This is a genomic window from Bradyrhizobium ottawaense (assembly GCF_900099825.1).
GTDB classification, from domain to species: Bacteria; Pseudomonadota; Alphaproteobacteria; order Rhizobiales; family Xanthobacteraceae; genus Bradyrhizobium; species Bradyrhizobium ottawaense_A.
The window spans coordinates 507007-618427 of sequence record NZ_LT629693.1; the positions used below are offsets into that span (position 1 = coordinate 507007).

117 protein-coding genes and 14 pseudogenes (1 of these 131 cut by a window edge) are annotated in these 111421 nt (G+C 60.3%); 57 read left to right on the forward strand and 74 right to left on the reverse strand.

Features of this window, described 5'->3' with window-relative positions; translation table 11 throughout:
* Positions 1–30, reverse strand: the start of a protein-coding gene (locus BLR13_RS02485; RefSeq protein ID WP_074827926.1) for a DUF2158 domain-containing protein. Its footprint begins 162 nt before the window's first position; only the first 30 of its 192 coding nucleotides appear in the window; the start codon lies at positions 28–30; its stop codon lies off the left edge, out of view.
* 674 nt (positions 31–704) lie between these two features.
* Here BLR13_RS02485 and BLR13_RS02490 point away from each other — a divergent pair.
* The 8 genes and pseudogenes from BLR13_RS02490 (at position 705) to BLR13_RS02520 (ending at position 8934) form a co-directional block, all read left to right on the forward strand.
* A complete protein-coding gene (locus BLR13_RS02490) occupies positions 705–1325 on the forward strand; it encodes a (2Fe-2S)-binding protein (RefSeq protein ID WP_074827921.1) in 621 nt (206 codons plus the stop codon).
* A gap of 1 nt (position 1326) precedes the next feature.
* Entirely contained in the window at positions 1327–2349 is a 1023-nt protein-coding gene (locus BLR13_RS02495) for an FAD binding domain-containing protein (RefSeq protein ID WP_074827919.1), read from the forward strand.
* Between the two features lie 2 nt (positions 2350–2351).
* A complete protein-coding gene (locus BLR13_RS02500) occupies positions 2352–4601 on the forward strand; it encodes a xanthine dehydrogenase family protein molybdopterin-binding subunit (RefSeq protein WP_074827917.1) in 2250 nt (749 codons plus the stop codon).
* 29 nt (positions 4602–4630) lie between these two features.
* Positions 4631–5194 (forward strand): hypothetical protein, encoded by a 564-nt coding sequence (locus BLR13_RS02505; protein WP_244525062.1) that lies wholly within the window; start codon positions 4631–4633, stop codon positions 5192–5194.
* A gap of 365 nt (positions 5195–5559) precedes the next feature.
* Positions 5560–5706, forward strand: coding sequence for a hypothetical protein (locus tag BLR13_RS39840; RefSeq protein WP_154070883.1), 147 nt, complete (start codon positions 5560–5562; stop codon positions 5704–5706).
* Between the two features lie 312 nt (positions 5707–6018).
* Positions 6019–6354 (forward strand): annotated as a pseudogene (locus BLR13_RS42510) (biotin/lipoyl-binding protein); the annotation flags it as partial.
* A 255-nt stretch (positions 6355–6609) separates the two neighbouring features.
* Positions 6610–7974, forward strand: a complete 1365-nt coding sequence (locus BLR13_RS42515; RefSeq protein WP_074832045.1) for an NAD-dependent succinate-semialdehyde dehydrogenase — start codon at positions 6610–6612, stop codon at positions 7972–7974.
* A gap of 84 nt (positions 7975–8058) precedes the next feature.
* Positions 8059–8934, forward strand: a complete 876-nt coding sequence (locus BLR13_RS02520) for an NAD(P)-dependent oxidoreductase (RefSeq protein ID WP_074827914.1) — start codon at positions 8059–8061, stop codon at positions 8932–8934.
* 637 nt (positions 8935–9571) lie between these two features.
* On the opposite strand, the gene BLR13_RS02525 is transcribed toward BLR13_RS02520, so the two are convergent.
* The 8 genes from BLR13_RS02525 to BLR13_RS02560 all read right to left on the reverse strand — a co-directional run bounded on the left by BLR13_RS02525 (position 9572) and on the right by BLR13_RS02560 (position 14007).
* Complete coding sequence (locus tag BLR13_RS02525; RefSeq protein ID WP_244525063.1) at positions 9572–9865, reverse strand: hypothetical protein; 294 nt, start codon at positions 9863–9865, stop codon at positions 9572–9574.
* Positions 9862–10173, reverse strand: a complete 312-nt coding sequence (locus tag BLR13_RS02530) for a thioredoxin family protein (protein ID WP_074827912.1) — start codon at positions 10171–10173, stop codon at positions 9862–9864. The genes BLR13_RS02525 and BLR13_RS02530 overlap by 4 nt, the downstream gene beginning before the upstream one ends.
* A 6-nt stretch (positions 10174–10179) precedes the next feature.
* Entirely contained in the window at positions 10180–10488 is a 309-nt protein-coding gene (locus BLR13_RS02535) for a UBP-type zinc finger domain-containing protein (RefSeq protein ID WP_171945002.1), read from the reverse strand.
* A gap of 64 nt (positions 10489–10552) precedes the next feature.
* Positions 10553–10975, reverse strand: a complete 423-nt coding sequence (locus BLR13_RS02540) for a hypothetical protein (protein ID WP_074827908.1) — start codon at positions 10973–10975, stop codon at positions 10553–10555.
* A 134-nt stretch (positions 10976–11109) separates the two neighbouring features.
* The gene (locus BLR13_RS02545; RefSeq protein WP_074827906.1) at positions 11110–11544 is read right to left on the reverse strand and encodes a PPC domain-containing DNA-binding protein; all 435 of its coding nucleotides are present in this window, start codon (positions 11542–11544) and stop codon (positions 11110–11112) included.
* A 68-nt stretch (positions 11545–11612) separates the two neighbouring features.
* A complete protein-coding gene (locus BLR13_RS02550; RefSeq protein ID WP_433994253.1) occupies positions 11613–12638 on the reverse strand; it encodes an MMPL family transporter in 1026 nt (341 codons plus the stop codon).
* Complete coding sequence (locus BLR13_RS02555) at positions 12635–13450, reverse strand: universal stress protein (protein ID WP_074827899.1); 816 nt, start codon at positions 13448–13450, stop codon at positions 12635–12637. Before BLR13_RS02555 ends, BLR13_RS02550 begins: the two co-directional genes overlap by 4 nt.
* 53 nt (positions 13451–13503) lie before the next feature.
* Positions 13504–14007: a DUF1931 family protein gene (locus BLR13_RS02560; protein WP_197679512.1), complete on the reverse strand. Its 504-nt coding sequence runs from the start codon at positions 14005–14007 to the stop codon at positions 13504–13506.
* A 104-nt stretch (positions 14008–14111) separates the two neighbouring features.
* Here BLR13_RS02560 and BLR13_RS02565 point away from each other — a divergent pair, with 104 nt between their 5' ends.
* The gene (locus tag BLR13_RS02565) at positions 14112–14342 is read left to right on the forward strand and encodes a DUF2188 domain-containing protein (RefSeq protein WP_074827896.1); all 231 of its coding nucleotides are present in this window, start codon (positions 14112–14114) and stop codon (positions 14340–14342) included.
* Positions 14343–14366: 24 nt separating this feature from the next.
* Here BLR13_RS02565 and trxC (BLR13_RS02570) read toward each other — a convergent pair whose 3' ends face one another.
* Entirely contained in the window at positions 14367–14819 is a 453-nt protein-coding gene (trxC, locus tag BLR13_RS02570; RefSeq protein WP_074827894.1) for a thioredoxin TrxC, read from the reverse strand.
* An 89-nt stretch (positions 14820–14908) separates the two neighbouring features.
* Between trxC (BLR13_RS02570) and BLR13_RS02575 the strand changes: the two genes are divergently transcribed.
* The 6 genes from BLR13_RS02575 (at position 14909) to BLR13_RS02600 (ending at position 21195) form a co-directional block, all read left to right on the forward strand.
* A complete protein-coding gene (locus BLR13_RS02575; protein WP_091976322.1) occupies positions 14909–15259 on the forward strand; it encodes a hypothetical protein in 351 nt (116 codons plus the stop codon).
* Between the two features lie 322 nt (positions 15260–15581).
* Entirely contained in the window at positions 15582–15893 is a 312-nt protein-coding gene (locus BLR13_RS02580; protein WP_091976323.1) for a c-type cytochrome, read from the forward strand.
* Positions 15894–16057: 164 nt separating this feature from the next.
* On the forward strand, positions 16058–17086 hold the full coding sequence (locus BLR13_RS02585; protein WP_074827887.1) for an aldo/keto reductase: 1029 nt from the start codon (positions 16058–16060) through the stop codon (positions 17084–17086).
* Between the two features lie 12 nt (positions 17087–17098).
* Entirely contained in the window at positions 17099–17704 is a 606-nt protein-coding gene (locus BLR13_RS02590) for a DNA polymerase ligase N-terminal domain-containing protein (protein ID WP_074827884.1), read from the forward strand.
* 230 nt (positions 17705–17934) lie between these two features.
* Positions 17935–18222, forward strand: a complete 288-nt coding sequence (locus BLR13_RS02595; RefSeq protein ID WP_079586867.1) for a rhomboid family intramembrane serine protease — start codon at positions 17935–17937, stop codon at positions 18220–18222.
* A 348-nt stretch (positions 18223–18570) separates the two neighbouring features.
* Positions 18571–21195, forward strand: a complete 2625-nt coding sequence (locus BLR13_RS02600; RefSeq protein WP_074827879.1) for an MMPL family transporter — start codon at positions 18571–18573, stop codon at positions 21193–21195.
* Between the two features lie 254 nt (positions 21196–21449).
* Here BLR13_RS02600 and BLR13_RS42520 read toward each other — a convergent pair.
* Positions 21450–21569 (reverse strand): annotated as a pseudogene (locus tag BLR13_RS42520) (IS110 family transposase); the annotation flags it as partial.
* 510 nt (positions 21570–22079) lie between these two features.
* Complete coding sequence (locus BLR13_RS02605; RefSeq protein WP_074827876.1) at positions 22080–22688, reverse strand: c-type cytochrome; 609 nt, start codon at positions 22686–22688, stop codon at positions 22080–22082.
* A 58-nt stretch (positions 22689–22746) separates the two neighbouring features.
* On the opposite strand from BLR13_RS02605, the gene BLR13_RS39845 reads away from it, so the two are divergent.
* On the forward strand, positions 22747–22989 hold the full coding sequence (locus BLR13_RS39845; RefSeq protein WP_074827874.1) for a hypothetical protein: 243 nt from the start codon (positions 22747–22749) through the stop codon (positions 22987–22989).
* 860 nt (positions 22990–23849) lie between these two features.
* Here BLR13_RS39845 and BLR13_RS41500 read toward each other — a convergent pair.
* Together BLR13_RS41500 and BLR13_RS02615 are read right to left on the reverse strand one after the other, a co-directional pair.
* A complete protein-coding gene (locus BLR13_RS41500) occupies positions 23850–24593 on the reverse strand; it encodes an MFS transporter (RefSeq protein ID WP_244525064.1) in 744 nt (247 codons plus the stop codon).
* A 699-nt stretch (positions 24594–25292) separates the two neighbouring features.
* Positions 25293–25649, reverse strand: a complete 357-nt coding sequence (locus BLR13_RS02615) for a DUF5335 domain-containing protein (protein ID WP_074827870.1) — start codon at positions 25647–25649, stop codon at positions 25293–25295.
* A 337-nt stretch (positions 25650–25986) separates the two neighbouring features.
* Between BLR13_RS02615 and rpmI the strand changes: the two are divergent.
* Positions 25987–26186: pseudogene (gene rpmI / locus BLR13_RS02620) on the forward strand (50S ribosomal protein L35).
* 218 nt (positions 26187–26404) lie between these two features.
* Here rpmI and BLR13_RS41505 read toward each other — a convergent pair.
* The 4 genes and pseudogenes from BLR13_RS41505 to BLR13_RS42525 all read right to left on the reverse strand — a co-directional run bounded on the left by BLR13_RS41505 (position 26405) and on the right by BLR13_RS42525 (position 28899).
* A complete protein-coding gene (locus BLR13_RS41505; protein ID WP_074832037.1) occupies positions 26405–26773 on the reverse strand; it encodes a PRC-barrel domain-containing protein in 369 nt (122 codons plus the stop codon).
* 15 nt (positions 26774–26788) lie between these two features.
* Positions 26789–27157: pseudogene (locus BLR13_RS41510) on the reverse strand (PRC-barrel domain-containing protein); the annotation flags it as partial.
* A gap of 484 nt (positions 27158–27641) precedes the next feature.
* Positions 27642–28387 (reverse strand): annotated as a pseudogene (gene istB, locus BLR13_RS02635) (IS21-like element helper ATPase IstB).
* Positions 28388–28398: 11 nt separating this feature from the next.
* Positions 28399–28899 (reverse strand): hypothetical protein, encoded by a 501-nt coding sequence (locus BLR13_RS42525; RefSeq protein WP_433994254.1) that lies wholly within the window; start codon positions 28897–28899, stop codon positions 28399–28401.
* 327 nt (positions 28900–29226) lie between these two features.
* Here BLR13_RS42525 and clpB point away from each other — a divergent pair, with 327 nt between their 5' ends.
* Positions 29227–31866, forward strand: coding sequence for an ATP-dependent chaperone ClpB (gene clpB, locus BLR13_RS02645; RefSeq protein ID WP_074827864.1), 2640 nt, complete (start codon positions 29227–29229; stop codon positions 31864–31866).
* Positions 31867–32242: 376 nt separating this feature from the next.
* Positions 32243–33303, forward strand: a pseudogene (locus BLR13_RS02650) (IS630 family transposase).
* A 32-nt stretch (positions 33304–33335) separates the two neighbouring features.
* On the opposite strand, the gene BLR13_RS02655 reads toward BLR13_RS02650, so the two are convergent.
* On the reverse strand, positions 33336–33557 hold the full coding sequence (locus tag BLR13_RS02655; protein WP_074827860.1) for a helix-turn-helix domain-containing protein: 222 nt from the start codon (positions 33555–33557) through the stop codon (positions 33336–33338).
* Positions 33558–34060: 503 nt separating this feature from the next.
* On the opposite strand from BLR13_RS02655, the gene BLR13_RS02660 reads away from it, so the two are divergent.
* Both BLR13_RS02660 and BLR13_RS02665 read left to right on the forward strand, forming a co-directional pair.
* Positions 34061–34459, forward strand: coding sequence for a lipase chaperone (locus BLR13_RS02660; RefSeq protein ID WP_074827857.1), 399 nt, complete (start codon positions 34061–34063; stop codon positions 34457–34459).
* A 59-nt stretch (positions 34460–34518) separates the two neighbouring features.
* Positions 34519–34911 carry a PRC-barrel domain-containing protein gene (locus BLR13_RS02665; protein WP_079586861.1) on the forward strand — a complete coding sequence of 131 codons (393 nt, stop codon included), beginning with the start codon at positions 34519–34521 and terminating at the stop codon, positions 34909–34911.
* Between the two features lie 6 nt (positions 34912–34917).
* On the opposite strand, the gene BLR13_RS02670 is transcribed toward BLR13_RS02665, so the two are convergent.
* The 3 genes from BLR13_RS02670 to BLR13_RS02680 are packed head-to-tail and all read right to left on the reverse strand — an operon-like array spanning position 34918 to position 37943.
* Complete coding sequence (locus BLR13_RS02670; RefSeq protein WP_079586860.1) at positions 34918–35370, reverse strand: phosphate-starvation-inducible PsiE family protein; 453 nt, start codon at positions 35368–35370, stop codon at positions 34918–34920.
* 52 nt (positions 35371–35422) lie between these two features.
* A complete protein-coding gene (locus BLR13_RS02675) occupies positions 35423–36955 on the reverse strand; it encodes a DHA2 family efflux MFS transporter permease subunit (protein WP_074827850.1) in 1533 nt (510 codons plus the stop codon).
* 1 nt (position 36956) lies between these two features.
* Positions 36957–37943, reverse strand: a complete 987-nt coding sequence (locus tag BLR13_RS02680; RefSeq protein WP_157793671.1) for an HlyD family secretion protein — start codon at positions 37941–37943, stop codon at positions 36957–36959.
* A gap of 898 nt (positions 37944–38841) precedes the next feature.
* Here BLR13_RS02680 and BLR13_RS39850 point away from each other — a divergent pair.
* Positions 38842–39171, forward strand: coding sequence for a hypothetical protein (locus BLR13_RS39850; RefSeq protein ID WP_143039806.1), 330 nt, complete (start codon positions 38842–38844; stop codon positions 39169–39171).
* A 109-nt stretch (positions 39172–39280) separates the two neighbouring features.
* Here BLR13_RS39850 and BLR13_RS02685 read toward each other — a convergent pair.
* A pseudogene (locus BLR13_RS02685) lies at positions 39281–39940 on the reverse strand (IS630 family transposase); the annotation flags it as partial.
* A gap of 161 nt (positions 39941–40101) precedes the next feature.
* On the opposite strand from BLR13_RS02685, the gene BLR13_RS02690 reads away from it, so the two are divergent.
* The 6 genes from BLR13_RS02690 (at position 40102) to BLR13_RS02715 (ending at position 48055) form a co-directional block, all read left to right on the forward strand.
* A complete protein-coding gene (locus BLR13_RS02690) occupies positions 40102–40476 on the forward strand; it encodes an Hsp20/alpha crystallin family protein (RefSeq protein WP_244525065.1) in 375 nt (124 codons plus the stop codon).
* Positions 40477–40498: 22 nt separating this feature from the next.
* The gene (gene lon, locus BLR13_RS02695; protein ID WP_074827842.1) at positions 40499–42937 is read left to right on the forward strand and encodes an endopeptidase La; all 2439 of its coding nucleotides are present in this window, start codon (positions 40499–40501) and stop codon (positions 42935–42937) included.
* Between the two features lie 117 nt (positions 42938–43054).
* Positions 43055–44074, forward strand: coding sequence for a quinone oxidoreductase family protein (locus BLR13_RS02700; RefSeq protein WP_197679513.1), 1020 nt, complete (start codon positions 43055–43057; stop codon positions 44072–44074).
* Positions 44075–44707: 633 nt separating this feature from the next.
* Complete coding sequence (locus BLR13_RS02705) at positions 44708–45337, forward strand: HdeD family acid-resistance protein (RefSeq protein WP_074827840.1); 630 nt, start codon at positions 44708–44710, stop codon at positions 45335–45337.
* Between the two features lie 488 nt (positions 45338–45825).
* Complete coding sequence (locus BLR13_RS02710) at positions 45826–47433, forward strand: PAS domain-containing sensor histidine kinase (protein WP_171945001.1); 1608 nt, start codon at positions 45826–45828, stop codon at positions 47431–47433.
* Positions 47423–48055, forward strand: a complete 633-nt coding sequence (locus tag BLR13_RS02715) for a response regulator transcription factor (protein WP_074827833.1) — start codon at positions 47423–47425, stop codon at positions 48053–48055. Before BLR13_RS02710 ends, BLR13_RS02715 begins: the two co-directional genes overlap by 11 nt.
* Positions 48056–48090: 35 nt before the next feature.
* On the opposite strand, the gene BLR13_RS02720 is transcribed toward BLR13_RS02715, so the two are convergent.
* On the reverse strand, positions 48091–48777 hold the full coding sequence (locus BLR13_RS02720) for a helix-turn-helix domain-containing protein (protein WP_079586857.1): 687 nt from the start codon (positions 48775–48777) through the stop codon (positions 48091–48093).
* A 415-nt stretch (positions 48778–49192) separates the two neighbouring features.
* Here BLR13_RS02720 and BLR13_RS02725 point away from each other — a divergent pair, with 415 nt between their 5' ends.
* The 8 genes from BLR13_RS02725 to BLR13_RS02760 all read left to right on the forward strand — a co-directional run bounded on the left by BLR13_RS02725 (position 49193) and on the right by BLR13_RS02760 (position 55684).
* Complete coding sequence (locus BLR13_RS02725) at positions 49193–49684, forward strand: PRC-barrel domain-containing protein (RefSeq protein WP_074827829.1); 492 nt, start codon at positions 49193–49195, stop codon at positions 49682–49684.
* Between the two features lie 23 nt (positions 49685–49707).
* Positions 49708–50361, forward strand: coding sequence for a hypothetical protein (locus BLR13_RS02730; RefSeq protein ID WP_074827826.1), 654 nt, complete (start codon positions 49708–49710; stop codon positions 50359–50361).
* Between the two features lie 212 nt (positions 50362–50573).
* Complete coding sequence (locus tag BLR13_RS02735) at positions 50574–51227, forward strand: BON domain-containing protein (RefSeq protein ID WP_074827823.1); 654 nt, start codon at positions 50574–50576, stop codon at positions 51225–51227.
* Between the two features lie 65 nt (positions 51228–51292).
* Positions 51293–51781, forward strand: a complete 489-nt coding sequence (locus BLR13_RS02740) for an Hsp20/alpha crystallin family protein (protein WP_074832031.1) — start codon at positions 51293–51295, stop codon at positions 51779–51781.
* A 151-nt stretch (positions 51782–51932) separates the two neighbouring features.
* Positions 51933–53852: a molecular chaperone DnaK gene (dnaK, locus tag BLR13_RS02745; RefSeq protein ID WP_074827821.1), complete on the forward strand. Its 1920-nt coding sequence runs from the start codon at positions 51933–51935 to the stop codon at positions 53850–53852.
* Positions 53853–53900: 48 nt separating this feature from the next.
* Entirely contained in the window at positions 53901–54434 is a 534-nt protein-coding gene (locus tag BLR13_RS02750; RefSeq protein ID WP_074827820.1) for a nucleotide exchange factor GrpE, read from the forward strand.
* A gap of 45 nt (positions 54435–54479) precedes the next feature.
* Complete coding sequence (locus BLR13_RS02755; protein ID WP_074832029.1) at positions 54480–55394, forward strand: DnaJ C-terminal domain-containing protein; 915 nt, start codon at positions 54480–54482, stop codon at positions 55392–55394.
* A 2-nt stretch (positions 55395–55396) separates the two neighbouring features.
* Positions 55397–55684: a chaperone modulator CbpM gene (locus tag BLR13_RS02760; protein ID WP_074827818.1), complete on the forward strand. Its 288-nt coding sequence runs from the start codon at positions 55397–55399 to the stop codon at positions 55682–55684.
* Here BLR13_RS02760 and BLR13_RS02765 read toward each other — a convergent pair.
* The 5 genes and pseudogenes from BLR13_RS02765 to BLR13_RS02785 all read right to left on the reverse strand — a co-directional run bounded on the left by BLR13_RS02765 (position 55642) and on the right by BLR13_RS02785 (position 59357).
* Positions 55642–56673 (reverse strand): annotated as a pseudogene (locus tag BLR13_RS02765) (LLM class flavin-dependent oxidoreductase). The gene BLR13_RS02760 and the pseudogene BLR13_RS02765 sit on opposite strands and share 43 nt — an antisense overlap.
* Positions 56674–56785: 112 nt before the next feature.
* Positions 56786–57649: a hypothetical protein gene (locus BLR13_RS02770; protein WP_244525214.1), complete on the reverse strand. Its 864-nt coding sequence runs from the start codon at positions 57647–57649 to the stop codon at positions 56786–56788.
* Positions 57628–57981, reverse strand: coding sequence for a hypothetical protein (locus BLR13_RS02775; protein WP_079586854.1), 354 nt, complete (start codon positions 57979–57981; stop codon positions 57628–57630). Before BLR13_RS02775 ends, BLR13_RS02770 begins: the two co-directional genes overlap by 22 nt.
* Before the next feature lie 68 nt (positions 57982–58049).
* Positions 58050–58487 carry a DUF1772 domain-containing protein gene (locus tag BLR13_RS02780; protein ID WP_074832027.1) on the reverse strand — a complete coding sequence of 146 codons (438 nt, stop codon included), beginning with the start codon at positions 58485–58487 and terminating at the stop codon, positions 58050–58052.
* A gap of 36 nt (positions 58488–58523) precedes the next feature.
* Entirely contained in the window at positions 58524–59357 is an 834-nt protein-coding gene (locus tag BLR13_RS02785) for a universal stress protein (protein ID WP_074827814.1), read from the reverse strand.
* A 321-nt stretch (positions 59358–59678) separates the two neighbouring features.
* On the opposite strand from BLR13_RS02785, the gene BLR13_RS42530 reads away from it, so the two are divergent.
* A complete protein-coding gene (locus BLR13_RS42530) occupies positions 59679–59891 on the forward strand; it encodes a DUF6894 family protein (protein WP_079586852.1) in 213 nt (70 codons plus the stop codon).
* A 57-nt stretch (positions 59892–59948) separates the two neighbouring features.
* On the opposite strand, the gene BLR13_RS02795 is transcribed toward BLR13_RS42530, so the two are convergent.
* Positions 59949–60236, reverse strand: coding sequence for a hypothetical protein (locus BLR13_RS02795; RefSeq protein WP_074827812.1), 288 nt, complete (start codon positions 60234–60236; stop codon positions 59949–59951).
* Positions 60237–60519: 283 nt separating this feature from the next.
* Between BLR13_RS02795 and BLR13_RS02800 the strand changes: the two genes are divergently transcribed.
* Positions 60520–60945, forward strand: coding sequence for a hypothetical protein (locus BLR13_RS02800; protein WP_074827809.1), 426 nt, complete (start codon positions 60520–60522; stop codon positions 60943–60945).
* Positions 60946–60956: 11 nt separating this feature from the next.
* On the opposite strand, the gene BLR13_RS02805 is transcribed toward BLR13_RS02800, so the two are convergent.
* The 4 genes from BLR13_RS02805 to BLR13_RS02820 form a co-directional block, all read right to left on the reverse strand.
* Positions 60957–61157, reverse strand: a complete 201-nt coding sequence (locus BLR13_RS02805; RefSeq protein ID WP_074827805.1) for a DUF2905 domain-containing protein — start codon at positions 61155–61157, stop codon at positions 60957–60959.
* A gap of 25 nt (positions 61158–61182) precedes the next feature.
* On the reverse strand, positions 61183–61917 hold the full coding sequence (locus BLR13_RS02810) for a Bax inhibitor-1/YccA family protein (RefSeq protein WP_079586851.1): 735 nt from the start codon (positions 61915–61917) through the stop codon (positions 61183–61185).
* A 111-nt stretch (positions 61918–62028) separates the two neighbouring features.
* A complete protein-coding gene (locus tag BLR13_RS02815) occupies positions 62029–62277 on the reverse strand; it encodes a hypothetical protein (RefSeq protein WP_074827798.1) in 249 nt (82 codons plus the stop codon).
* 86 nt (positions 62278–62363) lie between these two features.
* On the reverse strand, positions 62364–62987 hold the full coding sequence (locus tag BLR13_RS02820; protein WP_074827795.1) for a hypothetical protein: 624 nt from the start codon (positions 62985–62987) through the stop codon (positions 62364–62366).
* Positions 62988–63379: 392 nt separating this feature from the next.
* Between BLR13_RS02820 and BLR13_RS39860 the strand changes: the two genes are divergently transcribed.
* Positions 63380–63979 (forward strand): DUF6894 family protein, encoded by a 600-nt coding sequence (locus BLR13_RS39860; RefSeq protein WP_143039805.1) that lies wholly within the window; start codon positions 63380–63382, stop codon positions 63977–63979.
* A gap of 31 nt (positions 63980–64010) precedes the next feature.
* On the opposite strand, the gene BLR13_RS02830 is transcribed toward BLR13_RS39860, so the two are convergent.
* From BLR13_RS02830 to BLR13_RS02840, 3 genes are all read right to left on the reverse strand, one after another.
* A complete protein-coding gene (locus BLR13_RS02830) occupies positions 64011–64712 on the reverse strand; it encodes a response regulator transcription factor (RefSeq protein WP_074827792.1) in 702 nt (233 codons plus the stop codon).
* A 105-nt stretch (positions 64713–64817) separates the two neighbouring features.
* Complete coding sequence (locus BLR13_RS02835) at positions 64818–65222, reverse strand: response regulator transcription factor (protein WP_074827789.1); 405 nt, start codon at positions 65220–65222, stop codon at positions 64818–64820.
* Complete coding sequence (locus BLR13_RS02840) at positions 65219–66922, reverse strand: PAS domain-containing sensor histidine kinase (RefSeq protein WP_079586847.1); 1704 nt, start codon at positions 66920–66922, stop codon at positions 65219–65221. The genes BLR13_RS02835 and BLR13_RS02840 overlap by 4 nt, the downstream gene beginning before the upstream one ends.
* 312 nt (positions 66923–67234) lie before the next feature.
* On the opposite strand from BLR13_RS02840, the gene BLR13_RS02845 reads away from it, so the two are divergent.
* The gene (locus BLR13_RS02845; RefSeq protein ID WP_079586846.1) at positions 67235–67990 is read left to right on the forward strand and encodes a TMEM175 family protein; all 756 of its coding nucleotides are present in this window, start codon (positions 67235–67237) and stop codon (positions 67988–67990) included.
* 21 nt (positions 67991–68011) lie between these two features.
* Here BLR13_RS02845 and BLR13_RS02850 read toward each other — a convergent pair whose 3' ends face one another.
* The gene (locus tag BLR13_RS02850; protein WP_074827784.1) at positions 68012–68224 is read right to left on the reverse strand and encodes a hypothetical protein; all 213 of its coding nucleotides are present in this window, start codon (positions 68222–68224) and stop codon (positions 68012–68014) included.
* Positions 68225–68404: 180 nt separating this feature from the next.
* Between BLR13_RS02850 and BLR13_RS02855 the strand changes: the two genes are divergently transcribed.
* Positions 68405–69616, forward strand: a complete 1212-nt coding sequence (locus BLR13_RS02855) for an alkene reductase (protein WP_074827782.1) — start codon at positions 68405–68407, stop codon at positions 69614–69616.
* A 37-nt stretch (positions 69617–69653) separates the two neighbouring features.
* On the opposite strand, the gene BLR13_RS02860 is transcribed toward BLR13_RS02855, so the two are convergent.
* The 6 genes from BLR13_RS02860 to BLR13_RS02885 all read right to left on the reverse strand — a co-directional run bounded on the left by BLR13_RS02860 (position 69654) and on the right by BLR13_RS02885 (position 74989).
* Positions 69654–70583 (reverse strand): lactate/malate family dehydrogenase, encoded by a 930-nt coding sequence (locus BLR13_RS02860; protein ID WP_074827780.1) that lies wholly within the window; start codon positions 70581–70583, stop codon positions 69654–69656.
* A 142-nt stretch (positions 70584–70725) separates the two neighbouring features.
* Positions 70726–71130, reverse strand: a complete 405-nt coding sequence (locus BLR13_RS02865; RefSeq protein ID WP_143039804.1) for a hypothetical protein — start codon at positions 71128–71130, stop codon at positions 70726–70728.
* Positions 71131–71139: 9 nt separating this feature from the next.
* Positions 71140–71448, reverse strand: a complete 309-nt coding sequence (locus BLR13_RS02870; RefSeq protein ID WP_171945000.1) for a UBP-type zinc finger domain-containing protein — start codon at positions 71446–71448, stop codon at positions 71140–71142.
* A gap of 87 nt (positions 71449–71535) precedes the next feature.
* Positions 71536–71964 carry a hypothetical protein gene (locus BLR13_RS02875; RefSeq protein WP_074827774.1) on the reverse strand — a complete coding sequence of 143 codons (429 nt, stop codon included), beginning with the start codon at positions 71962–71964 and terminating at the stop codon, positions 71536–71538.
* Between the two features lie 131 nt (positions 71965–72095).
* The gene (locus BLR13_RS02880) at positions 72096–72449 is read right to left on the reverse strand and encodes a hypothetical protein (protein ID WP_074832018.1); all 354 of its coding nucleotides are present in this window, start codon (positions 72447–72449) and stop codon (positions 72096–72098) included.
* A 164-nt stretch (positions 72450–72613) separates the two neighbouring features.
* Positions 72614–74989, reverse strand: a complete 2376-nt coding sequence (locus BLR13_RS02885; protein WP_074827773.1) for an efflux RND transporter permease subunit — start codon at positions 74987–74989, stop codon at positions 72614–72616.
* A gap of 422 nt (positions 74990–75411) precedes the next feature.
* Between BLR13_RS02885 and BLR13_RS42170 the strand changes: the two genes are divergently transcribed.
* Positions 75412–75765 carry an aldo/keto reductase gene (locus BLR13_RS42170; RefSeq protein WP_283806863.1) on the forward strand — a complete coding sequence of 118 codons (354 nt, stop codon included), beginning with the start codon at positions 75412–75414 and terminating at the stop codon, positions 75763–75765.
* Positions 75766–75817: 52 nt separating this feature from the next.
* Positions 75818–76296: pseudogene (locus BLR13_RS42385) on the forward strand (aldo/keto reductase).
* Positions 76297–76307: 11 nt separating this feature from the next.
* On the opposite strand, the gene BLR13_RS02895 reads toward BLR13_RS42385, so the two are convergent.
* The 7 genes from BLR13_RS02895 to trxC (BLR13_RS02920) all read right to left on the reverse strand — a co-directional run bounded on the left by BLR13_RS02895 (position 76308) and on the right by trxC (BLR13_RS02920) (position 83436).
* Positions 76308–76916, reverse strand: coding sequence for a hypothetical protein (locus BLR13_RS02895; protein WP_074827772.1), 609 nt, complete (start codon positions 76914–76916; stop codon positions 76308–76310).
* On the reverse strand, positions 76900–77577 hold the full coding sequence (locus tag BLR13_RS02900) for a dienelactone hydrolase family protein (protein ID WP_074827771.1): 678 nt from the start codon (positions 77575–77577) through the stop codon (positions 76900–76902). The genes BLR13_RS02895 and BLR13_RS02900 overlap by 17 nt, the downstream gene beginning before the upstream one ends.
* A 64-nt stretch (positions 77578–77641) precedes the next feature.
* Positions 77642–79669: an erythromycin esterase family protein gene (locus BLR13_RS02905; RefSeq protein WP_083387652.1), complete on the reverse strand. Its 2028-nt coding sequence runs from the start codon at positions 79667–79669 to the stop codon at positions 77642–77644.
* 133 nt (positions 79670–79802) lie between these two features.
* Positions 79803–81641, reverse strand: coding sequence for an FAD-dependent oxidoreductase (locus tag BLR13_RS02910; RefSeq protein WP_079586844.1), 1839 nt, complete (start codon positions 81639–81641; stop codon positions 79803–79805).
* A gap of 24 nt (positions 81642–81665) precedes the next feature.
* On the reverse strand, positions 81666–82481 hold the full coding sequence (locus BLR13_RS02915; RefSeq protein WP_074827770.1) for a universal stress protein: 816 nt from the start codon (positions 82479–82481) through the stop codon (positions 81666–81668).
* A gap of 98 nt (positions 82482–82579) precedes the next feature.
* Positions 82580–82876, reverse strand: a complete 297-nt coding sequence (locus tag BLR13_RS39865; RefSeq protein ID WP_143039803.1) for a hypothetical protein — start codon at positions 82874–82876, stop codon at positions 82580–82582.
* A 107-nt stretch (positions 82877–82983) separates the two neighbouring features.
* Positions 82984–83436: a thioredoxin TrxC gene (gene trxC / locus BLR13_RS02920; RefSeq protein ID WP_074827767.1), complete on the reverse strand. Its 453-nt coding sequence runs from the start codon at positions 83434–83436 to the stop codon at positions 82984–82986.
* A 220-nt stretch (positions 83437–83656) separates the two neighbouring features.
* On the opposite strand from trxC (BLR13_RS02920), the gene BLR13_RS02925 reads away from it, so the two are divergent.
* The 3 genes and pseudogenes from BLR13_RS02925 to BLR13_RS02935 all read left to right on the forward strand — a co-directional run bounded on the left by BLR13_RS02925 (position 83657) and on the right by BLR13_RS02935 (position 85587).
* Positions 83657–84328 carry a rhomboid family intramembrane serine protease gene (locus BLR13_RS02925; protein WP_074827764.1) on the forward strand — a complete coding sequence of 224 codons (672 nt, stop codon included), beginning with the start codon at positions 83657–83659 and terminating at the stop codon, positions 84326–84328.
* A gap of 124 nt (positions 84329–84452) precedes the next feature.
* The gene (locus tag BLR13_RS02930; protein WP_244525067.1) at positions 84453–84857 is read left to right on the forward strand and encodes an SDH family Clp fold serine proteinase; all 405 of its coding nucleotides are present in this window, start codon (positions 84453–84455) and stop codon (positions 84855–84857) included.
* Positions 84858–84912: 55 nt separating this feature from the next.
* Positions 84913–85587 (forward strand): annotated as a pseudogene (locus BLR13_RS02935) (HAD family hydrolase).
* Positions 85588–85665: 78 nt separating this feature from the next.
* Here BLR13_RS02935 and BLR13_RS02940 read toward each other — a convergent pair.
* The 3 genes from BLR13_RS02940 to BLR13_RS02960 all read right to left on the reverse strand — a co-directional run bounded on the left by BLR13_RS02940 (position 85666) and on the right by BLR13_RS02960 (position 88383).
* Positions 85666–86292, reverse strand: a complete 627-nt coding sequence (locus BLR13_RS02940; protein WP_074832013.1) for a MarC family protein — start codon at positions 86290–86292, stop codon at positions 85666–85668.
* A 318-nt stretch (positions 86293–86610) separates the two neighbouring features.
* Positions 86611–86835, reverse strand: a complete 225-nt coding sequence (locus BLR13_RS02950; RefSeq protein WP_074827759.1) for a hypothetical protein — start codon at positions 86833–86835, stop codon at positions 86611–86613.
* 1113 nt (positions 86836–87948) lie between these two features.
* Positions 87949–88383, reverse strand: a complete 435-nt coding sequence (locus tag BLR13_RS02960; RefSeq protein ID WP_074827757.1) for a hypothetical protein — start codon at positions 88381–88383, stop codon at positions 87949–87951.
* Positions 88384–88701: 318 nt separating this feature from the next.
* Here BLR13_RS02960 and BLR13_RS02965 point away from each other — a divergent pair, with 318 nt between their 5' ends.
* Positions 88702–88977, forward strand: coding sequence for an aldehyde dehydrogenase family protein (locus tag BLR13_RS02965; RefSeq protein ID WP_157793675.1), 276 nt, complete (start codon positions 88702–88704; stop codon positions 88975–88977).
* A 253-nt stretch (positions 88978–89230) separates the two neighbouring features.
* Here BLR13_RS02965 and BLR13_RS02970 read toward each other — a convergent pair whose 3' ends face one another.
* The 4 genes from BLR13_RS02970 to BLR13_RS02985 form a co-directional block, all read right to left on the reverse strand.
* Positions 89231–89566: a hypothetical protein gene (locus BLR13_RS02970; RefSeq protein ID WP_244525068.1), complete on the reverse strand. Its 336-nt coding sequence runs from the start codon at positions 89564–89566 to the stop codon at positions 89231–89233.
* A 1127-nt stretch (positions 89567–90693) separates the two neighbouring features.
* Positions 90694–91632, reverse strand: a complete 939-nt coding sequence (locus BLR13_RS02975; protein ID WP_074827753.1) for a diacylglycerol/lipid kinase family protein — start codon at positions 91630–91632, stop codon at positions 90694–90696.
* A 21-nt stretch (positions 91633–91653) separates the two neighbouring features.
* Positions 91654–92367: a phosphatase PAP2 family protein gene (locus BLR13_RS42185; protein ID WP_074832007.1), complete on the reverse strand. Its 714-nt coding sequence runs from the start codon at positions 92365–92367 to the stop codon at positions 91654–91656.
* Between the two features lie 136 nt (positions 92368–92503).
* Complete coding sequence (locus tag BLR13_RS02985) at positions 92504–93139, reverse strand: sigma factor-like helix-turn-helix DNA-binding protein (RefSeq protein WP_074827751.1); 636 nt, start codon at positions 93137–93139, stop codon at positions 92504–92506.
* A 186-nt stretch (positions 93140–93325) separates the two neighbouring features.
* On the opposite strand from BLR13_RS02985, the gene BLR13_RS02990 reads away from it, so the two are divergent.
* Together BLR13_RS02990 and BLR13_RS02995 are read left to right on the forward strand one after the other, a co-directional pair.
* Positions 93326–93751, forward strand: a complete 426-nt coding sequence (locus BLR13_RS02990) for a DUF3775 domain-containing protein (RefSeq protein ID WP_244525069.1) — start codon at positions 93326–93328, stop codon at positions 93749–93751.
* 542 nt (positions 93752–94293) lie between these two features.
* Positions 94294–94650, forward strand: coding sequence for a hypothetical protein (locus BLR13_RS02995; protein ID WP_074827749.1), 357 nt, complete (start codon positions 94294–94296; stop codon positions 94648–94650).
* A 297-nt stretch (positions 94651–94947) separates the two neighbouring features.
* Here BLR13_RS02995 and BLR13_RS03000 read toward each other — a convergent pair whose 3' ends face one another.
* The 4 genes from BLR13_RS03000 to BLR13_RS39870 form a co-directional block, all read right to left on the reverse strand.
* Positions 94948–95214 (reverse strand): hypothetical protein, encoded by a 267-nt coding sequence (locus tag BLR13_RS03000; RefSeq protein WP_074827747.1) that lies wholly within the window; start codon positions 95212–95214, stop codon positions 94948–94950.
* A gap of 45 nt (positions 95215–95259) precedes the next feature.
* Positions 95260–95568, reverse strand: coding sequence for a hypothetical protein (locus BLR13_RS41520; protein WP_244525070.1), 309 nt, complete (start codon positions 95566–95568; stop codon positions 95260–95262).
* Positions 95569–95616: 48 nt separating this feature from the next.
* Positions 95617–96036, reverse strand: coding sequence for a DUF6894 family protein (locus BLR13_RS41525; RefSeq protein ID WP_244525071.1), 420 nt, complete (start codon positions 96034–96036; stop codon positions 95617–95619).
* Between the two features lie 211 nt (positions 96037–96247).
* Positions 96248–96469: a hypothetical protein gene (locus BLR13_RS39870; RefSeq protein ID WP_143039801.1), complete on the reverse strand. Its 222-nt coding sequence runs from the start codon at positions 96467–96469 to the stop codon at positions 96248–96250.
* A 240-nt stretch (positions 96470–96709) separates the two neighbouring features.
* Here BLR13_RS39870 and BLR13_RS03010 point away from each other — a divergent pair, with 240 nt between their 5' ends.
* On the forward strand, positions 96710–96943 hold the full coding sequence (locus BLR13_RS03010) for a hypothetical protein (protein WP_074827746.1): 234 nt from the start codon (positions 96710–96712) through the stop codon (positions 96941–96943).
* A gap of 34 nt (positions 96944–96977) precedes the next feature.
* Positions 96978–97130: pseudogene (locus tag BLR13_RS41530) on the forward strand (ATP-binding protein); the annotation flags it as partial.
* Positions 97131–97342: 212 nt separating this feature from the next.
* Here BLR13_RS41530 and BLR13_RS03020 read toward each other — a convergent pair.
* From BLR13_RS03020 to BLR13_RS39880, 4 genes are all read right to left on the reverse strand, one after another.
* Positions 97343–98221 carry an aldo/keto reductase gene (locus tag BLR13_RS03020; RefSeq protein WP_074827745.1) on the reverse strand — a complete coding sequence of 293 codons (879 nt, stop codon included), beginning with the start codon at positions 98219–98221 and terminating at the stop codon, positions 97343–97345.
* Positions 98211–98777, reverse strand: coding sequence for a type 1 glutamine amidotransferase domain-containing protein (locus tag BLR13_RS03025; protein WP_074832002.1), 567 nt, complete (start codon positions 98775–98777; stop codon positions 98211–98213). Before BLR13_RS03025 ends, BLR13_RS03020 begins: the two co-directional genes overlap by 11 nt.
* 77 nt (positions 98778–98854) lie before the next feature.
* Entirely contained in the window at positions 98855–99016 is a 162-nt protein-coding gene (locus BLR13_RS39875; protein ID WP_154070878.1) for a hypothetical protein, read from the reverse strand.
* Entirely contained in the window at positions 99013–99171 is a 159-nt protein-coding gene (locus BLR13_RS39880; protein ID WP_154070877.1) for a hypothetical protein, read from the reverse strand. The genes BLR13_RS39875 and BLR13_RS39880 overlap by 4 nt, the downstream gene beginning before the upstream one ends.
* A gap of 372 nt (positions 99172–99543) precedes the next feature.
* Here BLR13_RS39880 and BLR13_RS41315 point away from each other — a divergent pair, with 372 nt between their 5' ends.
* Complete coding sequence (locus tag BLR13_RS41315; RefSeq protein ID WP_197679514.1) at positions 99544–99909, forward strand: hypothetical protein; 366 nt, start codon at positions 99544–99546, stop codon at positions 99907–99909.
* Between the two features lie 138 nt (positions 99910–100047).
* On the forward strand, positions 100048–100533 hold the full coding sequence (locus tag BLR13_RS03035) for a DUF1931 family protein (protein WP_074827742.1): 486 nt from the start codon (positions 100048–100050) through the stop codon (positions 100531–100533).
* A gap of 319 nt (positions 100534–100852) precedes the next feature.
* Here BLR13_RS03035 and BLR13_RS42190 read toward each other — a convergent pair whose 3' ends face one another.
* From BLR13_RS42190 to BLR13_RS03050, 4 genes and pseudogenes are all read right to left on the reverse strand, one after another.
* Complete coding sequence (locus tag BLR13_RS42190; protein ID WP_283806859.1) at positions 100853–100981, reverse strand: hypothetical protein; 129 nt, start codon at positions 100979–100981, stop codon at positions 100853–100855.
* A complete protein-coding gene (locus BLR13_RS03040) occupies positions 100978–101370 on the reverse strand; it encodes a hypothetical protein (protein ID WP_074827740.1) in 393 nt (130 codons plus the stop codon). Before BLR13_RS03040 ends, BLR13_RS42190 begins: the two co-directional genes overlap by 4 nt.
* Before the next feature lie 23 nt (positions 101371–101393).
* A pseudogene (locus tag BLR13_RS03045) lies at positions 101394–101990 on the reverse strand (transposase); the annotation flags it as partial.
* 362 nt (positions 101991–102352) lie between these two features.
* Positions 102353–103298, reverse strand: a protein-coding gene (locus tag BLR13_RS03050; RefSeq protein ID WP_143039769.1) for an IS630 family transposase whose coding sequence is annotated in 2 segments (ribosomal slippage) — positions 102353–102962 and positions 102961–103298 — 948 coding nt in all. Because the reading frame shifts where the segments join, the coding sequence is not laid out codon by codon here.
* A gap of 479 nt (positions 103299–103777) precedes the next feature.
* On the opposite strand from BLR13_RS03050, the gene BLR13_RS03055 reads away from it, so the two are divergent.
* Both BLR13_RS03055 and BLR13_RS03060 read left to right on the forward strand, forming a co-directional pair.
* Positions 103778–105238: an NAD-dependent succinate-semialdehyde dehydrogenase gene (locus tag BLR13_RS03055; protein WP_083387651.1), complete on the forward strand. Its 1461-nt coding sequence runs from the start codon at positions 103778–103780 to the stop codon at positions 105236–105238.
* Between the two features lie 580 nt (positions 105239–105818).
* Positions 105819–108416, forward strand: a complete 2598-nt coding sequence (locus BLR13_RS03060; protein ID WP_074827737.1) for an excinuclease ABC subunit UvrA — start codon at positions 105819–105821, stop codon at positions 108414–108416.
* On the opposite strand, the gene BLR13_RS03065 is transcribed toward BLR13_RS03060, so the two are convergent.
* The 3 genes and pseudogenes from BLR13_RS03065 to BLR13_RS03075 all read right to left on the reverse strand — a co-directional run.
* The gene (locus tag BLR13_RS03065) at positions 108410–108718 is read right to left on the reverse strand and encodes a UBP-type zinc finger domain-containing protein (RefSeq protein WP_171944999.1); all 309 of its coding nucleotides are present in this window, start codon (positions 108716–108718) and stop codon (positions 108410–108412) included. The genes BLR13_RS03060 and BLR13_RS03065 overlap by 7 nt on opposite strands.
* An 87-nt stretch (positions 108719–108805) precedes the next feature.
* A pseudogene (locus tag BLR13_RS03070) lies at positions 108806–109230 on the reverse strand (hypothetical protein).
* A gap of 90 nt (positions 109231–109320) precedes the next feature.
* Positions 109321–109938: pseudogene (locus BLR13_RS03075) on the reverse strand (IS110 family transposase); the annotation flags it as partial.
* A 35-nt stretch (positions 109939–109973) separates the two neighbouring features.
* Here BLR13_RS03075 and BLR13_RS42195 point away from each other — a divergent pair.
* Positions 109974–110102 (forward strand): hypothetical protein, encoded by a 129-nt coding sequence (locus tag BLR13_RS42195; RefSeq protein WP_283806858.1) that lies wholly within the window; start codon positions 109974–109976, stop codon positions 110100–110102.
* A 392-nt stretch (positions 110103–110494) separates the two neighbouring features.
* On the forward strand, positions 110495–110716 hold the full coding sequence (locus BLR13_RS03080) for a hypothetical protein (protein ID WP_074827730.1): 222 nt from the start codon (positions 110495–110497) through the stop codon (positions 110714–110716).
* Positions 110717–110812: 96 nt separating this feature from the next.
* On the opposite strand, the gene BLR13_RS39885 is transcribed toward BLR13_RS03080, so the two are convergent.
* Entirely contained in the window at positions 110813–110989 is a 177-nt protein-coding gene (locus tag BLR13_RS39885) for a hypothetical protein (protein WP_154070876.1), read from the reverse strand.
* Between the last annotated feature and the right edge of the window lie 432 nt (positions 110990–111421).

The window sequence follows — 111421 nt, forward strand, 5'->3', positions numbered from 1 at the left end:
CACATTGTCTCCTCGGCGGAAGTCGCCCATGGAACTTACTCCTTGAGATCACCCGTCTCCGCAGAGCGCATCTATCGCCGAGCCGGCCTCACTTCTCAGCCGATCAAGTCAGCCGATCAAGCGCTTCTTTGGGGAAACCTTAACGGTCGAACTGAACAATGGCCTTGATGGTCGTCAATTGGGGCGTTTTCAAGCGGCCCGCGGATCTGACCGCCCCGACACTGCCCTGGAGTCCGATAACAATTCAAGGAAGCGGCGCTCGCAATTTGTCGGCGGCGCGCCCAAGATTGGTCGGCAGACAATGCGTCCTGCTGTGCCGGACGTGATAACGCATCCAGCAGCCCTTTTTGGCTTTGACCTCGCAACGCAGACTTTCCGATGGCCGCGAACAATAGGCAACCTCGTTCGGAGAGATCGCTGCTTCCTAAGTAGGTGATGAGCTAGATCGATGGACTCTTGATACCTGTCAACGACAGCTCCATCAGAGATTCGCACGATAAGATTATGATGTGCAGTCCGGCGCCCTAAGGCCGGGCAAAGCATGATTTGATTCCTTGAGGCAAGCATTGATGAGCAAGGCGAGCCCAAATCACACGATCCCGTGTTGCAGGAACTTCGCCTCGCTCAGGACGTTCAGAAACAATTCAGTAGAACACCGTTGCGGCCCTCAAGTTGCGGGCTAAGCAAAAAATGGAGGCCGCGGAATGGCAACATCCAACGAGGACACCGGCATAGGCCTGTGGAATCGCCGAAACTTCCTAGCGACCTCAGTGGTGTCCACCATGTCCATCACCTTTCTTGATCAATCTCCCGCAAATGCGGCGCCCGCGGCAACGCCGGACCTTCGCGCTCCCTACGCGACAACCATCGATGTCAATGGACAACGGTATCATCTTGCAATCGATGTCCGTACGACGCTGCTCGACGCCCTGCGCGACCATATCGGTCTTACCGGCAGCAAGAAGGGATGCGACCACGGCCAATGCGGCGCTTGTACCGTGATGGTCAATGGCCGTCGCGTGCTGTCATGTCTGACGTTGGTTGCCACGCTTGAGGGTCGTAACGTCACCACCATTGAGGGTCTGTCGCAGGCCGACGGCACGCTGCACCCGATGCAGCAGGCCTTTATCGATCACGATGCATTCCAGTGCGGCTATTGTACTCCGGGGCAGATCGTCTCGGCGGTGGCCTGCGTGAAGGAGGGACATGCCGAGACCGACGCCGACATCCGCGAGTATATGAGCGGCAATCTCTGCCGTTGCGCGGCCTATCCGAACATCGTGGACGCTATCAAGCAGGCCAAAACAAAAATGAAAGAGGCTTGACATGCAACCATTCCAGTTTTCCCGCACTGGTGATCTGCTGTCGGCATATTCGGCATATCGTGCCGCGGATGAAGGGGCTGACGCGGCGCATTCACGCAGTCAGTATCTGGCCGGCGGCACCACACTTATCGATCTCATGAAACTCGGCGTCATGCGGCCCGACCGCGTCGTCGATATCAACGATCTCGACCAGACCGATGCCGGTCGAATCGAGTTTGCCGGTAATCTGCTGCGGCTTGGTGCCCTGACCCGCATGTCAACCGTCGCCGATCATCCAGATGTGCGCCGCGACTTCCCCGTTATCGCGGAGTCGCTACAACTGGCCGCCAGCGCGCAAATACGAAATATGGCCTCGCTTGGCGGCAACGTGCTGCAGCGTACCCGCTGCAGTTATTTTCGCGATACCTCCTATTCCAATTGCAACAAGCGCGAACCCGGTTCCGGGTGCGCGGCGCTTGATGGGATCAACCGCGGTCACGCGGTTTTGGGTATCAGCGAACGCTGCATCGCGACCTATCCAGGCGATTTCGCACAGGCCTTGATAGCTCTGGACGCTCAGGTGGAAGTTATGGGGCGGAACGGTCCCCGAGAGCTTCCGTTCGCGAATTTGCACCGGCAACCGGGACAGACCCCCCATCTTGAAACAACCCTCGGGCCAGGTGAATTGATCGCGGCCTTCCGCATAACCCGGGCACCTTTCACCCGGCGGTCGCTATTTTTAAAAGTGAGGGACCGGCAATCGTACGAGTTTGCGCTGGCGTCGGCCGCGGTTGCGATCGATCTTGACCGGGACACCGTAAAGCAAGCGCGTATTGCGCTTGGCGGCGTGGCGACCGTGCCGTGGCGAGCCCATGAGGCGGAGGCTTCGCTCAAAAATAGGCGCCTTGATGAGGCGGCCATGAGTCGTGCCGCTGACCTTGCATTCGCTGATGCACGGCCGCGCGAACACAATGCATTCAAAATCGAACTCGGCAAGCGGACGCTGATGCGCGCCTTCCGCCAAGCCGCGGCCATGGAGATTTGACCATGAGCACTGCCGCCCCCGAGCCCAAGGAGAACATGGGCAAGCCGGAGCCACGAATTGACGGGCGCCTGAAGGTCACCGGCGAAGCGCGCTATGGATCGGATTTTCCGGTCGCCAATCCGGCCTACGCGTTCTTGATTACCAGCGCGATCGCCAAGGGACGCATTGAGGGGATGGACCTCGGCGAGGCCAAGGCTGTGCCCGGTGTGCTTGAAATCTTTTACCACGAGAACAGCCGTGATTTAAAAGAGATAAAGTATCGACCTGGTGGCGGCGGTCCGACGTCGTCGATCCAGGATTTCGGACCCGAAATCAAGTATGGCGGACAAATCATAGCGCTGGTCGTTGCCGAAACCTTCGAGGCCGCGCGCGAAGCGGCTCACAAGGTTCAAGTGACTTATCATGCGGAGCAGCCGAGCGCGACCTTCGACTCCTCGGGCGTCAGCGAAGAGGACATCAGTAAGCAGAAAGATGTCCCGCAGGCAGGCGATGCGGAAGGCGAATACAGCCGGGCGGAGGTTAAACTCGAAGCCGAGTACGAAACGCCGCCTCAGCATCATAATCCCATCGAACTCTTTACGACGACCTGCGTCTGGCAAGACGAAGAATTGACGATCTATGAGCCGAGCCAGTTCATGTACGGCCTGAAAGCCAATGCCGCGAAGAAGATGGGCATTGATATCGCCAATGTTCATGCGGTTTCTCCCTTTGTCGGCGGAGCGTTCGGATCGAAAGCGCAGTTTTCACCGCGTACGGGACTCGTCGCTCTCGCCGCAAAGCGCCTCAACCGGCCCGTAAAGCTGGTTGCAACGCGCGACCAGGGCTTCACGATTCAGACTTATCGGGCAGAAACCCGCCACCGCATTCGCATGGGCGCGCAACGTGGTGGAAAAATCACCAGCTTCATCCACGAAGGATGGGAAGTAACCTCGCGTCCGGATTCATATTCTGTAGCAGGCGTCGAAGACAGTGCACGCTTGTACGGCTTTGCTGCGGTAAAGACCCGCGTCTCCCTGGTACACGCGGATCGTAATACGCCCGGATTCATGCGTTCGCCGCCCGTGGTGCCATACATCTATGCGCTTGAAAGCGCGATGGATGAGCTTGCGATCAAGCTCAAGCTGGATCCGGTTGAATTGCGCCGAATCAACGATTCCTCGACCGATGCTACCGGCAAGCAATGGTCCAGCCGGTCGCTGATGAAATGCTACGATGAGGCCTCCGAGCGTTTCGGCTGGTCGAAGCGCAGCCCCCAACCCGGCTCGATGAGAGACGGCGATTGGCTGATCGGATGGGGCTGTGCGAGCGCCGTATACCCAACCCACGTCGGGGCAGCAGCGGCGCGGGTCCGTCTGACTGCAGACGGAAAAGCACGCGTGCAGATCGCCGCACACGATCTGGGCACCGGGGCCTACACCGTGATTGGACAGATCGCCGCAGAAGAGCTCGGCATTCCTCTGTCCTCCGTTTCCGTAGAGCTGGGTGACAGCAATCTGCCTCCAGCGCCGGTTGCCGGCGGGTCGAACACGACGGCCAGCGCATGCTCTGCGGTAATGAAGGCCTGCGAGGCTATCCGTTCAAAACTCTCGTCATCGCGGCCAGCGTCGGACGGAAGATCTGCGGAAGACAAATCAACCATCGGCAGCAGCGCCGGTGCGCGACAGCCAAATCTGGAAGAGAGCTTCAGTCGTCTTGGTGTGGGAGCAATTGAGGAATATGCCGAATATCTGCCTCCGGGCGGAAAACCCGATACCATCAAGAACTTGTACGCCGGCACCCCATTTCTGACCGGAGGTTCGAAAGGTGGAAAGTTGATGTATGCGACCGGCGCGGAATTCGTCGAAGTAAGAGTCCATGCGCTGACACGGGAGATACGCGTGCCGCGCGTCGTCGGCGCCTTCGCAGCGGGCCGGCTCATGAATACCCGCACCGCCCGTAGCCAATATATGGGTGGGATCATCTGGGGTGTCTCTTCCGCCCTACATGAAGCAACCGAGATCGACCGGCGTGAGGCGCGCTACGTCAATAACAGTCTTGCGGACTATCTCACTCCGGTGAACGCGGATATTCAAAACGTCGACGTGATCCTTGTTCCGGAGAAGGACGATTTCGTCAATCCGGTCGGGGTAAAAGGCATTGGAGAGCTGGGCAATGTGGGCACTGCTGCGGCCATTGCCAACGCAGTCTATCATGCGACAGGCATTCGCGTCCGACAATTGCCAATCCGGCTGGAGAAGCTGTTGGCGGCCTAGAAAATCCAAACTCAGTTACGGCCAGAAACATGGTGATCTACCGAGACGAAGCGAGCGCCCAAGGGCGATATGCTGAACCGATGCATGCCATGTTGCGGCGCTCGTCCACGGCATTCGCTGCGGCACTGCGGGCAGCCATATTAGGGGCCGCGCTCCTTCATGCTGCTCCGAGCCACGCACAGCAAGGGCCCTTCGCAGGTCTAAGCGGAGCCTGGTCGGGCGGCGGCTTCCTCAAGTCGGCCAGCGGACAACGCGAACGCCTGCGCTGCCGTGCCAATTATGATGTGAGCGAAAATGGCACGCGGCTGCAGCAGAGCCTGCGCTGCGCGAGCGACAGCTACCGGTTCGATGTCAATGCCAACATTGTCTCGGAAGGCGGGACGCTAAGTGGAAGTTGGACCGAAACCAGCCGCAACGCCTCTGGAAGCGTGTCCGGCCGCGTGAGTGGTGGTCAGATCCAGGCGAAAATTGACGGTGCCGGGTTTTCGGCCAGTTTGGTCGTAAGTACCCGAGGTGACCGGCAGTCCGTCACCATCGAGGCGCCGGGTCACGAGGTCACTGAAGTCTCCGTTGCGCTCACTAGAGCAAGGTGAGCAGACATCTCTTTAATTCGACTACCGGTAAAACAATTCGACTACCGGTAAAACGGTTTGCCGCCGATCCGGCGTGCGAGCCTGCTCAAAAACGTGACCGTAGGCCGCAGAATCAACAAGTCTGCAGCCAATGCCGCGAGCATGGCAAACGCGCTCAGCCAGCACAACGGGCGCAGCGACGGTAAATCGGAGAAGACTGTGACTATCAAACCGCAAGCACAAAGTTGACGGCCGTCAAGACGATTGGATTGCATTGACGCATCAAGGCGACGAAATGTGCGTTTGGCCGTAATCGTAGGCGCTGTCTTCAACCGGAGGATTGAGCAGTGCCTCTTCTGCAGCGACCGCTCGGCTCGAGTGGTGTCTTGATCACCAAAACCGGATTTGGCGCCTGCGCAATCGGCGGCGGCGGCTGGGCATTTGGCTTACCACAGGACGACGCCGTTTCGCTGGCGACCATGCGTCACGCACTGGAGCTCGGGGTGAATTGGACAGAAATGGCTGTTGTGTAGGGGCTCGGCCATTCCGAAAAAGTGGTCGGCCGCCTGCTGCGCGAACGGACGCCATCCGAGCGCCCAATGGCCTTCACCAAGTGTGCTTCGCTGCGACGCGAGAGATCCCTGGCTTCGCGAGTACTGGCTTCATGCTTCGTTCTCCCTGTGGAGGCCGCCTCTCTTACCGGCGCGAATAAGATTGCGCTCAGTTCACGCGCGCACCCCCACGCAAGGCCGACTGCACCGCTCAAGACCATTCATGGCCTTGACGGCCGTCAACGCGAAATCCGACGTCTCGCTTATTTGATGACGATGATGACCACGGACCAAATGATCGGGAAGGCGCGCGGGCACTGGCCTTGGTTTGCCGGTATCGTGGTTCTCGCCGCCGTAGCGACAGCAGGACTGTCCCATCGTGTCCCGTCCAATTCACGCCCTGACCGCCCTGCTCCGCCTGCAATCCGGGTCACCGTCGCGCCGGTCAAGACGCGGGACGTCCCTATCTATCTGTCCGCGCCGGGTACCGTGCTGGCCTGGAACACAGTCGCGGTACGGAGCCAGATTGATGGCAAGCTGACGGCCGTCAATTTCGTCGAAGGCCAAGACGTTCGAGCCGGCGACGTTCTTGCGCAAATTGATACGAGCGCCCTTCAGGCGACGCTGAATCAGGCGGTCGCAAAAAAGGCAGAGGACGAGGCGCAACTGGCAGAAGGAGCTGGAGCGCGACCAAGTACTGGTGCAGCGCCAGGCCGTCGGCGTCGCGGTCGCGAAGGACGGTTCGCTCTTCGTCACCGAAGACAGCAACGGCACGATCTGGCGCGTCAGCCATCAGAAGGTCGCGTCCAACAATTGACGGGATCCGGCTCAAGCGCTGCAAATGCCGACGAACATCCTCGCACCACCGATCGAAAGGCTCAAGCGATGACGATCAAAGCGATCAATCCCGCCACCGGCGAGACATTTGCGAGTTATCAGGAGATGACGGATGACGGCCTTCGAGATGCCATCAGCAAGGCGCATAATGAGTTTCTCGATTGGCGACGAACAGGCTTTTCGAGCCGCGCCGGCCTGATGCGCCAGGCGGCGAAAGTATTGCGGGAAAACGCTGGCAAATATGCTGATCTGATGGCGAGGGAAATGGGAAAGCCGATCCGCGACGGCGTTGCCGAGGTCCAGAAATGCGCAGCTGCCTGCGACTACTACGCCGACAACGCCGAGCGATTTCTCGCTGCCGAACCGATCAAGACCGAAGCCCGCAAAAGCTATGTCATCTTCCAGCCGCTCGGCGTCGTGCTCGCGGTGATGCCGTGGAATTTTCCATTCTGGCAGGTTTTCCGGTTTGCCGCGCCGGGGCTGATGGCCGGCAATGGTGCGGTGATGAAGCACTCCTCGAATGTGCCGGGCTGTGCGGTTGCCATCGAAAGAGTGTTTCAGGATGCGGGTTTTCCAAAGGATCTGTTCCGCACCTTGATGATCTCCAACGCGCAGGTTGACGCGGTGCTCGAAAGCCCGCTGGTGCGCGCGGCTACCCTGACCGGCAGCGGCCCCGCCGGACGCGCGGTAGCCGGCAAGGCCGGCTCGCTTCTGAAGAAGACCGTGCTCGAGCTCGGCGGCAACGATCCCTATCTGGTCCTCGAGGACGCCGACCTCGATCTCGCCGCAACCGTCTGCGCCAGAGGACGATTGATCAATACGGGCCAAAGTTGCATCGCCGCCAAGCGCTTTATCGTCGTCGACAAAGTGCACGACCGGTTTGTCGAACTCTTCGTCAAACGCATGGCCGCTGCCAGAATGGGCGATCCCCTTAAACAGGACACTGAAATCGGTCCGCTGGCGCGGCATGATCTTCGGGACACGCTGCATCGACAGGTCGAGAGCAGCATCGCAAAGGGCGCGCGCTGCGTGCTCGGCGGCGAGATTCCGAGGGGGCCCGGCGCCTATTATCCGCCAACCGTCCTTACCAAGGTGACGAAAGGCATGCCCGCTTATGCAGAAGAATTGTTTGGCCCGGTGGCGTCGGTGATCCGGGTCGACAACGAGGATGCCGCGATCGCGGCGGCTAATGATTCGGTGTTCGGACTGGGCGGCGGCGTCATCACAGGCGATATCGCGCGCGGTGAGCGCGTCGCCGCCGAGATCGAGAGCGGCAATGTGTTCGTCAACGACAACGTCCGCTCCGATCCGCGGCTACCCTTCGGCGGTGTCAAGCAAAGCGGTTATGGTCGCGAGCTTTCGCACTATGGCATCAAGGAGTTCGTCAATATCAAGACGGTCGTGGTGGGCTGAGGCGGACCCAAAGTTGATGCCCGTCAACGCGACGATTGACCGCGGCGCGATAGTGATGGCCAACCGCGCTGAAAGGATAATGCGATGGACGTCGGTTTCATCGGGCTCGGCCACATGGGTGCGCCAATGGCGCGGAACCTGCTAAAGGCTGGCCATCATCTCACCGTCTACAATCGCACGCGCAGCAAGGCTGAAACCCTGGCGCGCGAGGGCGTGCAAGTCGCCGACCGCGTTGCCGATGCCTGCCAGGGCGAAATTCTCATCACGATGCTCGCCGACGACCCGGCGGTTGAGGGCGTCGTGTTCGGAGACTGCGGCGCGCTTTCCGCGCTTCGCAGCGATGCCATCCACATTTCCATGAGCACGATCAGCGTGGCGCTGTCCGATCACCTGACTGAGGCGCATGGCAAAGCCGGCCAGGGTTACATCGCCGCGCCTGTGTTCGGGCGGCCGGAGGCTGCGGCGGCAGCCAAGCTTTTCATCATCGCGGCCGGTGCTGACGCGATGCTCAAGCGTTGCCATCCACTGTTTGATGCGATGGGTCAGGAGACTTTTGTCATCAGCATTAGACCCTCCGAGGCCAATCTGGTAAAACTCTCCGGCAATTTCCTGATTGCGTCGGTGCTGGAGTCGCTGGGAGAGGCATTCGCGCTGGTGCGGAAATCCGGTATCGACCCGCACCGTTATCTCAACATTCTGACTAGCACGCTGTTTTCAGCGCCGGTCTATCGGACCTACGGACCGATCATCGCCGACGAGAAGAAACCCGCTGATGGCTTCAAGATGTCGCTCGGGTTGAAGGACATACGGCTGGCGCTCGCCGCAGCCGACGCGCTGGCGGTGCCGATGCCGGTCGCGAGCCTGGTGCGGGATCATTTCATCGAGGGCGTCGCGCAAGGCGAGAGTGACGCCGACTGGTCCGGCCTGGCGCGGCTCGCCGCGCGAAGGGCGGGGCTGTAACGCCTGATGACATCGACCGTGGAAGGCGAAGCTTCGAAGGTACGCGCAGAGACGTTTACTCAGTCGGCTGTTCGCGCCGTCTGGGTGCAATCGCTTCAAGATGAAACGCCTGAGTCAGTCGAGATGCTCGCAGAGGTCAATCGACTACATCCAGAGTCGTTCGCTAGGCGCTCCGGCTGGCGGTTCTCTCGCCTGACCTTACGCGAGCGATTTTTGAAAGGGCCGCAGGCCTTGAGGCCGATCAACTTATTGGCCGCTCGGGCGGCTATCGCCGCTATTCACATTCTCGGGAACCAAACTAGCCATCGCCGTTACCGTGGGTACTGCTCTGCACAAAAACGCTTCCGTTTCCCGCGTCGCCTCCCCGCCCCGCGAGCCGTGGCGTTTTGCCCACTCGGTTCGTGGCATCTTGTATTGTCCGTGTTGGATCGCACTTGTCTTGATTCTCCGGATATCTGGATTCGATCTCGAGAGCCTTTGCAGATGCCCCCAGGCATTGGAGCATGCAAAGCGGATCGCTCGCGAACTGGTCCGGGCGGCGAACCGGCGAATGCCGCGTTCCGCTGTCGGAACAGATCAACTGAGACGGTCCGCTGGCCGCCTGGCATCTGTCCGCCGCCGCGGACCCCGCGCCTGCTCAGTAGCAATCCTCGACTCGGCGAATGTGCCAACCCCATCCATCCCAGAAGCGTTCGCGCCGGATGTAACATCGCGGCGGCCCGAAATAGATAGGGTCGTAAGCGTAGCTGTAATAGGGCCTTGGGGCTGCGAGCGCGGCGCCAAGGATGGCCCCTGCCGCCAAGCCGCCGATAATGGGAGCGACGGGAAAGCCGTGATGATGCCATCGGGCGTCCGCCGTCGTGGGGGTGGCAACCACGCCGATTGCGACTGTTGCGCCGAGCGCGAGCGTGACCATGACTTTTTTCATCATAGGACCTCCATTTCTTTGTTTCGGAGAACATCGAACGTCCACGCCAGCAACTGCGGCAGGGACATGACGCCCGACTTGCGTGCGATCTCCCGGCCGTGGTGCACCAGCATCAGCGTCGGTATGCTTTGGATGCCGAAGCGCTGCAACAGTTCCGGCACCGCATCGCTGTCCACCTTGACCAGCCGCACGTCCGGCTCGAGCTCTTTTGCCGCCTGTTCGAAGATCGGCGCCATGGCCCGGCAGGGACCGCGCGGCACCCGATTGATCGAGTCGCAATGCGGGAAGACGATATGCAGCGCGCTGGTCATGGAGCCTCAATAATATCGGGGAATGGGACCCAGATGCGGTGTCGGCCGCTCCGAAAGATCGAACAACACTTCGTCGACGTAACACCAGCCCCACCCTTCCGGGGGATCATAGGCCTCGATGATCGGGTGCTTGGTGGCGCGAAAATGTTTTGTGGCATGTCGGTTGGGCGACTGATCGCAGCAACCGACATGACCGCAACTGCGGCAGACACGCAGATGCAGCCAGGGGTCGCCCAATTTCAGGCATTCTTCACACCCCAGAGCGCTTGGAAGAACGTCGCGGATTTGCGCGAGATGTTTACAGAATATTGCCATGCCGTTCGTCCGCGCTGCCTTTCGCCGAGGCCAGGCACATCTCGTGGCGAGGTGCTGAGGTGGCTTAGACCGTCAAAGCTAGATCGGCCGCAGGCGTCGAAGCTTTCTCGGCACTGGCGCGATGTTCACGCGGGATGACAGGCAGCTGCAGTACGCGTGCTTGCTGCCCCTCCGGCAATAGATTCACGAGAACGATGTGTCCGTGCGGAAACGCCAGGGCGTCACGATGCTGTTCCGGTGCGCGGGGTTGGATCGTGCAAAACCGGGCAACGCGAAAGCCCGCGTTCTTGGTTGACAGCCACAAGCGATTGTACCGGACGTCTTGTTCGAATGCGAGCTCGGTCCCTGGCAAGAGACATACCGCAACACGCGGCTCTTCTTTTGCAGCAAAGCCGCACGTCGATGTGCCGTAGAAACTAGTCGTGACAAGCGTCTCTCCAACCTTGGCTGGACGAGATGCAACAGCATGCAGGCTGTAATCGCACATGGACTTTCTCCACTGATCTCCATACCCGAGAGCGACTGTACGACGCTATGCCGTGCGATACCTTGACCGACGTCAACAATAATCGATGCGCTTTGGGTGGCTATGCAGCGCTTGCTGCGCAGCCTACGACCAACTCAAATATCAATGAGCGCGATCCCTAAATCGGCTCGCTTCCTGCGACGAAGATTTGACGGCGTCTCGATGATCGTGACTTCGAGCGTGGGTCGCACCTTACCGCCTAGAAAATGACCTCCCCGCACGGTGCCGTCTCGAAGCCCGAGTACGGCGTGGAGATGCAGGCTGGCCTTGCCGTCGTCGCCCTGCGCAATGTCGCCGATCAAGCTCAATACTTCGCATTGCTCATCGACGGAAATCGGATTGTACCGCCTGGCAGCGAGATCGAACCAACCGACCTTGGCGCTCTCGAACGCTCCGATCGCCGCGACCGATGCCGCGCTGATGGCCTGCTCGTTGGCAAAGGAGCTGATAGCCGCAAAAGCCTCTTCGTCCTGATCCAGAATCAAAACGAAAATCCGTCCGTCGTGTTCGGAAGCCAGTTTGGATTTCATGAGCCGCCTCGCGGGAAAGATGATAGGGTCTCTTGCGACTGGAATAATCCAGCCCGATCAACGCTCGGCTACTCCCCCGGTTCCAGCTGGTGCAACCATCTGCTGCCAAGCTGGCGTGCGAGCCTGCTCAAGACGGTAACCGTCGGCCGCAGGATCAAGAGGTCCGCAGCCAATGCCGCAAGCATGGCGAACGCGCTCAACCAACCGAACAGGCGCAGCGACGGCAGATCGGAGAACACCGTTACCACCAGACCGCAAGCGAGCACGACCGAGGTCAGAATCAAAGGCGGGCCAACAAGCACGGTTGCCCGTTCGACGGCGATGGCTGGGTCCTCGTCCGGTCGCTCCTCGTGCCGCAACCGGTTAAAGAAATGTATGGTGGCGCTGAGACCCAATCCGAAGGAGACCGTCAGCGCCACGACGCTTGCGAACTGCAGGCCCTCCCCGATCAGCCACAACAGCGTTCCCGAGAGTACGACCGGAAATATTCCCGGCATGATGCAGGCCAGCATCACAACCAACGAGCGGAAGGCGAGACCAATGAACGCCGCGACAAACAGGAATTCCAGCGTCAGGCCGCGGTTCAATTTCTCGATCATGAGCGCGCTGTTGCGGGCGGCGATCGCCGACAGGCCGGTCACGGCGATCTTGTAACCCGGGTGCTGCGCACGAACTTGATCCAGCGCTTTGTCGAGGCTTTGAATGATCGGCAGAAGCCGGCTGGCGTCGACGTCGGGGACGCGGCCTGAAACCAGCACGGCGTCCTGTCCCGCGGCAATGAAGCAGCGCGTCAGGTATTGCAGAAGTATGTCGACATATTGCTTCAACGTCGCCACATCCGACTTGCCCATCCTCTCCGCGAGCCAGCGCTGCAACGTCTCAAGCGACCACACATTGGCGATGCCCGGCTGCTTCTCGACGATGGCGTGCACTGCTGCGATCGTGGCAAGTGATTCCGGGTCGTAGTGCCTGATTTCACCAAAACGTCGAAGCCGATCGATTTCCCGCGGCGTGAGCTTTGGAAACATCTGCTCGTGGCGAGTATCGATCGTCGACATGTCGGGCCTTGCTGTCAGGCAATGTGAGTCCATCAATGAGCCATCAGAAGCGGAACTGGTGAGTCGTGCATCAGCTCGTAGGTCACACCACCAAGCAACCGCTCGCGCAGGGGCAAATGACCATATCCGCCCATGACGATGAGGTTGGCCTTGCGCCGTTCCGCTTCTTCCATCAGCTGGGTCGCGACTTCGTTGTGGCTGCTCTTGATGCGATGCAGCGCGGCGTGGATTTCGTGGTGCCTGAGATGATTGACGGCGTCGACACCGAGGACGGCCTCTTCTTCAGTTGGGTGCTCGCTGGTCACGACCACGACCGTCACCTCTTCCGCCAGGCATAAAAATGGGATGCTTTCGCTCAAGGCCCGGGCCGATTCCCGGCTGCCGTTCCAGGCTATCAGGATATGACCGAAGTCAATGTTTGGCCGCTCGGTCTCGGGGACCAAGAACAGGTGCCGGCCCGATCCGAACAAAACCCCTTCGACCAGCTGATCGGGATCCATCGCACCATTGGGACGCAGCGTCACAAAGGTGTCGGCGGAGCGGGCCTCGCGCGCCGCGATCTTGGCGATGTCGTCCTCCAGCACATCGAACCGCCTGATCTCGACCGGCCGCTCCAGCATCTGAAGGCGCCTCGTCAGCACCTTCTCGATTTCATCACCGGCCTCGCGTGCATGCTCGATCAACTCGGTCGTCGCATCCCCTTCGACCGGACCGGGCAAGGGCAAGGGATTGAGAAACAGGCCGATGATCACTTTTGGTTGGAGCCGTCGGGCAATATCGGCGACCGCCGCAAGGCGGACTTCGTCAGAGACGCCTCCATCCAGCCACACCATCACATCCTTGATCATCGCACCCTCCTGGCTCGACGAGACCCGACAAACCAATTGACTGCCGAGCCGCCCTACATCAACAGATCGAAAATGCGGAAACACTGCTGCCAATGCCTGGTCGCCGGATTCTTCAGGTCGCCATCGATGATCTTGAAGGCGCGCGCGAGCGCCACGCTGAGCCCGCCCACGACCACGGGCAGTTGATCCTCGGTACCTTCGCCATATGCGAGCTCAAGCGGCGGCTGTATGGCAAGATGCTCGAGGATCGGCCGTAGCTCGATCTCTTCGTCGATCTTCTCGAATTCGTGGACGCTTTGCTGCAGACCCTTGATGATGGGCAGGTCGAACGGCTGGATCACAGCCCGGCCATTGGCCTTCGTGACGGCTTTAGCCCGAACCAGCAGGTCGTCACTTTTTCCGATTGATAAAGTCGCTGTAGCGCTTGAGATCTTGCTTGTCGACATCGAGCGCGGCCGCAGTCCGGAAGAAGCCGCTCGAATTTGGCCACGCTCATAACCTGGTTGGTCGGCCCCTTGTTCGGTTGCACCGCGGCGATCATGGCGCGATGTTGCCACGCGTTGGCTTGAGCCCAATTGACGCCCGTCAGGTTCTTTCGATTTTCTTCTCCCGATTTTTCCTATCCCCTGACAATTATCGCTGATCGCATGGAGCTCAAGCGATGGCACCCGCCGCCATTCACATTGTTCCGGACGACAACTTCGACGACTGGATCGTGCGCGGCGACATTGGGCAGGAGTTTGGGCACTTCCCCACCCGGGAGGAAGCTGAGCTCGCCGCCGAGCCGCTCGCGCGGAAACGCGAGGCGGAATTGATCGTTCTCCTTCCCGACGGAAGAATGAGCCGCAAGAGTTTTAAAAAGGGAGATGGGCCGCCAGATTGCTCGAGATGATCGGCCGGAATTGACCGACGCCCGTCACGCTCTAACGCCGTCGACGTGTTCGCGGGTCCATGCCAGAAGCTGGGCCAAGGGCATAACTCCTGACTGGCGTGCAATCTCCCGGCCGTGGTGCACGAGCATCAACGTCGGTATGCTCTGGATCGAATGACGCTGTAGCAGTTCCGGCACTGCGTCGCTGTCCACCTTAATCAGCCGCACGTCAGGCTCGAGCTGGGTTGCCGCCTGTTCGAAGATCGGCGTCATCGTCCTGCACGGACCGCACCAGCTTGCCCAAAAATCAACCAGCAGCGGAATATCACTGCGCTGTGCGTGCTTGTCGAAGCGAGCGGCACTATTCAGGGCAGCTGGGTGTCTTTCGAACAGCGGCCGATGGCAGGAGCCGCATTTGCCGCCTTCGCGCAGCCGTTCGCGAGGCACGCGGTTGATCGCGTCGCAATGCGGGCAAACGATGTGAAGCGCGTCGGCCATCGGCTACTCCAGAATACACATCACGTGGAAGCGTGATGCGTCGCCCCAGAAATCGCCTTGATCGAGATCATTTTTTTCGAAACCCCGGCGTGACGATCAGCCATCACCGCGCTTTGCGCCGCAAAATATTGACGACGGTCATGGGCGCGCCCCATGGCGACGTACAAATATTGCCGGAGCGAAATTCCGACAGGGGCGATATCATGCCCGCGAATATCTCAACGCGGCTCGGAGGGAGCATTCTTATTCTTGTCCTCGCCTTCCTGCTGCTCGCGGAATCACCGGCCTTTGCCCAAACGGTCCGGTATGAATTGTTTCCCGAGCCGGATGTGCGGCAGGCCGCAACCAACCGCACAGCGTCAGCCTACGTCGTCGACAAGAAGGTCAACCAATTCTGGATCTGCACGGCGCGATACGATTTTTCGCGACCGGACGGCTAATAAAGGGGATCGCGTCAAGCTTCCACTCGACATCGGAAGACCTTCGCTGACCGAAAACTACCACGCCCAAGCGGTGACCGGGTCCACCCAAGTCAACGCATACCTTCCCGTGATCTGGTTTTTCGAACCGGCCATCGGCGCGGTTCAGTTCTGCGCCGTACCCACGCAGGGGCGTACGTCGGGCTTACGTTGCCCTGATCGCACCCACCGGAAAGGTAGGCCTTGCCGTCGCTGCTGCTGAGCGCCTTCTCCTGCATGGTAAGACTGCGCGGCGTGTGGCAGGCGCCGCCGCAAAGGCGCTGTTCAACGGTGATGCATCGAGATCTATGTCGATCGCTGCACCGGCTGCCATCGCACCGACGGCAGGGGCTATGGGCGGGTGTTCCCGCCGCTCGCCGGCAATCCCCTGCTGCACACGCCAGATCCGAAATCCGCCATCAACATCGTCCTGTCCGGGAGTACGCTGCCGGCAACAAAGACTGCGCCTTCCGCCTTCACCATGGCGCCCTATGACTGGCTCGTCAGCGATCAGGACGTCGCCGATGTCGTAAGCTTCATTCAGACCAGTTGGGGCAATGTAGGTGCGGTAGCAGCCAGCAGCAAAGTCACTGCGCTGCGCAAGGCGGCGAAATAATCATCCATGTCTGCCGGGCCGCGAATCTGACCTCATCGTCCGTTCTCGTCGCCCTGACTTGACGACCGTCAAGGCGATTATGCTGCATTGATATATCGGGGCGGTTCACCCCCGATGAGCGGGTAGCCACTATCGCGGGTGCTATTCAACCAAAGGATCGAGTCATGAGCCTTCCGCAGCGACCCCTCGGCGCGAGCCGAGTCCTGATCACGAAAACCGGATTTGGCGCCTGGGCGATCGGCGGCGGCGGCTGGGCCTTCAGCTGGGGACCGCAGGACGACGCCGTTTCGCTCGCAACCATGCGCGACGCCCTGGAACTCGGGGTGAACTGGATCGATACGGCCGCAGTGTACGGACTTGGGCACTCCGAGGAAGTGGTCGGCCACCTGCTGCGCGAACGGAAGCCGACCGAACGGCCAATGGTCTTCACCAAATGTGGATTGATCTGGGATCAGAATAATCCGATGGCTCCGCCGCGACGCGTTCTCAAGCCGGATTCGATTCAACGGGAATGCGACGCTTCGCTTCGGCGGTTGGGCGTCGACCACATCGATCTCTACCAATTTCATTGGCCCGACGAGACCGGCACGCCGGTCGAGGATTCGTGGAACGAAATGACGCGGCTGATCGAGGTGGGCAAAGTTCGCCTCGGAGGCGTCAGCAATTTCGACGTGCCATTGCTCGAACGATGCGAAGCCATTCGGCATGTCGATTCGATGCAGCCCCCATTCTCCCTGATCCGTCGCCAGGCCGCCACACGCGAGATTCCCTGGTGTGCCAGGCACAATACCGGAGTGATCTGCTACAGCCCCATGCAATCCGGTCTGTTGACCGACACGTTCAGCCGCGAACAGGTCGCGAGATTCGCCGAAGATGATTGGCGGCGGCGCTCGCCTGACTTCAATGAGCCGAACCTGAGCCGCAATCTGGCGCTGCGCGATGCGTTGCGTCCGATTGCACGGCGTCATGGCGCCACCGTGTCCGCTGTAGCGGTGGCTTGGGTACTGGCCTGGCCCGGCGTCACCGGAGCCATTGTCGGCGGCCGCTCGCCTCAACAGGTTGACGGCTGGATCGGTGCCGCGTCTCTGCAGCTGAGCGCAGCCGACTTGCAGGACATTTCCAACGCCATCGTGCGCACCGGCGCCGGAGAAGGACCGACGATGCCGCAATTGGAATATGCCGCCGCGCACTGAGGTGAACCGGCGATGCCACTCGAAGACTATCGCCATAAGAGAAAGTTCGCTGAAACGCCGGAGCCTAAAGGGCGACGGCGCCGAGGCAGCTCCAAAGACATCTTTGTCGTTCAAAAACACGCGGCCAGCCACCTGCACTATGACTTTCGTCTGGCGATCAGTGGAGCTTTGGTATCCTGGGCCGTGCCCAAGGGGCCTTCCATGAACCCCGCCGACAAACGTCTGGCGATACGGACCGAAGATCATCCGCTCGAATACGCGGAGTTCGAGGGCGTGATTCCCGAGGGCCAATATGGTGGCGGAACAGTGATGGTCTGGGACACCGGCCAATACCAGCCGCTCGACGGCGTGTCGGCGAGCGAGCAGCTGGCCCGGGGAAAAATCGACGTGATGCTTCACGGAACGAAGCTTCGTGGCGGCTTCACGCTGCTCCGGACAGGAATGGTCAGCCACAAGGAACGCTGGCTGCTCATCAAACAGCGCGACGAGTATGCTGTTTCGTCCTGGGACGTTGAGAGCTCCAGTCTCGATCGTTCTGCGCTCACCGCCCGCAGCATGAAAGAGATCGAGAATGGCCGCCTGAAGAGGGCGCGTCGTCTCGGTCAACCTCATGTCTGAATAGAGACTGCCCGCGAACTGCAGAAACCGCGAAAAGTTGGGGAAGCTCGCCGCTACCGGACGAATTTCCACCTTGCCCCGTGCGTGCGGTTCCGCATTTCTCGGAAATTGACGGACGTCAAGGCCGGCTTAGGCTCCTCAGCCGCAAATGTCTGAATGACGCGCCAGAGCGAAGCCGAAAGTGCCAGATATTGTCCGGGGTTCCGTGACGTCGAGCCGAAGAGGTGCCGATGATCCCGATCCGGAATGCTGTTCCGTCCCGTTACCCGCCGTTGGTCACCTGGATTCTGATCGCCACCAATTGCCTGGTGTTTCTGTTCCAGGACAGCCTGAGCCCCGACGAGCTTGAGCTGTTCCTACGTCAATTTGCGCTGATTCCCGCGCGCTATTCGGAAGCCTTTGCATCCGGGGAGAGCGATCTGGCCGCAGTGGATTTCGTGCCCTTCTTCACCATGATGTTTCTGCACGGCGGATGGCTCCATCTCATCCTGAACATGTGGACGCTGTGGCTATGCTGATTATGGCCGATGTCGGACGCAAAGCCATTACGCAAGTCAAGCAAGCGGCAAGCGAGATAGGCGGCTTTGATCGGTCTGTGCAAGTGTACAAACGCGAGATCGCGGCGGGTCATTCCTGAAAAGTGCCGGCCCGTCCGCGTCCGCTGAGCCTCCGGCCGCCGGATTGTTGACAGGCCTCAATGTCATCCAGGGTCCTGTGGCCGATAATGCGGCTATGGATGTTGGAGGTAGACCAGAGCGAAGAACATGGGCGCGCAGCTCTGAAATTGCGGGCTCGCAAATTGCGAGCCCTGATCGAGTCCGGGCTCGCCCCGATCCTGGCGTAGCCATCAAGAGCTGGTGCCAGCTATGATTCATTCAGCGATCGTTCGAATTGTCGACTTCTGCGCTCGCAATCGGTGGACGATCGTTATTGCCGGCGCGCTGCTGATGCTTGGAGCCGCGGCCTTCGATGCCGCGCGATTCTTGATCAATACCGATATAGAGGGTTTGATTTCCCAAAATCTGCCATGGCGTCAGCGCGAACTGGAGTTGTTCAAGGCTTTTCCGAAAAAAGGCATTCTGGTTGTGGTGAAAGCGACCACTTCTGAAAACGCCGAACGGGCGACTAACGCTCTGGCGCAGGTCCTCTCGAAAAACCCTGATCTGTTTCCCACAGTGGAACAACTCGACAGCGGGGATTTTTTCGAACGCAATGGATTGTTATTCGAGTCTCCGGGCGATGTCGGAAAAACCGCAGAGGGACTGACGAGAGCTCAGCCGCTCATTGCAGCGCTCGCAGGCGACCCGAGTCTGCGCGGCGTTATGACGGCGCTCTCGTTTGCAGCCGAGGGCGTCCGGGCAGGCCGGATCAGGCTGGAGCAGCTTGCGTGGCCTCTATCACTGGCAGATCGAACACTAAGTAATGTTCTATCCGGGAAGCCGGCCACATTTTCCTGGCAAGAGCTGTTGCAAAGTCAGCCGCCGCCGGCAAAGCAGCTGCGGCACCTTATTGGAGTTCAGCCCACTCTCAATTTTGCGGAGCTTCAGCCTGGTCGCAAGGCGGAAGAAGGGATTCGGCGCGCAGCCGCCGATCTGGACTTGCAAAACAAGTTCGACGCGACGGTTGATCTAACCGGTGAGGTGCCGATGAATGATGATCAATTCTCGGTCATCAGATACAGCGCTGTGCGCGACACTTTGACGGCGTTGTTCGGTGTTCTGATCATTCTTTGGCTGGCGCTCCACTCTTGGAAAATCATCGCCGCGGCCTTCTTCAGCCTGATGGTCGGGCTTGCGGCGACGGCCGCTCTCGGCCTTGTCCTAGTCACCTCTTTTAATTTGATTTCGATCGCATTGTTCGTGCTGTTCGTCGGCCTCGGAGTAGATTTCGGCATCCAATTCAGCGTACGCTATCGCGCCGAACGGTACGAGCACCCTGACTTGTACGAGGCTCTGCGGTGGGCTGCCCGCAAGGCGGGGAATCCACTCTCATTGGCCGCCGCGGCCACCGCCGTCGGATTTTTCGCATTTCTGCCCACCAGCTATCGTGGCCTGTCGGAGCTGGGCCTGATCGCCGGTTGCGGTATGCTGGTCGCATTCGCCTGCAGCATCACATTGCTGCCGGCGAGCCTGGCGCTGCTCAAGCCTCCGGGCGAGCCCGCGCCGGTCGGCTTCCGAAGTCTCGCGCCGCTCGACGATTTCCTCCAGCGGCATCGCATTGCGGTGATCGTTGGCACGTTTCTCGTCGTTATCGCCGGTATACCGCTGTTGTTCCACCTGCAGTTCGACTTCAATCCGGTCGATCTGCAAAGTCCGGATTCTCCTTCCGTAGTGACCTATCGTGAATTACAGACCAATCCGGAAACCAGCGGCAACGATGCTGAGGTCTTGGCGCCGTCACTCGAAACGGCCGATGAAACGGCCAAACGCCTGGCTGCACTTCCCGAAGTCTCACGCACCTTGACGCTGAGCAGCCTGATTCCAGCCGATCAGGACCAGAAAATCGCCGCGTTGAAGGCCGCGTCGCAACGCCTTGGCCCAGCCCTCAATCCTCCGATGATGCGGCCTGCCCCGAGCGATCAAGAAAATACAGCTGCGCTTCAAAACGCAGCCGAAGTCCTTGGCCTGGCCGTAGGAAACGGAGACCGCTCCGGCGCCGAGGCCGCGCGGCATGTTTCCGACTTGCTGAAGCGCCTCGCAAGCGCAGAAGCCGGCATCCGGGCCAAGGCCGACGCTGCGATCGTGCAACCCTTGATTTTCGATCTCGACCTTCTTCGGAAGTCTCTTGCCCCGCAATTGATCACGATCAAGACGATGCCGCCGGATCTTGTGCGCGATTGGGTATCGCCCGACGGCAGAGCCCGCCTTCAGGCGCTGCCAACGGGTGATCCAAACGATACCAACGTGCTGCGTGATTTCGCGACCGCAGTACTTCGCGTTGAGCCCTCGGCGGCGGGAGGCGCGATCAGCCTCTATGAAGCCGCAAGAACCGTCATATCGGCCTTGGTCGAAGCAGGTGCTCTGGCAATCGGTGCGATCGCCATTCTCCTGCTTGTCGCGTTGCGGCGCTTGACCGATGTGCTGCTGACGCTCATACCCCTTCTTCTCGCCGGCGTCCTTACGCTCGAGATTTGCGTGCTGGTTGGCGTCTCGCTTAATTTCGCAAACATCATCGCGCTTCCGCTCCTGCTCGGCGTCGGCGTCGCATTCAAGATCTACTACATCATGGCGTGGCGCGCCGGAAAAACCGGCCTGCTGCAATCGACGCTGACCAGGGCGGTGATATTCAGCGCCCTGACCACCGCGACCGCGTTCGGAAGCATGTGGGTGTCGAGCTATCCCGGCATCTCGAGCATGGGCAAGCTGATGGCCCTGTCGCTGCTGTGCACGATGGGGGCCGCGGTGTTCTTCCAGCCGGTTCTGATGGGTCCGCCGCGGCAGGTAAAGGTATATTCTGAACAGGACGGGAATTTGCACCAAGCCGCGGAATAGACGTCAATTCCAGCACAAGACTTCAGACACAAGGCCGCCGAGGACGCTCACGGACGGCAGCGAGCAGGACAAATCTTGATGACACGGCGAGGCTGCAAGGAATCGATGTATAATCCTTCAGTGACGACGCGGTTTTGTGAAAAAGTTTGGCTTCGTCTATCACGAACAAGATTGAGGTAGCTCCAGCAAGAGGACGCTTGATCAGGACTACCCACGCGGCCAGGGATCGACGTTGAGCGTTGCGAGATTGGCCGCCGCCGTCCGATAGCCAAGTCGCCATCGCGCCGCGCGAGTCGCTTCGCGAGCTTCATTCCCCAGGCCTTAAGGGAGGACCATTTCTTCGTCCGATGAAGCAGAACGGTCGCCGCTTCGAAATGTCGGGTTGGACGTCTCGCAAAGGGAAACCTATCGTTCTCACACTTGCATCTCCAGAGGGAGGCCTGCCCCCGGTCGATCCGAAGCAAGGGCTCGCTTCGGTAGTCAGTCCGGGGCCTGCAGAACCAGAAACCGTCCTTTCCCCGATCGCCGGCTTGCAGCTTCGCGTCGGCGCATTCGACTCCGCGTTGGAGACAGTCGACGCGATCGGAGAGTTACCTTCGCTCAGGCGGCGCCGGCGGGCTCGTCCGCGAAGCCCGCCCCTGAAAAAGATACCCAACACTTCCCGTTGCGGGGGAACACCATGAAGGCTCCCGGCGTCGAGCAGTATGCTTGTGGATCCTGAGGAGTTTCTGCTTCGTCGATACTCATCGCGGTTTCAGCGCCCCACCGCGCTTGCGGTTAGAACGGCAAGGGCCTACGGGTTGAGACTCCTCGCGATCGCGCATGGCCGCGAGTTCGAAATATTCAGCCATGCGGAGGCCATCACCTCCGCGGAATTGCAGGGGTCAACTTCCCTTTTTCTGCGCGGGCGCTTGTTCGTTGGGCTTGGAACCTGCCGGCGCCGCCGTTGTATTGGGCGCTGTCGGCAGAGGCAGCGGATTATCGGACAGCGTACGCAGATAGGCGATGATGTCGGCACGCTGGTTTTCGCTGCTCAGACCCGCGAAAGTCATTTTAGTACCCGGAATATAATTCCTGGGACCAGCGAGGAATTCGTCTAGTTCGTCGAACGTCCATGAGCCGCCCTTCGCCTTCATCGCGGCGGAGTAGTCGTAGCCGGGCTCCGAGGCGCGGGGTCGACCGACCACGCCCCATAAATTGGGACCTATCTTGTTCGGTTCACCCTTCTGCAGGGTGTGGCAGGCCATGCAAACCTTGCTGATGTCCTTGCCGTGATCGACATTCGCGGTCGCCAACAGGTTTTCGATAGGTTGTTCCAGCGCTTTTTTTGGAGCCTGAGCACCCGATTCCGGCTCCTTTACCGCAATTGCGAAGCCGGGCTTGGCGGGAAGCGTTGGGGCAAAGATCGCGCCAGCGGAGAGATGGAGCACCTGAAGGCATAGGCATACGCCCAGAACGGCACCAAGAATTTTGTTGAGTTCGAACGATTCCATGGCGCGAACATCTGTCTATCGGCTCGGCCCTGGAAACCCTGTAGCCAAGCATTGTTCCATGCTCGAAAAATCACAACTCATCATGTGGGAAGTGACGTCAGTGCGGCAATATTGGTCGGCGCCCGCCGCGATCCGGGTCATGGCAAACGAAACGAATAACGCCACGGTCACTGGGTTGATTACCCTCGCCAAAGGTTGCTTCATGTTCCATGGGCCAGTTCGGGTCGTCGATCATGAGTATCGCGCATCGAAAACATCGACACGCGTTGCATTGTACAGCGAGTCTCCGCGCCTGCACTGATATCCGCCAATGAGAGCCCGTTAAGGCTGAGTCCGATCAAGCCTAAGTGCTCTGCGATTCTATTGGGAACGTAAGCTCTTGGAAGCAACCAAATCATGCTTCCCAAGCGCAAGACCGCGAATCGGGGCTGCGCGCGAGCAGTCGACGACGGTCGGCTCTCGTTGCCGGTCGTTTCATGCACGTGTGAATGAAACCGTTATGGCACTTGGCGTAGCATGGCATGGTGTGCGCAGATCGGATCAGCCTTCAATGTCCTGCAGGCGCGCCCGCGTAAATTCTGAAGCTGATCATTTGAGGCGCTCAAAGACTGCATCAAATTTGGCTATTGCGCGGTAGATCACACAACAAGTACCTCAAATTCGCTGATCGTAGTGGTTTCGCGAAACTTATTCTTGCCATTATCCTTATGCTTTGACTCGCCATGCCTAAGCCAACTGACAATGTCGTCGAGCTTCATCACGCCTTGCAGCTTGCGAAATGGGGCTTGTCCTTGGGAGGCAACATTTCTTCGCCGGCGGCGGCCAGCGTTATTGCGCACTCGAAGTCACCACGGTCCAAATGTTTTATAGCCGCGTGTATCTGGCGCATCGACGCGTATCGGACCCAGGTCTTGATATGTTGCGGATTGCCTACGGCTCTCTCCCGGCAGCGCCTGAACCGTGATGCGTTTCTTTCGGCGGCTGCAATTCGCCTTTGAAAAGATTCCATACATCTCGCCAATGCATGTGTCGCTGCAACTTCCTATTAGTGTTGCGCCTACGCCGACCAGGCAATTCCGTGATCAAGCACATGACAAGCGGCTGCGTCCTGAATGTGACCTTCAATTACTGTGCTCTGCTGCGTTGATCAGCGGACTGTTGTTATTGCGGCGAGTGCTCTTGTCGTTTGGCGATCACAAACAGCGGTAAGGAAATGAGTTGGGCGAGCACCGCGAATGCGACCAGCGCCACACGCGACGGCTCGTAGAGCAACCCTGTCGCTACGCTGCCGATCAACCAACCGGCTCCGTACCCCGAGTAGAAGAGACCGAAGGCCAGATTGCGGTTTCCCTCTGGCAGTACGCCGGCTACCACCGCCTTGAACAGGGTATCCTGGGTTGCATATCCGATCCCCCAGAACACCATGCCTGCGAGGAGCGCCGGCAAATCGCCGTAGAAAGCAAAGGGCGAAAGGAGCGAGGACAGAAGGACGGCGACCAGCAGGGTTCGCAACGGAGCTCTGTCGTAGAGCTTCCCAAGAATGAGACTGGCGATCACGCCGCATTCCGTCGAAAACGCGAGGAAGACCGGTATCCACTGTTCGGTGACAACCTTGGCGGTGGCCAGATGATAGGCGACCAACACGTAGCTGATCAGGCCGGCCGCGAAGCACGCCGCTGCCACCATGTAGAGCCAGTAAGACCGGCTAAATCCTCCCGCCGGCGCCGTTCTTTTCTCTTCAAGACGAGACGGCACCGAAAAGTTCATGCGCGCGACGGTCAGTGCGCCAATCGCGAGCACGCTAAGCAGCGCGTATCCGGTCCGGTAGTCCCCGTGCAACAAAAGGACCAGCGCCATGATCAGCGGGCCGAGCGTAGCCCCGGTCTCATCGAGCGCCGTGCTCACTGCGTATACCCATCCTTTTCCGTGCTTTCCAGTCGTAGAGGAGAGCATGGCTTCGACTGTGGGTTTGCGGATGGCGCGGCCAATGCGCTCGGCATGAATTGGGAGAGCCGCAACATGCCAGTTTCCAGCGAAGGCCATCGCGGGAACGGCGAGCAGGTTGATAGCGTATCCGATGAAAGTGATCAGCCAATATCTCCCCGTCCTGTCTGCGATATAGCCGGAGACGGAGCGCAGGCTGTAGCCCAGAAATTCGCCGAGACCCGCGGTGATGCTGACGGGCGGATGGGTCAGGCAGGGTGTGCGCGCAGAATTATGAGCGGAGCGAACACGCGCAGAGCTCCCCGTCGGATCTTGTAGTGGAGCGGCGACTGCATAGTTGCGACTTCCCCATCGAACGCAACGAGCAGCCGGCTCCTGCGTGCGCTGATATCGGCAGTCGCGCCCTTGAAGATGCGAAGATCGCGCTGCCGCCTGACAAGCCCGAGACTGCAACGGCATGCGAGCCAGAACATCTAAAGCCGGCCTTGCGTCCTGGCTACGTAGGCGTGTGACACCCGCTGGCCAATAGAATGCGCCGCGGAGCCCGACAAAGGCTCAAGCATAGAGCCTCAAGCCTTGCGTCTCGATTGGCCCGGAGTTCGGGACTGGAGGAATGGCGCGGGTGCCTCGTCCAGGCCGCCAGCGCTGCTGGCTGACGTATTAGCTCGCCTTCGCCGTGGACTGCGCCGGCGCCGGCAGCATCATCGGATCTTTGAGAACGATGATCTGGTGCGTGCCTTCGGCATCGATAACCTCGAGGCTGGATAGCTCCAGACCGTTTTCTTCGACGTACACCTCGCGAGGCTTGGGGATCAGATGATCCACTCCCTCAAGTGCAATCTCGATGATGTCGTCCTTTGGATCATAGGAAATACCGAGCAACGGCAACCATTCCGCCTCGATCTGGTCGCCGAGCTTGAGCGAGGCGACCTCTATCTCGGCACGTTTACCGACAAGTGCTCTAGACATCCGATCGAAGTAAGCGCGCCACTGCGATTTTTCGAGCTGCTTCGCCATTGTTCTCGACCTCCAAGTTGATCTTGCAAGTTGAACTTGCTGCGGCCGCTTGTTGCATGAGCCTCAACTCTGAATTCCACCAGAGGCATGAATTCTTGTTTCGAGGCGCCAGACCTTGACGAGTCGCACTGCGCGACCGAAGTAACTAGCGGCGCGCTCGGCCGCGCTGACGACGATCAATTTTTCCAGGAAGTTTCGGGTGTCGATGCCTGATGTCTGTCAGGACGGCCGCTTGCTATTCCCTGCGATGACCTGGTTGGCGGCAAGCGACACATAATCCAGCCGCAGGTCAAAGTAGTGGCCGCTCCCGGACGCGCTTCATTGGCTGGAAAGCTGAATGCCCAAGCTGAAGACCAAGTCAGGCGCAAAAAGCGCTTCAAGGTGACTGCCACCGGCAAAGTGATGGCGGCCCACGCCGGCAAGCGCCACGGCATAATCGAGCGGACCAAGAAGCAGATTCGTCAGCTTCGCGGCACCCGCGTGCTGTTCAAGACCGACGGCGACAACATCGAGAAATACTTCTTGCCGAACGCCTGATCGCAACCCGCGATCAGGGTCCCACTTAGCTAAGCCGAGCCGCGTCCGCGCGGCGACCCTCCCGGCATGTCCGCTTTTCCGCCGCTGGTGGGGACCAAGCGAACATTCAGTCAGCGAAAAAACATTCAGTCAGCGAAATGTGAGCGGTTGCGATTTCTAAGTACGCGCCCTAGCTCACTGAGCGTCGTTCAGGACCGAATTGCTGTGACCGATCCCGCCTATTCCACAAGCCAATAGTATCTGACTTCCCAATAGTCGTAGACGTCCTGGTTGCGGGCCCGATTCGTTTGTTCCCAGTTTTCCCCTTGTTCGATCTTCGGGGCGTTCTTAAGTTGCTCTTCGGTGATGTCCAGTTGGAAGCCATCGGGCTTTTCATTGTAGGTCAACATCGACCAGGGAATCGGATAGTGATCCTCGCCGATGCCGAGGAAGCCACCGAAACTCAGGATCGCGTAGGCGATCCGGCCGGTGAGCTGGTCGATCATCAAGCGCTCGACCTTCCCGATGCGCTTACCGCGCGCGTCATAGACTGGCATTCCCTCCACCCTGTCGCTTGTGATCAGGGATGAAGTTTGGCGCTCTTGCACCGGTGCGGGTTGCTCCCAATAACCATGGACCCCCTCGCCGCGGTTCCCGTTCGCTTGCTCCCAGTTTTCCCCTCGTTCGATTTTCGGGGCGTTCTTGAGTTGCTCTTCGGTGATGTCTACGCGGTACCCGCCGAGCTTCTCATCGTAGTCCAGCATCGGCCAGGGAATCGGATAATGGTCCGCGCCGATGCCGAGGAAGCCCCCGAAACTCAGGACCGCGTAGGCGACGCAGCCGCTGGCTTTATCGATCACAAGGCGCTCGACCTTACCGATGCGCTTACCGTGCGCTGCATAGACCGGAGTTCCTTCGACGCGGTCGCTTGCGATCAGGGGGGATGTAGTTCCGTGCTCCGTCATGGGCGCGCGCTGCATTGTGGTCACCATAGTATCGTCTCCTCGATTGCCAGCCCCCGGCTGCTCACACGAAAATCGGTGCCTCGGCCTGGATCGCTGATCGGTGGTCCCGGAGCCTTGCACTCTGTTGCGAACGCTTACGCTGCCATCGCGCTCGTTGCATTGACAGTCGTCAACGCTGGGAGGCCCTCGTCAAGCTGAAAGCTGCCCGTGCCCGCAAGCGCGCCACCGGCTCGGAGGTCGAAGGGCGCAAGAGCCTTGGCGAAATCGATCAGAGAGACCACGGAGGCCAAACGGTCGAACTGGCCAAGAAGCTTCGCCGTAGAAAGCCGAAGGGCGGCAGACGCTCCCTGTGAGCGGTCGCCTTGTGCGGATTCCGACGAAGTCGCCCGGGTATGATGGGATGATGTCGCCCGGGATTCCTGAATGATGTCGCCCACCGTAACGGAATGATGCCGCCCGGGTCGCGAGCCTCGCTGGCCGATGGATTTGTGTCACCGGCGATGGTGGTTGGTCAAGCCTTCTGGTTGTGTTTGCCTCGTGTCCGGCGCATGCTTTCGCCGGCGAGTTCGATGCGGTGGGCATTGTGAACGAGACGGTCCAAGATGGCGTCGGCATAGGTCGGATCGCCGATTATTTCGTGCCATCGGTCTACTGGAAGCTGGGAGGTAATCATCGTGGAGCGGCGTCCATAGCGTTCCTCGAGGATTTCCAGGAGATCATGTCGGGCGGCGGCGTCGAGCGGCTCCAATCCCCAATCGTCGAGGATCAAAAGGTCGGCGCGGCCGAGGTTGCGCAGAAGACGGGGATGGCGACCGTCGCCGCGGGCCAGCGCCAGTTCCTCGAACAGCCGAGGCACGCGCTGGTAGAGGACTGACCGGTTGTCCCGACATGCCTTGTGGCGGAGCGCCAGGCCAGCCAACTTTTGCCGACGCCGGTTGGATCGATTAGGGCCAGATTGTCGTGGGCGTTAATCCATTCGCCCTCGACGAGCTTCTGGAACAGGGCGCGGTCGAGACCGCGGGGACTGCGATAGTCGACATCCTCGACGCAGGCCTGCTGGCGTAATTTGGCGACGCGCAGCCTTCTCGCGAGGCGTTTGTCTTGGCGCCAGGAGGCCTCGCGATCAAGTAGGAGCCCCAACCATTCGTGATGGCCGAGGCCGTCGGCCTCACCGGCGGCGGCGATTTCAACGAGAGCCTTGGCCATGCCATGCAAGCCGAGGGCGTAAGGCTGGTCGTAGGTTGGATGTTTGAGCAAGGTCGGTTCTCCTAATTGTAGTAGCGCGGACCACGGATATTTGCGTGCAGGGTCGGCGTTCCGTCCGTCGCGCGCTTTTGCGCGGATCGCCGGTCGAGGTGGTTGTCGAGGATGGATTTGACCGAGCCATAAGTGCGTGCGCCGATGTCGATGGCGCGCTCGGCGGCGGCTTCGAGGCGGTCGGCGCCATACGGACGGGCCAGCCGGACGACCCCCAGACAGGCGGGAAAGCCCTGTTCCGGGTGCCGACGCTGTACGAGGATCAGTTCACACAGCGCCGCAGTCGCAGGGCCGACCAGGCGCGTCGACGCGGATGCGCTCAATCGTCCACCCCCGCAGCTTAAGATCGCGATGGCGGCGGGCTTCGTCGATATTGGACGCCAACTCGGAGATGCGATCGTCGAACTCGACGAGTTGCGTGCCAGCGCGACACTCGGCGGCGGTTGCGAGGAGAGGCCTTTGACGGGATAGCGATAGATGCTGGTGATCTGCGCTGGCTGGATGGAGGACATCCGGCTTCTTAGGAGTTTCCCTGGCCGGGCGCCACCGCGCACGAAGCTGCCTCTTCCGTTTCCGGAACCCTGTTCCCACATTTGCCCCAAGCCGGCGCCAACTTCGGCGACGAAAGCCGCCTGGCCGGTTGAGGAATGTCAATGCGGCCTCGCGGAAACCCAATCAAGATGCTTTATCCGTGCCTCGCGCATGATCCGCTAAAGTGTAGGCGGTTTAGCAACCAGATCATGCGCTCCTTTAAATTTGGAGCGCGATCGGACGCAAAACCGGGTTCCCCTTTTGCTGATCGCGCTCCGGGCGGAGCGGCAGGCCGAGGGAAATCAACGATGAATATTGAAAAATACACCGAGCGGGCGCGCGGTTTCATCCAGTCTGCGCAATCGCTGGCGGTGCGCGACGGACACCAGCAGTTCTCGTCGCTGCATATGCTGAAAGTGTTGCTGGACGACAGCGAGGGGCTTGCCGGCGGTCTGATCGATCGCGCCGGCGGTAATTCCCGTGCCATCCTCAAAGCCACCGAGGATGCGCTCAACAAACTGCCCAAAGTCTCCGGAAGCGGTGCGGGCCAGGTCTATCTGGCCCCCGATCTGGCGCGCGCCTTCGATGCTTCAGAAAAAGCCGCCGAAAAGGCCGGCGACAGCTTTGTCACGGTCGAGCGGCTGCTGCTCGGGCTGACGCTCGAGAAGGGCAGCGAGGCCGGCGCGATCCTGAGCAAGGGCGGCGTCACGCCGCAGAACCTCAATGCGGCGATCGAGGCGCTGCGCAGGGGACGCACCGCCGACAGCGCCACGGCCGAAAACGCCTATGACGCGCTGAAGAAGTATTCCCGCGATCTCACGCAGGCCGCGCGCGACGGCAAGCTCGATCCCGTGATCGGGCGCGACGAGGAAATCCGCCGCACCATCCAGGTGCTCTCCCGCCGGACCAAGAACAATCCGGTGCTGATCGGCGAGCCCGGCGTCGGCAAGACCGCGATCGTCGAGGGCCTGGCGCTTCGGATCCTCAACGGCGACGTACCGGAGAGCCTGAAAGACAAGAAGCTGCTGTCGCTCGATTTGGGTTCGCTGATCGCGGGCGCCAAGTACCGCGGCGAGTTCGAGGAGCGGTTGAAGGCCGTGCTGCAGGAGGTCACTTCGGCCGAGGGCAGCATCATCCTGTTCATCGACGAGATGCATACGCTGATCGGCGCCGGCAAGGCCGACGGCGCGATGGATGCCTCCAACCTGCTGAAGCCGGCGCTGGCCCGCGGCGAACTGCATTGCATCGGCGCCACCACGCTCGACGAATATCGAAAGCACGTCGAAAAGGACGCCGCTCTGGCGCGCCGGTTCCAGCCGATCTTCGTCAGCGAGCCCACGGTCGAGGATACCATCTCGATCCTGCGCGGCCTGAAGGACAAATACGAGCAGCACCATGGCGTGCGCATCACCGACTCCGCGTTGGTGGCGGCGACTACGCTGTCGAACCGCTACATCACCGACCGTTTCCTGCCCGACAAGGCCATCGATCTGATGGACGAGGCGGCGGCGCGGCTGAAGATGCAGGTCGATTCCAAGCCGGAAGAACTCGATTCGATGGATCGGGAAATCATCCGGCTGAAAATCGAGCAGGAGGCGCTGAAGAAGGAAACCGATGCCGGCTCGAAGAGCCGCCTGCAGACGCTGGAAAAGGAACTTGCCGATCTCGAGGAGAAATCGGCGGCGCTGACCTCGCGCTGGAGCGCGGAGAAGAACAAGCTCTCCAACGCCCAGAAGCTGAAGAGCGAACTCGACGGCCTGCGGATCGAACTTGCCAACGCGCAGCGCCGCGGCGAATTCCAGCGTGCCGGCGAACTGGCCTATGGCCGGATTCCCGAGCTCGAAAAAAGGCTCGCCGATACCGAGGCCAACGAAAATCCCGGCGAAATGATGGAGGAGGCGGTGACCGCCAACCACATCGCGCAGGTGGTGTCGCGCTGGACCGGCGTGCCCGTCGACAAGATGCTGGAAGGCGAAAAGGACAAGCTTCTGAAGATGGAGGATAGCCTCGGCAAGCGCGTGGTCGGCCAGGCCGAAGCCGTGCGTGCGGTGGCGACTGCCGTGCGCCGTTCGCGCGCCGGCCTGCAGGATCCGAACCGGCCAATGGGCTCGTTCATGTTCCTAGGGCCGACCGGCGTCGGCAAGACCGAGCTGACCAAGGCGCTGGCGGAATATCTGTTCAACGACGAGACCGCGATGGTGCGCCTCGACATGTCCGAATACATGGAAAAGCATTCGGTATCGCGGCTGATCGGCGCGCCTCCCGGCTATGTCGGCTATGACGAGGGCGGCGCGCTGACCGAGGCGGTGCGCCGGCGGCCCTATCAGGTGGTGCTGTTCGACGAGATCGAGAAGGCGCATCCCGATGTCTTCAACGTGCTGCTGCAGGTGCTCGACGACGGCCGCCTGACCGACGGTCAGGGCCGCACCGTCGACTTCCGCAACACGCTGATCATCATGACCTCGAACCTCGGTTCGGAGTTCCTGGTCAACCAGCCGGAAGGCGAGGACACCTCCGAAGTGCGCGAGCAGGTGATGGGCATGGTGCGTGCGCATTTCCGGCCCGAGTTCCTCAACCGCGTCGACGAGATCATCCTGTTCCACCGCCTGCAGAAGAGCGAGATGGGCCGGATCGTCGAGATCCAGTTCGCCCGCCTCCAGAAGCTGCTGGAAGAGCGCAAGATCGTGCTCACGCTCGATGCCGCGGCGCGCGACTGGCTGGCGGCCAAGGGCTGGGATCCCGCCTATGGCGCAAGGCCGTTGAAGCGGGTGATCCAGCGTAGTCTACAAGATCCGCTGGCGGAGATGATCCTCGCCGGCGACGTCAAGGACGGCGATCGTGTCGCGATTTCGGTCGAAGGCAACGTGCTGACCTTCAACGGCAAGGCGCCTCAAACCGCCGAGATCGCGCCATTCGAGACGCCGGCGCCGAAACGGAGATTACACTGAATTGCCTGCCCCGGACGCCGCGCAGCGCGCTGCGCCGGGGAATCAGACCTAACTAGCGACGGGACCGGCTTCCTTGTCATCGTCCTCACTCGGATCAAGCTCCGCGAGGATATTCAAACGGCCGTTCGCGCGATGATTCGCGCCATGCCTTCAACCGTACGATAATGTTGAAAAAGTCGAAAATCGAACGACATCAAAAAACTCGCGAAAGTTCATTCTTAGTCGTCTTCAACGTTGCAAGGTGCTCGAGCGCCAATACGAACGCCAGTGGTGGTTTTTGTGCCAAACGATGTGGTCCCTCAGGTCTGCACGAGGGAAACGCATCGGCGGCCTCGAGAAATTTCGCGCCTGGCCCCAAAAGGACTTTTTCAACAGTATCGTACCATTGCGAACGGATTTTTCAGCCAGCGAGCTTCGACGACTGGCCAAGCGGTCGAATGATAACAATCAAAGTCGGCGGCTATTGTCGCTGGCGGCGGTCCTGGAAGGGATGAACCGTACCGACGCAGCCCGGATCGGTGGCATGGATCGCCAGACCCTGCGCGACTGGGTGCATCGCTTCAATGAAGCGGGCCCCGAGGGATTGCTGGACAATCGGGCGAGTGGCCCGGCTCCGCGGCTGTCGCCGGATCAGAAGGCCGAACTCGCGGCCATCGTCGAAGCTGGCCCCGACCGCGAAGTCGATGGCGTGGTTCGCTGGCGGCGCGTCGATCTAGCTAAAGCGGGTCATCGCCGAGCGCTTCGGCGTCGACTATCATGTGCGGCATGTGGGCACGTTGCTGAAGAAGATAGGTTTCTCGCATATCAGCGCGCGGCCGCGTCATCCTCGGCAGGATGCCCCGATCATCGAGGCTTTCAAAAAAACTTCTCGCGCGCGTTGAGCGTGCATCTGGCGGAGGTGCCCGAGGGGACCCCGATCGAGATCTGGCTTCAGGATGAAGCCAGGATCGGTCAGAAGAATGGCGTCGGCAATGGGCCAGGCGCGGGTCGCGGCCGCGACAGCCCGCCGACCAGCGCTACGAAAATGCTTACCTGTTCGCTGCCATCTGTCCGGCGCGCGGAACCGGCGCCGCGCTCGCGCTGCCGCAAGCCGATACCGCAGCCATGCAACTCCATCTCAACGAGATATCCCGTCACGTCGCCCCGGGCGCGCAGGCCGTCCTGCTGATGGACCGCGCCGGGTGGCACACGACGGCAAGCCTCGACATGCCCAAAAACATCACGCCGATCTTGCTGCCATCTCGCGCGCCAGAATTGAATCCGGTCGAGAACATCTGGCAGTAAATGCGGGCGAATTGGCTCTCCAACCGGGTCTTCGAAACCTATGACGCCATCATCGACGCGGCTTGCGAGGCCTTGCGAAAGCTCGTCGCTCAACCCGATACAATCACCTCAATCCGGATGCGGGACTGGGCGCACGTCGGTCAATCCCAATGACCGTTGGTATTACCCACCGACAGACAAAAAGGCTAGGCCGCGGTTCGACTGAGCGCCATCGGCTCCGGCCGGCGATCAGGCAACCTTGCACCGGCACGGTCTTCCAGGGCGCCCCGGTTCAGAATTTTTACCGTTCGCTTGCCTGCCAAAGTAATGATGCCGCGGTGCTGCAGATCCGTAATGGCACGACACACGGTCTCGACCGAGCCGGCGAGATATTCGGCTATGTCATAGCACGTGACGGGCAGTTCCACCTGCCCCTTGGTTCCAACGCTCGCCCGTCAAGCGAAAGCACGAAGGATCCGACCTTCTCAAGCGCGGTTACGCCACCAAGGATCAGGAGTTGTTCCTGGGATCGCGTGAGGGACTGAAACGCTACCTCGCGCAGTTCACGCGCGAACTTCGGATCACGCTCCGCGAAACGTTCAACCCGTCCCGGGATAGCTCGCAAGCACAGTCTTCTCGGCAATCGCTTCGATCGTCTCCTCCCTCCTGCTGTCCGAGACAAAGAAGAAATCCCGCGGCAGCATCAAATCGACGATTTGTCGCCGCCCGTCCGAGCGGATTGAGCAGCGCCGGACCGCGCCAACGATAACGTGGTCGCAGAATCCGCCCGAGCCAATTTCGTGTGATATTGACGGGGGTCAACGCTCGCCAAGCTTCTTGCCTTTATCAAATCCGCACAACCCCGCGGTTGGCACGAGTGTCGCCCCAATAGCGAGATCGGTCTGAATCCCTCATTCGTCAGGAGACAGTCATGAGCAAACTTATTCACGCAGCCGCAACCACCGTTGCGATCTTGAGCAGCGTCGGCTTCGCCGCCGCCCAGAATGCGTCCAACCACCCCGATCTGACCCCGACCCAGCAGCGGACGCTTAGCCAAGGGCTTGCGAATTCGCCATCACAGTCCGCGCCGGCCGCACAACCCCAGGTCGGCGACAGGATGCCCGATTCCATGACGGCGCAATCGCTTCCCAGCAATGTCACCGATCAGGTTCCCGAGGCAAAGAACCTGTTGTTCGTGAAGCTGCCGGACCGCGTCTTGTTGATCGATCCGGATAACAAGGTCGTGACCGAACTCGTCATGGACAGCGGCGCAAGCAGTGACACCACCACCGGCTCGAGTTCCGGCAGTTCCGACCGGCCTTCCCGATAGCAAGCGGGGAGTGCGGAAGCGGGCGTCCCGGATAGTTACCGGATAGTGGGAGAGGTCTCATGAACAGGTCTCGAGTTTCATTATTGGCTGCCGTCCTGGTCACGGCCACGCTATTGCCGTCGGCGGATCGTGCGACCGCACAGGAAGTCGGCCTCGCTCCGCTGGACGTCAAAGAGGTCGCCAGGGGCTACCGTGCCGAAGCGCTCAAGCTGAAGCCGGTCGCCAACGAGAAGAGCCAGGTGCTCGGGAAGGTCAGTGATTTCATCTTTAGCAAGGACGGCAGCAACATCTTTGTCGTCCTTGCGGTCGACGATATTCCCGGACCGGGTAGCCACCTCATCGCGATTCCCTTCCGCAGCATCAAACTGGACGATCCCTCCGGCTATCTTGTGCTGCCGGGAGCAAGCGCCGCAGCACTCGATAAGCTACCGGTTTTCGCCTACAATCGGTGACTCTGCTCAAGACGTATTGACAAGGCGCTGATCGCTGTCGCGGGTCAGCCGGTAGACAATGCCGGGGGCGAGGATCGCAGCCGCGAGCGCGAAGATTTGCAACGCATCGGTTTCCTTTATGTCCAGAATGATGACCTTGCGACAGATGGCAAGCAGCGCGATCATGACCACCGAGCGGATTTGCACCACGTTTTCGCGGCGCTCGGCGATCACCAGAAGCGATTTCTTGAATTCGAGCGCAATGATCACCGTAAAGATCATGCCAAACACGGCCTGGAAGATCGCGTAGTCGGACGGATCGAGATTTCCCGACAGAATGAGGCCGAACAGAATCTTCAAGCTCAGGTTCCAGACAGCCACCACGACGATGACGGCAATCATTGCCGTAAGGATAATGATAATGATGTGCTCAAATCGCTGATACAGCCTTGCATCTCTGAACTCCTCTTTGATCAACATCGAAGCCTCCCGCACACGCAATAATCCTGCCCGACGCTGATGCGGCGTTCGATCATTCGGGACCCGGAGCTCTGTCGCCCGGGAGGCGGCGTGGCCGTTGCACCAGGAGCACCAACGGAATCGCCAGAAAGGACACGAACATCATCAGCTTGAAATTGTCGATGAAGGCGACTGCTTCCGCCTGCGCAGTCACTATCTGGGCGAGCGCGGCGCGTCCGGTTAAGGCCGCAAGATTGAGTTCGTGCGCGTAATCGCGCACGACCTGCCGGTAGGGCGTAATATGCTCGACCAGGGCGGCCTGTTCGGTGGCAGAATTGCGTACCAACAGGTAGCTCATCATCGAGATCCCGATGCTCGCCCCGATATTGCGCATCAGATTGAACAGTCCGGTCGCCTGCGTACGCAGCGCTGGCGCCAGCGTGCCGAACGCGACCGTACTCAACGGGACAAACACGCAGCCGATGCCGAAGCCCTGTATGAGGCCGGTACGGATCAAGGTGCCCTGCGATACATCGGGTGTGAAACCTGTCATCAGATAGAGCGCGAACCCCGTAATTCCAAGACCGACGGCGATCAGGAGCCGTGGATCGACGTAGCGCAGGAGCTGGCCGGCCATCACCATTGCCAGCATGGTCCCGCAACCGCGCGGCGCGAGTACGAGGCCCGCCGTCAGCACCGGATAGTTCATGAGCGTCTCGAGATAGGGCGTCAGCAACGCCAATGTGGCCAGCAACACGACGCCGACGATAAAGATCAGCATACTTCCGATCACGAAATTCCGGTCGCGGAACAGCGCGGGATCGATGAACGGATCGCGCGCCGACATCGTGTGGACCGTGAACAGATAGAAACCGAGCACGCAGAGCGCGGCGTCGAGCCGGATTTCGGGCGAGGCGAACCAGTCAAGCCGCTCGCCGCGGTCGAGGAACAGCTGCAGCGCCCCGATGCCGAGACTGAGCGTCGCAAAACCGAGCCAGTCGAGCCGTCCGGCGATTGGCCGGTCGGCGCGCCGGCCGAGGAACAGCAGGATGCCGAGGACACATAGAATGCCAAACGGCACATTGACGTAGAACACCCAGCGCCAGCTGTAGGAATCCGTGAGCCAGCCGCCGAGGGTCGGGCCGAGGATCGGTCCGAGCATTACCCCAAGGCCGAACACGGCCATCGCCTGGCCCTGCTGCTCGCGAGGATAGGCGTCGAGCAGCACCGACTGCGACAGCGGCACCAGCGGCGCACCGAACACGCCCTGCAGCAGGCGGAACACCACGATCTGCGCCAGCGATACCGCGGCGCCGCACAGCATCGATGTCACGATAAAGCCGATCACCGAGGTCAGGAACAGCGGCTTGCGGCCGAATCTGGCTTCCAGCCAGCCGGTTGCCGGCATGATGATCGCGGCCGCCACGATGTAGGAGGTCAGCACCCAATTTATCTCGTCGCTGGTCGCCGACAGGCTGCCGCGCATATAAGGCAGCGCGACATTGGCGATCGTGGTGTCGAGCGCCTGCATCAACGTTGCGAGCATTACGGTTGCAGTAATCATTCCCCGGTTGATGACCGCGCTCCTGGCCGCTTGGCTAGACATGTCAGCCTCCGAAAATCGAAGTCAGATCACGCCAAAGCTCGCGCAATGAGCGTCGATGGCCGGTGTCGATCGAGATTTTGACGCTCATGCCGGCGCGCAACGCAAGACCCTCCCGAACCTCGCCGAAGGAAAGCCGCACCGGGATGCGCTGCACCACCTTGACCCAGTTACCGGTGGCATTTTGCGGTGGCAGGAGCGCGAATACCGAGCCGCTGGCGGGCGCCATCGTCGTGACCCTGGCGGCGATGGGGCTGTCCGGATAGGCGTCGACGGTGACCTGCGCCGGGTCGCTTTCCCTGACATAAGTGAGCTCGGTCTCCTTGATGTTGGCCTCGATGTAGAGATTGTGCGCCGACACCAGCGGAAAGGCGGATTGGCCGGCGTTGAGAAAGGCTCCGACCGCGATGCTCTCGACATTATTGGGAATGCCGTCGAACGGCGCGACGATCGAGGTAAGGCGCAGGTTACGCGCCGCGGCATCGACGGCCGCCTGCGCCTGCTTCACCGGGGCCTGCTGGTCGACCGGCAGATCCGGATTGCCGCCGAGTTGGGCCAACGCTGCCGCAGCCTCCCTTTGCAGGCTTGCCAGATTGGCCTTTGCGGTCTGCAGGTCGCGTATGGCGGCGTCGAGGGTGGCGCGCGGCACCGCACCGGAGTCAAAAAGGTGTTGCTGGCGATCGTAATTGGTTTGCGCGTAGTCCAGCGTTGCCTTGGCCTCATCGATTTGTTTGAGGCGCGCGCGATAGGTCTCGATCAGTGTATTGGCCTGGTCGCGGGCGATGCCGAGTTGGGCTTCGGTATTGGCCAGCGCGATCCGATAAGGCTCGGGGTCAAGGTTAAAGAGAGGATCGTTCTTCGTGACCGCGGTGTTCGATTTGGCCGCGATGGTAAGGACCTGACCCGCGACTTGCGGGCTGATCGAAACATTTACCGCCTGAACATAGGCGTCCTCCTCGGTGACATAGCGGCCGGTTGCCAGATAAAGCACCAGCGCTCCGACGACCAATGCCACCGGGCCGAGGATCAGCAGCGGCCGGCGCCAACTTTTCTGCGGTCCAAGTTTGGCGCTCCGATCGCCCGACATATCAGTCGAGGCAGGATTCGTGTCAGTCGAGGCAGGATTCGTCCGCTCGATTGGAGGCGATTGGATTGGACTCCTGCGGGCAATGCCGGGGTCGGCTGCGTCTGAAATCGTGTCGAGGCCGCGGTTCCTCATGGCATGATATCTCCGCTGTTGCGTCAGCTTTTCCGAACAATCGGCGTATCAAGGCCCGCGGTGTCCGCGTCCCTTAACATGTTACATCGAGCGGATCGTCGACGCCTTGACGGGCGTCATTGTTGGCGACGCTGTCTCGGGTTCGGCCGAACGGCCCTGTCACGGGTTGAGATACCGGCTCGCCGGCCATCTCACTGCCGCAAACTGTGCTATCTTTGGCCGAAAACAGGGGAACCGGAACGTGACACCATTTCTCGCGCGGACATTGAGCTGGGCCGAAGTCGCCAACGGCACATCAATCGTATTCGATCTCAGGATAACCGCCCTCGATGGAGAAGCGGAGGCGGAGACGCGAGATCGTTTTGTTGCGGAAGCGATTAGGGTTGTCGGAGCATTCCTTCTGGAACAAGGTGTCCGTGTCCCGCCAACGTGATCGGCAGCAATACAAACGGTCGCCACGCAAAAACGCGAAACGTGAGCAGAAAATTGGGCCTCGTCAATGCGCGGGATCTTTCGATTTGCAAAATAGAATACGCGATGGCCACTCACCCCACCGTCGCTGCCCTTCCCCGGGGCGTTTCCTCCCTGAATTGGACCGCCGGCGAAAGCCGCGCGGTCGTTCTTCTTGGAAAACAGATTGCTAGAAAAAAGCGAAAGCAGGTTTCGGAGATTGAGCAATATTGAACAGCGAGCGGATAGCCGGAACGGCATACTGTCGCATTACCGCTCGGCCCTCGGGACATGCGCGGTGATCGAGAGTGCTGCACTGACGCCTGTTCGAAGGACGCATATGCCCCAATCTCAACTGCTGTCGTCCATCGTGCCGCTCGGGGCGATTGAACGTCCTGCCTGTCCGAAGTGCCATGTTCAGATGATGCTCGCCCGCATCGTGCCGGCATTTTCGGGCACCGACCTGCATACCTTTGAGTGCACCTTGTGCAATAACGTCCTGAAGAAGCTTGGTGCGTGTGAGGACTGGCGCGGTCCCGGGCGGTGGTGACCATCAGGCGCGGGACCCGGTCAATCCTCGCCGCCGATCCATTCGCGCCAGATGGTCAGCAGCGCCGCCATGATCACGGGACCGAGGAACAGGCCAAGCAATCCGAACGATAGCAAGCGATATCGCCCCTGAGGGCGGCGACACTTCGGTAGATGCCGCGTCTGATCTTTTTGTCGGTTAGGAGCGCAAAGAAGCGCTCGACCTGATTGAGCCACGACGAGCTTGTCGGGGTCGGATGCACGTGTCGGCGCGGCCTTTTGGCCAGCCATTTGCGGATGAGCGGGGTTTTGTGCGTGGCGTAATTGTCCATGACAAGGTGAACATCGAGGTCGCGCGGTACGGCCGCCTCGATCTCGTCGAGGAACTTGCGGAACTCCGCGGCGCGGTGGCGCCCATAGCACTTGCCGATAATCCGTCCGGTTGCGATATCGAGAGCGGCAAACAGGGATGTGGTGCCGTACCGGGTATAGTCATGGCTTCTGCGGGCTGGCTGGCCGGGCCGCATCGGCAACATCGGCTGGCTGCGATCCAGGGCTTGAATCTGGGACTTCTCATCCACGCAAAGAACGATGGCGTGCTCCGGTGGCGAGACATAAAGGCCGACGACGTCGCGCACCTTGGCCACGAAGTTGGGGTCGGTCGAGAGCTTGAACGTCTCCATGCGGTGCGGCTGCAGCCCAAACGCGCGCCAGATGCGCTGTACGCTTGAGACCGACAAGCCGCTGGCCTTTGCCATGCCGCGGGAGCTCCAATGCGTGGCATTCCGGGGAAGGATTGACGGTCGTCAAGGTGACGGGATCAGCCGCATCATAGGGTTAGGTCGAACAACCTGGTTGGGTGTCAGCCGGATGCCAAACGGCTTGCCGTGCCGGGAGCTTGGCATCGGCTCAAGGGACAAAGATCATGGCCGCGGTCGATCCAAGAACTCTAATGTGGACCACGGCCTGCGAGATGATCGATCGCGCCGAGCGATTGCATCGTCAGTTCTTTCAGCCGATCGCCGCGCCGATGCCGGAGCTCAGCTGGGAACCGCCGATCGATATCATAGAGACCGATTCCGAAATTCTGATCACCGTCGCCCTTCCTGGGGTCGACCCGGACGCCATGAAAGTCTCGGTCGATGCCGATGGGATTTCGGTCGTTGGTTTCCGTCGCCCGAGTGCAATCCCGCGCGGCAGCCGCGTTCATCGTCTCGAAATCCCCTATGGCAAATTCGAACGCCGGATACGCGTTCAGGCGGCGCGGCTCCCGCTCGACCGATCCGAACTTGCCAATGGCTGCCTGACGCTAAAGTTCTCCAAATAGCCTTTGATGGATAGGCGGACCAATGTCCTACGCAAATGAAAGCGAAGATTCCGGCAGCGCGAAGGATCGGCGTCATCCGGTAATTCCCGAGGATGCAACGATCATCCTGCCGGTTCGAAACATGCTGCTGTTCCCGGGCGTGGTGCTGCCGCTGACGATCGGCCGGCCCGCGTCGATCGCCGCGGCCCAGGAAGCGGCGCAAAGCGGCCGCAGGGTCGGCTTGCTGCTGCAGGATGACCCCGACATCGAACAACCCGGTCCCGAACATCTGCGGCGCGTTGGCACCATTGCAGAAATCCTGCGCTACGTTACTCACGAGAATACCCATTATGCCATCTGTCGCGGTTTGCGGCGGTTCCGTATCGTGGAATTCCTCCCCGGCTTTCCATATCTCGTTGCGCGCGTTGAGGAGATCGGCATCTCCGAAGTGCTGACGCCTGAGGTCGAGGCGCGGATGCGCCTGCTCGAGACCCGCGCCAAAGAGGCGGTCCAGTTGCTGCCGAACCTGCCGCCGGAAATCCCGGCAGCCATCGATAGTCTGGATTCGCCTTCGGCGCTGGCGGACTTTCTGGCAGGGATTATCGATATACCGGTCGGCGAGAAGCAGGATCTACTCGAGACATTCGACGTGACGCAACTGCTCGACAAACTGCTGGGCTTGCTGGCGAAGCGAATCCAGGTTCTGCAGCTTTCGAAAGAAATCAGCGATCAGACCCAGAATACACTGTCATCGCAGCAGCGCGAGCACATCCTTCGCGAGCAACTTCGCCAGATCCAGAAGGAACTGGGCGACGACGACATCAAGGCCGCGGAAATCAAGGAGCTCGCCGAAAAGATCGATAAAGCGGGATTGCCGAAGGAGGCCGAGGAACAGGCGAGTCGGGAATTGAAGCGGCTCGAACGCATGCCGGAGGCCTCGCCCGAATACGGGATGACGCGGACCTATCTCGATTGGCTGCTCGAACTGCCCTGGTCAAAGCTCGATCTGGAGCGCATCGATATCACCGAGGCGCGGCGCATCCTCGACGAGGATCATTATGCCCTTGAGAAAGTGAAGCGGCGCATTCTCGAATACCTGGCGGTGCGCAAGCTCAATCCGGATGGCAAGAGCCCGATCCTTTGCTTCATTGGCCCTCCCGGCGTCGGCAAGACCTCGCTGGGCCAAAGCATCGCGCGGGCCACCGATCGCAAATTCGTTCGGCTTAGCCTCGGCGGCGTCCATGACGAAAGCGAGATACGCGGCCATCGGCGAACCTATATCGGAGCCCTGCCCGGCAACGTCATCCAGTCCATCCGCAAGGCCGGGACCCGCAATCCGGTGATGATGCTGGACGAACTGGACAAGCTCGGCGCGGGATTTCACGGCGATCCCTCGGCGGCGCTGCTGGAAGTGCTCGACCCCGAGCAAAATACGACGTTCCGCGACAACTACCTCGCGGTTCCCTTCGACCTCTCGAGAGTGCTGTTCATCGGCACCGCCAATGTCATCGACAACATTCCCGCCGCGGTGCGCGACCGGATGGAAATCATCGAGATGCCCGGCTACATCGAGGATGAGAAGCTGGCGATCGCCAGGCGCTATCTGGTCAAGCGTCAATTGGCGTCGGCGGGGCTGAGCGAGGAGCAATGCAAGATTACCGACGAGGTCCTGCTCGCCATCATCCGCGACTACACGCGTGAAGCCGGGGTGCGAAACCTAGAGCGCCAGATCGGGGCAATTTGCCGGCACGCCGCGATGCGCATCGCCGAGGGTAACGCGACCGCTGTGGTCATCACGGTGGCGGACCTTCACGCCATTCTGGGGCCGAAACGTTTTGAGCCGGAAATCGCCATGCGCACCAGCGTGCCGGGCGTCGCAACCTGTCTGGCCTGGACCCCCGCGGGCGGTGATATTTTGTTCGTTGAGGCGACCAGCATTCCCGGCCGAGGCAAGTTGATACTGACAGGCCAGCTCGGCGATGTGATGAAGGAAAGCGCGCAGGCAGCCCTGACGCTGGTGAAGTCGCGCGCCGCCGAATTCGGCATCGATACAATCAAACGGCAGAAGTCCGACGTCCACATTCATGTTCCGGCCGGAGCGATTCCAAAGGATGGGCCGAGCGCCGGCGTCGCGATGTTCATGGCGTTGACGTCGCTGATGACCGGACGCACGATTCGCAGCGATACGGCGATGACCGGCGAAATCTCGCTACGCGGTCTGGTGCTGCCGATTGGTGGGGTGAAGGAGAAGGTTCTGGCCGCGATCCAGGCCGGCATCGCCACCGTCATGCTTCCTGCCCGCAACCGCAAGGACCTTGAGGACGTGCCGGAAAACGCTCGCAGCCTGGTTCGCTTCGTCTGGCTGGAGCGCGTTGATGATGCGATCGAGGCGGCGCTCAATCCTCCGGATACCGAACAGCAGGATACAGTCCGCAACTCGCACACCGGCCGGACGGAGCGGCAAGCGGCGCGTTCCCGATAGCCGTCGGCATCCCTTCAAGCCGCCGTCGAGCATTTGATCTGCGAAATTGACCAACGTCAGCGCCGGGGCGAGAAATCTCGTCCATGCAGCTGGCACACCCGCCGGGAGATTATTGTCATGCTCGATCGTACCCGCCATTTTGACACCCCCAGCCATCACGCGATGCATGTGCCCCGCACCATGTTCGCTGCCGCCATCGACCGCTTCGGTGGACCTGAGGTGATCACCGCTCACGCTTTGCCGGTCCCGGAAGTCGATGCCGGCGAAGTTTTGATCGCCGTCGATACCGCCGGCGTCGGCCAATGGGACGCCGATGTCCGGGAAGGATATTTTGCGTCCCGCAAGCCGCATTTTCCACTGGTTCTCGGCTATGACGGCGCCGGCATCGTCGTAAAAGTCGGCTCGCGGGTGCGGCGGTTGAAGGTCGGCGACGAAGTCTATTCCTACAATTGGGAGAATCCGAAGGGCGGCTTCTACGCCGAATATGTCGCGTTGCCCGCCGACAAGGTCGCGCCGATCCCCAAACGGCTGGATCTGCGGCATGCCGGCGCGATCCCGATCACCGGCTTGACCGCGCTGCAGGGCATTGACGATGCGCTGGGTTTGAAAAGGGGCGAGACCATCATCATTCACGGCGCCTCGGGAGGGGTGGGGACGCTTGCGGTGCAATTCGCAAAGCTCCGCGGCGCCAAGGTGTTCGCGACCGCATCGGGCAAGGAAGGGTTAGAACTGGTGCGGGAGATGGGCGCACACAACGTTGTCGACGGCAAACGCGTCGATATCGACGACCAGGCGCGGCGCTTTGCCCCGGACGGCGTCGACGCCATGCTGGCGCTCGCCGGTGGCGATGCGCTGGAGAAATGCCTGAACGCACTTCGGCCCGGCGGCCGGGTGGCGCACCCGAACGGCGTCGAGCCCGCGCCAAAAAAGCGGCGCGGCGTGCGACTGATCCGTTATGACGGCATCTCAGGCGTTCGCGAATTCGAGCGCCTGAACGCGGCGGTGCAGGCCGCCAGACTCAGGGTTCCAATCGCCGAATGCTATCCCCTCCCCCGGGCCTCCAAGGCGCATGAACGCCTCGCCGAGGGTCATGTGGTCGGAAAAATCATCCTTGCAGTGCATGATCGTAGTGTCTGATCGTGAGTGATCCGCAACCGGCATATCGCATCGCGAGTGACCGAGGCGGGAAGACCGGGTCAAGCCGCTTGTCGAGATCGAAGCCGGTCAGAAGGTATCCGCTGGCGATCAGGCGCACGAATGTTTTGTGACAATGAAGGCCGGCTGTCATGGGACCTCCGGCCAGATTTGTCCTGGAAGATTTGCGCCAGGGCCAGGATAGCTCTTTTCGCGTCGTGAGATTGAGTTTCGGCAATTTTCAGAATGGATTGATAGCATTCGTCCAGCACACTCTCGGGCATCTGGGCCATCCCTACGCGCTACGTTCCCGCCACCGAGTGTGAATCCTGGCGATGCTATTGGTTCCAATGTTTTTGGCCGGTTGGCGCTGAAAAATCAGGCTGGCTCTCTCTGGTCCGGTCCGACCAACAAATTCTGTTTGGACGGATGCGCAATCAGATCGCTATTTGATTTTCGGGGCGCGGCGAAACTCCTCCGATCGCTCGGCCATCAGAAGCCTGAACCGAAAAACCGAGCGTTGTTGACGGGCGTCAACGCACCAATTGCAGCGCTGCATTAAGTACAACTCACCGCAAACAAAGCGGAACAGAGATTTCATTAAACCGGCAACCAGGTTGCGGTTGGGAGCATGCCATGCCCAGCACCACATTCAATCCCGCCTCTGACGTTCGATCAAATCCGGCGGCACGGACGCTCATTCAAAACTGGTGGCTATTCACGCTGCGAGGCGTTCTCGGCATCATCTTCGGATGCGTTGCGCTGATCTTTCCGGGCCCAACAATACTGTCGCTGGTGATCTTCTTCTCGGCCTATATGCTGGTCGACGGCGTATTCGGAATCATCTCGGCAGTGCGGGCGATCCGCCGCAAGGAGGATCGCTGGGGATTGCTGATATTCGAAGGGCTGCTCAATATCGTCGTGGGCATAGCCGCTTTTCTCTGGCCGGGCCTTACCGTAGTTGCGCTCGTCTGGCTGATTGCCGCATGGGCGATTGTCTCGGGTGGACTGATGACGGCCGCGGGCTTCCAGTTGAACATCGATCATGACCGGTGGTGGCTGGTCCTGGGCGGGCTGCTGTCTCTTGCGTATGGCGTGCTCCTTATCATCACGCCGTTGATCGGCGCGATTGTGCTCACCTGGTGGCTGGGAGCCTACGCCCTCGTTTTTGGCGTCGCGCTCGTGGTGTTCTCGTTTAAGCTTCGATCGCGACAGCAAGAACTGAGCAACCCGACCGCGGTCGGAACGGCGACTTCAAATCGATGACGTCCAGGGCATCGCATCATCGAAGTCGAAAGGGCCGGGCCAATGCCCGGCCCTTGCTAGACAGTGAAACGATCGCAAGCACCGACGACGACATCCTTGAAAGCCTGATCGATACCTTTCCAGCGAGCGACCCGCCAGCCTGGGTTGCGACGGCCCGTGTCGGTATTCCCAACCGAAAACCGACATCGCGGCGGGCTCGAAAATTATCACATCTCTGATGGACCCAGCATTGCATGCTCACCTTCAAATTGTGCCTCTCCGCAGTAGCCAATTTTTGGCGCGAACACCCAATCGCTATGCGGCGAAAGCCAGTTTGACGTTGCCAACGCCGCAAGACCGGTATCCAATTCGTCCGGGCAGCGCGAACCTGCCCCAGGACGCTAGCAATGCCGTGGACGGAGCCGGCTGCAAACTCCAACGAGTTGCGACGTTGCATCCGCGATCTGGTCGCGCTCTCAGCGCTCCCGGCTGGATGGCAGAATTATGACATGCGCCAGATCGCCGGCAGCATCGTCGCTGCACTGATTTCGATACTGGACGCCGATTTCGTTTTCATAGCACTTCCCGGCGAGGGCAATCAGTTGATAAGCGAACTGGCCCGCGACAGACTGACGCCCAAAACCCTCAAACATGTGCGCACGATGCTGCAGCGGAAACGCGCGCTGCTCGGCAGCGGACAGGAATTTGTCTTTGACGACGCATCCGGCGGCGGCCTGCACGTGGCGACCGCCCCAATCGGGTTCGGTGGCGATGCCACACTTGCTGCAGGCTGTTTTCGCGACACCTTTCCAACCAGGACGGAAAAACTGCTGCTGAATACCGGGGCTAATCAGGCGGCGATCGCCTTTCAGCAGTGGCTGGGAGACGCCGAGAAACGAAGGTTCACGACGATCGTGCACCGGACAACGGATTTCATTGGCATCGCGTCCCTCAATGGTCAGATTCAATATATTAATCCGGCAGGACTCGAGTTGGTGGGACTTGACGCCCTCGACCACGCCTTGCGGCTTCACGTGCTGGATTTCGTTTCGCCGCAAAACCGCACCATGGTTCAGCGCGATATCTGGCCGCTGGTGCTTCGCACCGGGCGGTGGAAGGGAGAGTTCGACCTCAGGCATTTTGGATCTGGAATGCCGATACCCTTCCTGGTCGATTGCTTCAGGATCGACGATCCGCGCACCGGAGAGCCGATGAACGTTGCAACCGTGAGCCGCGATCTCAGCGAACAGAAGAATTCGGAAGCCGCGTTGCGTAACTTGAATGAGAGCCTGGAACGCCGTGTTACAGATCGAACCTTTGAATTGGCACACGCCAACGAAGGACTCGTCGCGGAGAGGCTGGAACGAGCGCAAGCCGATTTTCGTTTTCAGAAATTGCAGAATGAGCTGTCGCGGGCAGCCCGCGTCACGGCAGCCAGTCAGATGGCCGCTGCCCTTGCGCATGAAATTAGCCAGCCGCTTACGGCGGTCGTCAACTCAGTCAATGCGGCCAAGCGGCTCCTTGCACGCGGGGGGCCGGCCAATTCCTTGACCGCGCAGGAAGCCACCGAGGAGGCCGCCAGCCAGGCGTTGCGGGCCAGCGAAATCGTCCGCGGCATTCGCCAATTGGGCAGCAGGGGCGAGACGGAAAAGCGAACGGAGGCGCTTGCTTCGTTGATCGAGGAAGTCGGTGCCCTCGTATTGAGTGGCATGGCTCCGCAGGAGGTCCGTCTGGGGCTTGAACTCGATGACGGCGCCCGAACTGCACTGGTGAACCGCGTTCAGATCCAGCAAGTGATCATCAACCTGATCCGCAATGCGTTTGAGGCGATGGCCGATCAAGAACCGCGGCAAGTCACCCTATCGACGAGGGCTCTCGATGACGACATGATCGAGATCGCCATCGCCGATATTGGACCGGGAATTCCCGGCGATATTGCCGGCCGGTTGTTTGAGCCATTCGTCTCGAGCAAACACGATGGCATGGGGTTGGGACTATCGATTTCGCGGTCGATTATCGAGGCGCACAATGGCCAATTAACGGCGGAGCCGAATCCGGGGGGTGGAACAATTTTTCGCTTTACCCTTCCGTCCGGCGGAGCGGCAAATGGCGACTGAACGAACCGTCTACGTTCTGGATGATGACGACGCCGTGCTTCGGTCGCTGGAACGTTTGCTGAGTTCGGCGAACTTCGAGCCAGTCATGTTCGACCGTCCCGGCGCGTTTCTCGCGGCAGCCAGGACGTTCAAGGCCGGATGCGTCCTGCTGGATGTCTGCTTGCCTGGCATGAGCGGGCTGGATGTCCAGACCCAACTGCTCCAGATGAGAAGCGACCTCGCAGTCATTGTAGTGACCGGCCAGGGAGATGTTCAAACCGCTGTTCGCGCGATGAAGGGGGGCGCAAGTGATTTCCTGGAAAAACCATACAGCGATCATGCGCTGCTCGGATCAATCGAGGCGGCGTTCAACAGGGAAACCCAGTTCGATCGAGACCGCGAAATTGGCGACGCCGTCCGGCGGATCGCAACCCTCAGTCCACGCGAGCGGGAAGTTCTTGACCAACTGGTGTCCGGCCGCCCCAACAAGTTGATCGCGTACCATCTCGGGATCAGCGTGCGCACGGTCGAGGTTCACCGGGCGCGCATGATGGAACGGCTTGGCGTGCGGCAGCTCGCCGAGGCTATCCGCGTCGGTGTGCTGGCGAGGCTGAACGTCTCAGCAGCCAGCGACAAACGATAGGGCCGCAACAGAGGTTCAATCCCGCCACGATCGGCTCACGCCACCATTGCGCGTTCGCCGAAACGATCTTCCAGGGCCCCCCGGTTCACAATCTTGACCGTTCGCTTGCCTGCCAAGGCAATAACGCCGCGATGCTGCAAATCGGTAATGGCGCGGCACACGGTCTCCACCGAGACGGCCAGATAATCGGCGATGTCATAGCGGGACACCGGCAGTTCCACTTCTCCCCTCTTTTCGGACCCGCGTCCATCGAGCGAAAGCAGAAAAGAGCCGACCTTCTCGAACGCGGTGATGCCGCCGAGGATCTGGAGCTGCCCCTGGGAACGCGCGAGAGACTGAAGCGCGACCTCGCGGAGTTCGCGCGCGAACAGCGGGTCGCGTTCCGCCAACTGTTCGATCCGTGCGCCGGGATAGCTTGCAAGCACGGTCTCTTCGACAACCGCTTCGATCGTCCCGTCCCTCTTGCTGTCGGAGACGAAGAAGAAGTCCTGCGGCAGCATCAAATCGAGGATCTGTCGCCGCCCGTCGGAACGTATTGTGCAGCGCCGGACCGCACCAACAATAACACAATACCAGTGGCCCGCAGGCCCCGAGCTATTGGGAATTTCCTGTCCGCGATGGTAGTGCATAATCGCGGCAACTGGATCGAGGCGCTTTAAACCATGGGACTGCGCCGAAAGTATCCGCCGATAATAGTCTGCTGCATGGCTTCGCGCTTTCATGACCGCATCCTTTTGTCTCGATAATTCCCTCACGTGCAGAGGGAGGAACCGTTTCCTCGGCACGGACCGTCGGCCATCGCTGACGATCAGGCAATTTGGCGAATCTGCGTACCGTAAAACTACGTAACCCGGCTGCGGGAACCGGGCCGCGGACAACAAACACTCGCGGTCGAACGGGGCAATGCTCGAAATTAAAGCAATCGACGGCGTCAACGCGTGCGGCGCCTAGCCAGGTCGACTTCCCATCTCGCCCGCGGTGAAAATATGCCGTGCCGACGCCGACGCATAACGGGGTTGCAAAAAGAACCGCGGTCGGCGCGACGATTCAAAAAGCTTGCTCGAATTGACAATGGTCAGTGCCGGCTCGGCGTCTCGGGATTACCCCTTGACCGTGATTAAACCTCAGGAGAGAACCATGGCTACCTTCACTGGATTCCGAACGTCCCTGAAATCCGGCATTGATGCTTCGGCTTTACCGAGTCCATCTCACGTCGCTCCTGCGGCACGACCGCGTTCTTCGGGCTGGATGATCTGGACCGCACTCGCGGCGCTCGCGGTCACTTTTGCCGCCGGGCCCGCGCTGCCGCAAGCCGGGGTGCAGCTCATCAAGGTGGATCTTTCGATAGTTGCGAAAGGCTATCGAATGAGCAAGCTGATTGGCAGCAGCGTCATCAACGACAAGAACGAGAAGATTGGGACTGTCGACGATGTGATCGCGGACAAGGACAAGAAGCAGCTGAGTTTCGCCGTGTTGCAGGTCGGCGGCTTTCTCGGCGTGGGCGGACATCTCGTGGCGGTGCCGTATGACAGCTTGGTCATTGACGATACCGGCCAGAAGATCACCCTGCCCGGCGCGTCAAAGGACGAACTCAAGAAGTTGTCTCAATTCAACTATCCGGCGTCGTAAAGCCGTTTCCTGGGAAAACCCGGATGCTCGAGTCGTCAGAAGATATCCTTGACCGGATGCGCACGCGCGAGGTGACGGGCGTCTTCCATTCGCGGAAGGCGCTCATCGACGCCGCAGAGGAGCTGCTCGTTGCGGGAACCGACCGCGCTGATATCGACGTCAGCGCTTCGGTCGACGAGTTGGACCGGCGCTTGAATTACCAGTCAATTCCTCCAGCGGACCTCGCCGATCTCCCAATCACCCCCCGGCAATCCTTCATGGGCATCGACGACGTGCTAAGCGCCGAGGCTGTTGCTGGCAGCATCGCCGGATGCATCGCCGCTATCGCCGTTGCAGCCATCCTTGTCGCGCGGGGCACAGAGCCTCTCTGCGTCGGCATCTTTTCGATACTGAGCGGCCTTATCGTAGGCAGCATAGCGGTGACCCGAATACGTCGGCGGCTATATCGGGAGCGCACGCTCGGATTGGAAAAGCAGTCTGAATGGCAGGGCTTGCTTATCTGGGTGCGAGTCCGATCGCCGGAGAAAGAAGCCGAGGCCCAGGAAATTCTGATCCGACACGGTGGGCAAGCCGTCCATGTTCATGAAATCGAACTGGCAACACGGTCCGAGGATCGTCCGCTCCACTCGCTACGGGTCGACCCTTGGTTGGGCGACGAACGGTTGGGACGGCCGTAGCGCAACCACCACGATGACCTTAAGCGGTCGCTTCGGTAGGAGCCAGCAATCCACTCTAAAGCCACGCTCGCTCGCCACGGCCCACAAACCTGGAGCGGAAGTTGATGGTCGTCATGGCCGCGCGCGTGACCTCTGATTAAATTGGCCGTGATACGGTAGCGTATTCCACCGAGCCACCAAATCTGCCCCTTTATCCCGGCGAGGAGCGAATCATGAAGTCCGACAGTGAAATAGAACACGATGTTCGCGAAGAGTTGAAATGGGATCCCAATCTTAACGCCGACGACATTGCGGTCTCGGTCAAAGACGGCGTTGTTACGCTGGCGGGCTTCACCCCTAGTTACACCGACAGACTTGAAGCCGAGGCCGCGGCGAAGCGGGTCGCGGGAGTCCACGCGGTTGCGAATGATATCGAGGTCCGGCTGCCTGCGATTGATCAACGTCCCGATCCGGATATTGCCAAAGACGCTGTCGCAGCCCTGAAGTCGGAACTGCCGATCTCTCACGACAAGATCAAGGTCATCGTGAAGGACGGCTGGATCACCCTGGAAGGCACGGCGGAGTGGCAATATCAGAAAACCACCGCTGAAACCGCGGTGCGAAAAGTGAAGGGCGTCAAGGGTGTCACCAACGTCATAACGGTGAAGCCGAAGGTGGAACCCTCGGAGCTCAAGCGCAAGATCCAGGACGCATTCAAGCGAAATGCCGAGGTGGATGCCGATCGGATCACCGTCGAAGCGAACGGCAGCGAGGTGACACTGAAAGGCACCGTTCGCTCCTGGATGGAACGCGAGGAAGCCGAGCGCGTCGCGTGGTCGGCGCCGGGCATCACCAAGGTCGAAGACCGCATCGTGGTCAGTCCGTGACAGCGCCGTTTCAGCCGATACGACGCAACATTCAGCCAATCAACCAAGGCAACAAGGAGGTTCCCATGAGGCTAACGTCACTGGTTCCATTTCGTGATGGCGGCGCGTTGACGCGACCCGATTTCGGATTGTTTGGTCTGCATCGCGAGATCGATCGGCTGTTCAGCGAATTCGCGCAGGGGGTAGGCCCGAGCGCAAAGATTATCCCCAACATCGAAATCGCGGAGACCGACAAGGCAATCGAAATCAGCGCGGAGATGCCGGGCCTCGAGCGCAAGGACGTCGAGATTTCGATTGACGATGACACTCTCACCATTCGCGGCGAGAAGAAGATCGAGGAAAACCAGAAAGACAAGAACGTTCAGCTCAGCGAGCGCAGCTACGGCGTATTCCTGCGTGTGCTGCAACTGCCTCCAGGCATCGATCCGTCGAGCGTTCAAGCCACCATGTCGAACGGCGTCCTGAAGATCGCGATTCCGAAGCCGGCCAAATCCGAGCCGAAGAAAATCGAGGTTAAGGAAGAGGCCAAGCGGGAGAACAAGGCCGCCGCTTGAGTCCCCAAGCGGCCGCGGGACGCGCTGGCCGTCTTTCCTCCCGACGCGCCTGGCGCGTCCCGCATATTGATCGAACAACGTCTGAAACGGCGAAAGCGTTTACACGCATCTTTTGAACAAGGAGCCTGGTTTTTGAACAAGGAGCCTGGTCATGGCGAAGGCAATTGGCATCGATCTCGGAACCACCAACTCTTGCGTTGCGGTGATGGAAGGAAATAAGGCCAGGGTGATCGAAAATGCCGAGGGCGGCCGCACCACGCCGTCGATGGTCGCCTTCACCGACGATGGCCAGGTCCTGGTCGGCCAGCCGGCCAAGCGCCAGAGCATTACCAATCCGGAAAACACGGTCTACGCCATCAAGCGGCTGATCGGCCGGCGCTATGACGACCCGATCACCGCGAAAGACAAGGCGATGGTGCCCTACCATATCGTGCCCGGCGATAACGGCGACGCCTGGGTCGAGGTCAGGGGCAAGAAATACTCACCGAGCCAGATCAGCGCCTTCATTCTCACCAAGATGAAGGAAACCGCGGAAGCCAATCTCGGCAGCGCCGTTACGCAGGCGGTGATCACCGTGCCGGCCTATTTCAACGATGCCCAGCGCCAGGCCACCAAGGACGCCGGCCGGATTGCCGGTCTTGATGTGATGCGTATCATCAATGAACCGACCGCGGCGGCACTCGCTTACGGGCTGGACAAGAAGGGAAGCGGCAAGATCGCCGTCTATGACCTCGGCGGCGGCACCTTCGACATTTCGATTCTTGAGGTCGGCGACGGGGTGTTCGAGGTCAAATCGACCAACGGCGATACTTTCCTCGGCGGTGAGGATTTCGACCAGCGGATCATGGACCATCTGGCTGACGAATTCCGCAAGGAGAACGGCATCGACCTGCGCAAGGATCGCCTCGCGCTGCAGCGCCTCAAGGATGCCGCCGAAAAGGCCAAGATCGAACTCTCGAGCGCCACCCAGACCGAGGTCAATCTGCCCTTCATTACGGCTGATCAGAACGGGCCGAAGCATCTTGCCATCAAGCTGTCACGAGCAAAGCTAGAGGCCCTGGTCGACGATCTGATCCAGCGCACCATCGAGCCGTGCAAGGCGGCGTTGAAGGACGCCGGTCTGCAAGCTTCCGACATCAACGAGGTCGTGCTGGTCGGCGGTCAAACCCGGATGCCGAAAGTCCAGGAAACCGTGCAGAAACTATTCGGGCGGGAGCCGCACAAGGGTGTCAATCCCGACGAAGTGGTCGCGATCGGTGCGGCGATCCAGGCCGGCGTGCTGCAGGGCGATGTCAAGGACGTTCTCTTGCTCGACGTGACGCCGCTGTCGCTCGGAATCGAAACGCTAGGCGGCGTCATGACCAAGCTGATCGATCGCAACACTACCATACCGACCAAGCGCAGCCAGGTTTTCTCGACGGCCGAGGACAATCAGACGGCGGTCACCATCCGCGTCTTCCAGGGTGAGCGCGAGATGGCGGCCGACAACAAGCTGCTCGCCCAGTTCGATCTGGTCGGGATTCCGCCAGCGCCGCGAGGCGTCCCGCAAATCGAGGTCACCTTCGATATCGACGCCAACGGCATCGTCAACGTATCGGCCAAGGACAAGACGAGCGGCAAGGAACAGAGCATCCGGATCCAGGCATCCGGCGGCCTAAGCGAGGCCGATATCCAGAAGATGGTCAGGGAGGCCGAAGCGCATGCCGAAGAAGACAAGCGCCGCAAGGAACTGGTCGAGGCGCGCAACCAGGCCGACGCGGCGATCTATAGCACCGAGAAGGCCCTGAACGAGGCGGAGAACAAGATTTCCGCCGACCTGAAGAGGCAGGTCGAACAGGCGGTCGCCGACGCCAAGCAGAATCTGACGTCGGAAAATGTTCAAGCGATCCGCCAGGCGACGGAACGTCTGCAGCAGGCCGCCTCCAGGATTGCCGAAGCCCAGACTCGCGCGGCCTCGCAAGGCGCCGGCGGGCAAGCCGGATCCTCCGGCGACGGAAGCGGTTCTGCCGACGACAATGTCGTCGATGCTGAATTCGAGGAAGTCGATCCGCGCGGGCGCAAGGCGTCCTGAAAACATTGAGGGTTCACGACGCGTCGAGTACGAGATCGGGAGCATGACATGGCGGAAAACACCATGGACAACGATGCCGACCCGTCAGCTACGGGCAACGGCAACAATAACGATCCGGCATCCGAAATCGCTGCTTTGCGTGAGCGGTTGATGCGGGCGCTGGCCGAGACCGAGAATACCAGGCGTCAGGGTGAACGGCGCGCGCAGGACGCCCAGCAATACGCGATCACGAACTTTGCCCGCGAATTGCTTCAGGTTGTCGACAATCTGCGCCGTGCCCTCGGCGCCGTCGAGGGCGACGCTGGAAAGGCAGACGGATTGATCGCGGGCGTGGCCGCCACCGATCGCGTTCTAACACAGATTCTCAATCGATTCGGCGTCAAGGAAGTCAACGCCCTCAACCAGCCTTTCGATCCCGGCAAGCACGAAGCGGTGATGGAGACGGATCAGACCGAACAACCACCCGGCAGCGTCGTCCAGGTTTTGGAAAACGGCTACACGCTTCACGACCGTTTGTTGCGGCCGGCGCGCGTCGTGGTGGCTAAGTCGCCACAAAAATCGTGGCAGCCGGCAGAACAATGACGCCACATTGGCTCGGCTATGCCGGCGTGCAGACAGGAGTGGGCATTGGCCGTGGACCCCTATACAACGCTGGGCGTAAAAAAACACGCGACCCAGGAAGAGATTCAAAAAGCCTATCGCCGGCTGGCGAAAAAGCTGCACCCGGATCTCAATCCCGGCAACAAGATTGCCGAAGAAAAATTCAAGGAAGTTTCGGCTGCCTACGACCTCCTGGGCGATCCGGAAAAGCGCGCGCGGTTTGACCGCGGCGAAGTCGACGCCTCAGGCACGGAGCGGCCGCGCCAGCAGTACTACAGGGATTTCGCCGATCAGAACGGTTGGTCCGCCTACACCAACAACACGGGGTTTTCCGATTTTGGCGATTTTGCCGGCAGCGAAGATATTCTATCGGAGATTTTCGGTCGTGCCGGCAGCGCAGGCCGCCGCCGGCGGGGCCAGGACGTCCGCTATCATCTCGAGCTTTCTTTCCTTGATGCCGTCAATGGCGGCAAGCAGGCTATTGTCCTTCCTGACGGCACCACGCTGGATGTCAACATTCCGCCGGGAACGCAGGACGGCCAGATCTTGCGACTGAGAGGCAAAGGCCGCCCGGCGACAGGCGAGGGTCCGGCAGGCGACGCGCTGATCGAGATCAGCGTGCTGCCGCATCCCTACTTCACCCGCAAAGGCGACGACATATATCTGGACCTGCCGATATCGCTGAAGGAGGCGGTGTTGGGCGCCAAGGTTCGGGTCCCGACCCCCGGCGGAGCGGTCGCGGTGGCGGTGCCAAAATGGTCAAATACCGGCCGCGTTCTGAGGCTGAAAGGACGTGGCGTGCCGCGTGCCGACGGCAGCAAGGGCGATGAATATGTCAAGCTGATGCTAATGCTTCCGGAAAAGCCGGAACCGAAACTCGAGGCATTCGTCGCGGGGTGGCAGCCGGTGGAATATAGTCCGCGGCAATCGATGGGAGTGTGATGATGGAAACCCAGGAATTCATCGGTCGATCGCACCTCGATACCCGGACATTGAATGCCTGGGTCGAAGCGGAGTGGCTGGTACCGGTAGCCAGCAAAAAGACATTTCAATTTTTAGAAGCCGATCTGGCGCGGGCGCGGCTGATCGGGGATCTCAAGGCGGATTTCGGCGTCAACGACGAGGGCATTGCGATCATTTTGCATCTGCTCGATCAATTGTACGGGCTGCGCTGCCTGGTCAGGGATATTCAGGCGATGGAAGCATCCGATCGCAGCAAGGATGTCGGCTGACGGGCGGCGATGCGGCGGCGTATTTCGGCCGCGATTTCGAAAGAGCGGAGTCTCGCCGTGTGGTCGTAGATTTGCGCCGTCAACATCAATTCGTTTGCACCGGTCTCGGCGATGAATGCTTCAAGCCCCCGCTCGACGGCGTCCGGAGCACCGACCACGGAATAGGCCAGCGCCTCCTCGACTCCCGTCCGCTCCAGCGGCGACCAGAGTTCATCCATGTTGTCGACCGGCGGCAAGGATCCGGGCGTGCCGCGTCCAGGCTGACGAATTGCTGTTGCAGCGATGTGATGAGAGGCCGCGCTTCGGCATCGGTATCGGCGGCGAAAATATTGACGCCGACCATCGCGTAAGGCTCGGAAAGCTGTTCCGACGGCTGAAACCGGGCGCGATACACATCGAGCGCCCGCATCAGCTCCGAAGGGACAAAATGCGACGCGAACGCAAACGGCAACCGAGCACCGCAGCGAGCTGCGCACTGAACGTGCTCGATCCGAGCAGCCAGATCGGGACCTGCATTCCCGCACCTGGCACCGCCCGCACCTTCTGGCCGGGTTGCAGCGGTCCCAGAAGGGCCTGCAATTCCATCACATCATGGGGAAAATTCTCAGCGGTCGTCGCCAGATCCCGGCGCAACGCCCGCGCCGTACGCTGATCCGTTCCCGGCGCGCGGCCGAGCCCGAGATCGATGCGGCCCCGGTAAAGCGATTCCAGCGTACCGAATTGCTCTGCGATGACCAGCGGCGCATGGTTTGGCAACATCACGCCGCCCGATCCAACACGAATCGTCCTGGTGCCGCCGGCGATATAGCCGATCACCACCGCGCCCGCAGCGCTGGCAATGCCGAGCATATTGTGATGCTCGGCAAGCCAGAACCGCTCGTAATTCAGCATTCGGCGTGTTGCGCCAGATCGAGCGAATTGCGGAAGGCCTGGGCCGCATCGCTGCCCTGATTGATCGGCGACAGGTCCAGAACCGAGAAGGGAATCACCGACATCTCCAGTTTTCAGATAATCTCGCGGCCAGGATCGCCGGCACACGCCAGCTGCGATCTAGGTATCTTCCGCAGCCGGCGTAGTCCCGCGCCGAACGAATTGTCGTTGTCACGACTGGATCAAGCCAAAGTCGTAGCGGAGGGTGGCGGTCAGCGGCGCCCGGTCCGGCAATTCCTCCCGCCGCGCGCCCAGCACCCTCGCCCCGGTAGACAGCGCGCGCCGCGCAACTTCGTCGACAACACTGTAGGTCTCGGCATTGTCGGACGCTGAATAGATCACGCTGCCATCGACGTCACCAACGAGACCGGGAACAACCGCGTCGAGATCGACCAGAAGTTGCTCGACAGCGCCTGCGGTTGCGGCATGCGCGGCATAGGAGACATCCGTCGTCGCACGTCGCGGCTTCAACTGGTCGTAGAGCGCGATCACCGCCTTTACCTCGCGCGAATAGAGACGGTCTAGAATCGGGATCGCGGTGTCTTCCAGCTCCGCATCCGTTTTCTGATCCGGATTTCCTTCGATCATCTCGTCGGCCAGCCTGGGATAGCTATTGAGCGAACGGTACATCGAGGCGAGCGGCTCCTCCGCCGCGACAACCAGCGGGGTATTCAGCCCGGCGAATACGTTGTGTATGGCCTGCTCGACCTTCCTCGCATATTTATGCAGCAGCACCTTCTCGCCTTCCAAGTTTTGCAGCCGGCCGCGCGGAGCCCGGACGTGAAAGGACGGACGCTGTGTCGCTTGCTCGGCGTTCCCAGGCAGGTCTGGAATCTGCAGCCGCACCGGCGGAAAGTTGACGAAGGCGTGGATCAGCCGGACGCTTTCTTCCGCCAATTCCAGCACGAAGATATCGTGCGGCGACGTCATGGCGCGTATCAGAGGCTTCAGATGCAGCCGGTCCGCCACCTCGGCCAACGGTTTTGGCGAGTTGGGCAGGCGGAACATTCGCATCAAGCCGGAGGTCGAGAGCACCGCCAACCCATTCGCCTGATTGTGCTAGAACGTATCGAACGGGTCTGACTTCGCGCGCTGCGCTTTCTGATCTTGTCTTCATCCTGAACGTCGTGCTCAAGGCCTGCGAGATGATCGAATCGCTCCTCGAAAACGGCGATCTTGCGCTTGTCGGCGCCGGCCTCCCTCAACTGCGCCAGCGCCTCCCTGGCGAGGTCCCTGAACGCGATGCGATTGGCCCGGATGTTCTGGACCAGGGGAGAGACCGGTAAGTACACCGAAATGCAGACCTCGCCCTTGATCTGTGCAAGCGCCTTAAACTCCTCCAGGGTCGGAATATCGATGTGAAGCATCGGCCCCTCGTTCAGCACCGCCGCAGAGATTGACTGAGGCGTCGCCCAGTGGCCTTGATGACTATCAATTACAACGGTAACTCCAGCGCCCAGGCAAAGACGCAAGCGGCGGCAAATCCGATCAGGACATGACCCCATTCCAGCAGCCCCCAGTCCCGCATCAATTTGCGCAGGGGTGAGAGGGCTGTTCCCGGCGGAATCATGAACAGCCAGACGTTCACCGGCATCATCACAAAATAAGCGTATGGCCAGCTCGCCAGGATGACGGTGCCGCCGATGAGCCAGCGTACGTCGCCGTTGGTCTTGAACTGAACGTAGGCGAGAATGGCCGATACCGCGGCAAAAACCGACAACACCAGCGTACCGCGCCGGTTGCTCCATTTCCATTCCCGAAGCATCGCCGCGCCGCTGAGTGCCAACCGGGCCGGCTGCTCGACCAGACCGATATAGGTGGTCGCGCCAAGGAAGCTGGCCGCGGCAGCGAATGCGTACAAACCGGGCCGCATGGTGCTGGCTCCCTGGCGCGATGGCGCGTTGCCCATTCAGTGCGATATGAATACCGGAACCGTCATCGACTGGAGCATACCGCGGGTTACTCCGCCCAGAATCATCTCGCGCAGCTTGGCGTGGCCGTAGCCGCCCATCACGATCAACGTTCCGGAAACGTCGGCGACGTAAGACAGGATGGCGTTGGTAACGTCGATGTCGGCCGCCGGGACTTTCACGATCTGAACCTTGACGTCGTGGCGGGCGAGGTGCTTCGCCATTTCGGCGCCGTGAATCTCGTTCGGAGAAATGTCGGTCTTTTCGTTCAGCACGATCAGCAGGTCGACCGTCGTCGCCTTGGCCAATAGCGGCAGCCCATCATTGATGGCGCGGGTCGCAGCCCGGCTGCCGTCCCAGCAACACACGACATGGTCGAGCTTCAGTCCATCGTTCTGGATGTACGGCACCACGATCAGCGGACGTCCGGACTTGAACAGCGAAGATTCGATCATGTCATCATTGTCAACTCCGTTCGGCTCCGACTGCATGAACACGCCGAGATCGAAACGCCGGGCGAGTGTCGACAGGACTGCCGGTGCTGACGCCCCTACCGGCTTGAGCAGGCGGTGCTCCGCGGAAATCAGGCGGCGCCTGGCGGCGGCATCGAAGCGTTCAATCGCGGCCAAAGCGGCCTTCTCGCTCTCGGCCATCATCTGGGACACGATATCGGATGGAAATTCCAGCATCACATAGCCCGGAAAATCCGGCGCATAGGCAAAAGCAACTGCGGTGAGATGCGCATCGAAGATCTCGGCGATCGCGATGGCAAAGTCGCGAGCCGGATCGCGCGCTGCCTGGTGCTCCAGATGGACGATAATGTCCTTGATCATCGAATTACTCCCGTGGGGACGTCAGGCCGTCAGAGAAAGCATTGTCGGGGTCCGTGCTCTCGTAGGCATTGATGCCGGTCAACCCAACCCAGCGACCACCGCTTGGTCGATGTGGCGGCGGCCGTCTCTGCGCGCTCCACGTCCCCGGAACGAAACTGGGCCGCCGGGGTTTTATTGCGGGGTTACGCCCTCACCTGCTTTCCATCCCGTGCGCGGCTGTTGGGGGCAAAGTGTGGCATTTTGCCCACTCGGTCCCTGGCGTTATGTGCTGTGTACTTCCTCTAACTGATCGCCGGATATTCGAACTGATCTAGGGAGCCTATGCCACCCTACTATTTTCATTACCGGGACGGATCATCGATATTCGAGGATGGAGTCGGCGAGGTGTTTGCGGCCTCCTTGGCCATGCAGCATGCCACGAAGCTCGCTCGGGAATTGGCGCGAAGCGGCGAACCGGCCAATGCCGCGATCGTCGTCGTCGAAGGCGGCCAGCATCTTTTCGAAGTTCCGCTGGGCACAGGGCGACTAGCTTGATCCGCACCACCGGCATCGTCGGACGTCCGCATTTCGTCGCCGGTGCGGTGCCGCTGCTCAGTAGCAATCCTCGACACGGTGAACGTGCCAACGCCATCCGTCCCAGAAGCGTTCGGACCGGACATAACATCGCGGCCCGAAATAGACCGGTTCGTAGGCATAGGCGTTATAGTAGGGCCTGGGGGCCGCGAGTGCTGCGCCAAGAATGGCCCCTGCCGCCAGGCCGCCGACGATTGGAGCGACGGGAAAGCCATGATGCCATCGAGCGTCCGCTGTCGTCGGGCTCGCAACCCCGCCGATCGAAACTGTCGCGCCCAGCGCGAGTGTGGCCAAGTTCTTTTTCATCACACGATCTCCACTACTTCGCATCGAAACAATTCGCACGCCCGGTATCTGACAAGTTTCGGACGATCCACCCCACAGGCTTACGAATGTAAGAGCCTGGCATGCAGCCGGCATTGGCGTTCGTCAAAGATTGGAACGATTGGATTGTCGTTATCGAATGCGGTCGTCGATAAAAGCCATCCGAGAGTTGATTGCCGTCATGGCCATCCGCGTCTTGTTTTGTCTGTTACGGGCTGGACCAGCCGTCAATTCCGATCGGCAGCGACTTCAAGAGGAGAGATCCATGAAGGTGAGGCTAAACCGCCGGGCATTCGAGCATGCCAAGGAGCTTATCAACGAAGGACGGATTTTACTGGACGAGCGCGATGCATGGAGCGAGCACCGGCCATCCGCACTGCAGGAAAATGAATTCATTCGCCTGCACGGTTTTGCCGACTACGGCAGGTGGTATTTGGGAATCAATGACGAAAAACCCGAGCAGACCAAGGGACACTACGAATTTCCCTATGGGGATTTCAGCAAGGTCCACCGCTGTGGCGTGCTCTCAGCAGAAAGCCGCGCCGGCCAATACCAGCACTATGACATCGAAAACGCGGTCGCGCACCTGCATGGCATGCTGGATGCCCGGAAGGGCGCGCCGGCATCGAAGCGTACACGCGCAGCCTCTCCCGGAAAAGCGGCGCGCGGGGCCCGACATTCGGCGCGGTGACGATCGCCGTTTCAGCGGTTCACGACCCAAAACACCAGGTTGAACAGCACGCTCAGCAGAAGACATGTCACCAGCGGAAAATAAAATGTTACATTTTCGCGCTGGATCACGATGTCGCCGGGCAGCCGGCCCAACCCGATCTGGCTCAGATAGGGCCAAAGCAGGCCGGCCACTAGAAGGACAAGGCCGAGCGCGACCAGAAAGCGCGCCATGGATCAACCCCTCGGATCGCTTGAATCAATTATCCCGGCGCTGGCCGAACAATTGCAGCAGCATCATGAAAAGATTGATGAAATCGAGGTAGAGCGCCAGCGCACCCATCACCGCCTTCTTGTCAGCGAGTTCAGCGCCGTCCGACTCGAGATACATCTCCTTGATACGCTGGGTGTCGTAGGCGGTAAGGCCGACAAATACCAGGACGCCGATGACGGAGATTGCGAACTGAAGCGCGCTCGAGCCGACAAAGATGTTAACCAGGGACACGATCACGATACCGATCAGTCCCATCATAAGGAACGAGCCGAAACCCGAAAGATCGGACCTCGTGGTGTATCCGTAGAGGCTCATCGCGCCATAGGTCGCGGCGGTGATGAAGAACACACGCGCGATCGACGTCCCGGTGTACACTAGGAAAATACCTCCCAGCGACAGCCCCATCACTGCGGCATAGATCCAGAACAGCATCATCGCCGTTCCGGCGCTCATTCGCTGGATGCCGAAGCTTAGGGCCAGAACGAAGCCGAGCGGCGCCAGCATGACGATCCAGATCAGCGGCGTGCCAGCGATGGCCTGGTAAAAGCCAGAGGCTGCGGCGGCGTGGGCGACGATGCCGGTCACCGCAAGACCACCGGCCATGTAACTGTAGACGCGCTGCATGTAGGCGCGCAGGCCGGTATCGATCTGGGCGCCGACCCATGGCGGCGTGGCCATCCCGTCGGGTGTTCGCCGGGGATTATAATCGTAATGGCTCATGGGCTGCTCCTGTGCGGTTTGTTCGGCTCGGCTTTCCTAGCGCAGAATCATCAATTGCGTAGGTCCCATCTCGAGGCGCGCGCAACGGACAAGTCGGCTTTCTCGCGTCTCTCAGGGAGCCCCGTGCCGGGTTTGTCTGTCAACAAGAAGCAAACCGATCACCAGCACAAGAAGCAGTATCGCAAGCCCGTAAGTACCGGGAAACACCACCCAGAAAATCAGAGCGCCCAGCACCGCCGCGGAAACAACGAACCAGAGCAGCATCGCCGCCCCGACGCCAACCATGACCAACAGGAGCGGCAGCAGCAGTAACGTTACGGCCACCACCATAATTCCCAACAATAACTGCTCGAGGATCACTGCAGCCTCCGGATCGCGACCATCGACCGAGAATGAGGCGACCGGCTGATCGCGGCCTTGACGGACATCAAATTCCGACCGATCGGCTAATGCGCATGCAGCGCGCGTTCGCTGCGAACCTGGTCGGCGGTATAGGGCACGGCGCTCGGATCGAATGATTGCCAGCCCGATTTCCTGTAGAGTTCGCTGCGTTCCAGCAGATTCACCGCCGACCGGTTCATGATCGGCACGATCCGCGGCAATTCGCTCTGCGGCACCCGTGCGGCGACCACGGTTCCGCCGCGGCGCACGCCCTCGACAAAGACTTGCGCGTCTTCTTCGTTGATGCCGGCATTGGTCAGCGCCCCGAGCAGGCCGCCGGCGACGCCGCCGATCGCCATGCTACCCAACAGAGCCGCGAGCCATCCGGCGCCGACGACGGCGCCGACACCAGGAATTGCCAGCATGGTGACGAGGCTGGCCGCGGTCGCCGCGGTGGCACCGATCGCAGCGCCGAGCGCTGCTCCCTCGACCTTGCCATCGGCTTTGCTGCTCGCGCCATAATTCCCCACAGGGACGACATTGGCGGTCTTGGTGGCACTGTACCAAGCGTCGGAATTGTTTGAAATCACGCTGGTCTCCGACGGTGGCAGGCCGACAGCTTCGAGCATGACCACGACCCGATTGGCGTCGGTGTATGAATCGTAAAGACGGCAGATGGTGATCAGCATGACACGATCCCTTTGCGAGAAGGCCTCTGCAAGAAGCGGCGACCGCGGCGGGGCGACGGCTCCAACAACGCGGATTTTTCTCACCGAGGCACTGACAGCACATTGACGAGTATCAATGCAAGGTCGCGGGATTTCGCTCCGATGCGAACATTCAATTTCGGAAAAATTACCTGACCGGCGTCAACTCCACGCTTCTTAAAGGGTCCTAAATTGGTTAAATTCCGCCAACCGAGCTTTAGGGGCCCGATTTGTCATGTCCTTTCTTGTTGCAAGGCTTCACGATGCAGCGGTCACGCCCGAGGCGTGGCCCGACGCGCTAACGGCGTTGACGGACGCAGCGGGCGTCGCGGGCGCAGCATTGATCCTTTTCAACAAGAGCACAGGTAAGGTGGATGAGGCGCATTTCTGCGGCCTTAGCGCTGGATTCAAGTCCGATTACGTCCAGCACTACGCTGCCCTGGACCCGTACTCGCCATTGCTCGATGGAAGCTGGAAAAAGCTCTCCGAGTGTCTTCCGGACGGTGTTACGAAGCAGCGAGTGGTACAACGATTTCATATTGACGTGCGGCGTTCGCGATATTCTGGGGACACGGCTTGTCGATACGTCCGATCATTGCGTTATCTTCGGTATTCACCAGCAGATCGGCCGCAGCTTCTCCGACAGCGTCGATTCGGTCGTAAATCTCGCGGGCATCCCGTTGAAGCACGCCGCCTGGCGCCATACCGAGCGTCTCTCTTCGCCGAGATCCGCTATATTCGACCTATCTCAAACAGAGGTTTCGGCTGAAGGAAGCCGGTTTTATTTCCACGTTGACAACGGCAGCCGGTATCCTGACGAAACCGGATCGGTTTTTTCGACGGCCGATGACGCCACGGCGCATGCCATTGTTGTTGCCCAAGAACTCGCGCAAGATGGCAGCTGGCACGGATCTTCCATTCTCGTTACGGACGACCGGGGACACGAGATCGTCCGTGTGCGAATAGGCCGGTAGGATCGCTGGCCTTCGTGACAAAATAGCTCGCCTATTCCGGCAACCGACGCGAGGCGCCGGAAAGCCGCTGACGATCAGCGGCGTTGGCCTCAAGATCGGCTGGGGGCAACCCCGCCAGCACGGCCAGCCGGATCGCTTCAGCAAGAGAGTGGGTCCCAAGTCGCGCCAGCATACGGGCGCGGTGCACCTCGACCGTCCGTGCGCTGATGCCGAGATCGTAGGCGATCTGCTTGGTCGAGCTGCCGCCGACCAGCCCATCGAGCACCTGGCGTTCGCGCGGGCTTAACTTCGCCATCAGCTTGGAGGCGACCACGCTTTCCCGATCACGGGTCGGACCCCGGTCCAGCGCCAATGCGGCGTTGATGGCATCGAGAAGCGCTTCGTCGTTGAAAGGCTTCTCGATGAAATCGACCGCACCGCTTTTCATCGCCTGCACCGCTGTCTCCACATCTCCCCATGCGGTCATCACGATCACCGGCATGTTGAACCCAAGGGAGTTGAGCCGCTCCTGCAGCTCCAGTCCGTCCATTTCCGGCATTATGATATCAAGGAGAAGGCATCCTTCGCTGAGGTCCGGCGCCGCATCAAGAAATGCGGACGCAGTCTGATACGATACCGCCGTCAATCCCGCCGTCAATCCCGCCGCGCGGAAAGTACGTTCGAGTGAGCCCAGCAATGCCGGATCGTCGTCCACAATATAGACAATGCGAACCGGTGAACCTTTTGATTGCATCGCTCTCCCCGTTTTTGGCGACGGTGGCGCGTGCCAAGCGCCGGGATGCACCCCCGGCGTGGACCGCTTTTCTCCCCGCGCTTGAATACGTCAATCGAGCTGGACTTACCGCGGCGCAGACTGCGGAACGTCAGCTCCGGCGTTCTCCAGCACCGAGTGAATACAACTAAGCAGTTCGTCGTCGCTAAATGGCTTGGCGAGGTAGCCCGCCGCCCCAGCATTCATCGCCTGGGCGCGAGCGCGGTCATCGGTGAAAGCGGTAATGAAGATGATCGGGACCACGGAGCCCGACGCCACCAGGCGTTTCTGCAATTCAAGGCCGTTCATGCCCGGCATATGGATATCCAGGATAAGGCACGATGTCTTGGCCAGGCGATCGGAACCGAGAAATTCTTCCGCCGAGGCAAAGGTTTCCACAGCGAAGCCATACGACTTCATCAGGCGTCGGACCGCTTTCCTTATCGAATCGTCGTCGTCGACGATCATGACGATGGTTTGATTGCCGGTCATGGGTTAGCTCCTGCGGCCAAAGGCAAGGTGAAGCCGAACACGGCGCCAAAGGGAGATCCGGATTCCGCCCACAAGCGGCCATGATGAGCTTCAATGATCGTGTTACTGATTGCCAGCCCCATTCCCATGCCCTCGGGCTTCGTGGTGAAGAAGCTTTCGAAGATGCGGTCCCGGTTTGCTGGATCAAGACCAACGCCGGAATCCGCCACGTTGACGACGATGTTGCCTTGATCGTTGAGTTGAGAACGGACCGTCAAGATACGTGGGCGGTCAGTGACCGCACGCATCGCGTCGATGCCATTCATGACCAGGTTGAGAACGACCTGCTGCAACTGGACCCGGTCAGCCACGATGGTCGGAAGCTTTGAACGCAGGTCGGTTTGGACGGCAACGCGATGTCGCTGCAGCTCGTCACGGGTAAGCGCCAGCACTTCCGCAATCGCGTGGTTGACATCCACCTGCCCTCGTTCCGGCGCGGTGTTCTTTGACATCGCGCGGATACGTTTGAGCACTTCGCTGGCGCGCCTGGCGTCGCGGACGATTTCGCCCACCGCGTCCTTGACCTCGTCCAGATCGGGCGGCGAGAAACCAAGAAAGCGCTCACACGCTTGGCCGTTGGTGATGATCGCCGCAAGTGGCTGATTGACCTCATGGGCGATCGATGCCGAGAGTTCGCCCATGACGGTTAGTCGCGTGGCACGCGACAGCGCATCCCGGGCGTCGTGCCAGGCAACCTCGGCGTTCTTGCGCTCCGTGAAGTCCTCAATGATGGCGGGTATACCGGGGATAGGGCTGTTCGGATCGAGGGCCCGCGCGGTGCTGACGCGGACCCAGATCACCTTGCCATCCTTACGGCAATACCGCTTCTCAGCCTGGTAGTCTTGGCGCTTGCCGCTTTGCACGTCCTGGATCATCTCTCGCGTGGCCCGGCGGTCGTCTTCATGCGTGATATCAACCGGGCCGAGCGACTGCAGTTCCTGCTCGGTGTAGCCAACCATCTTCTGAAATGCCTCGTTAACGGCGGCGAAGCGGTTCTGTTGATCCATGATGGTGATACCGACCGCCGATGCCTCGAACATGCTGCGCCAGCGCTCCTCGCTCGCACGGAGCGTTGCTTCGGTGTCCCGCCGCCGCACGACTTCCTCCTGAAGGTCCGCGGTGCGCGCGGCGACGCGCCGCTCGAGCTCCGCATTTGCTTCACGCAGCGCGGCCTCAGCGCGTTGCCTCTGAGTGATCTCTTGACCAAGGAGCTTGTTTGCCCGCTCGAGCTGCCCCGTGCTCGGCAACGCCAGCGCCAGCGGCATCACCTTCCAGATCGCGACCGCTGTGCCGACGGAAAGCAGCGCCGTGACCGCTTTGATGCCGCCATCGACCCGATAGTCCGGAAACCACAGGGTCCAGACGCTCATGGCATGGGTCGTGCCGCATGCAAGAATGAAGAGACCCGTCAACACGAAAATGGCCGGAAATGCCAGATCGGTGCGCTTCATGACGAAGTAGATCAGGGCTACCGGAATGGAGTAATAGGCAAGCGCGATCAACGAATCCGATGCGACGTGAAGTGCGATCAGTTCCGGTTGCCAGAGAAAGCACATGCCGTGGGGCATGTAATCCTGCGGCGACATCAGCCATGAAAGTAACGATGTCATGCTATGGCTGGCCTCAACGTCGGGAGAACCGTGCACCATGGGCGTCAGCATGACCTTACTCCCGATTCTTGCAAGGGATTAACATTCGATCTATTCCGAGCGAGTGCTGGTCGCGAACGAACTCGCAACTGCTAAGTTTTCATGCACCAGAGCGGTCCTCGGCACGCATTTTCAGCGCTATCGCATCGCACCCGACGTCCGCGGCCCCCTTTGGCGACTCTGACGGCATCCGCGACAAATTCGATTACGTAGAATTACGTAACGGCGCATGAGCCGGGCGCCGAACCGATTCGGGACGGCTCTCCTAGCCTGAATTGACGCCCGTCATGGCAGTCAAGCGGATTTGTCCGGCCTGTAGACCCAATGAGCACCACCAAGCAGGAAACCCGCCGGGCCGCCAAGTCCCAACAGGATTCGCCATGGCCGCACGTCCGGTTGTCAGAAACCGATCGGCTGGAGACATTCAGCGACAGCGTGCTCTCGATTACCATCACGCTGCTGGTGGCGGAAATCGTACGGCCGGAATATGCGTCGGGCCAGCTGTTGGAGAAGCTGACCGCGCAATGGGCCAGCTATATCGCGTTCCTTGCGTCATTTTGCTACGCCGGAGTTATCTGGCTCAATCATCGCGCGGTGTTCGCACGGGTGCGCTACTGCGACCGCAGTCTTCATCTGGCCAACCTTTTTCTTCTGTTGACCTCGGCCCTGATTCCTCTTCCGACGGCGATCCTGTCCGCAGCCGTCCAGAGCGGCAACGAATTCGATGCCAGGGTGGCGGTGACCCTCTATGCAAGCATTGCCGGGTCGATGTGCCTGGCATGGCTCATCGTGTTTCACGTTCTGAGCGTCCATCCATACCTTGTGGAGGAGGATGTAGATCCGGACTTTTTCCCAAAAGAACGCTTCCGCGCCGCACTCGGCGTCGTCTTGTACGCCATAGCGGGCGTGGCCGGCTGGCTATCGACACCGAAACTGGCCCTGCTGATCTTTCTGGCATTGCCGGTTTTCTACGGCATCACCAGCGAGGGTTTGACGGAAACACGGCTTCGCCTGCAGTTCGGAAAAGCCCATCGCCATGCTCTTGCGAAAGCCGATCACGAAGGGTTGCGCACCGAATAGCGTCCTTTCGGCGGTTCGGTCTCACCGCCTCGCCCGCCGCATGTAATTTGCACGGCCGCCAGCCAGTCCTGCCACATCGCCGGATCGACCGGCGCACCGTCGGCCCATTTTCAAGCCCGCCACGATGGCGTCGATCTCCTCGTCCGTCTTGCCAAGCCGCAGCGAAACCGTTTCGAGGAAGAATCGCATCGCGTCATAGCCCTCAATCAGGGTGATGGTGTCGCTCGCGTTCATTTTGGTCACATCTTCCGTCACGCCCGCCCGCGCAAACGAGCCTTACAAGGGCCGGCCTATTAGGGAAATTCTAATCCTGCTCCGCATTGACGGCAGTCAATTGAGGCAGATCACTTCACTCCTAATATCTTCACTTGGACGGTCCAAGGGCCGCCAATGTTCTCCGCTGCAGGAACGAATATGAACGAGGCAACCACGATTGCGCGGACACCCCGTGCCGCACAGGCGCCGAACACGGACGTGCTGTTCGTGCCGTACCGGCTTGGCCCCTTCAACCTGCGGCATCGCATCGTCATGGCGCCGCTGACACGCTCGCGCGCACGGCAGCCGGGCGACGTGCCAAGCTCCCTTGCCGCCTGCTACTACGCGCAGCGCGCATCCGCAGCGTTGATCGTGAGCGAAGCGACGCAGGTTTCGATGCAGGGCCAGGGTTACGCCTGGACGCCTGGCATCCACAGCCGTGAACAGGTCGAGGCATGGCATCGGGTCACCCAAGCGGTGCATCAGGCTGACGGGTTGATCTTCAATCAGCTTTGGCACGTCGGGCGCATTTCGCACCCTGCCCTGCAGCCCGACAATATGCTCCCGGTCGCCCCCTCCGCCATTATTCCGGAGGGCAAAGCCTTCATCGAGAACGAGCGCGGCGAAGGCGAGCTCGTGCCGTTCGTACGGCCGCGCGCGCTCGACATCGAAGAGATGCCCTACATCGTGGCGCAATATGAACGGGCGGCGATAAACGCCCGGGCCGCTGATTTCGACGGCGTCGAGATCCACGCCGCCAACGGCTATCTGCTCGATCAGTTCATCGAGACCGGCACCAACCGGCGCTTTGACACCTATGGCGGCCCGGTCGAGAACCGGACGCGATTATTGTTCGAGGTCGCCGAGGCCTTGATACGGATCTGGGGGCCGGATCGCATCGGCGTGCGGCTGTCGCCGATGGGCAAGATGAACGACATCCACGACGACCAACCGGAAGCGACCTTTGGCTACATCGCCGAGCGCCTCAGCGACTACCGCTTTGCCTATCTGCATATCGTCAATCCGGCGCTGGAGCAGATGCAAAGCGGAAAACCGCCGGATCCCCGGGCGCTCGCCATGGTCGAGGCGATCCGGAAGAAATTCAAGGGAACCTTGATGGTGGCGGGCGGCTTCCAGACCGACACCGCGGCGCAGTGGCTTCGCGAAGGCAAGGCGGACCTAATCGCTTTCGGCCGCAAGTTCATCGCCAATCCCGATCTGCCCGAGCGGTTGCGCATCGGCGCACCCTTCAATGCCGACGATCCGACGACGTATTACGGCGGCGGCGAGAAGGGGTACACGGACTATCCGTCTCTGGCACAGGATCGCGGCGAACAGCCGAAGGCCTGTGTCGACCAGCGCTGGCGGTGAGCCGCGACAGGTAAGCGGAGATCGTGCGATCAATGACTCAGGTTCGGTTCTCCGATTTCCTCAGGTTGGCGGCGCCCGCCTCGAGCGCCTGCCGCTCCTCGCCTGACATCTCCGGCTCGAAACTCCGGATGACGCCTCCGTGTCCCACCACGCTCGGAAGCGACAGGGTGACTCCAAAGTTCTTGTTGAAACTACCGATCGGCACCACCGCTCGCTCATCGCGAAGCACCATTTCCGTGATTCGTGCCGCGACAATGCCGATGCCAAACTGGCTGGCGTCATTGCCTTCGATGATGGTGATGTTCGCGTAGCGAACGCTGTCTTCGATTTTCTTGCGCACCCCGTCGAGCGATTCGCCGCGCGCCTCGATGAGCTTGCCGATCGGCACGCCGGCAATACGGGCGGCCGACCAGAGAAAGACCTGCGACACGCCATGTTCCCCGATTACCTGCGCCTCCACCTGGTTGGCATCGACATCGAAATGCTCGGCCAGGTGAACGCGGAAGCGCAGGCTGTCGAGGAAAGTACCGGTGCTCAGCACGCGATCATGCCCGGCACTCGTGCGGGCGGTATCGGCAAGCGGATCCGGCGGATCGGTGACAACGAGGATCACCGCGCGAGGCGCCGCCCGCACAATGCGGGGAACGATGTCGCGATAGATCTCGGCGTTGGTATCGAATAGCCGCAACCTGCCCTTGGGATCGCTGCGGTCGATGGCCCCACCGGCCTTTTCATTGATGCCGGCGGTAATCATCACCAGCTCCGAATTGGTGAGATCCTCGTAATCACCGTCGACAACGGTGGTCTTGGGACAAAGCGGGGCGCCGTAACACAGGTCGGTCGCAACCGCCTGGGCCCGTTTGCGCGTTCGGTCCACGATCACAATCGTCCGGGCACTGCCCCGTACAACGGCGGTGAGCGCGCAAGCACACCCAACCCTTCCCGCACCGACGATTCCAATTTTCATCTCAAATCCGCAATCGCCAAACTGTTGATCGACGTGCACGTAAAGTAGCCGCAAGGTGAGTGCACTATTGGTTTATCGTGCGTCTAATGCCGGTCACAAGGTTCCGGTAAACTGACAATGTTGGCAAGTGCGATCGAAACCGTCAGGGCAGGTTCATCCGCACGCATAATCCGGCATGCCGTACGGCGCAAAACTGAACCTCACCGCTGGTCGGTTCGATGAACCAGAATACCGGAAGAAAAGCGCTGATAGCTGTGGTCCCTGTTACCGCGCGCACATCCGAGGTCTCGGTCAGCGAGGGCCGGCCGATATCGGCCGAAAGCCTGACACAGTCGCCGTTGTTCGCGGTGAGATCCTGAAAATTATATCGCGCCGTGCAAATCCAGAACTGGCTGGCCCTCTTGTCGATGACATAGGCTGATGCCACCCGGTTGGTGGATGATTGCCGAACATCCGGTTCGGGAATCAGTTCGTAGCGGCCGGCGTGCGCCAGGACCGGTGAAGCCGCTAGGATTCCGAGAGCGATGCACATTGTCCCGAACCGCATCTGAGCACCTCAGTAAAATCGCGGAATCGGACCAAGATGCGGAGTCGGCCGGCCCGAAAGATCGAACATCACTTCATCGACGTAACACCAGCCCCAACCTTCCGGCGGATCGTAGGCCTCGATGATCGGGTGCCTGGTCGCGTGAAAATGTTTTGTTGCATGCCGGTTTGGCGACTGATCGCAGCAACCGACATGGCCACAGGTGCGGCAGACCCGCAGATGCAACCAGGGGTCACCGGATTTCAGGCATTCCTCACACCCCGGCGCGCTCGGAACAACGTCGCGGATTGCTGAGAGATGTTTGCAAAATATCGCCATGTTTTCCTGACGCGCAATCCGCGCCGCGCTCCGTTTGTCTCGGTTCCAATCCGATTGCGAAGATACACTTCGTGGCGAAGTAAGTGATCAGGCCGTAAGCTCAGGATCAACCGCAAGGATCACGGTCTTCTCAGCGTTACCATCGACGCTCTGTTCGCGCGGGATGACAGGCAGTTGAAGCACCAGCGCGTGCTGGCCTTCCGACAACAGATTCACGAGAACCGTTTTTCCGTCCGGAAACGAGAGGGCATCGTGATGCTGATGCGAGGCGCCCGGCTCGATCGCGCAAAATCTGGCCACGCTAAAGCCTGTGCTCTTGGTCGACAGCCAATTGCGATTATATCTGACGTCACGTTCGAATGCGAGTTCGGTTCCGGGAAGCAGACATACCGCGACATTCGGCTCTCCCTTTGCGGCAAAGCCGCGCGTGGATGTGCCGTAGAAGCCGGTCGAAACAAGCGTCTCGCCAACCCTGGCCGGGCGGGATGCGACGGTATGCAGGCTATAATCACACATGGGATTTTCTCCACTGATCTACGCGTTCAAGAACCTGTATCGTGAGGAGACGCGCACTGCGTTGACCGATGTCAAAATATCGGCGGACGAGATCGCTCCATATAATATGGAAGAGATCAAGGGGTCGCGGCTCATGTCATACTGCCCGGCATGAAGCAGCGAATGGAGGTTCCGAGAGATCCCTTGATGGGCCAGACCATCGTCCTGCCCACCCGGTTCGGCTCTGTAATCACTGCATCGTCAGGGACGTCGATCCATTCATTGTCTACGCGTACGCGGTAATGGCCACTCTTGGATTCCCAATCCGGGTCCGAAAGAGCGAAACCATCCGCATCCGAACAGCATGGTCCCCGACCAGACCTGAGGCTGTCAAACCACGGCTTGAGCGGAGATAGCGAATAGCGGCCGTCGTCGCGGGCCTGTACCCCGCCGATAAGTGTCGCCACGAGAATGCCGAAGGTGAAGCCCAGGACAGGGATCTTCATGCTCATGTTCGCCGCCTGATCAAGACACCGGTTCAAATCACGCAGGTTGCGCATTATCGCTGATCGTATCAACTCCATCTTCACCAGCCTTGACGTTCGTCAATGCTGGATTCGCGAACACCAGCCTTCGGCCCTGGATAGAAGCGTTCGCGCGGACTGCTCGGCTAGTGTTCACGCTCCAGCCGGTGCAACCGTGCCCGGCTCATCTGTCGTGCCAGCCTGCTCAAGAACGTGACCGTGGGTCGAAGGATCAAGAGGTCCGCAGCCAATGCGGCGAGCATGGCGAACGCGCTGAGCCAGCCAAACAGGCGCAGCGACGGCAGATCGGAGAAGACCGTGACGATCAGACCACAGGCAAGCACCACGGAGGTGAGAATCAAGGGCGGTCCAACAAGCACGGTTGCCCGCTCCACAGCGATCGCCGGGTCCTGGTCCGGCCGTTCCTCCTGCCGCAACCGGTTCAGGAAATGAATGGTCGCGCTGAGGCCCAATCCGAACGACACGGTCAGCGCCACCACGCTCGCGAACTGCAAGCCCTCTCCGATCAGCCACAGCAGCGTCCCAGAGAGCACGACCGGAAATATTCCCGGCAGAATGCTCGCCAGCATGACGACGACGGATCGGAAGGCCAGACCGATGAAAGCGGCGACAAACAGAAACTCAAGCGTCAGGCCTCGGTTCAGTTTCTTGATCATCAGGGCGCTATTGCGGGCGGCAATCGCCGACAGGCCGGTCACGGCGATCTTGTAGCCCGGATGCTTCACACGCACCTGATCCAGCGCCTTGTCGAGGCCCTCGATGACTGGCAGAAGCTGGCCGGCATCGACGTCCGGGACCCGGCCGGAAACCAGCACGGCGTCCTGTTCCGCAGGGATGAAGCGGCGCGTCAGGTATTGCGGAAGGATGTCGACATACTGCTTCAACGTCGTCACATCCGACTTGCCAGCCTTCTCGGCGAGCCATCGCCGCAGTGTCTCCAGCGACCACACATTGGCAATGCCGGGTTGCTGCTCGAAGGTTGCGTGCACCCCTGCGATGGTCTCGAGCGTTTCCGGGTCGTAAAGTGATTTGCCCTTGGGGAATTCGATCAGCACATCGATCGGGTTGGCGCCGTTGAGCTTGGCATCGAGACGGTGGCTGGCAGCGACGGCCTGCTCCCTGTCGGGCACCTGGTCGGCCAGCCGATACCGCGGTTCGAGATTGGCGTAGATCAGCCCAAGGCCGCCGACAACCAAAAGGCCGAGCAGGCTGTAAAGGCCGGGATGGCTGACCATTTTGGCGGCGATCCAGCCACAGAAGCGCCGGAGCACGTCTACGGCGGTGTCCGCCGCCTTGACTTCTGCCGCAAACACCGATTCGTTGCGCAGCAGCAGCACACCGAGCAGCGGCACCAGCATGAGGACCGCGAACATGGCAATCAGGGTTGCGACCAAGCCGGCTTCGCCGAACGTCCTGATCAGCTCGGATTCGGAAAACTGCAGCGCGATGAAGGAAAGTGCCGCGGTCGCGTGCGTCAGCACGCATGCCGGTCCGACAACCAGCATGGCATTGCGGAATGCCTCGAATCTTCCTTCGCCCTGAAGCAGCCGGTCGCGCGCTGCGAACGTCAACTGCATGCTGTCCGAAAAGCTGATCACCATGATCAGCGGCGTCATGACGTTGAGAAACATGTTGAGACGAAAATCGAGCCAGCCGAGCGCGCCAAGCGCCAGCACGATGGCAATCAGCGGCGGACCGGCCCCGATGATCATGAACGACAGCCGGCGAAAGAACAGGATGGCGATCAGAGCCCCGGCGGCAAAGCCGAACGCGTTGTAGACCAGCCGATCGCGCTCCACCGCATTGCGGATCTCAAGCTGCATCACCGGCACCCCGGAGAGGCGGGCCGTCAGCCCTGTACCGGCCAGGTCGTCGTCGATTGTCTTTTGAATCTCGCCGATGACGTTGCGCAGGCGACTGCTGGCGACGACAGCCGGATCGAGCGCGAGCACGATCAGCGTCAGCTGGCCGTCCTCCGACAACAGCTTTCCGCGAATGATCTCGTTGTTCTTCACGCGCTGGACCAGCTGGTCATACTCGGCACCTGCCGGCAATTGGTCGGGAAACAGCGGCGCCGGCAGCGCGTCGCCCTGTGGCGGCTGGCGGGCCGAGAACATCGAGATAATGCCTCTCGTGCCGTCGACTAGCTGCAGGTCGGTGACCAGATCGCGCAGCTTTTCGATCGAACCGCGCTCAAGCAGATTCTTGCCCTCGACCACGATAAGGACATCGTATTCGTTCGAGGGGAAGCGCCGCGTCACCTCCTCGAAGGTTTTGAACTCGGGCGTGTCGGATCGAAACAGCTGGCTGAGCGAATCGTCGACCTTGATGCGCGCCAGCCCAAAACCTGCCGCGATCAACAACACGATCGCGACAAGCCCGACCAGTAGTGGAAAGCGCAAGGAGATCAAGCCGATGTGCTCGAGTCCGAGAGCAATGCTCTGCGACCCGCTCGTTCGAGGCGAGCCTGGCCTTGGCTGTTTAGATCTTGACGTTTCCATGTTCTGTGGCCTGCGAGATGATCGCCCGTGCGGCTGGCGGGACGCCGCCATCGCGCTCTCTTGGTCAATATCTGGATAGGTCCGTGCATACGCGGCGACCATGATGGGCATCAAGTTCGCGTCCGAGCCGGATCGACGCAGGATTCGAGTTCGTCGTCCTGCTCGCAGCCCCAACTTGACGGCCGTCAAGGCAATCATGCTGCATTGATATACAGGCGGCGGATTGAGGGCCTGGCCATCATGGCGGGCGCTACTCCAACCGGAGGATAGAGCCATGAATCATCCGCGGCGACCACTCGGATCGAGCCGCGTGATGATCACCAAAACCGGATTTGGCGCCTGGGCGATTGGCGGCGGGGGCTGGGCATTCGGCTGGGGACCCCAGGACGACGCCGTTTCGCTGGCGACCATGCGTCATGCACTTGAAGCTCGGGTTGAACTGGATAGATACCGCCGCCGTGTACGGGCTCGGTCATTCCGAGGAAGTGGTCGGCCGGCTGCTGCGCGAACGGACACCAGCGGAGCGCCCGATGGTCTTCACCAAGAGTGGATTGATCTGGAATCCGAACAATCCGATGGCCCCGCCGCAACGCGTGCTCAAGCCGGAATCGATCAGGCGGGAATGCGACGCTTCGCTGCGGCGGCTGGGCGTGGAACGCATTGATCTCTACCAATTTCATTGGCCTGACGAAACCGGCACGCCGATAGAAGATTCGTGGAACGAAATGGTGCGACTGATCAAGGAGGGTAAGGTGCGCCTGGGGAGAGTTCAGTAATTTCGGCGTATCGTTACTGGAACGATGTGAAGCCATCCGGCATGTCGATTCGCTGCAGCCGCCGTTCTCGCTGATCAAGCGCCAGGCTGCCGCAAGCGAGATCCCCTGGTGTGCCGGGCATCATACCGGGGTGATCTGTTACAGCCCGATGCAATCCGGTCTGTTGACCGAAACGTTCAGCCGGCAGCATGTCGCGCGATTTGCCGCGGATGATTGGCGCCGGCATTCGCCTGATTTCAATGAGCCGAACCTGAGCCGCAATCTGGCCCTGCGTGACGCCTTGCGCCGATCGCGCAACGTCACCGCACCACGGTGTCCGCCGTAGCGATTGCCTGGGTGCCGGCCTGGCCCGGCGTTACTGGAGCCATTGTTGGCAGCCGCTCACCCCAGCAAGTCGACGGCTGGATCGGGGCCGCGTCGCTCGAACTGAGCACAGCCGACTTGCAGGAGATTTCCGATGCCATCGTGCGTTCCGGCGCCGGAGAAGGGCCGACGGTGCCGCAATTGGCGCGTGCCGATGCCTCGCACTAGCCAGTTGAGCTTCACTTGCGAGCAACAGCTTGCTGCTTTTGGTCGCCGGTCTTGTACGGCCTTAACTTCACATGCGCCGCTGAAAGTCGTTGATACAGGTTGCGCCGTCGAACGATCGGCCACCAATCATAAAGGAATATTTCGATTGGCCTCCAGTTCGCGACCCATCCAAAAATAAGCAAGCTCTCTTCAACGACACGACCGATCGGACCCGGCGCAAGGTTGACGACTGTTTGGCCAGTGATAACGGAGAAGGAGAGTACCGTGAAACCAATGGCCATCGCTCGTCGGCCGACGCGAAACAGCTCGTTAAGATCGAGCCCGATGACTCGGGCACGATAGGCAAAATATTGAGCGAAAGCTGCACCGAGTTCGTGAGTCTCCGGCGTAGACGCTTCTGTCTCTGGCAGATGCACAACGATCCTGAGTGGCTTATCGGGCGGAAGCTCTCTCGCCCATCCGACGATGAATTCCTCTACATCGTTATCGAGATCCTTTTCGCGGTACGGAAAAGGATCTAGGCTATGAAAAAGCTGGGCGATTTTCTCGATCCGAATCTCGATCGTATTCGCGGCAGTCGTCGGATATGTGCCCCGGGGCGTCTCACGCCAGCGGGACAAGATGGCGCTCGAACCAGTCGGACGCTAAGCGCGCCACCACGTCCAGGGCTCCGGGTTCTTCGAACAGGTGCGTTGCTCCCGGCACGATCATGAGCTGTTTTTCGCAGCGCAGCTGCGCCAGCGCTTCCCGATTTAACTGAATGACCTGACCGTCATTTTCTCCCACAATGAGCAGCGTAGGTGCCTGAACGCGCATCAAGGCCGCACCGGCAAGATCGGGGCGTCCGCCTCGCGAGACCACCGCACCGACCACATCGGTGCGCAGAGCCGCCGCCGCCAGCGCGGCCGCAGCGCCGGTGCTGGCACCGAAATAACCGATCCGAAGCTGCCTGGTATCGGGGAACTGGGTCAGCCAGTCGGTCGCGGCCACCAGCCGCTCGGCCAGCAGCCCGATGTCGAAGCGCAGCTGCGCCGTACGCGCGTCGATGACTTCTTCGTCCAGTGTCAGCAGATCAATCAACAGGGTTGACAGGTTTGCCTCGTTTAGCAGGCGCGCCACATAACGATTGCGCGAGCTGTGCCGACTACTGCCGCTGCCGTGGGCGAACAGCACAATCGCATGGGATCCCTCGGGCAAAGTAAGATTGCCATAGAGCATCACCTCACCGGCCGGGACGCGGACCAATTGCTCTTCAACCGTCTGATCTGCACGATGGTTCATGGCATGCTTCCTCTACCGAATGTGCGCGCAGCCGCCGCGTCGTTTACCGGGACTGCGGTGCTTGTTACACCGCGAACGGGAACGTCTCCGGAATCTCGCCGGTTTCCCACTCTTCCGTTGATTCGAGCGGCTTGACCGCACGCGTCTTGTCGAAATTGAGTACGGCGTCGAATTGTTCGACCAGTCGCGCCCCGAAATAATGGCTCTGCCGCTCGGTCTCGGGACGATAGATCACACCAATCGCCCGCTCGAGCCGGGGAGCCGCCAGTTGCTGCACCATCAGGTCGCTGTCGTTCAGGATAAGCAGGAACTGGTCGTGCCGCACCGCATGGAATAGCGCCTCGTAGCTACCGGCCGGTGCCGGGCGAACACGCTTGCGCTCGGAGGATTTGCCCCAGTCGGAGGCCGCAGTGACTGTGCCGTGGTGGGTGGTGAAGCCGATCAGCACCGCTTCACCGGCGTATTTCTCACGCGTGAGCTGGCCGACATTGAGCTCGCCACGCTGGCCCATTTCGGTCGCACGGGCGTCGCCGAGATGGGAATTATGCTCCCAGACGGCAACCTTCGCGCTTCCAACCTTCCGACCGAGATACTCAACCAGGGCGTCGAGGGTTTCAGCCATATGTCGGTCACGAAGATTCCATGAAGACACTTCCTCAAGGAACACGGACCGGTAATACGCCTCGGCATTTTTCACCAGACGGGCATTCTGCTCGGCATGGAACAGATCATCGTCCGCCAGGCCGCCGTCGCGCCGCATGGTGTCAGCCGCCCGGCGTTGCAATTCGATCAGTTGGCCGATGACCTCCTCCTCACACGACCTGGAAAGGTTCAGGCGCGTCATCAGACCATAGGCCTCGGTATCCTCGCCGACATGGTCGAAGCAGGAGTAACGCTCGCGTGCCCGCTCGGCCGCCTCGGGGTCGACCTTCTCGAGATATTGCAGCACGGCTTTCATCGAGGCATGGAGGCTGTAGAGGTCGAGGCCGTAAAATCCGACTTTCTCGGCACCCGGCGGCAGCGCGTCGTTGTAGGCCCGCAGCCATTCGATGAACTCGACCACCACCGTGTTGCGCCACATCCATGTCGGGAAGCGGCGGAAATCGGCCAGCGCCTCCACAGCATCGACGTCGTCGCTTGCACCGCGGACATAGCGGTTGAGCCGATAGGCGTCGGGCCAGTCGGCCTCCACGGCGACGGCGGAGAAGTTCTTTTCGGCGATCAGCCGTTTGGTGATCTCGGCACGCTCGCAGTAGAACTCATGCGTGCCGTGGGACGCTTCACCCAACAGCGCGAAACGAGCCTCGCCGATCCGCCCGATCAGCGGATCGTAATCGCGGGCCAATCCCGCCAACGGGTAGGCAATCTGGCGCAATGCCTTGATGAGCGGGCGGTCCACCGCCGGACCTTGCGCGACCTCGCCAGTTTGCGGCGTCCCTTGCCGCGCCAGCAGGATGCCAACCTCTTCGTCCGCGGTCTGGGAAAAATCCTGGTACCAGCGGCCGACGGCATGGAACGGCTCCGGCGTAATGGCACAGATGACGTCGTCGGCTTTTTCCTTCATCTCCTCGCAGGCTTCAGGCGACGCCATCGGAACCGCAACTACAATGCGGGCTGGATTCTGCTGCCGCAAAGCCTCGATCGCGGCGTGCATGGTGGCTCCGGTCGCGAGGCCGTCGTCCACCAGAATGACGGTGCGGCCGCGGACATCGGGCGGCGGCCGATCGCCGCGGTAAAGCCGCTCGCGCCGCTCCAGCTCCTGCCGTTCACGCGCCGCAATCGCCTCGATCGCCTGCTCGCCGATGCCGAGGCGCTCGACGAGTTGATCGTTGAGCACGCGCACGCCACCGGTGGCGATCGCCCCCATCGCCAGCTCCTCATAGCCGGGGACGCCAAGCTTGTGGACGACAAAGACATCGAGCGGCGCTCCGAGCCCGCGGGCCACTTCATAGGCGACAGGCACGCCGCCGCGCGGCAGCGCCAGCACGAGCACGTCGGGTCGATTGGCATAGGCTGCGAGCTTTTCGGCGAGCAGCCCGCCGGCTTCGCGGCGATCACGAAACAGTCCCGGCTTGACAAGTCCTGGCTGCATTCTCCTCCTCCCGTTTTGTGGAGGCGGCGCGAACTGTGCCGCATCAGGTCATTTTCAGCCTTGACGGCGGTCAATGCGACAGGCATTGCAGTCCTCGCTGGCGAGTGAACCATACTGACCGCGGCGACGCCGATCATCTACCTCTATCCCAACCGGCTGCCGAATAGGCTGGCGCCACCCCGTTACTGAGCGCAGCAGTCGCCTCCTGATGCGCTCTCTTCGGCGTGCAGTGCGGGTTCAACCGCATACCCATCGCATCCACGCTCCCCGTCCCCGAATCCTTTTCCGCGTCGCCCGACGATTCAGCCGCGCCATCTGCGCGAGCCACGTGCAATTCCGCCCCCACGACAGCCCCCTCGCCGATGGCGGCTCCGACCCGCTTGACTGATCCAGACCGCACATCGCCGGAGGCAAACACGCCACGCACGCTGGTTTCCAGCGGCAGCGGACGGCGGGATCTGTTGTTCGACGGGCGGGCGTCGAAGGGAACGTCCGAGCCGGTCAAGACAAAATTCTTGCTGTCCAGAGCGATCCCGCTATCCCTGAGCCAGCCCGTTGCCGGTTCCGCGCCGATGAAGCAAAAGACATGGCGGATCGGCTTTTCCGTCTCCTCGCCGGTCACATTGTTGCGCCAGCGCACGCGCTCCAGTTGCTTCTCGCGGCTGCCATAGAGGGCAACGATTTCCGTTCGGGTCAACACCTCGATATTGTCGATCGCCTTGATGCGGTCGACGAGGTATTGCGACATGCTCTCCGCCAGACTCGGACCACGCACTAGCATCCGGATGTTTTTAGCGAAGCTGCGCAGGAAGACCGCGGCCTGGCCCGCCGAGTTGCCACCGCCTACCAGAACGATTTCCTCATCACGACAAAGCCGCGCCTCGATCGGCGAAGCCCAGTACCAGACTCCCCGCCCCTCGAAATCGTTGAGGTTTGGAACGTCAAGGCGTCGGTAGCGCGCGCCGGTCGCCACGACCACGGTCGCGGCCTTGACGCGCCGGCCATCCGTGAGATGAAGCCCAAGCTCCGTTTCAGTCCGATCGAGCCGTACCACTTCGCAGGGTATCATCACCCTGGCACCGAATTTCTGCGCCTGCACGTAAGCACGGCCGGTGAGCGCCTGGCCGGAAATGCCGGCCGGGAAACCGAGATAATTTTCGATACGCGCACTCGCTCCGGCCTGTCCACCGAAGGCGCGCGCGTCGAAAACGATGACCGAGAGACCCTCCGATGCGGCATAGACCGCGGTGGATAGGCCGGCCGGTCCCGCACCCACGACCGCGACGTCATAGGTCCGATCGCGTTCGTCGATCGGGACCATTCCGAGTGCGCGCGCCAATTCGGTCTCGTTCGGGTTTTTCAGGATGGTACCCTTCGGACACACTGCCAGCGGCAGGTCCGAAGGATTCGGGGCATATTGCGCGACCAGTTTCGCTGCGTCCTGATCCTGTGCCGGGTCGAGCAGTTGATGCGGGTAGGCATTGCGCGCCAGGAAGCCTTGCAGACGAATGACGTCTGGACTGTTTTCGGCGCCAATCAGTACCGGACCTCCGGTGCCAGCCTCGATCAGGGCGACGCGACGCAGGATCAGTGCATGCATGATCCGTTCGCCGAGTTCGGGCTCTTCAATCATCAGGGCGCGCAGATTTTCCGGCGGAATCAACAGTGCTTCGACATCATCGATCGCGTGAACGTCGACGAACGCCGGCTGACCTGACAATTGCCCCACTTCGGCGACGAAGTCACCGGGCCCCTGCTCCACGATCGGGGCGCTGTGCCCGAAGGGATCGCGACGCGTGAGGCGCACCGAGCCCTTGATCAGCACATACATGCCGGGAGCGACGCTTCCTGTGACGAACAGCGCCTCGCCGGGGGCGTAGTGCCGGACTTCCCCAAAACGATGCAGCCGATCGATTTCATTCGGAGTCAGCTTTGGAAACATCTGCTCGTTGCGGTTATCGATCTTTGCCATTTCAAGCCCCCGACGCGAAATCGATTAATGAGCCATCAGGAGCGGAACAGGCGCCTCGTGCAGCAGATTGTAGGTCACACCGCCTAGCAACCACTCGCGCAGCCGGAGATGGCCGTATCCGCCCATGACGATAAGGTCAGCCTTTCGCCGTTCAGCTTCTGCCATCAACCGGGCGCCGATCTCGCTGCGGCGGCTCTTGACCCGATGAAGGACGGCGTCGATTCCATGATGCTTGAGATGGTTGACCGCATCGACACCGAGGATCGCCTCTTCCTCGGTTGGGCGCTCGCCGGTCACGACCACGACCGCGACCTCCTCCGCCTTGTGCAGATACGGCATGCTTTCGCCCAAGGCTCGCGCCGCCTCCCGGCCGCCGTTCCAGGCGATGAGGATGCGATCGAAGGCGATCTTGGGCCGCTCTGTCTCGGGGACCAAATAGACGTGCCGGCCCGATCCGAACAGAACGCCCTCGATCAGCCGCTCGGGATCCATCGCGCCGTTGGGACGCAAAGTCACAAAGCAGTCGGCGGAGCGCGCCTCGCGGGCGGCAATCCTGGCGATATCGTCAGCCAGCACATCGAAGCGCCGAATCTCTACGGGGCGCTCAAGCTGTTGCAGTCGCCTCGCCAGCAACGCCTCGCTTAGATCGCCGGCCTCGCGCGCATGGTCGATCACCTCGGCCGTGGCGTCCCCCTCGATCCGACCGGGTAGTGGCAATACATTGAGAAACAGGCCGATGACCACCTGAGCGTCGAGCCATCGGGCTATGTCGGCGACAGCCGCCAGCCGAATTTCGTCGGAAATGCCGCCGTCCAACCAAACCATCATATCCTTGATCATTCGGGCCGTCCTACATCAGCAGATCAAAAAGGCGGACACACCGCTGCCGGTGTCCATGACATGGCTGGTGGGCCCCCTACTCGATTGCACCGTAGCGATCATGGCTTGCGAATCCTCAAGCGCCATCGTGCCGCGCAAGGAGCGGACACCCATTGACGGCTGTCAGCTTCCCCTGATTTTTCAATGGCGCCGAAATTGACGCTCGTCACGGCGCCGTCTCCGATCTTCTGCCAATCTTCGTTGTTCGCGGAGCTCAAGCGATGGCAGGCGCTGCTAGTCACGTTGTCCCGGACGACAACTTCGACGACTGGGTCGTACGCGCCGACATTGGGCAGGAATTCGGCCACTACCCCACCCGCGAAGCCGCCGAACGGGTCGCGCAGGCGATCGCGCAAGATCGTCGTCCACCTCCCGGATGGAAAAACGAGCCGAACGCGTTTTGCAAAAAGCTGGGCCGCCAGATTGTTCCGGCGATGATCCGGCGGAATCGGGCGACGCCCTGTTACACCTTCATGCCGTCGACATGCTCGCGGGTCCATGCCAGCAGTTGAGGCAGGGGCATGACACCGGACTTGCGCGCAATCTCCCGGCCGTGGTGCACGAGCATCAGTGTCGGTATGCTTTGGATGGAGAACCGCCGCAGCAGTTCCTGTACGGCGTCGCTGTCGACCTTAACCAGCCGCAAATCGGGTTCGAGTTGGGTTGCCGCCTGTTCGAAGATCGGCGCCATCGCCCGGCAGGGACCGCACCAGATAGCCCAGAAATCAACCAATAGCGGAATGTCACTGTGCGTCGCGTGCCTGTCGAAGCGGGCGATGCTGTCCAGCGCCGCCGGCCGACCTTCGTAAAGCGGCCGGTGACAGGATCCGCACTTGGCGCCATCGCGCAGCCGTTCGCGCGGTAAACGGTTGATCGCATCGCAGTGCGGGCAGACGATATGCAGCGCGGTGGTCATGTGTACTCCGCACGAGGCTCGATGCTGCAGGATCATGCGTCGCCCGGGAGACCGCATTGACCGGCATCAATTTTTCGAAAGCCCGTCGTTAAATTGACGGCGTCATGGCCGGTTTGGGCCTTCTGACCGCAATGTCGGAACCTCAGCAAGATCCGTCAGCCCGAAGCTGAAAGCGCCAGATATTGTCCGCAATCCGTGACATTCAGTCGAAGAGGCGCAGATGATCCCGATCCGGAACGCAGTCCCTTCCCGCTACCCGCCGGTGGTCACCTGGATGCTGATCGCCATCAATTGCCTAGTGTTCCTGTTCCAGGACAGCCTGGGCCCAGATGAGCTTGAGCTGTTCTTGCGCCAATTCGCGCTGATTCCCGCGCGTTATTCCGAGGCCTTTGCATCGGGGGAAACCGACCTGGACGCCGCGGATATCCTGCCCTTCTTCTCCATGATGTTTCTGCATGGCGGGTGGCTCCATCTGATCTTGAACATGTGGACGCTGTGGCTGTTCGGTCCGACGGTCGAGGATCGGATGGGTCATGCCCGCTATCTGGCGTTCTATCTGGCTTGCGGCCTTGCCGCATCAGTCGCGCATCGCAATATCGGCTGGAGAAACTTCATCCTGATAGACAAGCTGGCGGACCTCTGCGTAAGCGGCGTCGATCATCGCCTTGGCCGTGTCGGCTTCAATCCATTTTACTTCCTTGCCATCCGGCCCTTCGGCGATGATATCGGGCCCGTCATAGTGAATGCTTGCGGCGTTGTGGATCGCCAACGTGTTCCTGAGATTGCGTCCAAGTCGGATGGGGACGAGCCGCAGTTCCTTGTGACCTTTTCGATCCGGATAGACGCGCTGATTGCTGTCGGAGAATACGCGCAGAGTTCCATCCGGCACTAAGGCAGATTCCAGTGCTATCCACCAGCTTGTCTGGAAATCTTGACCTTCATCGACAATGATGTGATCCCATCTCAGGTCAGGACGCGCAGTAACAGCATGATTAGAAGTTCGGGCGCTGGACCTCGTGCTCCACACGCCGGGAGGTCTCGTACTGGCGGCGCTCCAAATCGCGAAAGCTATCCGCGAACACAAGGCGAAGGTCACGGCCGTTGTGCCGCACTACGCCATGTCAGGCGGCACGCTGATCGCACTCGCGGCCGACAAAATCGTGATGTGCAAGCACTCGGTGCTCGGTCCCATCGATCCGCAGCTTGGACAGTCGCCGGCGGTCTCACTCATCAAGGCCGTTGAGGAAAAGCCGGTGGCAAAGATCGATGATCAGACGCTTGTTTTGGCCGTCGGCGTTCTCCAGCTGCTGAAGCTGTATCCGCAGCCGGTCCGCATGCAGAACAGCGGCGGCGTGGAATATCTTCCGGTACGCCGAAGTCAGTCCGAGAGCACTGGAGTTGATTCCACGCAGTGGAGCTAACCTTGTCGACGCCGGTCTTTGCGCGGCGCCTTTTCCCCGAGAGGAGATTTCACCGATGCGCATCGAACCGGCTTTTCTGTTTGACCTCGATGGCACGCTGGTCGACAGCGTCTATCAACACGTTCTCGCCTGGAAGACTGCCCTTGATGCCGAGAGCATCGAACTCTCTGTCTGGCGCATCCATCGCAAGATCGGCATGAGCGGAGGACTATTCACCAACCAACTATTGCGCGAGACTGAAGTCGAAATCGATCCCGAGCGCATTGAGCGGCTGCGCCGGGCTCATGCCGAGGCCTACCAGCGGTATGCCAGCGGGATCCGCCCGCTGCCCGGCGCGCGCAAGCTGCTCGCTTGGTTCACGGAAGCCGCCATACCTTGGGCAATCGCCACCGGCGGCCGGATGGAAACAGCAGCGGTTAACCTTGCTGCGCTCGACGTCGAACTCACAAAAATTCCTGTCATCACGCGCGATCACGTTCGATACGCAAAGCCAGATCCAGACCTATTTCTGGCTGCAGCGGAGCGGCTCGACGCCCCCATCGAAGGGGCGGTCGTCATCGGCGACAGTATCTGAGACATGATCGCGGCCGCACGCAGCCGGGCGTTGAGCGTCGGACTGCTCAGCGGCGGCTACAGTTCAGACGAATTGCGGCAGGCGGGGGCCCTTCGCGTTTATGAAGGCCCGGCCGATCTCTTGAATCACATCGATGAGGTCGGCGGGCGACGATAAGCCCAGGTCGGATTCCGACTGTACTGCGACGGATGTGACATTGGTTGCTATCTCGGCAACAATTGAGGACGCTCACCTCTAGGCGTTCGTTGTTCGAACCACAGCAATTCCATCCAGCATGAACTGAACCGAATACGCTGCGAGCAAGATCCCGAGCAGCCTGGACAAGACGGCGTTGCCTGTCCTGCCCAAGGTTCTGGCAATCAGCGAGGAGAGCTTGAAACAGAACATACAAATGAAACAGACAAGCAGAATGATTATGATCACAATGATCATCCTAGGCACCCCTGCTGCCGCGCTGGACGACAGCAGTGTGGTTGCGATCGCGCCCGGGCCGGCCATCAGCGGGATCGCGAGCGGAAAAACGGCAATGTCGGCTGCATGTTCAGATAGCGCCTTATCCGCCTCTCGCGCCTCCCGGTGAGGCCTGTCGCCAAAGACCATCCCATAAGACAACCCAAAAAGAAGAAGTCCTCCCGCAATCTGGAAGGCGGCAATGCCAATGCCGAGTTGGCGCAGCAGCCAGTTCCCACATAAGGCAAGCGCCACCAGCATCGCTGCAGCGATCAGAGGAGAGCGGATTGCGATCGCCGTCCTCTCCTGCTCACTCAAACCGTGTGTCGCCGACAGAAAAGCGGGCACGCGGCCGACCGGGTCGACGACCAGCAACAGCGTCACGAAAGCTGACATCGCGAAATCGATCAAGGCTCTGCTCGTGGCCATTCGCCGGAGAGAAGAGACTGCAGAGCACGGCGATGATCTTGATCACGACAGGAGGACCGCGTGGCTACGATGAGCATTGCCGCCGCTGACCGTATGACTTGCTGGTGCCCTGTCCCTGTCTCGCTAACTGGATCAGCCGGCGGGAAGATGCGGTCGTATATCGCGCGGGCCTCTTGAATTAGGCGGGCTTGCTCGCGCTCAGACCTTGGGACAAATCGGATAATCCCGCCCATATTCGCTCCAAACATTGGTTAGAGAAGGAGACGCATTTCTTCCGCAGTTGGGCTGTGATGCCGCCCATCAGGTCATGTCCGCCCGCTCGCCCTCAGCATTAGCAGCCGATCGGGCTAATGCTTTGGCCGCATCAACATGCGAGGCTTTCTCAGCTCGCCGCTGGTAGTCGTCGGCAAGCGCCTTAAGCTGACCCGCAATCGCCCGGTCCGTCATGGTTTGGGCGGCGTGAAGCAAAGTCTCTGCTATTTTGAAGTATCCCTTGCCTCGTTGTGAGATCTGCTCGAACGTCATGGAGCCCTCCGCGGTTCTCTGTCGCTTGGCCCAAGGCGATTTGGGGCCAGGGCAGCCAACTCCGATCACTTGCCCGGCGAGCTCTGAGGCGATCGACGCACTTCCTGGAACAAGCAGGAGTCTGCCACGAGTGGTACCGAACGAGACCAAACCTGCCATCACAAACCGCGCATCGCGCAGCTCTGCCACATCTCAGACTTTCGGAGCAGTCCAGCATTGGCAGTCTCCCCTCTTGGTATCATCGTCGTTGCTCGTCGATCATCCTTCTTTCACGGTGGTGCTTTATGAGCCTGTGCGCCTTTCCAGCCCATACAACCTAGACGATCGCGATCACCGCTCAATTAAACTTGGGTAATCGTCGGGCACCCAAAGTGGTCACGGAAACGATACGAAGGTTTATGGTGCTCGAAAGCCGGCAGCTTCTCGATGCGAGACTTCGATTAGCCCGACAGGCAATCGTGCTCTCCAGGGTATCGTACTCATCCAAGGCCATCTTGATCATTCGTGACCTGGTCCTTCATTGACAATCATCATCTACGTTCGAAATATTTTCGGACCTGCGACCAAGGAAGCGGGCCAGCTGTGTGTACCGAAAATTCAAATCCGAGCATAGCTGTGGTGCAATCCACCCAAGATAGCGTGCGAACTTAGGACGCCGGTTCGCTGAACCGGACGAGAGATCGGTGCATCCTTGTGCAAGGACCGATGCGTTCTGGCGCCATTACCGAACTTGCGCGCCATATTGTTTCTATCCGAAGGAAGCCAGTACCGGCTCGCGCACGTCCGCCCGGATGACGCGGGAATCGATCCGCGCGCCTTCGACGTCCCAGCAACTTTAACTAAGGTGATAAGTCAACGGTAACAAAATATACGTCCAGCAAAATACGCTGACCAAAACGCCCAACACAATGATGTCCTCAGACATGCGGGAATCCGTCGGAGTTGGTGAAGCCGATCGCGACATGCATCGAACCAACGGGCTATGGCGGCACGCGTTGCGCGATCCGGCGAAAACAAATCGAATCGTGATGCAGGTATAAATTGATCGGCGTCAATGGCATCAGGCGCCGCGCAGATAGTTCTGCAATTTTCGGGGTGTGTCGCAGCAAGCAGTTACTGCGTCAGAAATATATATGCGACGATCAAAGCCACCATGCTCGCGAAAATCAGCAGTGCCGAGAGGGATTTTCGGATCATTGGCATGGTCGAATGGCGCGCAGCCGATAGACCGGGCTGAGGTTTAGGCCCTCGTTGGAACCGCCTGGCTTTGCCTTCTGTCGTTGATGTGCGAGCCTTTGGTTCCGGCGCAGCGCCCACGCCTCCCATCTCGTTGTAATAGGCGCAGTAGACCTCGCGAACGGCCACGGCCGTGGACTCGGCCTCGCTCATTGTCTCGAGTCGGGTTCGATAGTTAGTCAGAAACCTCTGGGCGTTTGACGGAAGGTCATCGAAACCACCGAGCTTGGCCATCATGAGCCAAGTGGCAAAATCCGCCTCGGCTTTCGTGCGAGCTTTGCTGGCGATACTGGTGTTGGAGCTGGAGGACATGGGGGTCCGATTGGTTGGCCCGCCCAAACTCGCCGGCGTTCATGGCTATCGTTGGACAGTTCGCTTAGGTATCGCGGTTGACGTCAGGTGTCCCGCCGACGAGATTAGCGGCTGGCTGCAGCCCCCCTGAGTGCCACACCGGGATTGATTCTCCTGGCAATCCGGTTGTCGACCAGCCTGTAGTTAGCAGTCGGTGTATAGCATCTCCCATGGTTGGGATGCGGAAGACGTAGCACGGCTCAAGAAACTCTGGGCCGCAGGGACTCAAACCATGGCGAGAAGGATTTCCGCACTCACGATGAAGGATTGTTTGGCCCGGTGGCTTCAGTCATCCGGATCGACAACGAGGCTGCCGTGATCGTCGCGACGGCCAACGAGTCCATCTTCGGATTAAGCGGCAGCGTCATCACGCACGATACGCACGAGGGGAGCGCGTCGCCACCGAGATCGAGAGTGGTTGTGTTCGCAAACGACAACGTTCGCTCCGCTCCGCGACTTCGCTTCGGCGGCGTGAAGGAGAGAGTGGTGGTTATGGACGGGAGCTTTCTGACTACGGCATCAAGGGGTTCGTCAAAATCAAGACGATCGTGGTGAGCTAAGACGCATTAAATAGGTGCAAGTCGCTTGAATAATCGCCAATCAGTCTACCAAAATTTCAGACGCCGATCTGTTCGAGCACAGAACGTCTGGTCGGGGGGTGATCAAAAGGATGAGCTTGCGACTTCATTGGGCGTTGATCTTCTGCCAATGTGAGATTTCGGTTAATTAAGATTCAGTGATTTTCGCGCAACGCTTCGAGCGAAGCTCACCGTATCTCGTTGCCCGTGATTCCGCAAAGACGGTGCGCCTATTCCTTGCTCGGATTGCGTTGCTTTCCGATCTGCTGAGGTGGTTCGTCATAGCCGGCGCGGCTGCTGTAGAAGACGAGAGTCATCAATGCGATGCCAATCACCAGCGAAAAGAAGATTCCAAGCGCCATGGCGATGTAGCCGTGCTTGGACACCTGCACATCCTGGTCCATAGTCCAGCCCTCATAGCCGAGCCAGATGGTGGCCGCGAGGATCGCCAGAAGCACCGCAATGATGGCCCAGGAACCTGTCTTCATATCGACCCAATGCGCTCCGCCGCACGCCTGTTCCGTGCTGGCGATGGCTTCTTTCCTAACTTCGAAGGGATCAAACATCTTCGAATGGCGGCTTGCTGAGCTGCCATTCGCTTGACCGCTATCCGGTCAAATCAAAAGGCGCTGTGCCTCCACGGCTCATGATGTGGCGTAATCCCTGGCAAACGGGATTCAATCTCCAAATTTACTCTAGCGTCGCGATCTCACCTCCGCCTTGACGATTATCAATTTCATACATCTCTTCCTCCCCAAGACGCATCGGTTTTGGCGCACTGAAATTGACAATCGCAAGATGAGGCCCCCGCTCAAGCACTAGCAGACAAGAGAGCTTTCGACGACTGACGTTCATGTACTGCTCTCAAGGATGGTCACGGGAGGTGCGTCATCGCATCTTTGCGACATTGCCAAGTCGGTTGCTCCGGACGTTAAGATCCACGAGCTTGAAAATTTGCTTCCAAAGCGTTCAGAAGCGAAAGTCGAACATGTGAACGGAGATCCGCAAAGCGAAGGATTTGTAGGCCTGCCCCTTTCGCTCTGACCTCCCGACACGTGCGCCGTGGCGATCGTTTTCGATCATGCGGCGAGGGAGGCAGGCAGGCAGGACGCAGGTCGCGAAACTTCCGGCGTTCTTTCTGATAGGCCGCGAGCAGAGCCGACAAGTGCAAGAAATTCCTCGACACTTCGATGATCTACTGGGACGCGTAGTCTGCCCAAAATGACAAAGGCCGCCCCTTCATTGGAGCGGTTTTTCCATTTCGGAGCCAGTGCAAGCTCGGCGGCACAGTGTAGATCGAACCCGGTCTCCAGCCGCAGTCTCCCAAAAAAACGGGAGTTTTTCAAATGTCTGCCGGAGACTATCGGCTATTTTGCTCCGGAACTGCACAAATTCGGAGTCTAAAGACTGACCGCCGGTTCGCGAAAGCACGCCATTGGCGGGCCTTTCTGCGAGTATTAGGGACATTTTTTCTCTGAGCGCCGGACTGGCTGGCTGGAGTGAGAGGATTCGAACTCACGCATTCCCGATCGAACCCGGTCGCTGCGTGAATTTCATCGAATTTGGGAATACGGCGGGGTCTTCATGGATCACTCATAACCGGTGTCGGCCGCAGTAGCGGGATTGAGTTTCAACGGCGGGAACCGCAGTCTTATAAGGGCGGATGGGTCAGGCAGGGTGTGTGCGCGCAGAATTATGAGCCTATCCAATTTGGCGGAGCGAACACGCGCAGAGCTCCCCGTCGGATCTTGTAGTGGAGCGGCGACTGCATAGTTGCGACTTCCCCATCGAACGCGACGAGCAGCCGGCTCCTGCGTGCGCTGATATCGGCAGTCGCGCCCTTGAAGATGCGAAGATCGCGCTGCTGCCTGACAAGCCCGAGAATGCAACGGCATGCGAGCCAGAACATCGAAAGCCGGCCTTGCGTCCTGGCTACGTAAAGGCACAACTCGCCTCGATCGAGCCTCTCCCGCGCGCCAAGCCCCGGTCCGGAAATTCGATACTCATTGTTTCCGACGAATACGCACGGGCTGCGGCACGGCTCAACAGTCCCTTCGACAAGGATGGTAAGCCGGAACAGGGGCAGGTTGCGAAGCACGCGAGGCATGGCCAGGATCATTGCTATCCGCTTTGATAGCCGTTCCCTTCGCCTTCTTCGCTCTCGCTCCAGCACCAGATACGGATAGAACCCGATCGACGAGTTATTCACGAATATCACGTCGTTGACTTCTCCCACGTCGACAGCACGTTGTTCTCCGGCTCCGATGATCGCCACAGCCCGTTCCGCAACGACGGATATCCCGAGATCTCTGGCAAAGTGATTGAGAGTCCCAAGCGGCAGGATCCCGAGCGGAATGTTACTTCCGGCAAGCACGCTCGCAACGGTGCGAACGCTGCCGTCTCCACCGCCGACGACGATGGCATCGAGTTCCCCGTCGACGACCTGCTGCCGGGCTCGCTCAGCCGCTGATCCCAACTCTGAACCTGGCAGGAACTCCAGAGCGGCCGCGATTCCGTGCTTCTCGAATGCCGACGCAAGAACATCGCGCAGCGTTCCAGCACCCTGGCGCTCGATCGTACCGGCAGATGCGTTCAGCAGCGCAGCAACCCTGAGCCTTGCATCGGGGAGCATCGGTCAGATTCCTTAAGAGCGTCATGACTTTTCGGGCGGCTCGACTTGTCCCCCGCGTTGCAGCCATGTCATGAGCACCCAGCAGCCCATGGCCCAGGCCGTCCCGATGCACCAGCCCGCCAGCACATCGGTCGGATAATGAACTCCGAGATAAATTCGGCTCAGGCCGACCAGAACCGTGAGCATCCCTGCGAGCGTCATGAAATAGATCCGCACCGGGATCTCGGAATGGGTTCGGGCCAACAGGGCTCCCAATGTCAAATAGGTGATGGCTGACATGGTGGCGTGGCCGCTTGGGAAGCTTGCGGTGAAGACCCGCACGGCAGGAACCACGAGATCAGGCCTCGGCCGCGCGAAGCTGAATTTCAGCAAGCTGTTCAAGGCCACGCCGCTTGATACCGCGCCCAGCATCAGCCACGCTGCGGCTCGCCTTCGCGTCAGAAGCAAGTAGCCGACCACGGCAAGCAATAGGATCCCGAGCACGATGGTGCTGCCAAGCGCCGAGATGTCGCGTGCCGCTTCGGGCAGCCATGGCGGGCCGATCGGAACGCCCGGATTGCCGGCCTGACGAACCGCAAGCAGCAGTTTTCGGTCGAACGGCAGTGTTTCGCCTTCAATCACCTCCTCCGCGAGCAAGCCAAACGCCAGAAGAAGCGCCGCTATCGTCAAGATGGATGCGAAGAGCCGGGTCTCCGCCTGCGATAGTTTTGCGATTGGCTGCCCAAAGACCCGCATCTGGTCGCTCCCTGGAAGGACCCAGGCCGTTGTATCACGGTAGGTCAGCGTATCATTGCGCCAATGCAGGCCCGGCGATGCACTCGCCGATGCTGGCCGCTTCATGATTCAAGTGGGCCATGCAAGGGACGGTCCCTCAGTGGGCCGCCTTGTCTGCGGCGCGCACGCGGCGGCGCGCGCTTGCTAAAAGACCCTCCGCTTCAGCCGGCGTAATCCCGAGGGCCAGCCCGACCTCCTGCAACGGCACCCCATGGACCTCGTGCATGAGCAGGACTTCACGCTCGCGCGGAGCGAGCCAGCCGACAAACTCGTCTTCCTCCGCGACGTCTTCCCGCGCACGATCGACGGTGCCGCTGAAGACTTGCGAATTCTTCGGATATTCCAGCTCATGCGATTGCCAAAAGTCGTCGTCGTTCTCATAGAGCGGGTCGGGCTCTACCTCCTCGGGGAACAGCTCGGTCGTCGTCCGGCTGCGCCCGTCTTCGCGCGCAGCCAGCGCTTCTGCTGTGCGGAAGATCGAGGCCAGCGCGAAGGCTTTAATGCCGAGCGTAGAGGACAAACGCCGGCGCTCGCGCCACACGCGTTGTAGCGCCATGTCCAGCAGCTGCTCTGGCGTCGGGTTATCGGGCGCAAACTGCCCGAGCGTCAGACGATGGCGCAGCTCACGCTGCGCCGCCTGCAACAGCTCGCGGTAGGTGGGTGCGAGCGCACGATCGAACGCTTGGCCGTCGGCCTCCGCGGCCTGTCTCCACGGCGGCGGTATCTTGCTCACGATGCTGCTGCCTCTCCGTTGAGTGCGAGTTGGACCGGATAACCCAATCGCGCGTCTGTGGCCTTGACGGCCGTCAAGCATCGGGGCGTCGCAATTGAGTAAGGTCAATTCCCGTGGCGGAACCAAAATCCTGGTCCGCCGCTTCATTTCAGGAAACTCGCCCCGAGGGGCCGCTGAGGTGCAAAAATGGCCGATGCGATTCCGACGCTGTCGATTTCGACAGAAAAGATCTGCTTTGTGGTGCTGAAAGCGCGTGAATTCGACGTCAAGGACGCCGACACGAGTTCGGACGAGGATGGATCCAATCCGGCCGACGACCGCATGGTCGAGGTGCTGGAGAATCGGCCTGATGATCCTGTCGACCAGGAACTCGTGGCGTTTATCGAAGCCATGAGCGAAGACGAACAGGTCGATCTCGTGACCCTGACCTGGCTCGGCCGGGGCGACGGTGGCCTGGAAGACTGGGATGATTTGAGGGCCGAGGCCGCGCGCGTGCACAACAGGCGCACGGCATCCTACCTCCTCGGAATACCCCTTTTGCCCGACTTTTTAGAAGAGGCCCTCGCGGCGTTCGGCCGTTCGTGCGAAGAGTTTGAAGAGGACCGCCTGTGAGATCCGCCAGGGACCCACAATCATACCACCTCTCCCCACGTCTCGATCCTCGTCCGCCCGAGGATTCGGCGGGCTGCTGGCAAGCGATTTCGCGGGCGGCCGCGCGCGTGGCAGGCTCCCAGGACTCCAAGGCCCGCCACGCAGTCCTGATACGGGAATATTTCAAATATTTACGAGACTATCGGCGATTTCGCTCTCAGATTGTCGGAATTGGGAGCTTCGAGACGGCGCGCCAATCTGCAAAAGGACCGCAATTGGCGGGCATTTATACGATTTACGTGAGTACAATCTCGAGTTGACAGACTGCCTGGCTGGGGCGGGAACAACCCTACTATCGGCAAAAAATAGCGTTTATTCAAATGTTTAATGGAAAGTGAAGAACGCCAATACCGTCATAAATACCGCCAATTTCAATTGCTTTCCTCGATGCCTATACCCCTTGCCCCAAAATCAATGTTGGGCACATCACATCAATGAGTTGCGAATCTAACTGCACGTTCCCTACGTAGTGATGTGGGCCCATTTTTCTGCGGAATGGTTCGATGATACATCAGTTCGTCAATGTTACGGGTCGGATCGTTGCTACCGAGCGTGGCGAAATGGCTATTCCCCAATGCATCGCTGATGCAGAGGCCGACTGCGGCACGTCAGCCGTGCTCCCCAGCATGCCGTCCGGTGAAAACGTCGTGTTGCTTAGGAAGAGCGCGGTTTCATCATCAGCGACTCTTGTCCTGAGGGATAGCCCTTCCAGCGAGAACCAGACCGATGATTCGCTGTCGTCGGTCACATTCAAACAGGCCGGTAAGGAGCCCGCCCGCGAACTGACGATCGAATATCTCGACGGCAACGGGCTCGGCCTGTCCTGCGACATTGAAAGGCCTCGTGCAGCGCTCTTCTGACTGATATTTTTGGCTGCAGAGAGCGGCATAACTCAATTCGTCGCGCGGGCATGCATTCGGAGAATCTGCGCTGGTTAGGTTGCATATCCTGCCTTGATCAGGTTGTTGGACGATGCGGCGATCAAATAGCAGCCGCTATTGCGCACTAAAACATAGGCCAATATGCCCTCTAGGAAACCCCTTCACCCGCTCCAATGTTTTCAGGCACTTGTCGCGTGATCGGTTTTTCATTCCGACAAACCGGGCTGTTTCACTCCAACAATGTTCACTTTTCGATCACCTTGGTTGGCTTTCCGGTCAACCCCTGACAATATTCAGATTGCCGAACCGTCGTGCCAGCGCCTGAGCAAGCGCGACGGCCTTGAGCTGGTAGTCAGTAGGCAATTTCGGGCTCTCTCTCAATGTTACTGCTGCGTTTGATTCCAGTCGGGACTCTTCAATTTCGCCGAGAGGGATGGGAACAGATACAATCACCCGCATGACGGAATTGGTCGCTGGCTCATCCCAAAGTACCCTGCAAAGCACCATCTGATCGTTAAGACGGCTCCAATATTCTGCCTGCATATTGTCTTTCCTGTTTTCCGCTGGGGTGCGAACCCCGACACACGGCTATCCTTTGCTATATTTCGTACGCCGCTTCATGCGCTTCATTTGCGCGTCCTGCTTGCCCTCATCGTCATCATGCAGGTAGTTCCCCATCGCTGCCGTCGAAGACCGTTGACCCTTGGTCATCAACTGCATTTCGGTGCGGCCGGACGTGTTGGCTTCGGTGGCACCGCCATGGCGTCCTAACGATGTGAACGTCAGCTCAGGACGCAAGCCCGCAGCGAGGATGGTCTTCTTTGAGATGCGCTCCACTTGCGTCAGCATCTCGCCCTTGCCGCCCCACGGCAGGCCGCTGCCGTCACGCAGCAGCATCAAGCCGCCCCCTGGGCCGCAGCGCCTTCATGGCATCTAGCTCGGCCATCAGGAGCGGATACAGTGCCTTCCCCCTTGGCATTGAACAGCGGTTTCCACAAGCCGGTGCTGGTCTTGCAGTTGACGACATAGGGTGGTTCGGTTGGCTTTCGGGTCGATAATGATCCGCAGTGTTTTCCCATGATGCCCTCCTGCGGCCCGCGCGGAGCGAACGTTGCATCCAAGGCTGATAGCCGCGCGATCATCAGCCGCTCTTTTCCGCGCTGTCAACGCTTCCCGGTGGATTTCGATTCCGGCATCGTCGACGATCGAGACCGAATAGCCTTTACCTAGGCAATCCTGCCTGTTTTCGGCGATGTCGATGGCGAGACGTTGCGCCACGGCAATAGCCTGGCCACGATCCGCTACCGGATGTCCGATGGGCTCAACTTCGTCGTGGTGGACGAGGTTGAAGTAGAATCGTCTCATTCTCGGACTTCCAATCGGTGCAGTTTTGATAAACACGCGCATGGCCCGTAGGTTCCGATCTTGACTACTGCATCCGGCTCCGCACGCCTAGCCTACGCAGCGCTGAGCCAAACGACGTTCGATCGCCACTGCGCAGCAAGGTGGCACCCATTAAAGTTCGCGCTTTGATATCGAAGACGGTCAGGGGTTGGCAAGGGCACGCTGGGGCGGATCAATTGCGGCGGTGGGGATGGCGGCGAACCCGTCCGGAGCCCATCAGGCCTGTCGAGTTTTCACCGGCCCACACATCAAAAAAGTGGCGTGCCAGCGACGCTAAAGCCGCCCAGGGCAAAACAGCCCTTTGTTGACGGCTATCAGTGTGTCGGAGATCGACTTTGGCAATATGAGCTTCTGTCAAAGAAGCCAGGAGAGTCCCGATGCTGAAGAATTCCATGCTCGTCGGTGTCCTAATGCTTGCACTGTCGAGTTCCGCCGATGCCGCTCTCCTGGGTGCCAGCACCCTGATGCCGGAGAGTGCTACGAAGGTTGCGTGGGTGTGCGGTCCCGATGCGTGTGGAGACCGGGAGGGCACGGCGTTGTGCCGGCATTCGCTGTCTGGGGGCCGCCTCGTCTGCTCGGGTGCTTCTACGAGAGGCGCCACCATCATTGGGTTGAGGTCTGCCCTTAATCGTTCATGACCCTATATCGCGTCGAAGCCGTGAAACGAACCGCCCTCGGTCTTAACGAGACCGTCGATTTTTATGAATTCGATGCCCCTGACCTACCCGCTGCCCTTCACGCTGCCGACACATGGCTGCGCGCAAAGGGTTTCGGCCAAACCACCGCCAGCGAGGCGCGGATTATGATCGGCGAGCGCATCGTCGCGGAAAAAGAGCTAGAGCGATCGACGTGGCACGACCCTGCTTGAGCAAACAGGATGGCCAGATTTCCGAGTGGCAGGCCTCGACCGCTTCCATCTGCTGATCCTCGACGACCTCGCCTACTTCACCAAGGAACAGGCCGAGACCAGCGCGCTATTCGAGCTTATCGCCAGCTACGAGCGCAGGTCCATGCTCGTCACCGCCAACCAGCCGTTCGGCGAATGGGGCAAGGTCGCAATGACGCTCCCCGCCCATGAGCCGCGCGCGAAACAGAACCTGACCCGCGGCCAGGTCGTAAAGCGGCTTCACCGGACCTTCGCCGTATTCTTCCGGCTTACCGAAGAGGCCGTCTAATTTCTCCTTGATGCCGAAGAAGCGCGAGGAGACTGCACTCCTCCTCCTTCCATGCAGCCTCGGGCGTCAGACATCTGCACCTGGCGATCGGCTTACAGCATCGGCAGCGCGCGGCGCGGACCGCGCGGGAACGCGGCATCGATCCGGGCGATCTCGGCGCTCGACAAAAGCAAGCGGGACGCCCCGGCATTCTCTTCGACGTGAGCGACACTGGACGCTTTGGGGATTGCGAACACCGAAGGCCGCAGCGTGAGAAATGCGAGCGCGATCTGGCGCGGGGTAGCATGATGCGCCTCCGCAATTTCTGCAAGCACGCGCCCTGCGGGTGTATGCTTGCTCGGAAATTCACCGTGTCCCAAGGGACTATACGCGGTGACCGCGAGGCCGTGCTGCTCGCACCAGGGTACCACGGCGTGTTCTATGGCGCGTTCCTGCAAGTGATAGAGCACTTGATTGCAGGCGATGGTCCCCTCGCCGGCAATCTCCACAGCATCTTCGAGATCCGGCACATCAAAATTGCTCACGCCATAGGAAAGTATCTTGCCCTCGTCGCGAAGCCCCTCGAAAGCCGCAAACGTGCCTTCCAGCGGATGCGGGCCCCGCCAATGTAGGATATAGCAATCAAGCCGGTCGGTCTTGAGGCGCTGGAGTGATCTCTCGCAAGCAATCCTCGTGCCCTGTTCGGAGGCATGCTCTGGAAGCACCTTGGTGACGAGGAACACCTCATCACGCCGGCCCGCGATGGCTTCGCCGACCATCAACTCCGCGGCGCCCGCGCCATACATCTCCGCGGTGTCGATGTGGTTCATTCCGAGATCGAGGCCGCGGCGCAGGGCGGCGGTTGCCGATGCTTGATCGTCCCGTTCGATGTACCAGGTCCCCTGGCCGATCACGCTGACCTCGCGCTGCAGGGGCCCGAAACGGCGCCTTCTGACGCTTGTCCGCGTCCCGTGGGTGGCGTTACGCAGCATGACGCCGCCCGCGTGCGCCGCTGAATAATTTGATCGTCTCCCTGTTGAATGCCGGGATGTCGTCGGGCTTGCGGCTGGTGACCAGGCCTTTGTCCACGACGGCTTCCTCGTCGACCCAGTCCGCGCCGGCATTCTTCAGGTCGGTTTTGAGCGAGGGCCATGAGGTCATGCGGCGGCCGCGCGTTGCGCCGGTCTCGATGACTGTCCACGGCCCGTGGCAGATCGCGGCAACCGGTTTGCCGGCATCGAAGAAGGCCTTTGCGAACGCCATAGCCTTCGGCTGGATGCGAAGCGAGTCGGGATTGAAGACGCCGCCCGGCAGCATCAGCGCGTCGAAATCTTCCGGTTTGGCCTGATCGAGCGTTACGTCCACCGGAAACTCCACGCTCCATTCCGTGAAATACCAGGCCCGTACGCGGTCGCGTTTCGGCGATACGAGCTTAGTCGTGGCGCCGGCTTCGTCCAAAGCCTTGCGCGGCTCCGTGAGCTCGACCTGCTCGAAGCCGTCCGTGACAAGTATAGCGACATTCAATCCTTGAAGGTTATCTTTAGCCATGATGATCGTCTCCAATGTTGGATGGCTATCATGTTGAACCGCTATCATGGTGTGCTGAGGCGTGACCTCGCGTGCACTCACTTGTTTTGCCCGCCGACGCCAGCTTCGTCGTGTTGTGCAGGATCGATCACGAATTTCTTGGGCGATCCCTCCCCGAAGATCTTGTACGCCTCGACTGCGCTATCGAGCGGGATCACTTCGGTCTTCAAGAGCGGCGTCAGGTAGGCATCCGGTCTCACAGGATGGCCATCATCAGGTCGCGGTTGTAGTGCATGACCGGACATTGACCGGCTGTGAATGACGGCGATTTGACCCATGCTGCCGGGAAGCCCAGGGCCATCAAGCCCTTCTTGTTGAGTTCTGTAGGCGCAACGGCGCGATTACCTGTTGCCATGATCAATCTCCTTGCTTTCAGTGACGCCCAGCAATAAGGATCAGAAAACGTTCCGAAATTTCGAACGTAAAAACACGTAATGCGGTCACAGCGTAATAACGCCGCGGATCGGCGGTCCTCCGCGGCGGATCGCCCGCACCCGCACCCCAGCACGGCCTTAACGCCCGGCTGACCCTCAGCTCTGAATAATTGTTCGGTCCAACCTATGATGCTGTTGGTGCCGTCACCTTGACGACCGTCAATGCTCCGCCGAGGGATGAGCGGAACGGCAGCAGACGCGTCAGTATTTTAGTGCGGGATGAGCAAGGGGAACGGCGAACGATGCCGCACCCGATCGGTGGTGCTGCCCGGTAATAATTCGTGCAGACGCGAGTGGCCATTCGTTCTTCCAACTCGGCGGCTGAAAAGGAAATAGGTGATGGACATCAGCATGCCTTGAAAGCCATCAACCTTGCCATCAAAGATCGGAACGGCGTGGTGCTGGGGGCGGCGCAAGGGCTCAGAAATGAATTGCGGCAAAACGCGATCCACTTCGTTTTGGAAAAGTTAACGCCGATCAAGGTAAAGCATCTGGCGAGGCATGGCCTGCAAGATGAGCCTCTATGGGAGGACGTCATGGCTGACGCGTTACATATTGTTTGCCCGCATTGCGACGCGAGCAACCCTGTGCCGCGCGAACGCCTGCGGGATGGCGCCAAGTGCGGGTCCTGCCATCGGGCGACGGCTGCCATCGCTTGAGTTCCACCCGAAGAGTGACGATTGCCGGAACCGGTGTCGCCCTTTTCGGCCCTACCGAGAAAATTCCGAAGAATCTGACAATCGTCAATTGGAGCTGGGCTCGGGCGCGGCAAGATCGTCCAAGGGATTCAAAGAGCCATGATAGCCGCGGTGCAATCGAACAAAAGCCCCACCACTCACGTCGTGAGCGTGGCAAGATTCGAGCGATTCTTCCGGATCGCGGCCGGGCTCAATGTCGACAAGCAGGACCTCAAGCGCTACAGCGACTTCATCAATCAGAAAGTCTACGACCTCCTGCTTCGGGCTGAAGCCACCGCGAAGGCAAACGGCCGGGGCATCATCGAGCCGTTCGACCTGCCCATCACCAAGGGCCTGCAGGAAAGCATCCACGAATTCCAAGAGATCGACGAGCAGATTGAATTACATCCGATTCTGGATCAGCTGACCGCACGGCCGCCGCTCGACCTCGCCTATGACCAAGATACCGAAAGTCAATTGCCCGAAATCGTGGGCGGGCTCAGCGTGGCGCTCGCGCGCACCTTCAAGATCATTGATGGCAATCTGAAGAACCCGGCAACCGAGCATTGGCAGAAGTGCATCCGCATTTTCGATCTGCTGATGTAGCCCAGCTCGACAAATTTCTTTCAAGCCGATGACTTCGTTCAATCGGATCGGCTGTGCAGTCCAAACGGTTTAGTCGCGGCGTTTGTCGTCGAGCCCAGGAATAGCGATAATCAAGGATGTCATTGTTTGGCTGGATAGAGGCATCTCTGACGAAATTCGCCTGGCAGCTGCCGATGCGATCGCCAGCCAACAGACGCTCCTGCTCAATCTGTTTATTATTGACGAGGCTCCATGTCGCGACGTAACTCAGCCACCGCGTTGGGCGGGATTGGCTCGCCCTCAGGCGTGCGCGAGCCGTCAAGCCGCGTGGTGGCCCTTTTCAGCTTAGATTCAAGCCGCGGATGCCGAGCCGAACCAAGGCTACCTTCATTCCGTTGACGATCCGACTTCGCTCTCCGATGAGGCTGTCATGTTCGCGGTTGGGCCGCTTGTCATCCTCGTCCTTCATTGTCGGGATCTCGCCCATCTTGCAGTGATCACGCTCGCCGTTGCAGCCAGCCAAGAAAGGGGCGTTTTGAGCAACTCGGTGTCGAGCCGGTCAGTCTTGGCGCGCCTATGCTGGCTGGACACCGCTGCACTCGAAGCGTGAAGACGTAGGCCTCGATGCCGCGCGCTTGAGCCAGCGCCCGACCAGAAGCCGTCACGGCCGGCCTTGAAGGCGACTGCAATGCGCTCGATCCTGCGTCCTGCCTTCTCGGCTTCCTCTCGCCATCGATGCAGAAGCTTCAGCAATGCGCTCTCGTCGACCGCGAGCTTTTTCAACGGCTGGCGCTCGACGCCAGGCACGATACCGGCAACGAGCCAACTCGACAGGCTCATCTCAATAACCGCAATCAAGTGCCGTCCGGTTCGAGTGCGGTCACAGCCAGCCGGCGCGCCAAGGCCCCGATCGCCTTTTTCATCCCGCGGTGCCTGCGATCTTGATGGCCCAGGCCTTGAGCCAGGACCACTTCGCCGTGCGCACCAGCATGATCTGGGCCGCCTCGTAGAGCATCATCCGCATCATCTGGTCCCCGCATCTTGATATCCCGCGGGCTCGGTCGATCTCGCCTGATTGAGATATCTGGAAGGCGTTAGTCCAAACACCGCCCCGACCGCCTTGGGAAGCGAGCCGGCACGTCGACGGGGCGCGATAGGTCAGCGCCACCACAGGGCCGACACCAGGCACCGTCATCAGACGCCGGCACACCTCATCGTCCCGGACGATGGCCAGCAAGCGACGATGAAGCATGCCGATCTGCTCGCGAAGCGTCCGCCGGACAATGAGCCGCGGTTCGACCAGAACAGTCAGATCCGGCAGGTTCTTCACAAGCTCCTTGATGCGCGCCTCGAACCTTACCATTTCCACTACGCCCACCTTGAGGCCGAAGTTACGCAAAGTGCCCGCAGGTCGTTATCGATGGGATGGCCTTGGACTGCAGCCGTTTGCGATGCGTCAGCAGCATCCGCAGTTTCTTTGGCACTCGAGCATGGTGCAGGACATCCGCCGAAAGATAACGGATCAGGAAACTTAAACCCGTGATGGAGACGATGGCTTCTCGGTGCTAAGGCGGAAAAATGCCCAAGTGTCCCATTGTCGACTCGCTCTTTGATGTGCGCACGCCGGTAGGTCCAGCAAAGCCCGCGCGTAGTACACGTCCAGTGATGCCTCTATGAGGTGACGCACGCTGTTTTGGGTCGGATTGCGTCAATCCCTACGGATGCGCTGCTGATACTCACTGCACGGAGCTTCTTCTGTTTGGTCGCAAGACGAAATTCGATGGCGTTCTGATGATCACGGGGCGAGCGGCCACGTTTTGACAGCTAGAGCATTTTCCACCTAGCATGCGGCATATCCGGAGTTGCGGAAGTAGTTGGCGCATTCGTCCGGCAGGAAGGCGTCGAGCAGGCAGGCGATGCGGTTCCAGAGGCTCTCCACGGAGCGCTCGGCAGCCTTTCGTAACAAGGCTTTGAGTTTTGCGAAGAGCTGCTCGATCGGATTGAAGTCCGGCGAATAGGGAGGCAGGTAAAGCAGCTTTGCGCCTGCAGCTTCGATCGCTTCACGTATCCCCGGCACCTTATGGGCACTGAGATTGTCCAGCACGACAATGTCGTTTGGCTTGAGGGTCGGTACCAGGACCTGTTCGACATAGGCGAGGAAGGCATTGCCGTTCATCGGGCCGTCGATGACGCATGGTGCGGTAAGGGCTGTGGAGCGCAGGCCCGCAACAAAGGTGCTGGTTTTCCAGTGACCATGCGGGATTTTGCCGACCAGCCGCTCGCCGCGCGGAGCCCGGCCGTACAGCCGTGCCATCTTGGTCGAGGTGCCGGTTTCGTCGATGAAGACCAGTCGGTCGGGATCGAGCTTGGGTTGATTGTCCGCCCATGCCGTCCGCGCCGCGGCGACGTCAGGCCGATCTTGCTCGGCCGCCCGAACGCTTTTTTTTGAAGCTGATGCCGTGGCGGTCGAAGAACCGCCAGACCGACCCGATTCCCGCCTTTTGTTGATGCTCATCGAGCAGACGGCGCTGGATCTCTTCCAGAGTCAGGTCCGGTTCCTGCCGAACCAACCCAAGCAACCATTCCTCATGCTTCTTCAACGGCGACCGGCTCTGACCCTTGTTGGATTTGGCCTCAAAGCTACCGGTCTCCCGCCAGCGCTGTGCCCAGCGGATCGCCGTCGAATCCCCAATCACAAACTGTCTTGCCGCAGCCCGCGCCGCCGCGCCACCCTCAACAACCTGGATCACTCGAATTCGTAAGTCGTTCGAATACCCCATTGCCAGCCTCCTCAGTCCGAGAAGGCCACAGAATCTTATTCGCAGCTCAATGGGAATCCCTTCGATTCACAGAAAATGGAAAATGCTCTAAAGGCCGGCCCGCTTCCGGCCCCCGAGGTCCATTTCGCCCTGGGGTGTCGATGATTGGACATTCGGGCACTCTGCCTTTGCTACACTGCGGCGCCATCATCTCGAGCACGATCTTGAGCTTTTTAAGGTCCGAGACTTTGCGCCGGATTTCGCGCAATTGCTTCGTCAGCGCTTCGATTGACGCCCGTCAAGGCGGTTGTGATTGAGTTCCGCTAATGTGCGAATATCTGCTGGCAACGCGCCGCACTGCTTAGCTCCGGGGTACGTTATCGCACAGCTGCGCAACGGCCGAATAGCGACCACCCCCGTTGTCCGGAGCGGCGACGGCGGCATCACCTCGAGAACGCCCCTTTGTAGGTTTGCACAGTTCACCTGGCAAACATGGAACTCATAGCATGGCGACGTCAAAGACATCTCGCTCCGGTGAACAGGGCGCCCCCGCTAAGACAAGTGTGGATCAGCCCCGCCCGACCGCACCGCGGGCCACGTTGCCTTCCGTCAACCCCTACAACGGACAGACGCTGAAGACTTATCTCGAAATGTCTGCCGAGGATGTGGATAACGCCATTGCAAAGGCGCATGATTGCTTTCCGACTTGGCGTCGCGTCTCCTTCGTCGAGCGCGCCAGCTTGCTGCACCGCGCAGCTGCGTTGTGCCGCGAACGTATCGACGAGCTGGCGAGGCTCATGACCCTCGAAATGGGCAAGCGCATCCCCGAGGGCCGCGAGGAGGTCGAGCTGTGCGCGCGAATCTTTGAATACTATGCGCACCGGGGCGAGGAATTTCTGCGGCCGCAGACCCTTCGGTCGCCTCTGGGAGACGGCACGCTTCTCAACGAACCGCTCGGCGTCCTCTTCGGCATCCAGCCGTGGAACTATCCTTGCTACCAGGTTGTTCGCTTCGCGGCGCCGAACTTGATGGCGGGAAACGTGGTGCTGTTGAAACACTCGACCAGCGTTCAGCAATGTGCCGAAGCGATCGACCTACTGTTCCGTGACGCGAGCTTCCCCACGGGCGCTTACACGAACCTCGTGGTTACCGCCGGTCTTGCGAACAAGGTTGTTGACGACGATCGGGTGCAGGGCGTGTCGTTCACCGGCAGTGACACGAGCGGTGCCCGGGTCGCCGAGCGAGCCGGCCGGTATGTCAAAAAGACTATAATGGAGCTAGGCGGCAGCGACCCCTTCGTGGTTCTCGATGACGCGGATATGAAGCTCACTATTGATCGTGCGGTCTTCGGCAAGATGACCAACATGGGGCAGTCGTGCGTCGCCGCCAAGCGATTCATCCTCCTCCAATCGGTGAGCGATGAGTTTGTCGATGGTTTCAGGGAGAGGCTCGCCGCCCTTAAGATGGGAGATCCGCTCGACGAGTCGACCGGCGTCGCGCCGCTGTCTTCCGTTAAAGCGGCAGCAAGGCTCGAAGACCAGGTCAACCGCTCGGTCGCCGGCGGCGCCCACGTCGTCCTCGGCGGGAAGCGCCCTTCCCCTGACAGCGCCTTTTTCGAGCCCACCATCCTGACGAATGTCAAGAAGGGCACACCTGCGTACGACGAAGAACTCTTTGGACCGGTGGCCGCCGTGATGGCAGTCCCCGACCAGGAGACGGCGATCGCGGTCGCGAACGACACCAAGTACGGTCTTGGCGGCTCGGTCTACACACGCGATCTCGAGCGCGGGCGGCGCGTCGCGGATCAGATCGACGCCGGCATGGTCTTCGTCAATCACCCGGCCTGGATCCATGAAGACATGCCTTTCGGTGGAATCAAGAACTCGGGATACGGTCGGGAGACTGGACCGCTCGGCATCCAGGAGTTCGTGAACAAGAAGCTCCTTCGCGCGCCACTATCGGCATAAGCGTTCTAAACAACAAGGTGACTCACAAGGCGGCGATGAGCCGCCGCGGCTGTACGAGGAGGAAATCGATCCGGTGACAGAGGCCGGCCTTTCTCGGGAATTTCGCGCTGATCAGCTGCGCGATCAAGCTGCTGCTGTACGAGACGGGCGGCGAAGGTGTGCAGGGCGAGGGCACGCGCCGAATCGCCAAGAAGATCACCGATGCCCTGCAAACACGTTCGTTAGGTGTGAATAAGCGTCCAACAGGTGACCCCTCTACCGCTAGGTTCCGTAACCACTCATAGCGGCCGGCGTGAGCGAGCACCGGCGAACCCGCAAGGATCGCAAGGGCGATACACATTGTCCGAGCCGCATGGCAGCTTCCCTTCGGGCCGGCATTCGCACAACCCGAAGCGCGGTAACCGGTTGAAGTGTTGACCGCCGTTTAATTAGCCCGCTCGCGCGACGATTTCGGTTCCTCCAAGGAGCGCCCAGCAGGGGAGCGCTTCCGCGGGGACGGATCGTCGCGTGGACTTGATGGCCATCATTGTCTTCGGAACTCCGCTCGGCTGTCATGCGTTCTCCCGGCCGAGTGGTGTACATGCTGGAAATTACCAATCCTCGATCTCGAGAAGCCGCGGAAGAGGCTCTGCGCGGCTTCGTCCGCGTGCGTGGAGCACGCGAGCACAATTTGAAGAGTATCGATCTCGACATTCCACGCGATGCCCTGGTGGTGTTTACCGGCGTGTCCGGCTCGGGCAAATCGTCGCTGGCATTCGGCACGCTCTACGCGGAGGCGCAGCGGCGGTATCTCGAATCCGTCTCGCCCTATGCGCGGCGTTTGTTTCATCAAATGGCGGTTCCCGAGGTTGGCGAAATCGATGGCCTGCCCCCGGCCGTAGCCTTGCAGCAGCAGCGCGGGTCGCCCACCACGCGCTCTTCCGTCGGCAGCGTCACGACGCTGTCCAACCTGCTTCGAATGCTTTACTCACGCGCCGGCGATTATTCACGGCACCAAACGCATCTCGATGCCGAGGCTTTTTCGCCCAATACGCCGGCCGGAGCCTGTCCCCGATGCCATGGGCTCGGTCGGGTCTACGAGGTGACCGAACGCTCGATGGTGCCGGAGGATTCCAAGAGCATTCGCGAGCGCGCAATTGCCGCCTGGCCGCCCGCCTGGCATGGCGGCAACCTGCGCGACATGCTGATCACGCTCGGCTACGACGTCGATCGTCCGTGGCGCGAATTGCCGAAAAAAGCCCGCGACTGGATCCTGTATACCGACGAGCAACCGGTGGTCCCAGTTTACGTCGGGTATGACGCGAACGAGGTGCGAAGGGCGATCAGACGCAAGGAGGAGCCCAGTTACCGCGGCAATTTCTCCAGCGCCAGGCGATATGTGCTGACAACCTTTGCAACCACTGAAAGCGCGTCGATCAAGAAGCGGGTATCGCGCTACATGGTAAGTACCGAATGCCCGCTCTGTCACGGCAAGCGGCTTCGCCGCGAAGCGCTGTCGGTCAAGTTTGCCGGCTTCGATATTGCCGACATCTCCAGGATCCCGCTGGCCAGGCTCGCCGACCTCTTGCGTCCACATGCGGAGGCCACCGCTCCTACCCTGACCAAGCTTAAGGCGCAGCATCCGGAGAAGACGCTGGTGGTGCAGCGAATCGCCGAGGACCTCGGCGGCCGACTCACGGTTCTGCTTGACCTCGGGCTTGGCTATCTAACGCTGGAGCGGAGTACCCCGACGCTTTCTCCGGGCGAACTGCAGCGCCTGCGACTGGCAACCCAAGTGCGTTCCAACCTGTTCGGCGTCGTCTATGTGCTCGACGAGCCCTCCGCCGGACTTCATCCCGCGGACACCGAGGCGCTGTTGACGGCGCTCGACCGATTGAAAGCCTCCGGCAATTCTCTGTTCGTGGTCGAACACGAGATCGATGTGATCCGGCATGCGGATTGGGTTGTTGACGTCGGACCAGGCGCTGGCGAACTCGGTGGCCATTTGCTCTACAGCGGTCCGCTGCAAGGGTTCAAGCAGGTAGAGCAATCGCAAACCCGCCGTTACCTGTTCGGCGACTACATTGTGCCAAACCGAACGCCGCGCTCGCCCAAGGGCTGGTTGCGGCTGCGTGGCGTCAGTCGCAACAACCTCCATGAACTCGATGTCGATTTTCCGTTGGGAGTATTCACCACCGTGACTGGCGTTTCCGGCTCGGGCAAGTCGAGCCTGGTGAGCCAGGTCCTGGTGGAATTGGTTGCAAAACCGCTTGGCCATTGCGTCCCCTCGATCGACGATGAAGGCGACGAACTCGAGCGGACCGTCGTGACCACACTCGGCGGCCGGATCGCAAGCGGAATGGAGGGTATCAAGCGATTGGTGGTCGTCGACCAAAAGGCGATCGGACGCACACCACGTTCCAACCTCGCGACATACACGGGGCTCTTCGATTACGTTCGCAAGATCTTCGCGGCCACTAAGTTGGCGCGCGCCCGTCACTACGACGCTGGACGCTTTTCCTTCAATGTTGCCAAAGGCCGCTGCGAGACCTGCGAGGGCGAAGGCTTTGTTTGCGTCGAATTGCTGTTCCTGCCCAGTGTATATGCACCGTGCCCAAGCTGTCATGGCGCTCGCTACAACGCCAAAACCCTCGAAATAAAATACCGCGACAAGAACATCGCCGCCGTACTGGGAATGACGGTCGACGCCGCCTTCGCGTTCTTTGCCGAGGAGGCGCAGGTGCGCCGGTCCCTCGATGTGCTGCGGCAGGTTGGCCTCGGCTATCTGCGACTTGGCCAGCCGGCGACGGAGCTTTCCGGCGGCGAGGCCCAGCGGATCAAGCTTGCCACCGAGCTGCAGCGGACGCAGCGCGGCCACACGCTCTACGTCCTTGACGAGCCCACCACGGGACTACACCCGGCTGACGTCGAGAAGCTCATCGCGCAACTCGACGGGCTGATCGAAACCGGCAATACTGTCATCGTGGTGGAGCATGACATGCGCGTTGCCGCCGGCAGCGACTGGGTCATGGATATCGGCCCCGGTGCAGGTGACGAAGGCGGTCATGTGGTGGCGTTCGGCACGCCTGCCGAGGTCGCTGGATCGTCCATAAGCCGCACCGCGCCATATCTGTCACGGTTCAGGGCCCGGCTCGCGGCCGACGCGTCAACGTCCAATCGCCTCGCGGCACCTCAGTAAAATCGCGGAATCGGCTCCAAATGCGGTGTCTGTCGGCCCGAAAGATGGAACATTACTTCGTCTACATAACACCACCCCCACCCTTCCGGTGGATCAAAGGCCTCGATGATCGGGTGCCTGGTCGCGTGAAAATGTTTTGTTGCATGCCGGTTTGGCGACTGATCGCAGCAACCGACATGGCCACAGGTGCGGCAGACCCGCAGATGCAACCAGGGGTCACCGGATTTCAGGCATTCCTCACACCCCGGCGCGCTCGGAACAACGTCGCGGATTGCTGAGAGATGTTTGCAAAATATCGCCATGTTTTCCTGACGCGCAATCCGCGCCGCGCTCCGTTTGTCTCGGTTCCAATCCGATTGCGAAGATACACTTCGTGGCGAAGTAAGTGATCAGGCCGTAAGCTCAGGATCAACCGCAAGGATCACGGTCTTCTCAGCGTTACCATCGACGCTCTGTTCGCGCGGAATGACAGGCAGTTGAAGCACCAGCGCGTGCTGGCCGACAACAGATTCACGAGAACCGTTTTTCCGTCCGGAAACGAGAGGGCATCGTGATGCTGATGCGAGGCGCCCGGCTCGATCGCGCAAAATCTGGCCACGCTAAAGCCTGTGCTCCTGGTCGACAGCCAATCGCGATTATATCTGACGTCACGTTCGAATGCGAGTTCGGTTCCGGGAAGCAGACATACCGCGACATTCGGCTCTCCCTTTGCGGCAAAGCCGCGCGTTGATGTGCCGTAGAAGCCGGTCGAAACAAGCGTCTCGCCAACCCTGGCCGGGCGGGATGCGACGGTATGCAGGCTATAATCACACATGGGATTTTCTCCGCTGATCGACGTGTTCAAGAACCTGTATCGTGAGGAGACGCGCGCTGCGTTGACCGATGTCAAAATATCGGCGAACGAGATCGCTCCATCCCGGACGATAGCCAGCAAGCGGCGGTGCAGGATGACGATCTGTTCGCGGAGCACCCGCCGGACGATGAGCAGCGGCTCCCCACCAGTACCGCCAAGTCGGGGATATTCTCGACAAGCTCATGGATGCGGGCCTCGAACCTCACCTTGGCAACCATTCCGACCTTGAGGCCGAAGTTGCGCAAAGTACCTCGCAGATCGTTCTCGATGGCGATGGACTTCGACTGCAGAAGCTTGCGATGAGTCAGCAGCATTCGCAGTTTTTGGCTGCGGAACGTCTTTACATGCACCGGACGGTACAGTCCCCCCCTGATCATCTGAGCGATGCCGCGCGCATCATTGCGGTCGGTCTTGTTGATCTGCGCCTTCATCACCGCCTGCATGTGCCGCGTCTCGACACAGATCACTGGTAACTCGGCTTCGGCGAGAGCGCTGAATAGCCATTGCGATAACGGCCCGGCTTCCAGTCCGATCCGCTTGAAGCGGTAGGTGGGGTTCCCCAGAACCTTCAGCAGGGCTGCAGTTTCGTTTCGCTACCTTCACTTCCTTCACGATCCTGCCCGTGTCATCCACAATGCAGATGCTGGTCTCCTTGACCGATACGTCCAATCCACCAACTCAGCAGGTGATCGGACGAAACGCCGGTGACGTTCCGTTCGCCGCTCAAGGAACAGGAGTTCAGGTTCTATCGCTATAGCCCCGGCAAGAACCTGCTCGTCCTCGAGATCAATGAATTTCCGGAAACGCCGCCGGAGCCGCTGCCCGGCGCATAGCCGCGGCGTCGCCGACGGAACCGATGATGCCGACGGTTCGTTGACCCGGCGCCACAGTCCAGCGGCACATCCCTGAAAGACAGCCCAGATGTCCAGCCACAATCACATGCCGCCGGTGCCGCCAACCGGACGAAGGACGCGGGCGCGTCGCACGCGGAGGTCAACACCGCGGAACAAGGTGACACCGCCAACATCAGGCAGAACACCACCAACAAGGGTTTCTTCCAAGGAAGGCGCGTCAAGTAGACGAGCGAAAGCGGCGAGAGCCGGCGCGTCGTAGCCAAGGCGAGACACCACCACCGAACCTCAACGCTGCAAATCGGCGTCGGGCGGAACTTGCCATCATCCCAACGACTTGACCCGTCGGACCATCCCGGTCTCGGAGAACGGCCATGAAAACAATTTTCGCATCGGTTTGCCTGCTGGCACTCGCCTCGATCTCCCCGGCGGAAGCCAAGGGCTGCATCAAGGGAGCCATCGTCGGCGGCGTCGCCGGCCACATGGCAGGCCATGGCAAGCTCGGCGCTGCGGCTGGCTGCGTAGTCGGCCATCATGAGGCCAACAAGCCGAACCCCAACAACTCGAATGCCCAGGCCCCGTCCGGGCAGAAGTAGCCGCTCGGACCATTTCATGTCGGCGGACCAAACGGCCGCGAGTGGCCCAGACCGAGCCTCGCGCGGCCCCTTAGCAAGTCGGGGATTACGCCGACCTTATTCGGCCCTTGCCCAGGCACCGCTTGCAGGGCGGCGGATAGATCTTGCGCCCGCGCTGGGCCGGCTCTGCGCGACCGCCTGGAATCCGGTGCCGTCACAAGCGGAGCATTTGAGTTCCGGCGGCGCATCCTTGGACTTCAGCACCATGCCGACGCCGGTCATGTCGTTGTGCAAGACGGTCTGCTGACTCCGGTTGTCCCATTTGAGGGTGACCCCGGCCCAGGTCTTTTCGGTGACGGTGCCGAGGTCGTTGTTGTCGTCGCGCGAGCAGACGCGGGCCGACGTCGAGCAATCTGGACTGGGAGCCGGTCATTACGGTTTGCCGTTTCCTCGCGATTCAATCGGGGTGGCATGACACTAGCCGCTTAGTTGGCCGATTGCCACGATGCCCTCGACGCCTCGGCCTGGCTGATGTGCTGTTCATGCCTGACCACTTCTTCCGGACCGCGCATGTCGAAGATCTCGCCGCAGGGGCACTTCATGAAACGGCTACACGGTAGGCGCTGCGCCGGAGCGTCGGCGGGCTGCCCCGGCGAGGGCGTCGAAGCTGGCCAAGAAGTCGCGCAAGGCCGCGGCCGGGCGGAAGGAAATGCTGATGTCGATCCT

Excerpts from the sequence above, each read along its gene's own strand:
- BLR13_RS02490 (WP_074827921.1), top strand. The coding sequence starts at position 705 with ATGGCAACATCCAACGAGGACACCGGCATAGGCCTGTGGAATCGCCGA.
- BLR13_RS02495 (WP_074827919.1), top strand. The coding sequence starts at position 1,327 with ATGCAACCATTCCAGTTTTCCCGCACTGGTGATCTGCTGTCGGCATAT.
- BLR13_RS02500 (WP_074827917.1), top strand. The coding sequence starts at position 2,352 with ATGAGCACTGCCGCCCCCGAGCCCAAGGAGAACATGGGCAAGCCGGAG.
- BLR13_RS02505 (WP_244525062.1), top strand. The coding sequence starts at position 4,631 with ATGGTGATCTACCGAGACGAAGCGAGCGCCCAAGGGCGATATGCTGAA.
- BLR13_RS42515 (WP_074832045.1), top strand. The coding sequence starts at position 6,610 with ATGACGATCAAAGCGATCAATCCCGCCACCGGCGAGACATTTGCGAGT.
- BLR13_RS02520 (WP_074827914.1), top strand. The coding sequence starts at position 8,059 with ATGGACGTCGGTTTCATCGGGCTCGGCCACATGGGTGCGCCAATGGCG.
- BLR13_RS02525 (WP_244525063.1), bottom strand. The coding sequence starts at position 9,865 with ATGATGAAAAAAGTCATGGTCACGCTCGCGCTCGGCGCAACAGTCGCA.
- BLR13_RS02530 (WP_074827912.1), bottom strand. The coding sequence starts at position 10,173 with ATGACCAGCGCGCTGCATATCGTCTTCCCGCATTGCGACTCGATCAAT.
- BLR13_RS02535 (WP_171945002.1), bottom strand. The coding sequence starts at position 10,488 with ATGGCAATATTCTGTAAACATCTCGCGCAAATCCGCGACGTTCTTCCA.
- BLR13_RS02540 (WP_074827908.1), bottom strand. The coding sequence starts at position 10,975 with ATGTGCGATTACAGCCTGCATGCTGTTGCATCTCGTCCAGCCAAGGTT.
- BLR13_RS02545 (WP_074827906.1), bottom strand. The coding sequence starts at position 11,544 with ATGAAATCCAAACTGGCTTCCGAACACGACGGACGGATTTTCGTTTTG.
- BLR13_RS02555 (WP_074827899.1), bottom strand. The coding sequence starts at position 13,450 with ATGATCAAGGATGTGATGGTGTGGCTGGATGGAGGCGTCTCTGACGAA.
- BLR13_RS02565 (WP_074827896.1), top strand. The coding sequence starts at position 14,112 with ATGGCACCCGCCGCCATTCACATTGTTCCGGACGACAACTTCGACGAC.
- trxC (WP_074827894.1), bottom strand. The coding sequence starts at position 14,819 with ATGGCCGACGCGCTTCACATCGTTTGCCCGCATTGCGACGCGATCAAC.
- BLR13_RS02585 (WP_074827887.1), top strand. The coding sequence starts at position 16,058 with ATGAGCCTTCCGCAGCGACCCCTCGGCGCGAGCCGAGTCCTGATCACG.
- BLR13_RS02590 (WP_074827884.1), top strand. The coding sequence starts at position 17,099 with ATGCCACTCGAAGACTATCGCCATAAGAGAAAGTTCGCTGAAACGCCG.
- BLR13_RS02595 (WP_079586867.1), top strand. The coding sequence starts at position 17,935 with ATGATCCCGATCCGGAATGCTGTTCCGTCCCGTTACCCGCCGTTGGTC.
- BLR13_RS02600 (WP_074827879.1), top strand. The coding sequence starts at position 18,571 with ATGATTCATTCAGCGATCGTTCGAATTGTCGACTTCTGCGCTCGCAAT.
- BLR13_RS02605 (WP_074827876.1), bottom strand. The coding sequence starts at position 22,688 with ATGGAATCGTTCGAACTCAACAAAATTCTTGGTGCCGTTCTGGGCGTA.
- BLR13_RS39845 (WP_074827874.1), top strand. The coding sequence starts at position 22,747 with ATGCTCGAAAAATCACAACTCATCATGTGGGAAGTGACGTCAGTGCGG.
- BLR13_RS02615 (WP_074827870.1), bottom strand. The coding sequence starts at position 25,649 with ATGGCGAAGCAGCTCGAAAAATCGCAGTGGCGCGCTTACTTCGATCGG.
- BLR13_RS42525 (WP_433994254.1), bottom strand. The coding sequence starts at position 28,899 with ATGTCCTCCATCCAGCCAGCGCAGATCACCAGCATCTATCGCTATCCC.
- clpB (WP_074827864.1), top strand. The coding sequence starts at position 29,227 with ATGAATATTGAAAAATACACCGAGCGGGCGCGCGGTTTCATCCAGTCT.
- BLR13_RS02660 (WP_074827857.1), top strand. The coding sequence starts at position 34,061 with ATGAGCAAACTTATTCACGCAGCCGCAACCACCGTTGCGATCTTGAGC.
- BLR13_RS02665 (WP_079586861.1), top strand. The coding sequence starts at position 34,519 with ATGAACAGGTCTCGAGTTTCATTATTGGCTGCCGTCCTGGTCACGGCC.
- BLR13_RS02670 (WP_079586860.1), bottom strand. The coding sequence starts at position 35,370 with ATGTTGATCAAAGAGGAGTTCAGAGATGCAAGGCTGTATCAGCGATTT.
- BLR13_RS02675 (WP_074827850.1), bottom strand. The coding sequence starts at position 36,955 with ATGTCTAGCCAAGCGGCCAGGAGCGCGGTCATCAACCGGGGAATGATT.
- BLR13_RS02690 (WP_244525065.1), top strand. The coding sequence starts at position 40,102 with ATGTGGACCACGGCCTGCGAGATGATCGATCGCGCCGAGCGATTGCAT.
- lon (WP_074827842.1), top strand. The coding sequence starts at position 40,499 with ATGTCCTACGCAAATGAAAGCGAAGATTCCGGCAGCGCGAAGGATCGG.
- BLR13_RS02700 (WP_197679513.1), top strand. The coding sequence starts at position 43,055 with ATGCTCGATCGTACCCGCCATTTTGACACCCCCAGCCATCACGCGATG.
- BLR13_RS02705 (WP_074827840.1), top strand. The coding sequence starts at position 44,708 with ATGCCCAGCACCACATTCAATCCCGCCTCTGACGTTCGATCAAATCCG.
- BLR13_RS02710 (WP_171945001.1), top strand. The coding sequence starts at position 45,826 with ATGCGCCAGATCGCCGGCAGCATCGTCGCTGCACTGATTTCGATACTG.
- BLR13_RS02715 (WP_074827833.1), top strand. The coding sequence starts at position 47,423 with ATGGCGACTGAACGAACCGTCTACGTTCTGGATGATGACGACGCCGTG.
- BLR13_RS02720 (WP_079586857.1), bottom strand. The coding sequence starts at position 48,777 with ATGAAAGCGCGAAGCCATGCAGCAGACTATTATCGGCGGATACTTTCG.
- BLR13_RS02725 (WP_074827829.1), top strand. The coding sequence starts at position 49,193 with ATGGCTACCTTCACTGGATTCCGAACGTCCCTGAAATCCGGCATTGAT.
- BLR13_RS02730 (WP_074827826.1), top strand. The coding sequence starts at position 49,708 with ATGCTCGAGTCGTCAGAAGATATCCTTGACCGGATGCGCACGCGCGAG.
- BLR13_RS02735 (WP_074827823.1), top strand. The coding sequence starts at position 50,574 with ATGAAGTCCGACAGTGAAATAGAACACGATGTTCGCGAAGAGTTGAAA.
- BLR13_RS02740 (WP_074832031.1), top strand. The coding sequence starts at position 51,293 with ATGAGGCTAACGTCACTGGTTCCATTTCGTGATGGCGGCGCGTTGACG.
- dnaK (WP_074827821.1), top strand. The coding sequence starts at position 51,933 with ATGGCGAAGGCAATTGGCATCGATCTCGGAACCACCAACTCTTGCGTT.
- BLR13_RS02750 (WP_074827820.1), top strand. The coding sequence starts at position 53,901 with ATGGCGGAAAACACCATGGACAACGATGCCGACCCGTCAGCTACGGGC.
- BLR13_RS02760 (WP_074827818.1), top strand. The coding sequence starts at position 55,397 with ATGGAAACCCAGGAATTCATCGGTCGATCGCACCTCGATACCCGGACA.
- BLR13_RS02775 (WP_079586854.1), bottom strand. The coding sequence starts at position 57,981 with ATGCTTCACATCGATATTCCGACCCTGGAGGAGTTTAAGGCGCTTGCA.
- BLR13_RS02780 (WP_074832027.1), bottom strand. The coding sequence starts at position 58,487 with ATGCGGCCCGGTTTGTACGCATTCGCTGCCGCGGCCAGCTTCCTTGGC.
- BLR13_RS02785 (WP_074827814.1), bottom strand. The coding sequence starts at position 59,357 with ATGATCAAGGACATTATCGTCCATCTGGAGCACCAGGCAGCGCGCGAT.
- BLR13_RS42530 (WP_079586852.1), top strand. The coding sequence starts at position 59,679 with ATGCCACCCTACTATTTTCATTACCGGGACGGATCATCGATATTCGAG.
- BLR13_RS02795 (WP_074827812.1), bottom strand. The coding sequence starts at position 60,236 with ATGAAAAAGAACTTGGCCACACTCGCGCTGGGCGCGACAGTTTCGATC.
- BLR13_RS02800 (WP_074827809.1), top strand. The coding sequence starts at position 60,520 with ATGAAGGTGAGGCTAAACCGCCGGGCATTCGAGCATGCCAAGGAGCTT.
- BLR13_RS02805 (WP_074827805.1), bottom strand. The coding sequence starts at position 61,157 with ATGGCGCGCTTTCTGGTCGCGCTCGGCCTTGTCCTTCTAGTGGCCGGC.
- BLR13_RS02810 (WP_079586851.1), bottom strand. The coding sequence starts at position 61,917 with ATGAGCCATTACGATTATAATCCCCGGCGAACACCCGACGGGATGGCC.
- BLR13_RS02820 (WP_074827795.1), bottom strand. The coding sequence starts at position 62,987 with ATGCTGATCACCATCTGCCGTCTTTACGATTCATACACCGACGCCAAT.
- BLR13_RS39860 (WP_143039805.1), top strand. The coding sequence starts at position 63,380 with ATGAGGCGCATTTCTGCGGCCTTAGCGCTGGATTCAAGTCCGATTACG.
- BLR13_RS02830 (WP_074827792.1), bottom strand. The coding sequence starts at position 64,712 with ATGCAATCAAAAGGTTCACCGGTTCGCATTGTCTATATTGTGGACGAC.
- BLR13_RS02835 (WP_074827789.1), bottom strand. The coding sequence starts at position 65,222 with ATGACCGGCAATCAAACCATCGTCATGATCGTCGACGACGACGATTCG.
- BLR13_RS02840 (WP_079586847.1), bottom strand. The coding sequence starts at position 66,922 with ATGCTGACGCCCATGGTGCACGGTTCTCCCGACGTTGAGGCCAGCCAT.
- BLR13_RS02845 (WP_079586846.1), top strand. The coding sequence starts at position 67,235 with ATGAGCACCACCAAGCAGGAAACCCGCCGGGCCGCCAAGTCCCAACAG.
- BLR13_RS02850 (WP_074827784.1), bottom strand. The coding sequence starts at position 68,224 with ATGAACGCGAGCGACACCATCACCCTGATTGAGGGCTATGACGCGATG.
- BLR13_RS02855 (WP_074827782.1), top strand. The coding sequence starts at position 68,405 with ATGAACGAGGCAACCACGATTGCGCGGACACCCCGTGCCGCACAGGCG.
- BLR13_RS02860 (WP_074827780.1), bottom strand. The coding sequence starts at position 70,583 with ATGAAAATTGGAATCGTCGGTGCGGGAAGGGTTGGGTGTGCTTGCGCG.
- BLR13_RS02865 (WP_143039804.1), bottom strand. The coding sequence starts at position 71,130 with ATGCGGTTCGGGACAATGTGCATCGCTCTCGGAATCCTAGCGGCTTCA.
- BLR13_RS02870 (WP_171945000.1), bottom strand. The coding sequence starts at position 71,448 with ATGGCGATATTTTGCAAACATCTCTCAGCAATCCGCGACGTTGTTCCG.
- BLR13_RS02875 (WP_074827774.1), bottom strand. The coding sequence starts at position 71,964 with ATGTGTGATTATAGCCTGCATACCGTCGCATCCCGCCCGGCCAGGGTT.
- BLR13_RS02880 (WP_074832018.1), bottom strand. The coding sequence starts at position 72,449 with ATGAAGATCCCTGTCCTGGGCTTCACCTTCGGCATTCTCGTGGCGACA.
- BLR13_RS02885 (WP_074827773.1), bottom strand. The coding sequence starts at position 74,989 with ATGGAAACGTCAAGATCTAAACAGCCAAGGCCAGGCTCGCCTCGAACG.
- BLR13_RS02900 (WP_074827771.1), bottom strand. The coding sequence starts at position 77,577 with ATGAACCATCGTGCAGATCAGACGGTTGAAGAGCAATTGGTCCGCGTC.
- BLR13_RS02905 (WP_083387652.1), bottom strand. The coding sequence starts at position 79,669 with ATGCAGCCAGGACTTGTCAAGCCGGGACTGTTTCGTGATCGCCGCGAA.
- BLR13_RS02910 (WP_079586844.1), bottom strand. The coding sequence starts at position 81,641 with ATGGCAAAGATCGATAACCGCAACGAGCAGATGTTTCCAAAGCTGACT.
- BLR13_RS02915 (WP_074827770.1), bottom strand. The coding sequence starts at position 82,481 with ATGATCAAGGATATGATGGTTTGGTTGGACGGCGGCATTTCCGACGAA.
- trxC (WP_074827767.1), bottom strand. The coding sequence starts at position 83,436 with ATGACCACCGCGCTGCATATCGTCTGCCCGCACTGCGATGCGATCAAC.
- BLR13_RS02925 (WP_074827764.1), top strand. The coding sequence starts at position 83,657 with ATGATCCCGATCCGGAACGCAGTCCCTTCCCGCTACCCGCCGGTGGTC.
- BLR13_RS02950 (WP_074827759.1), bottom strand. The coding sequence starts at position 86,835 with ATGACGTTCGAGCAGATCTCACAACGAGGCAAGGGATACTTCAAAATA.
- BLR13_RS02960 (WP_074827757.1), bottom strand. The coding sequence starts at position 88,383 with ATGTCCTCCAGCTCCAACACCAGTATCGCCAGCAAAGCTCGCACGAAA.
- BLR13_RS02970 (WP_244525068.1), bottom strand. The coding sequence starts at position 89,566 with ATGTTTGATCCCTTCGAAGTTAGGAAAGAAGCCATCGCCAGCACGGAA.
- BLR13_RS02975 (WP_074827753.1), bottom strand. The coding sequence starts at position 91,632 with ATGCTCCCCGATGCAAGGCTCAGGGTTGCTGCGCTGCTGAACGCATCT.
- BLR13_RS42185 (WP_074832007.1), bottom strand. The coding sequence starts at position 92,367 with ATGCGGGTCTTTGGGCAGCCAATCGCAAAACTATCGCAGGCGGAGACC.
- BLR13_RS02990 (WP_244525069.1), top strand. The coding sequence starts at position 93,326 with ATGGCCGATGCGATTCCGACGCTGTCGATTTCGACAGAAAAGATCTGC.
- BLR13_RS02995 (WP_074827749.1), top strand. The coding sequence starts at position 94,294 with ATGATACATCAGTTCGTCAATGTTACGGGTCGGATCGTTGCTACCGAG.
- BLR13_RS03000 (WP_074827747.1), bottom strand. The coding sequence starts at position 95,214 with ATGCAGGCAGAATATTGGAGCCGTCTTAACGATCAGATGGTGCTTTGC.
- BLR13_RS41520 (WP_244525070.1), bottom strand. The coding sequence starts at position 95,568 with ATGCTGCTGCGTGACGGCAGCGGCCTGCCGTGGGGCGGCAAGGGCGAG.
- BLR13_RS41525 (WP_244525071.1), bottom strand. The coding sequence starts at position 96,036 with ATGAGACGATTCTACTTCAACCTCGTCCACCACGACGAAGTTGAGCCC.
- BLR13_RS39870 (WP_143039801.1), bottom strand. The coding sequence starts at position 96,469 with ATGGAATTCTTCAGCATCGGGACTCTCCTGGCTTCTTTGACAGAAGCT.
- BLR13_RS03010 (WP_074827746.1), top strand. The coding sequence starts at position 96,710 with ATGACCCTATATCGCGTCGAAGCCGTGAAACGAACCGCCCTCGGTCTT.
- BLR13_RS03020 (WP_074827745.1), bottom strand. The coding sequence starts at position 98,221 with ATGCTGCGTAACGCCACCCACGGGACGCGGACAAGCGTCAGAAGGCGC.
- BLR13_RS03025 (WP_074832002.1), bottom strand. The coding sequence starts at position 98,777 with ATGGCTAAAGATAACCTTCAAGGATTGAATGTCGCTATACTTGTCACG.
- BLR13_RS39880 (WP_154070877.1), bottom strand. The coding sequence starts at position 99,171 with ATGGCAACAGGTAATCGCGCCGTTGCGCCTACAGAACTCAACAAGAAG.
- BLR13_RS03035 (WP_074827742.1), top strand. The coding sequence starts at position 100,048 with ATGATAGCCGCGGTGCAATCGAACAAAAGCCCCACCACTCACGTCGTG.
- BLR13_RS42190 (WP_283806859.1), bottom strand. The coding sequence starts at position 100,981 with ATGAAGGACGAGGATGACAAGCGGCCCAACCGCGAACATGACAGCCTC.
- BLR13_RS03055 (WP_083387651.1), top strand. The coding sequence starts at position 103,778 with ATGGCGACGTCAAAGACATCTCGCTCCGGTGAACAGGGCGCCCCCGCT.
- BLR13_RS03060 (WP_074827737.1), top strand. The coding sequence starts at position 105,819 with ATGCTGGAAATTACCAATCCTCGATCTCGAGAAGCCGCGGAAGAGGCT.
- BLR13_RS03065 (WP_171944999.1), bottom strand. The coding sequence starts at position 108,718 with ATGGCGATATTTTGCAAACATCTCTCAGCAATCCGCGACGTTGTTCCG.
- BLR13_RS03080 (WP_074827730.1), top strand. The coding sequence starts at position 110,495 with ATGAAAACAATTTTCGCATCGGTTTGCCTGCTGGCACTCGCCTCGATC.